This window comes from Psychrobacillus sp. Z16_25 (genome assembly GCF_056856695.1).
In genome coordinates, this window is sequence record NZ_JBXEOV010000009.1 from 1 (window position 1) to 115,343 (window position 115,343).

The 115,343-nt window shown below is 38.3% G+C and carries 109 protein-coding genes, 2 tRNA genes, 2 riboswitches and 2 other annotated features (1 of these 115 running past the window's edge); of the genes, 12 read left to right on the plus strand and 99 right to left on the minus strand.

Features of this window, described 5'->3' with window-relative positions; translation table 11 throughout:
- Positions 1-155: 155 nt before the first annotated feature.
- From AC1VU3_RS10655 to AC1VU3_RS10665, 3 genes are all read right to left on the minus strand, one after another.
- Entirely contained in the window at positions 156-1,616 is a 1,461-nt protein-coding gene (locus AC1VU3_RS10655; RefSeq protein ID WP_480387472.1) for an alanine/glycine:cation symporter family protein, read from the minus strand.
- Between the two features lie 21 nt (positions 1,617-1,637).
- Positions 1,638-3,230, minus strand: coding sequence for an amidohydrolase (locus AC1VU3_RS10660; protein WP_482983456.1), 1,593 nt, complete (start codon positions 3,228-3,230; stop codon positions 1,638-1,640).
- A 94-nt stretch (positions 3,231-3,324) separates the two neighbouring features.
- Positions 3,325-3,915 (minus strand): DUF6198 family protein, encoded by a 591-nt coding sequence (locus tag AC1VU3_RS10665; protein WP_480387470.1) that lies wholly within the window; start codon positions 3,913-3,915, stop codon positions 3,325-3,327.
- Between the two features lie 180 nt (positions 3,916-4,095).
- On the opposite strand from AC1VU3_RS10665, the gene AC1VU3_RS10670 reads away from it, so the two are divergent.
- From AC1VU3_RS10670 to AC1VU3_RS10680, 3 genes are read left to right on the plus strand one after another with little or no spacing between them, the layout of a single operon-like run.
- Entirely contained in the window at positions 4,096-4,542 is a 447-nt protein-coding gene (locus tag AC1VU3_RS10670; protein WP_480387469.1) for a helix-turn-helix domain-containing protein, read from the plus strand.
- Positions 4,526-5,260 (plus strand): ABC transporter ATP-binding protein, encoded by a 735-nt coding sequence (locus tag AC1VU3_RS10675; protein ID WP_480387468.1) that lies wholly within the window; start codon positions 4,526-4,528, stop codon positions 5,258-5,260. Before AC1VU3_RS10670 ends, AC1VU3_RS10675 begins: the two co-directional genes overlap by 17 nt.
- A complete protein-coding gene (locus AC1VU3_RS10680) occupies positions 5,257-5,988 on the plus strand; it encodes an ABC transporter permease (RefSeq protein WP_482983457.1) in 732 nt (243 codons plus the stop codon). Before AC1VU3_RS10675 ends, AC1VU3_RS10680 begins: the two co-directional genes overlap by 4 nt.
- A 41-nt stretch (positions 5,989-6,029) precedes the next feature.
- Here the strand turns inward: AC1VU3_RS10680 and AC1VU3_RS10685 are convergent, their stop codons facing one another.
- From AC1VU3_RS10685 to AC1VU3_RS10740, 12 genes are all read right to left on the minus strand, one after another.
- Entirely contained in the window at positions 6,030-6,167 is a 138-nt protein-coding gene (locus AC1VU3_RS10685) for a YfhE family protein (RefSeq protein WP_480387466.1), read from the minus strand.
- A gap of 14 nt (positions 6,168-6,181) precedes the next feature.
- A complete protein-coding gene (locus AC1VU3_RS10690) occupies positions 6,182-6,385 on the minus strand; it encodes a hypothetical protein (protein WP_480387465.1) in 204 nt (67 codons plus the stop codon).
- Positions 6,386-6,458: 73 nt separating this feature from the next.
- A complete protein-coding gene (locus AC1VU3_RS10695) occupies positions 6,459-7,217 on the minus strand; it encodes a class I SAM-dependent methyltransferase (RefSeq protein ID WP_480387464.1) in 759 nt (252 codons plus the stop codon).
- A gap of 217 nt (positions 7,218-7,434) precedes the next feature.
- On the minus strand, positions 7,435-7,857 hold the full coding sequence (locus AC1VU3_RS10700) for an organic hydroperoxide resistance protein (RefSeq protein ID WP_482983458.1): 423 nt from the start codon (positions 7,855-7,857) through the stop codon (positions 7,435-7,437).
- Positions 7,858-8,212: 355 nt separating this feature from the next.
- Positions 8,213-9,052, minus strand: a complete 840-nt coding sequence (locus AC1VU3_RS10705) for an HAD family hydrolase (protein ID WP_482983459.1) — start codon at positions 9,050-9,052, stop codon at positions 8,213-8,215.
- Positions 9,053-9,140: 88 nt separating this feature from the next.
- Complete coding sequence (gene uxuA, locus AC1VU3_RS10710; protein WP_480387461.1) at positions 9,141-10,187, minus strand: mannonate dehydratase; 1,047 nt, start codon at positions 10,185-10,187, stop codon at positions 9,141-9,143.
- A 21-nt stretch (positions 10,188-10,208) separates the two neighbouring features.
- Positions 10,209-11,627 (minus strand): glucuronate isomerase, encoded by a 1,419-nt coding sequence (gene uxaC / locus AC1VU3_RS10715; RefSeq protein WP_482983460.1) that lies wholly within the window; start codon positions 11,625-11,627, stop codon positions 10,209-10,211.
- A gap of 84 nt (positions 11,628-11,711) precedes the next feature.
- Positions 11,712-12,353: a bifunctional 2-keto-4-hydroxyglutarate aldolase/2-keto-3-deoxy-6-phosphogluconate aldolase gene (locus AC1VU3_RS10720; protein WP_480387459.1), complete on the minus strand. Its 642-nt coding sequence runs from the start codon at positions 12,351-12,353 to the stop codon at positions 11,712-11,714.
- A 38-nt stretch (positions 12,354-12,391) separates the two neighbouring features.
- Positions 12,392-13,252 carry an SDR family oxidoreductase gene (locus AC1VU3_RS10725; RefSeq protein WP_480387458.1) on the minus strand — a complete coding sequence of 287 codons (861 nt, stop codon included), beginning with the start codon at positions 13,250-13,252 and terminating at the stop codon, positions 12,392-12,394.
- A 207-nt stretch (positions 13,253-13,459) separates the two neighbouring features.
- Positions 13,460-14,818 (minus strand): MFS transporter, encoded by a 1,359-nt coding sequence (locus AC1VU3_RS10730; protein ID WP_482983461.1) that lies wholly within the window; start codon positions 14,816-14,818, stop codon positions 13,460-13,462.
- 111 nt (positions 14,819-14,929) lie between these two features.
- Positions 14,930-15,940, minus strand: a complete 1,011-nt coding sequence (locus AC1VU3_RS10735; RefSeq protein WP_482983462.1) for a sugar kinase — start codon at positions 15,938-15,940, stop codon at positions 14,930-14,932.
- Between the two features lie 98 nt (positions 15,941-16,038).
- Positions 16,039-18,345 carry a glycoside hydrolase family 2 protein gene (locus AC1VU3_RS10740; RefSeq protein ID WP_482983463.1) on the minus strand — a complete coding sequence of 769 codons (2,307 nt, stop codon included), beginning with the start codon at positions 18,343-18,345 and terminating at the stop codon, positions 16,039-16,041.
- A gap of 286 nt (positions 18,346-18,631) precedes the next feature.
- On the opposite strand from AC1VU3_RS10740, the gene AC1VU3_RS10745 reads away from it, so the two are divergent.
- Positions 18,632-19,861, plus strand: a complete 1,230-nt coding sequence (locus AC1VU3_RS10745) for an AraC family transcriptional regulator (protein WP_482983464.1) — start codon at positions 18,632-18,634, stop codon at positions 19,859-19,861.
- Positions 19,862-20,435: 574 nt separating this feature from the next.
- On the opposite strand, the gene AC1VU3_RS10750 is transcribed toward AC1VU3_RS10745, so the two are convergent.
- From AC1VU3_RS10750 to AC1VU3_RS10810, 13 genes are all read right to left on the minus strand, one after another.
- Positions 20,436-20,509: transfer RNA gene (locus AC1VU3_RS10750), tRNA-Arg, on the minus strand.
- Between the two features lie 82 nt (positions 20,510-20,591).
- Complete coding sequence (locus tag AC1VU3_RS10755; RefSeq protein WP_482983465.1) at positions 20,592-21,746, minus strand: Ger(x)C family spore germination protein; 1,155 nt, start codon at positions 21,744-21,746, stop codon at positions 20,592-20,594.
- Positions 21,736-23,196 carry a spore germination protein gene (locus AC1VU3_RS10760; RefSeq protein ID WP_482983466.1) on the minus strand — a complete coding sequence of 487 codons (1,461 nt, stop codon included), beginning with the start codon at positions 23,194-23,196 and terminating at the stop codon, positions 21,736-21,738. The genes AC1VU3_RS10755 and AC1VU3_RS10760 overlap by 11 nt, the downstream gene beginning before the upstream one ends.
- Positions 23,193-24,353, minus strand: a complete 1,161-nt coding sequence (locus AC1VU3_RS10765) for a GerAB/ArcD/ProY family transporter (RefSeq protein WP_480387448.1) — start codon at positions 24,351-24,353, stop codon at positions 23,193-23,195. The genes AC1VU3_RS10760 and AC1VU3_RS10765 overlap by 4 nt, the downstream gene beginning before the upstream one ends.
- A 141-nt stretch (positions 24,354-24,494) precedes the next feature.
- On the minus strand, positions 24,495-25,718 hold the full coding sequence (locus AC1VU3_RS10770) for a DUF819 family protein (protein WP_482983467.1): 1,224 nt from the start codon (positions 25,716-25,718) through the stop codon (positions 24,495-24,497).
- A 170-nt stretch (positions 25,719-25,888) separates the two neighbouring features.
- Positions 25,889-26,011 carry a hypothetical protein gene (locus AC1VU3_RS10775; RefSeq protein ID WP_482983468.1) on the minus strand — a complete coding sequence of 41 codons (123 nt, stop codon included), beginning with the start codon at positions 26,009-26,011 and terminating at the stop codon, positions 25,889-25,891.
- 14 nt (positions 26,012-26,025) lie between these two features.
- Positions 26,026-27,513 (minus strand): phytoene desaturase family protein, encoded by a 1,488-nt coding sequence (locus AC1VU3_RS10780; RefSeq protein WP_482983469.1) that lies wholly within the window; start codon positions 27,511-27,513, stop codon positions 26,026-26,028.
- Entirely contained in the window at positions 27,513-28,400 is an 888-nt protein-coding gene (locus tag AC1VU3_RS10785; protein WP_482983470.1) for a phytoene/squalene synthase family protein, read from the minus strand. Before AC1VU3_RS10785 ends, AC1VU3_RS10780 begins: the two co-directional genes overlap by 1 nt.
- Before the next feature lie 53 nt (positions 28,401-28,453).
- Entirely contained in the window at positions 28,454-29,995 is a 1,542-nt protein-coding gene (locus AC1VU3_RS10790) for a phytoene desaturase family protein (protein WP_482983471.1), read from the minus strand.
- Between the two features lie 828 nt (positions 29,996-30,823).
- On the minus strand, positions 30,824-33,028 hold the full coding sequence (locus tag AC1VU3_RS10795; RefSeq protein WP_482983472.1) for an MMPL family transporter: 2,205 nt from the start codon (positions 33,026-33,028) through the stop codon (positions 30,824-30,826).
- A 195-nt stretch (positions 33,029-33,223) separates the two neighbouring features.
- Positions 33,224-33,610, minus strand: a complete 387-nt coding sequence (locus AC1VU3_RS10800) for a hypothetical protein (protein WP_482983473.1) — start codon at positions 33,608-33,610, stop codon at positions 33,224-33,226.
- A 261-nt stretch (positions 33,611-33,871) separates the two neighbouring features.
- The gene (locus tag AC1VU3_RS10805) at positions 33,872-34,978 is read right to left on the minus strand and encodes a hypothetical protein (protein WP_482983474.1); all 1,107 of its coding nucleotides are present in this window, start codon (positions 34,976-34,978) and stop codon (positions 33,872-33,874) included.
- Positions 34,971-35,483: an RNA polymerase sigma factor gene (locus AC1VU3_RS10810; RefSeq protein ID WP_482983475.1), complete on the minus strand. Its 513-nt coding sequence runs from the start codon at positions 35,481-35,483 to the stop codon at positions 34,971-34,973. The genes AC1VU3_RS10805 and AC1VU3_RS10810 overlap by 8 nt, the downstream gene beginning before the upstream one ends.
- A 252-nt stretch (positions 35,484-35,735) precedes the next feature.
- On the opposite strand from AC1VU3_RS10810, the gene cyoE reads away from it, so the two are divergent.
- Positions 35,736-36,632: a heme o synthase gene (gene cyoE, locus AC1VU3_RS10815; RefSeq protein ID WP_482983476.1), complete on the plus strand. Its 897-nt coding sequence runs from the start codon at positions 35,736-35,738 to the stop codon at positions 36,630-36,632.
- A 94-nt stretch (positions 36,633-36,726) separates the two neighbouring features.
- On the opposite strand, the gene AC1VU3_RS10820 is transcribed toward cyoE, so the two are convergent.
- Both AC1VU3_RS10820 and AC1VU3_RS10825 read right to left on the minus strand, forming a co-directional pair.
- On the minus strand, positions 36,727-37,791 hold the full coding sequence (locus AC1VU3_RS10820) for a hemolysin family protein (RefSeq protein WP_482983477.1): 1,065 nt from the start codon (positions 37,789-37,791) through the stop codon (positions 36,727-36,729).
- 45 nt (positions 37,792-37,836) lie between these two features.
- Entirely contained in the window at positions 37,837-39,153 is a 1,317-nt protein-coding gene (locus tag AC1VU3_RS10825) for a hemolysin family protein (RefSeq protein WP_482983478.1), read from the minus strand.
- A gap of 233 nt (positions 39,154-39,386) precedes the next feature.
- Between AC1VU3_RS10825 and AC1VU3_RS10830 the strand changes: the two genes are divergently transcribed.
- Positions 39,387-39,941, plus strand: a complete 555-nt coding sequence (locus AC1VU3_RS10830; protein WP_482983479.1) for a TVP38/TMEM64 family protein — start codon at positions 39,387-39,389, stop codon at positions 39,939-39,941.
- A gap of 89 nt (positions 39,942-40,030) precedes the next feature.
- On the opposite strand, the gene AC1VU3_RS10835 is transcribed toward AC1VU3_RS10830, so the two are convergent.
- From AC1VU3_RS10835 to AC1VU3_RS10895, 13 genes are all read right to left on the minus strand, one after another.
- Positions 40,031-41,326 (minus strand): NCS2 family permease, encoded by a 1,296-nt coding sequence (locus tag AC1VU3_RS10835; RefSeq protein ID WP_482983480.1) that lies wholly within the window; start codon positions 41,324-41,326, stop codon positions 40,031-40,033.
- A 110-nt stretch (positions 41,327-41,436) separates the two neighbouring features.
- Positions 41,437-41,536: riboswitch (purine riboswitch) on the minus strand.
- A 184-nt stretch (positions 41,537-41,720) separates the two neighbouring features.
- Positions 41,721-42,239, minus strand: a complete 519-nt coding sequence (locus AC1VU3_RS10840; RefSeq protein WP_482983481.1) for a hypothetical protein — start codon at positions 42,237-42,239, stop codon at positions 41,721-41,723.
- Between the two features lie 217 nt (positions 42,240-42,456).
- Positions 42,457-42,530: transfer RNA gene (locus AC1VU3_RS10845), tRNA-Arg, on the minus strand.
- A gap of 86 nt (positions 42,531-42,616) precedes the next feature.
- On the minus strand, positions 42,617-43,111 hold the full coding sequence (locus AC1VU3_RS10850; RefSeq protein WP_480387438.1) for a metallophosphoesterase family protein: 495 nt from the start codon (positions 43,109-43,111) through the stop codon (positions 42,617-42,619).
- 4 nt (positions 43,112-43,115) lie between these two features.
- Positions 43,116-43,712 (minus strand): XTP/dITP diphosphatase, encoded by a 597-nt coding sequence (locus AC1VU3_RS10855; RefSeq protein ID WP_482983482.1) that lies wholly within the window; start codon positions 43,710-43,712, stop codon positions 43,116-43,118.
- A complete protein-coding gene (rph, locus tag AC1VU3_RS10860) occupies positions 43,712-44,467 on the minus strand; it encodes a ribonuclease PH (RefSeq protein WP_482983483.1) in 756 nt (251 codons plus the stop codon). Before rph ends, AC1VU3_RS10855 begins: the two co-directional genes overlap by 1 nt.
- A 68-nt stretch (positions 44,468-44,535) precedes the next feature.
- The gene (gene racE, locus AC1VU3_RS10865; protein ID WP_482983484.1) at positions 44,536-45,330 is read right to left on the minus strand and encodes a glutamate racemase; all 795 of its coding nucleotides are present in this window, start codon (positions 45,328-45,330) and stop codon (positions 44,536-44,538) included.
- Between the two features lie 9 nt (positions 45,331-45,339).
- A complete protein-coding gene (locus AC1VU3_RS10870) occupies positions 45,340-45,795 on the minus strand; it encodes a MarR family winged helix-turn-helix transcriptional regulator (RefSeq protein WP_480387434.1) in 456 nt (151 codons plus the stop codon).
- Between the two features lie 73 nt (positions 45,796-45,868).
- On the minus strand, positions 45,869-46,093 hold the full coding sequence (locus AC1VU3_RS10875) for a helix-turn-helix domain-containing protein (RefSeq protein ID WP_480387433.1): 225 nt from the start codon (positions 46,091-46,093) through the stop codon (positions 45,869-45,871).
- Between the two features lie 61 nt (positions 46,094-46,154).
- Positions 46,155-46,607, minus strand: a complete 453-nt coding sequence (locus tag AC1VU3_RS10880) for an acyl-CoA thioesterase (protein ID WP_480387432.1) — start codon at positions 46,605-46,607, stop codon at positions 46,155-46,157.
- A 114-nt stretch (positions 46,608-46,721) separates the two neighbouring features.
- Positions 46,722-47,498 carry a succinate dehydrogenase iron-sulfur subunit gene (gene sdhB, locus AC1VU3_RS10885; protein ID WP_482983485.1) on the minus strand — a complete coding sequence of 259 codons (777 nt, stop codon included), beginning with the start codon at positions 47,496-47,498 and terminating at the stop codon, positions 46,722-46,724.
- 2 nt (positions 47,499-47,500) lie between these two features.
- Entirely contained in the window at positions 47,501-49,261 is a 1,761-nt protein-coding gene (gene sdhA, locus AC1VU3_RS10890) for a succinate dehydrogenase flavoprotein subunit (RefSeq protein ID WP_480387430.1), read from the minus strand.
- Between the two features lie 48 nt (positions 49,262-49,309).
- Positions 49,310-49,921 carry a succinate dehydrogenase cytochrome b558 subunit gene (locus tag AC1VU3_RS10895; protein ID WP_480387429.1) on the minus strand — a complete coding sequence of 204 codons (612 nt, stop codon included), beginning with the start codon at positions 49,919-49,921 and terminating at the stop codon, positions 49,310-49,312.
- Between the two features lie 289 nt (positions 49,922-50,210).
- On the opposite strand from AC1VU3_RS10895, the gene AC1VU3_RS10900 reads away from it, so the two are divergent.
- Complete coding sequence (locus tag AC1VU3_RS10900; RefSeq protein ID WP_480387428.1) at positions 50,211-50,621, plus strand: YslB family protein; 411 nt, start codon at positions 50,211-50,213, stop codon at positions 50,619-50,621.
- A 50-nt stretch (positions 50,622-50,671) separates the two neighbouring features.
- Here the strand turns inward: AC1VU3_RS10900 and AC1VU3_RS10905 are convergent, their stop codons facing one another.
- The 15 genes from AC1VU3_RS10905 to zapA all read right to left on the minus strand — a co-directional run bounded on the left by AC1VU3_RS10905 (position 50,672) and on the right by zapA (position 67,503).
- Positions 50,672-51,892, minus strand: a complete 1,221-nt coding sequence (locus AC1VU3_RS10905) for an aspartate kinase (protein ID WP_482983486.1) — start codon at positions 51,890-51,892, stop codon at positions 50,672-50,674.
- Between the two features lie 131 nt (positions 51,893-52,023).
- Positions 52,024-52,201: riboswitch (Lysine riboswitch) on the minus strand.
- Positions 52,202-52,240: 39 nt separating this feature from the next.
- Positions 52,241-54,031, minus strand: a complete 1,791-nt coding sequence (gene uvrC, locus AC1VU3_RS10910; protein WP_482983487.1) for an excinuclease ABC subunit UvrC — start codon at positions 54,029-54,031, stop codon at positions 52,241-52,243.
- A 193-nt stretch (positions 54,032-54,224) separates the two neighbouring features.
- On the minus strand, positions 54,225-54,545 hold the full coding sequence (gene trxA, locus AC1VU3_RS10915) for a thioredoxin (RefSeq protein ID WP_480387718.1): 321 nt from the start codon (positions 54,543-54,545) through the stop codon (positions 54,225-54,227).
- A 614-nt stretch (positions 54,546-55,159) separates the two neighbouring features.
- Positions 55,160-55,456 (minus strand): hypothetical protein, encoded by a 297-nt coding sequence (locus tag AC1VU3_RS10920; protein ID WP_482983488.1) that lies wholly within the window; start codon positions 55,454-55,456, stop codon positions 55,160-55,162.
- A 311-nt stretch (positions 55,457-55,767) separates the two neighbouring features.
- The gene (locus AC1VU3_RS10925) at positions 55,768-56,487 is read right to left on the minus strand and encodes a hypothetical protein (protein WP_482983489.1); all 720 of its coding nucleotides are present in this window, start codon (positions 56,485-56,487) and stop codon (positions 55,768-55,770) included.
- Between the two features lie 316 nt (positions 56,488-56,803).
- Entirely contained in the window at positions 56,804-57,781 is a 978-nt protein-coding gene (locus tag AC1VU3_RS10930) for an electron transfer flavoprotein subunit alpha/FixB family protein (protein ID WP_482983490.1), read from the minus strand.
- 67 nt (positions 57,782-57,848) lie between these two features.
- Positions 57,849-58,622 carry an electron transfer flavoprotein subunit beta/FixA family protein gene (locus tag AC1VU3_RS10935; RefSeq protein ID WP_482983491.1) on the minus strand — a complete coding sequence of 258 codons (774 nt, stop codon included), beginning with the start codon at positions 58,620-58,622 and terminating at the stop codon, positions 57,849-57,851.
- Positions 58,623-58,640: 18 nt separating this feature from the next.
- On the minus strand, positions 58,641-59,414 hold the full coding sequence (locus tag AC1VU3_RS10940; protein ID WP_482983492.1) for an enoyl-CoA hydratase: 774 nt from the start codon (positions 59,412-59,414) through the stop codon (positions 58,641-58,643).
- 16 nt (positions 59,415-59,430) lie between these two features.
- On the minus strand, positions 59,431-60,012 hold the full coding sequence (locus AC1VU3_RS10945; protein WP_482983493.1) for a TetR/AcrR family transcriptional regulator: 582 nt from the start codon (positions 60,010-60,012) through the stop codon (positions 59,431-59,433).
- A gap of 87 nt (positions 60,013-60,099) precedes the next feature.
- Positions 60,100-61,800, minus strand: coding sequence for a long-chain-fatty-acid--CoA ligase (locus tag AC1VU3_RS10950; protein WP_482983494.1), 1,701 nt, complete (start codon positions 61,798-61,800; stop codon positions 60,100-60,102).
- Between the two features lie 264 nt (positions 61,801-62,064).
- Positions 62,065-62,475 (minus strand): DUF350 domain-containing protein, encoded by a 411-nt coding sequence (locus AC1VU3_RS10955; protein WP_480387418.1) that lies wholly within the window; start codon positions 62,473-62,475, stop codon positions 62,065-62,067.
- A gap of 73 nt (positions 62,476-62,548) precedes the next feature.
- Positions 62,549-64,912 carry an endonuclease MutS2 gene (locus AC1VU3_RS10960; RefSeq protein ID WP_480387417.1) on the minus strand — a complete coding sequence of 788 codons (2,364 nt, stop codon included), beginning with the start codon at positions 64,910-64,912 and terminating at the stop codon, positions 62,549-62,551.
- A 17-nt stretch (positions 64,913-64,929) separates the two neighbouring features.
- The gene (gene polX, locus AC1VU3_RS10965) at positions 64,930-66,633 is read right to left on the minus strand and encodes a DNA polymerase/3'-5' exonuclease PolX (RefSeq protein WP_480387416.1); all 1,704 of its coding nucleotides are present in this window, start codon (positions 66,631-66,633) and stop codon (positions 64,930-64,932) included.
- A 62-nt stretch (positions 66,634-66,695) separates the two neighbouring features.
- Positions 66,696-67,238, minus strand: coding sequence for a CvpA family protein (locus tag AC1VU3_RS10970; protein ID WP_480387415.1), 543 nt, complete (start codon positions 67,236-67,238; stop codon positions 66,696-66,698).
- 4 nt (positions 67,239-67,242) lie between these two features.
- Entirely contained in the window at positions 67,243-67,503 is a 261-nt protein-coding gene (zapA, locus tag AC1VU3_RS10975) for a cell division protein ZapA (RefSeq protein WP_480387414.1), read from the minus strand.
- Between the two features lie 79 nt (positions 67,504-67,582).
- On the opposite strand from zapA, the gene rnhC reads away from it, so the two are divergent.
- Complete coding sequence (rnhC, locus tag AC1VU3_RS10980; RefSeq protein WP_482983495.1) at positions 67,583-68,524, plus strand: ribonuclease HIII; 942 nt, start codon at positions 67,583-67,585, stop codon at positions 68,522-68,524.
- 12 nt (positions 68,525-68,536) lie between these two features.
- A complete protein-coding gene (locus AC1VU3_RS10985; RefSeq protein WP_482983496.1) occupies positions 68,537-69,043 on the plus strand; it encodes a GNAT family N-acetyltransferase in 507 nt (168 codons plus the stop codon).
- Between the two features lie 481 nt (positions 69,044-69,524).
- Here AC1VU3_RS10985 and AC1VU3_RS10990 read toward each other — a convergent pair whose 3' ends face one another.
- The 6 genes from AC1VU3_RS10990 to AC1VU3_RS11015 all read right to left on the minus strand — a co-directional run bounded on the left by AC1VU3_RS10990 (position 69,525) and on the right by AC1VU3_RS11015 (position 73,254).
- Entirely contained in the window at positions 69,525-70,085 is a 561-nt protein-coding gene (locus AC1VU3_RS10990) for an AAA family ATPase (protein WP_482983497.1), read from the minus strand.
- Between the two features lie 15 nt (positions 70,086-70,100).
- Entirely contained in the window at positions 70,101-71,183 is a 1,083-nt protein-coding gene (locus tag AC1VU3_RS10995) for an NAD(P)H-dependent flavin oxidoreductase (RefSeq protein WP_482983498.1), read from the minus strand.
- Between the two features lie 15 nt (positions 71,184-71,198).
- Positions 71,199-71,675, minus strand: a complete 477-nt coding sequence (locus AC1VU3_RS11000; RefSeq protein WP_482983499.1) for an NUDIX hydrolase — start codon at positions 71,673-71,675, stop codon at positions 71,199-71,201.
- The gene (locus AC1VU3_RS11005) at positions 71,672-72,190 is read right to left on the minus strand and encodes a GrpB family protein (protein ID WP_482983500.1); all 519 of its coding nucleotides are present in this window, start codon (positions 72,188-72,190) and stop codon (positions 71,672-71,674) included. The genes AC1VU3_RS11000 and AC1VU3_RS11005 overlap by 4 nt, the downstream gene beginning before the upstream one ends.
- Positions 72,187-72,741, minus strand: a complete 555-nt coding sequence (locus tag AC1VU3_RS11010) for a DUF402 domain-containing protein (RefSeq protein WP_482983501.1) — start codon at positions 72,739-72,741, stop codon at positions 72,187-72,189. The genes AC1VU3_RS11005 and AC1VU3_RS11010 overlap by 4 nt, the downstream gene beginning before the upstream one ends.
- Before the next feature lie 102 nt (positions 72,742-72,843).
- Positions 72,844-73,254, minus strand: coding sequence for an NUDIX hydrolase (locus AC1VU3_RS11015; RefSeq protein WP_480387404.1), 411 nt, complete (start codon positions 73,252-73,254; stop codon positions 72,844-72,846).
- 113 nt (positions 73,255-73,367) lie between these two features.
- Between AC1VU3_RS11015 and AC1VU3_RS11020 the strand changes: the two genes are divergently transcribed.
- The gene (locus tag AC1VU3_RS11020) at positions 73,368-73,553 is read left to right on the plus strand and encodes a hypothetical protein (RefSeq protein ID WP_480387403.1); all 186 of its coding nucleotides are present in this window, start codon (positions 73,368-73,370) and stop codon (positions 73,551-73,553) included.
- Positions 73,554-73,587: 34 nt separating this feature from the next.
- Here the strand turns inward: AC1VU3_RS11020 and AC1VU3_RS11025 are convergent, their stop codons facing one another.
- The 5 genes from AC1VU3_RS11025 to AC1VU3_RS11045 form a co-directional block, all read right to left on the minus strand.
- A complete protein-coding gene (locus AC1VU3_RS11025) occupies positions 73,588-74,322 on the minus strand; it encodes a Fe-S oxidoreductase (protein ID WP_480387402.1) in 735 nt (244 codons plus the stop codon).
- A gap of 126 nt (positions 74,323-74,448) precedes the next feature.
- Entirely contained in the window at positions 74,449-75,867 is a 1,419-nt protein-coding gene (locus AC1VU3_RS11030) for a sodium:solute symporter family protein (protein ID WP_482983502.1), read from the minus strand.
- An 806-nt stretch (positions 75,868-76,673) separates the two neighbouring features.
- A complete protein-coding gene (pheT, locus tag AC1VU3_RS11035) occupies positions 76,674-79,085 on the minus strand; it encodes a phenylalanine--tRNA ligase subunit beta (RefSeq protein WP_482983503.1) in 2,412 nt (803 codons plus the stop codon).
- A 12-nt stretch (positions 79,086-79,097) separates the two neighbouring features.
- The gene (gene pheS / locus AC1VU3_RS11040; RefSeq protein WP_480387399.1) at positions 79,098-80,135 is read right to left on the minus strand and encodes a phenylalanine--tRNA ligase subunit alpha; all 1,038 of its coding nucleotides are present in this window, start codon (positions 80,133-80,135) and stop codon (positions 79,098-79,100) included.
- A 309-nt stretch (positions 80,136-80,444) separates the two neighbouring features.
- Positions 80,445-80,674, minus strand: a binding site (T-box leader).
- A 54-nt stretch (positions 80,675-80,728) separates the two neighbouring features.
- Positions 80,729-81,490 (minus strand): TrmH family RNA methyltransferase, encoded by a 762-nt coding sequence (locus AC1VU3_RS11045; protein ID WP_482983504.1) that lies wholly within the window; start codon positions 81,488-81,490, stop codon positions 80,729-80,731.
- Positions 81,491-81,616: 126 nt separating this feature from the next.
- Between AC1VU3_RS11045 and sspI the strand changes: the two genes are divergently transcribed.
- Positions 81,617-81,826, plus strand: coding sequence for a small acid-soluble spore protein SspI (sspI, locus tag AC1VU3_RS11050; RefSeq protein WP_480387397.1), 210 nt, complete (start codon positions 81,617-81,619; stop codon positions 81,824-81,826).
- A 167-nt stretch (positions 81,827-81,993) separates the two neighbouring features.
- On the opposite strand, the gene AC1VU3_RS11055 is transcribed toward sspI, so the two are convergent.
- The 5 genes from AC1VU3_RS11055 to AC1VU3_RS11075 all read right to left on the minus strand — a co-directional run bounded on the left by AC1VU3_RS11055 (position 81,994) and on the right by AC1VU3_RS11075 (position 89,102).
- Positions 81,994-84,081, minus strand: coding sequence for an S-layer homology domain-containing protein (locus AC1VU3_RS11055; RefSeq protein WP_482983505.1), 2,088 nt, complete (start codon positions 84,079-84,081; stop codon positions 81,994-81,996).
- A 216-nt stretch (positions 84,082-84,297) separates the two neighbouring features.
- The gene (gene argF / locus AC1VU3_RS11060) at positions 84,298-85,263 is read right to left on the minus strand and encodes an ornithine carbamoyltransferase (protein WP_482983506.1); all 966 of its coding nucleotides are present in this window, start codon (positions 85,261-85,263) and stop codon (positions 84,298-84,300) included.
- Between the two features lie 137 nt (positions 85,264-85,400).
- On the minus strand, positions 85,401-86,489 hold the full coding sequence (locus AC1VU3_RS11065; RefSeq protein WP_482983507.1) for a M42 family metallopeptidase: 1,089 nt from the start codon (positions 86,487-86,489) through the stop codon (positions 85,401-85,403).
- Between the two features lie 114 nt (positions 86,490-86,603).
- Entirely contained in the window at positions 86,604-88,505 is a 1,902-nt protein-coding gene (locus AC1VU3_RS11070; protein ID WP_482983508.1) for a DUF2207 domain-containing protein, read from the minus strand.
- A 111-nt stretch (positions 88,506-88,616) separates the two neighbouring features.
- Positions 88,617-89,102, minus strand: coding sequence for a dUTP diphosphatase (locus AC1VU3_RS11075; protein WP_480387392.1), 486 nt, complete (start codon positions 89,100-89,102; stop codon positions 88,617-88,619).
- A 95-nt stretch (positions 89,103-89,197) separates the two neighbouring features.
- On the opposite strand from AC1VU3_RS11075, the gene AC1VU3_RS11080 reads away from it, so the two are divergent.
- Positions 89,198-89,584, plus strand: a complete 387-nt coding sequence (locus AC1VU3_RS11080) for a sigma-w pathway protein ysdB (protein ID WP_480387391.1) — start codon at positions 89,198-89,200, stop codon at positions 89,582-89,584.
- Positions 89,585-90,067: 483 nt separating this feature from the next.
- On the opposite strand, the gene AC1VU3_RS11085 is transcribed toward AC1VU3_RS11080, so the two are convergent.
- The 25 genes from AC1VU3_RS11085 to mdh all read right to left on the minus strand — a co-directional run.
- Positions 90,068-90,628: an ATP-binding protein gene (locus tag AC1VU3_RS11085; protein ID WP_480387390.1), complete on the minus strand. Its 561-nt coding sequence runs from the start codon at positions 90,626-90,628 to the stop codon at positions 90,068-90,070.
- Positions 90,625-91,392 carry a hypothetical protein gene (locus tag AC1VU3_RS11090; RefSeq protein WP_482983509.1) on the minus strand — a complete coding sequence of 256 codons (768 nt, stop codon included), beginning with the start codon at positions 91,390-91,392 and terminating at the stop codon, positions 90,625-90,627. The genes AC1VU3_RS11085 and AC1VU3_RS11090 overlap by 4 nt, the downstream gene beginning before the upstream one ends.
- 44 nt (positions 91,393-91,436) lie before the next feature.
- The gene (locus AC1VU3_RS11095; protein ID WP_482983510.1) at positions 91,437-92,171 is read right to left on the minus strand and encodes a DUF5694 domain-containing protein; all 735 of its coding nucleotides are present in this window, start codon (positions 92,169-92,171) and stop codon (positions 91,437-91,439) included.
- Between the two features lie 165 nt (positions 92,172-92,336).
- Entirely contained in the window at positions 92,337-92,513 is a 177-nt protein-coding gene (locus AC1VU3_RS11100) for a hypothetical protein (protein ID WP_482983511.1), read from the minus strand.
- A gap of 164 nt (positions 92,514-92,677) precedes the next feature.
- Positions 92,678-94,051 carry a VanZ family protein gene (locus AC1VU3_RS11105; protein WP_482983512.1) on the minus strand — a complete coding sequence of 458 codons (1,374 nt, stop codon included), beginning with the start codon at positions 94,049-94,051 and terminating at the stop codon, positions 92,678-92,680.
- Positions 94,052-94,878: 827 nt separating this feature from the next.
- On the minus strand, positions 94,879-95,163 hold the full coding sequence (locus AC1VU3_RS11110) for a DUF1294 domain-containing protein (RefSeq protein WP_480387385.1): 285 nt from the start codon (positions 95,161-95,163) through the stop codon (positions 94,879-94,881).
- A gap of 99 nt (positions 95,164-95,262) precedes the next feature.
- Complete coding sequence (gene rplT / locus AC1VU3_RS11115) at positions 95,263-95,622, minus strand: 50S ribosomal protein L20 (RefSeq protein ID WP_480387384.1); 360 nt, start codon at positions 95,620-95,622, stop codon at positions 95,263-95,265.
- A 46-nt stretch (positions 95,623-95,668) separates the two neighbouring features.
- Complete coding sequence (gene rpmI, locus AC1VU3_RS11120) at positions 95,669-95,869, minus strand: 50S ribosomal protein L35 (protein ID WP_480387383.1); 201 nt, start codon at positions 95,867-95,869, stop codon at positions 95,669-95,671.
- Positions 95,870-95,899: 30 nt separating this feature from the next.
- The gene (infC, locus tag AC1VU3_RS11125; protein ID WP_480387382.1) at positions 95,900-96,463 is read right to left on the minus strand and encodes a translation initiation factor IF-3; all 564 of its coding nucleotides are present in this window, start codon (positions 96,461-96,463) and stop codon (positions 95,900-95,902) included.
- Between the two features lie 225 nt (positions 96,464-96,688).
- A complete protein-coding gene (gene thrS / locus AC1VU3_RS11130; RefSeq protein ID WP_482983532.1) occupies positions 96,689-98,626 on the minus strand; it encodes a threonine--tRNA ligase in 1,938 nt (645 codons plus the stop codon).
- A gap of 73 nt (positions 98,627-98,699) precedes the next feature.
- Positions 98,700-98,924, minus strand: a binding site (T-box leader).
- A gap of 78 nt (positions 98,925-99,002) precedes the next feature.
- Positions 99,003-99,941: a primosomal protein DnaI gene (gene dnaI / locus AC1VU3_RS11135; RefSeq protein ID WP_482983513.1), complete on the minus strand. Its 939-nt coding sequence runs from the start codon at positions 99,939-99,941 to the stop codon at positions 99,003-99,005.
- A gap of 10 nt (positions 99,942-99,951) precedes the next feature.
- The gene (locus tag AC1VU3_RS11140; RefSeq protein WP_482983514.1) at positions 99,952-101,301 is read right to left on the minus strand and encodes a replication initiation and membrane attachment family protein; all 1,350 of its coding nucleotides are present in this window, start codon (positions 101,299-101,301) and stop codon (positions 99,952-99,954) included.
- Between the two features lie 24 nt (positions 101,302-101,325).
- Positions 101,326-101,790: a transcriptional regulator NrdR gene (gene nrdR, locus AC1VU3_RS11145; protein WP_480387378.1), complete on the minus strand. Its 465-nt coding sequence runs from the start codon at positions 101,788-101,790 to the stop codon at positions 101,326-101,328.
- 120 nt (positions 101,791-101,910) lie between these two features.
- Positions 101,911-102,294, minus strand: coding sequence for an adenosylmethionine decarboxylase (gene speD / locus AC1VU3_RS11150; protein ID WP_480387377.1), 384 nt, complete (start codon positions 102,292-102,294; stop codon positions 101,911-101,913).
- Positions 102,295-102,539: 245 nt separating this feature from the next.
- Complete coding sequence (locus AC1VU3_RS11155; protein WP_480387376.1) at positions 102,540-103,574, minus strand: glyceraldehyde-3-phosphate dehydrogenase; 1,035 nt, start codon at positions 103,572-103,574, stop codon at positions 102,540-102,542.
- A gap of 119 nt (positions 103,575-103,693) precedes the next feature.
- A complete protein-coding gene (gene coaE / locus AC1VU3_RS11160; RefSeq protein ID WP_480387375.1) occupies positions 103,694-104,284 on the minus strand; it encodes a dephospho-CoA kinase in 591 nt (196 codons plus the stop codon).
- A 12-nt stretch (positions 104,285-104,296) separates the two neighbouring features.
- Positions 104,297-105,169 carry a bifunctional DNA-formamidopyrimidine glycosylase/DNA-(apurinic or apyrimidinic site) lyase gene (gene mutM / locus AC1VU3_RS11165; protein ID WP_480387374.1) on the minus strand — a complete coding sequence of 291 codons (873 nt, stop codon included), beginning with the start codon at positions 105,167-105,169 and terminating at the stop codon, positions 104,297-104,299.
- 12 nt (positions 105,170-105,181) lie between these two features.
- On the minus strand, positions 105,182-107,809 hold the full coding sequence (polA, locus tag AC1VU3_RS11170; protein WP_482983515.1) for a DNA polymerase I: 2,628 nt from the start codon (positions 107,807-107,809) through the stop codon (positions 105,182-105,184).
- 103 nt (positions 107,810-107,912) lie between these two features.
- Positions 107,913-108,884: a protease modulator HflC gene (gene hflC, locus AC1VU3_RS11175; RefSeq protein WP_482983516.1), complete on the minus strand. Its 972-nt coding sequence runs from the start codon at positions 108,882-108,884 to the stop codon at positions 107,913-107,915.
- On the minus strand, positions 108,884-109,894 hold the full coding sequence (gene hflK / locus AC1VU3_RS11180) for an FtsH protease activity modulator HflK (RefSeq protein WP_482983517.1): 1,011 nt from the start codon (positions 109,892-109,894) through the stop codon (positions 108,884-108,886). Before hflK ends, hflC begins: the two co-directional genes overlap by 1 nt.
- Before the next feature lie 826 nt (positions 109,895-110,720).
- A complete protein-coding gene (locus AC1VU3_RS11185; RefSeq protein WP_480387370.1) occupies positions 110,721-111,935 on the minus strand; it encodes a carboxylate--amine ligase in 1,215 nt (404 codons plus the stop codon).
- 14 nt (positions 111,936-111,949) lie between these two features.
- Positions 111,950-113,476 carry a two-component system histidine kinase PnpS gene (gene pnpS / locus AC1VU3_RS11190; protein WP_480387369.1) on the minus strand — a complete coding sequence of 509 codons (1,527 nt, stop codon included), beginning with the start codon at positions 113,474-113,476 and terminating at the stop codon, positions 111,950-111,952.
- The gene (locus AC1VU3_RS11195; RefSeq protein WP_482983518.1) at positions 113,473-114,180 is read right to left on the minus strand and encodes a response regulator transcription factor; all 708 of its coding nucleotides are present in this window, start codon (positions 114,178-114,180) and stop codon (positions 113,473-113,475) included. The genes pnpS and AC1VU3_RS11195 overlap by 4 nt, the downstream gene beginning before the upstream one ends.
- A gap of 56 nt (positions 114,181-114,236) precedes the next feature.
- Positions 114,237-114,680: a MaoC family dehydratase gene (locus AC1VU3_RS11200; RefSeq protein ID WP_480387367.1), complete on the minus strand. Its 444-nt coding sequence runs from the start codon at positions 114,678-114,680 to the stop codon at positions 114,237-114,239.
- 189 nt (positions 114,681-114,869) lie between these two features.
- Positions 114,870-115,343, minus strand: partial view of a malate dehydrogenase gene (mdh, locus tag AC1VU3_RS11205; protein ID WP_480387366.1) — the 3' portion only. Its footprint extends 465 nt past the window's final position; the window shows 474 of its 939 coding nt (coding positions 466-939); its start codon lies beyond the right edge, outside the window; the stop codon is at positions 114,870-114,872.

A 115,343-nucleotide genomic window follows, 5' to 3' on the forward strand; every position in this document is an offset into this window, starting at 1 on the left:
AATTCTTCACTATATTTAGCCATAGAAAAACACCCCAAAAGTTAGTTTTTACTCTAACTTTTGGGGTGCAGCACCCTAACGATCTTAGGAGCAGCTTTTTCATGAATGTATCAATTTTTAAAATTCAAGTTTGTCTATTTGTACTACTTTGTCTTTTACTTACCTTTTTTCATTTTGTCCTCATAGAACACACTGAAATTCGGATCAATCTGTCCAATGTTTAAATACCTAGCCTTGTAATCTCGGAGAAGCTCGAAGAACTTTCCACTCAGGATCAGGATGACGATAAGGTTAACAAAGGTAGGAATGGCAGTAGTAATATCCGCAAAATACCATACAGCCTGACCTGGCATATTAAAGTATACAGCGTAAACAACCATTAAAAAACCAGGGATTGGATATAGCCATTTAAACGCTAATAACACCCTATATTTTAAAGTTGTCTGATCTGAATCACCAAACACATGGCGTAGTATAATTTCGTAATATGTGTACCAACCTGTCGAAGTGGTTAATCCGAATAAGAATACAGATATAGTGATTACATAACGGCCAATCTCTCCAATGCCAATTTCAAAAGCAGATAGTGTTAATTCTGCTCCGCTAAGCCCAGAAGACCAAACACCTGTAATGATAATTGTAAACGCCGTGATGGAACAAACGATGATGGTATCAATAAAAACCTCTACCGCTCCCCACATCCCCTGCTTTACTGGATGACTTGTCTTTGCAGTAGAATGAATCATTGGCGAAGTTCCCCAACCTGCTTCATTGCTATAAACCGCTCTTGCCACACCCATACGGATCACTTGTGCAATAGCCGCTCCTGCGAATCCACCTACCGCCGCATTACCACTAAATGCACTATTAAAAATAAGCTCAAAAACCGGGATGATATCTGAATAGTTTTTAAAAATAATAAAAAGTCCAGCTACAAGATAAAAGATACACATAAAAGGTACTAAACGACCTGCAATTTCCCCGATTCTTTTAATGCCTCCATAAACAATTACATAAATAAGAACCAAATAGATAAAAGAGGCAGTAATCATCCCAATATCAAAGGAGGAACTTAATGCTTCAGATATCGTATAGTTTTGAAGAGTAATAAAGAAGGTAGTAAAAATACCAAACCCAAATAAAATAGCTGGTACCTTCCAAAATTTAAATCTCTTCTCTTCACCTAGACCCTTCTGAATATAATAGGTAGGTCCTCCATATGGATTTCCTTCTTCATCGGTGCTTCGATAATAGACGGACAACGTTACTTCAACTGTTTTGGTAATCATTCCAAGAAGTGCAGTTATCCACATCCAAAATACTGCCCCAGGTCCTCCAATAGCAATAGCTGTTGCTACACCACCTATATTTCCTACTCCAACACTTCCTCCTATTGCGGTACTAACAGCCTGGAAGGGTGTCAACAGACCTTTCGAATCTTCCGATTTATCACGCTTGCTAAATAGTCTACCAAACGTTTCCTTAAAAATATGGGGCAAATACCCAAATTGGAATAGCTTACTTCCAATAGTAAAATATAAACCGACAAATAATACCGTAAAAATTAATGGTAAGCCCCAAAGCCAATCTACTATTGTTTCTAAGATTTGTTCCACTCTCTCAGCTCCTATTCTATTTTATTTATGATATTTTATTTCCCCTCCTATGATTGTTTGCTCCACCTCCGTATTTAGTAGTTCATCTGGACTTTCCATGGTGAATGGATCCTTAGAAAGTACAGTCATATCCCCTAGTTTTCCTCTTTCCAGTGACCCTTTTTCTTTTTCCTCGTTTGTTGCATAGGCTCCACCAAGTGTAAATAGTTCAATTGCTTCGTACATAGATAGCTTCTCACTTTCAATATAACCTGCATGTGTTTCTCCTTCTTTTCGACGAGTAACAGCAGCATAAATCCCTAGTAGCGGATTTAAAGGCTCAATCGGTGCATCTGAGCTACCTGCACAAATAACACCAGCCTCTAGTAGCGTTTTAAACGGATAGGCAAGTTTAGCTCGTTCTTCTCCAATACGGTCGATAATCCAAGGAAAATCACTGGACACAAATTTCGGCTGTAAATCGGTGATTCTATGTGGACTTTTTAGTCTACGAATCAGCTCTTCATTCAAAAGAGAAACGTGAATAAGTCTATCTCGGAATTTTACAGACTCCATTTGATCTAATATATCTAGAACATCGGTGAGAGCTTGATCTCCAATAGTATGAACGGCTATTGGCATATCAGCGTCTCTGCAATCTTGGAAATAGCGGAAAAGCTCCTCCTTTTCATAAATTGCGCTCCCAAAATTACCTGGATCATCTGCATATGCTCTCGATAGGTGTGCTGTCCTACCACCCAATGCTCCGTCAGCAAAAAACTTTATTGCTCCAATCATTACCTTGTTATTTCCGTATCCTGCGTACATACCTTCTGCCTTTAACTCTTCTAGATATTGATAATCGATTAAAAGGTTGCTGCGAGGTCCAATGCCTTCCTTGTTTACTACTTCGTCAAAAAGTTGATACGTCTGTTTTCCACCATAAAAATAAGTAGGGTCATTTGTATGAATTCCTGTTAATCCAAAACGTACAGCCTCTTGCATACCAACAGTTAGTGCTTTTTTGAGCTGTGAATAGGTTTTTTTAGGAATGTGCTCAGTGATTATGTTGGAAGCAGTCTCTAATAGAAGACCATTCGGTTTGTTTTGCTCGTTTTTCACGACAGTGCCGCCAAATGGTATAGGCAACTCATCATAATAACCAGCGATTTCAAAGGCTTTACTATTAGCTAGGAAGGCATGTCCACAAACTCTTGGCAAGAATAGCGGGTTACCCGGGGCTACAAAATCTAGCTCTTCTATTATCGGTATTTGTTTATCAGGAAAAAGATTCTCGTCCCACCCCCTGCCTAAAATCCATTCTCCTGGCCGAAGAGTTTCTGCCTTAAACTTTATACGTTGAAGCAAATCGTCCTTCGACTTTACACCAGTTAAATCTAGCTCCAGCGAGTTAATTCCTACACTAGAGATATGTAAATGGCTATCAATGAGACCTGGAAGAACAGTCTTTCCTCCTAAATCTACTATTTTTGTGCCGCTTCTTCCCCATGCCAGCTTCATATCCTCGTAAGATCCTAAATCTTCTATTCTTTCTCCGTTTGTCACTATCGCCTCTACAAAAGGCTCATTTTTATTAAACGTATAAATTTTTCCGTTAGTAAAGATTGTTTTCAATTTATCTACCCCTTCTAGTTGTTAGTTATTTTATTTTAATATTCTGACAGATGAATAGCAATAAATAAATACTTTTAAAAACTTGTCCTTTTAATCAATGGGTTATTGGTTTCTGTATTACCTTTCGGGTTAACAGGCTGGTTGTCAACGCCACAGAGAGAATGGTAATGATAGAAAGAAAAAAAGTATCTTCTGAAAGAAGTAGGCCTCCTACTACTACCACTAATGAATCAATCACGAAAATATTAATGCCTACATTTACTCCTGTTCGGTCAGAGATAAATTGTGCAATTAAGTCAGTGCCTCCTGTACTTGTTTCATAACGAAGCATCAGCCCAATACCTATGCCGACTAGAATTCCACCAACAATTGCGCTTGGTATTGCCTCGAAATATATTTTTGGGTTTGTTTGCTTCAAAAGGTCAATAAATAAGGAAGAAACAATCATCCCATGAAGACTATTATAAAAATAATTACGATATTTAAACCAAGCAATTAAAAATATGGGGATGCTAAAAAAGATAATCGTTGCACCCGTTTTTAAATCCCATAGGTAGTTTAAAATTAAAGCTACTCCTATAATTCCACCGTCTAACACCTTATACGGCACTAAAAAAAGGTTAATGCCAATGGATATAAGAAAACTTCCCACCAAAATGATGGTTCCTTTCTTTACTATAAACATCTCCACCACTCCCTTTTCGGGTATGCTCTAATGTATGAAGATGAAGTAGACAAGATGTATAAATAAGAAATAAGTCTCTATACAAATATTTAGCAACCAACTATAACATCGATGTTACAGTTGGTTGCTAGACAATTGACCAGTTTTCAAGGAATAATAAGATTAGGAGGTAGGTAAAGTATGATAAGTATGAATCTTAAAATGCTTCGCTCTCAGCATCAACTTACCCAAGAAGAGATCGCGGAACATTTAAACGTGTCACGACAGGCTGTTGCTAAATGGGAAAAAGGCGATTCTATTCCTGACCTCACCCATTGTATGGAATTAGCTAAGCTATATAATATATCGATTGATAGCCTAGTTCACTACAAGGATGAAGGGCTAGGATTGCCAATACCACCGAAAGGGAAACATTTTTTTGGTTCGGTCACTGTTGGAGAACGAGGACAAATAGTAATACCCAAAAAGGCTCGAGAGCTCTTTCATATACATCCCGGAAATACGCTCGTCATCGTAGGCGATGAAGAACGTGGATTAGCAATCATTCCGGAGACCTATATGAAGCCCTTCTTTAATATGGCAATGATGGGCGGTAAAAAGGAGAACAAGCATGACGAATCCAATTGAAGTAGTTAACCTAACGAAAAAGTATAAAGCAAAAGTCGCTGTGCATCAGCTTTCTCTTACCATCGAGGAAGGAGAGCTTCTTGCCTTGCTTGGAGTAAATGGAGCGGGTAAAACAACACTTATTAACATGCTATCCTGTATTACAAAGCCTAGTAGTGGTGACGCTTTTTTATTTGGTAATAGCATAAAAACAGCACCCCAAAAAGTAAAAAAAGTGATTGCTGTCTCCCCGCAGGAAACTGCAATCGCCCCCAATTTAACTGTCCTCGAAAACTTGCAGCTCATGGCGGGCTTATATGGGTTTTCAAGAGAAGAGATAGCGCAAAAAACAGAGAAAGTGATGGAAAAGCTTTCTTTACAGGAGGTTAAACACCAAAAAAGCAAAACCTTATCAGGAGGATGGAAACGACGCCTAAGTATCGGTATGGCATTAATAAGTGAGCCACGGATTTTATTTTTAGATGAACCAACCTTAGGACTAGATATATTAGCTAGAAGAGAGCTTTGGACATCTATCCAAAAATTAAAGGAATCTACCACAATTATTTTGACCACTCATTACCTTGAAGAGGCAGTGACTCTTTCAGACCGCATATGCATTTTGAAAGACGGACAAGTGAAGGCTTTAGGGAGTGCGAAAGAATTGGTAGATAAGACAGGCACTTCTTGCTTCGAGGATGCGTTCGTGTATTATGTAACGAAGGGAGATAGCCAATGAAAGCTCTTGTTTTTGCAAGCAGAACAACAAAAGAAATAATACGAGATCCCGTTTCCCTCTTTTTCGGTATATGCTTTCCAATCATATTGCTTTTATTGCTTACAGCAATTAATCAAAACATCCCAACCGATTTATTTAATATTGAGTCTTTGACACCTGGCATTGCTTTCTTTAGTCTATCTTTTTTGTCTTTATTTTCTGCACAAATCCTGGCTAAAGACAGATCTAGCTCCTTTTTAACAAGACTTTTTACCACTCCTTTGACGGCGAGGGATTATATTATAGGATATACATTGCCGTTACTTCCTATGGCATTATTGCAAGGTCTTGTTTGCTTTTCGGTAGCGATTATATTAGGCATGAACATATCCACCTCTCTCTTGGTTGCACTTTTGTTATTAATCCCCACTTCTATCTTATTTATTGGAATTGGTTTATTTTGTGGAACTGTCTTCAGTGAAAAAGCAGCTACCGCTATATGTGGTGCTTTACTAACGAATCTAACTGCATGGCTTTCAGGTGCATGGTTTGATCTCAACCTAGTAGGTGGACTCTTTAAAACCGTCGCCTACTATTTACCCTTTGTGCATGCAGTAGACATGGGAAAAGCTGCAGTTAGTGGAAATTATCAAGCTATTTTTCCTCATATTTGGTGGGTGCTTGGATATGGAATTGCAATACTAGTAATAGCAGTTATGGTATTTAAGAAGAAAATGAGTGAGGATTAAAGTAGAAAACTGCTTCAAGCTAAGCTTGAAGCAGTAATTTCTTACCTATCTTTGTGCTTTTTATTCTTCACGGCTTTATCCGCGTGCTTAAATTCTTTTTGGTAAAGGACTTCCTGTGTAGAAGTCAATCCATTATCCTTTGTCGTGAGCTGCTCATGTGGAGGTCTCTGGTTTTTCATATTGCTTCTCCTTTCTATTTTTTATTCGATTGCTGATTTTTATCGTGATTCGTCTTGTTATTTTTATTCTTTAGCTTCGAATCAAATTCTTCTGCAAACTCAGCTACATTGTCTTCAGGATTATGGTTGTGACTTGTCTTATTATGATGTAATTCTTTAAAGGTATGAAAAGGATTATGCGTTCTTTTATTTAATGTTTCCTTACTATTCTTTCCCAAATTTCATTCACCTCCTGCATGAGTTAATTTTGCTCATTACAAGAGGATTTATGCTAAAAGCCAGATTCTATCTCTATTTACTAGCGACGATCGTAAACTCCCAAGGAATATTTTCACCATTCCAGCCTTGATGTTCCTCCATTTTTTGAAGTCTAAAGCCAGAAAAGATAATAGCATTCAGTATTTCGCTGAATGTGTATAATCTAATAGATACATCAGGGAAATCCTTCTGCTCCTTTTCATCAAAATAATGTTTATAAGCTACCTCACCAGTTTGTATATCTTCATTAAAATAATTCAGCTCTAGTTCAAAGGCATTCTCTTTTTTGACAATACATTTTCTAAATGGATGAAAATCGCTTAATATCATTACACCTTCATCTTTTAACAAAGTAAACAGGATATTCATCAATTTGTTTATATCATGGAAATAATGTAATATTCCTCCCTCTAAGTACAGAATGTCAAATGAGTTCCCATACTTTGTGAGATCAATTTCATAGATATCAGTAACCACATATTCAATAGATGTGTTTGCTTCACTCGCCAGTTCTAAGGCATATCTCTTATTTTCTTTTGATATATCAAAGACAGTAACTTTTGCACCTAATAGAGAAAGTGGAACTGCCTTACGACCATTAGAGCCACAAAGATTTGCTATACGCTTACCTTGGATATTATCATTAAAATACTTTGCATGCTTTTTTAACTGAACTATTGGAGCCTTCAGTATTTGCTCTGCTTTCTCTCTTGGCGAACCATATCTCTTATTCCAAAATTCATATGCTCTAAATTCCCATGCCTTTTTGTTTTGAATGTTATGGTTATCCATTTCTTCCTCCTTAAGATAATCAATCACTTTCATATGATTATTACATGATGAAAGATGGGTTAAAAGGGAAAAGAACAAATTTAAATGGTTGCGATTTGAACTGCGTGAAAAGTAAAGCAGTTATTTAATAGAAGAAAGATGAGAAAAAATAGACTGGAGAAAAAATTATCAACCTCAAAAAAGCCTACAAGAGGCATTCCCCTTATAGGCCTTCCATTTAAACCACTTCTAGTTTAACCTCTATATTATCTCTAGTTGCCTTAGAATAAGGACAAACTTGGTGTGCTTTGTGCACTAATTCCTCCAATTGGTCTTTCTCTATATCCGTCCCTTTTACCTGCAAAACTACAGCTAGCTTAAAGCCTTGATCTGTTTCATCCTTTAAAAGGCTTACATTGGCCGTAACCTCTGAAGTGAATTGTACTCGTTCCTTTCTAGCTGTTAACTGTAATGCGCTATCAAAGCAAGCTGCATATCCCGCAGCAAATAACTGCTCAGGATTTGTAGCGTTCTCTAGCTGCTTAGCTCTTGGTGTACCTGGCATAGCTGTATCCAGTTCAATAACCCCATCATCTGAGCGTACTTTTCCTTCTCTTCCACCCAAAGCTATTGCACTTGCAGTAAATAATTTATCTGACATCATTCCAGCTCCTTTATTCGTAATATCTCTCCCTAAACGTATACCCTGTTTCCTAAAAAGATATCAAAGGATTATTAACAATAAAGATATCTTAACCCTCGAGGTTCTGATGGATTAATCGCTACTGAAAATTCTGGAATATTTCCTTTCAATATTTAAGTAATGTATAAATATCACTATATTCTTTGCAGTTTCTTTTCAAATAAAAAAACGCTTCAAAGCTCAATAAAAGCTTGAAGCGTTCAATTCTATTAACAGTTTTGATTCGCAGAAAGCATGGATAAATTCTCTCCCAATTAGAACTTCTGTTATGTGAGTCGGGAAGTTCCCTCATCTTTCAATTGTAGGAAGGCTCTTATTTTAAGTTATCATAAAATTCCTTAATAAGCTGTTCCTGATATTCACCAGCAAATGTACCATTTGTAAACTTAGTTAAAGCTTCATTTCTAAATCTTTCCCATGAGAATGCTTCTTTACCAACAAGGATTGGATAGTAGCATACACCATTTTGTTCAGCAGCCTGCAAGTCACCAGGTGCGTCCCCAACCATTAGTACTTGCTCGTTGTCGAAGCCGAACTTTTTCAATTGCTCGATGCAATAAGCTTTTGTTCCCGCTTCTTGTCCTAACATTACTTGGACATGTGGTGCAAGGTCATGTCTAGTCCACTCTTCTGCCACAGCGCCTCCATTTGCAGAGGATACAATTGCCACGTCTGCAACTTTCTCTGCTGCAGCCAGACCTTCTTTTGCTCCTTCAAATGGTGCGTCTGCATCCTCTAATTCTGTAATCGCTTTGTTTACTTCATTACTCCATTGCAAGGCTTTCTTAAGCTGTTCATCATTCGTTTCTGCGATAGCACGCTCTAATGAAGGATTAGAAAGTTCGTTCGTCGTCTCTACCCAATGCTTAATAGAAGAGATATCCGGCATTTCTACTCCTTCTGCAGCTAAATCTTCTATTGTTTTTACTAAACCTTTAAAACGGTTAATTCCTCTTGATCTTGTATAAAGGTTAATATCATTCCACAATTTCATGAAACGCTCTTCAATGTGTTCTAAACCCCATACTTCAATTACTTTTGGTCCAAAACATTTCATATGTTTCACGTCCATTGTATCCATTGCACAGCCATCGGAATCGACGCAAACTAGAAAATTCTTTGTTTTAACGAATTCTGAAATTTGATCTTTCAATGTAAGTCCTCCATTTTCACCATTCTATAAAATAAGGCCTAACTGAATTGAGTAAGTCACAATCCAGTTAGGCAAAAGCTACAGTAAATTATTTTCTGTTTTTAGTTTCTGCTTCCCACAAGCCGATTAGGTAAGTTGCACCTAAAGCGCGGTCATATAAACCATAGCCTGGTTTACCTGTTTCTCCCCAGATCATTCTTCCATGGTCCGGACGGATAGGGCCAGTGTAGTTGAAGTCAGCCATAGCTTTAATTACTTCGTGCATATCAACAGAACCATACTCAGATGGGTGTGCACTTTCTTCAAATGACATACCGCCTGTTAATTTCACATTGCGGGCATGTACGAAGTTTACGCGATCCTTTTTACCGAAGTAACGAAGCATTTCAGGGAAATCGTTCTCCGGATGAGATCCAAGGGAACCACTGCACATAGTCAAGCCGTTGTTAGGGCTATCATATAGATTAACAAATCTTTCTAAGTTTTCTTTGTTAGTGATAATACGTGGTAATCCAAAGATATCGAATGGAGGATCATCAGGGTGGATAGCCATCTTCACGCCAGCTTCTTCTGCAACTGGGATGATTTCTTTAATGAAGTACTCGAGGTTTTCCCATAGCTTTTCATGATCTACATTTTTGTAGTGATCAAATAATTGCTGTAAGTCTTCTTTTTTATAGCTGGAGTCCCAACCTGGTAATGAAAGTTCTCCTGTTAATGGATCCATTTTCTTTGCAACTTCTTCTTCGAAGATAAGTGCAGTAGAACCATCTGGAAGACGGTATTCTAAATCTGTACGTGTCCAGTCAAAGATTGGCATAAAGTTATAGCATACAACTGGAATACCAGCTTTTCCTAAATTACGTAGAGTTGTTTTGTAGTTTTCGATATATTTATCACGAGTTGGTAAACCAATCTTGATATCTTCGTGTACAGGTACACTCTCAATAACAGAGATATGCATACCAGCATCTTCTACAGTCTTTTTCAGCTCTTCTATTTTGTCCATTGGCCATGCTTCTCCAACAGGGATATCATAGATAGCTGTTACGATTCCTTTCATGCCTGGAATTTGGCGGATGTATTCTAATGGGATAGAATCAGTTTTTCCATACCAACGAAAACTCATTTCCATAGTTGTGTTTCCTCCTAAAAATTATTGAAGATCTATATTAAAATAATTCTTCGCGTTGTTAAAGCAGATGTTTGTTACAAGCTTTTCAAGTAATGCTTCGTCGTTTGGAAGCTCTCCTTCTTCCACCCATGTACCTACTAAGTTACATAGGATACGACGGAAATACTCATGTCGGCTGTAAGAGATGAAGCTGCGTGAATCTGTCAGCATTCCTACAAAGTGACTTAATAATCCTTGATCAGCTAAAGCTGTTAATTGGCGAATCATACCTGGTTTTGTATCATTAAACCACCAACCAGAACCAAATTGGATTTTACCTGCAATTCCAGCTTCGTTTGTTTGGAAGTTTTGAATTGTTGTACCAATTAGTTCATTATAAACAGGATTTAGATTGTAAATAATTGTTCTTGGAAGAGAATCTCTGATTTCTAGTGCATCTAGTAGAGCATTTAATGGTGCTGCTACTTCGCCTTGGTCGCTAATTGAATCAAATCCAGCGTCAGGTCCTAACTTTTGGAACATTTTTGTATTGTTGTTGCGGATAGCACCAAAGTGAATTTGCATTGCCCAGCCTCTATCTGTGTAGGCCTTACCAAGAGCAATCAAAATGGCCGTCTTGAATTTATTTTCATCCTCTATGCTTACAGGTTGTCCGTTACGTCCAGCTTGGTAAATTGCATCTAGTTCACTTTCTTCAAATTCAGCAAATGGAACCTCAGAAAGACCATGGTCAGAAATTCTGCACCCTTTTTCGTGGAAGTATTGTACTCGATTTAATAGAGCCGCAATATAATCCGCATAAGTTGCTAATGATTGATTAGCTACATTTTCAAGTAATTCCACGAATGGAACGAAAGTAGCTTTATTGATTTCTAATCCTTTGTCAGGACGGAATGATGGAAGAACCTTCACTGGGAAATCTGGTAATTCAGCAATTTGCGCATGATGCATAAGATCGTCTGTCGGTTCATCTGTAGTACCTATTACTTTTACATTTGAACGTTTAATAAGTTCACGAACAGAAAAATCGTCTTGCTGTAACAATTCATTGCAACGATCCCAAATGCTTTCCCATGTATGTTCGTTTAATAATTCTTCGATTCCGAAGTAATTTTTCAACTCGATATGTGTCCAGTGATACAAAGCGTTTCCAACAGTATATGGAACTGTTTTAGCCCAAGCCTCGAATTTCTCCTTTGAACTAGCATCACCAGTAATGTACTTCTCAGAGATTCCATGTGCTCTCATTGCTCTCCATTTATAATGGTCACCTTCGAGCCATAGTTCCGTGATGTTATTAAATTTACGATTTTCAGCAATATCTTTTGGAGATAAGTGACAGTGATAATCATAGATTGGCATATCTTTTGCAAATTTATGGTATAAATTCACAGCAGTTTCATTTTTCAACATAAAGTTCTCATGGATAAATGAACTCATTCACTTGTCCCTCCTTCATATACAAATCTAAATAATCTTCTTCGCATTCATTCAGTGCCGAACAAATGCAAAGAAGAACTATGATTAACCCCTAAGGGATTCTAGATGGTCCATGAACTCTCTTGCAGTCGTTTGCACACTGCTATAGTCACCATCTTTTACATTTTTCGTTAAAGCACTTCCGATACCTACAGCGAATGCACCTACTTCAATCCAATCCGCTAAGTTATCTTTGCTCACGCCACCTGATGGCATCATTTGAACATGTGGAAGTGGCCCGTGTACGTCCTTAATGAAGGATTTACCTAGCAAGCTTCCTGGGAACATCTTGATAACATCTGATCCATAGGTTACTGCTTCCAGCACTTCTGTTACAGATCCGCAACCTGGTAAGTATGGTACACAGTAGCGGTTACACATTAAGGAAATATTACGGTCAAAATGTGGACTCACAATGTAACGTGCACCTTTCATGATGGCAATACGAGCAGTTGTGTCATCAAGCACAGTACCTGCACCAATGATCATGCCCTCTTCCTTTAGGCTTGCAAGTTCTGCAATTACTTCCGCAGCATCTGGTGTTGTGAAAGTAATCTCTAACGAGCGAATACCACCTTTAAATGCTTGCTTTGCAATTTCCACAGCTTCCTCTTTCGTGTTTCCACGAACTACAGCTACTACATAGCCTTCACGCATTTCTTTAAGCACTTCGAATTTTTGTAACATCTAATCACCTCTTATGCCTTTAACTTCACTTTTTTACCTTATACACCTGAGTATGCAGAGAATGCACCATCAACTGGGATGACAACTCCGTTAACAAAGCTTGAAGCCTCATGTGATACTAGATACAGCATTGTACCTACTAACTCTTCTGCTTCCCCGAAACGGTCCATCGGTGTGTTGCGAAGGATTTTTTCAGAACGCTCTGTATAAGAACCGTCTTCATTTTTTAATAATTTTTCATTTTGCGCAGTAACGAAGAACCCTGGTGCAATTGCGTTAACACGAATACCCACTTTTGACATATGAACTGCCAACCATTGAGTAAAGTTACTTACAGCTGCTTTTGCTCCACTGTATGCTGGAATTTTCGTTAATGGCGTGTACGCATTCATGGAAGAAACATTAATGATTGTAGCGCCCTTACGATTAATCATGTCTGAAGCAAATTCTTGTGAAGGTAGTAATGTACCTAAGAAGTTTAAGTTGAATACAAATTGAACTCCTTGTGGATCTAAATCAAAGAAAGTGATAGTATCATCTAACTTTTCTTTGATGTCTTCAGCGTATAAATACTCTTTTGTAGTTGTTCCAAGTGGATGATTTCCTCCAGCGCCATTAATTAAAATGTCGCAAGGTCCAAATTTTTCAAGCACAACCTCATGAGCAGCTTTTAAGCTTTCTTTGCTAAGAACATCAGCAGCTACACCAATTGCAATTCCGCCTTTTTCTGTAACGGAAGCTGCTTTTGCTTCTGCGTTTGCTAAGTCGCGATCCAGGATAGCCACTTTTGCGCCACAAGCAGCCAAAGCGTCAACGAATTGACCGCAAAGGATTCCTGCTCCGCCTGTTACTACAGCGACTTTGTCTTTTAAATCAATTTGAAAAGGTAAAAAAGTCATTCTACATAGACCTCCAGAAATATATTAATGCCTTCGGCGATTTAAAATTTTAACGCCTAAAGCACCCAAATTCAATTACTTATGCACGGTAATAGATAAGTTTCCTTACATATCTTACAATAATTTGAAAACTTTTTTTACCAGTATAGCTATAAGTATCCTTTTTACAAGACACTGATATCCTAATATGCCCTACTAGATGTTTCCTTATTCTTTGGAAGCGCGTTTTGCTGCCAACTCTTTCTGCATTTTTGCTAAACGATTTTTGGTTAATGGGTAGAAGAACAATAAAATTAATAAAATGAGTAAATAAACGATAGCAGGGACTAATGTCGCTAATGTATGAATCCCATTAAGTGCTTCCTCTGTTTGAACTTCGCGTGCAGCGTCATAACCGATTGCGCCAATCGCAAAACCACCAATACCACCGGCTATGGCTTGACCCACTTTACGTGCAAATGAATAGACAGAGTAAACTGTTCCATCCTCACGTTGGCTAGTTAAGTACTCTTGATAATCAATAACATCTGTTACAAATGCCCAAATTACAGTATTAAACAGTCCAAATCCAAGAAAACCAATGAACGAAATATAAATGAATGTCATAGCATCGATATCTTTCAAGAAGTACAATACGAAATAAGCCGCACTAGCAACAATTAATCCAACAATGGACATTTCTTTCTTACCGAATTTGGTCGTAAGTGTTTTCACAAATGGAGCACAGATTAGTACAGCTATTGTTTGAGCAATACTTATAACGCTTAATGTACCAGCACTTGAGAAGTAATCTTTAAATAGATATACGTTAACCGCTCCAACAAGCATCATGTTCATCATAAAAATTAACGATGCAGCAAGTATTGCAATGAGTGGTTTGTTTTTTGCTAAACCTTTTAATGTCGTTTTCAAATCCATCTTTTCAGCAGATCCTTTTGGAACAACGACACGCTCTGTCGTAAGCTTGTAACAAGCGATGTAGCTGCTGATTGAAAGAAGACCAAATAGAATTGCAGCTACAAAGAATCCGCCTGCATCTGCTTTATTATCCACAAAGATAATTTGCGGACCTAATGCATTGATAACTAAACCTGCTAGTGTAGAACCAATTGTTCTATAAGTAGATAAGCTTGTACGTTCTATTGGGTCTTCTGTTATAACTGAGGCCATAGAACCGTAAGGAATATTTACCGTACTATATAAAGTACCCCATACAAGATACGTTACAAATGCATATGCTTCATAGAATCCTGTCGTCATACCCGGGAAAGTAACGAACATTAATATTCCTGTAAACACAAGCGGGAATGACATTCTAAGGATCCAAGGTCTAAATTTCCCGTTCTTACCTGGATCTCTTGTATCAATAAAACGTCCCCAAGTAATGTCTGCAACTGCATCCCATAGACGAGCAATTAAGAACAATCCGCCCACCCACGCTGCACTTAGCCCATAAACGTCCGTGTAATATACCATTAAAAATGAACTTACTAAAAAGAAGAAAAAGTCGTTACCGAAATCACCAAACAAGTACCCTAACTTATCACGCATACCAAATGGTCGCATAGTTATAATTACCTCCAAAATATTGACGTGTACGAGTATTACTCGTTTAGGTATGAGCAACACTCATACTTTTTTATAGCCTTAGTATGTGTAACTTTTTAGAGGTAATACTTATCTTTTAATAACAACTTGTTTGCCATTAATATCAAAATCTTGGACAGCCTGTTTGCTTGCGACTTGGAAGTCACCAACGATTGTATGCTTCAAAGCAAAAGATGATAAAGCAAAGTCCAGTGTTTCGGTTAGACTAAAGGAGTTATTTAAACCATATAAAACTCCTGCGACGAAAGAGTCTCCTGTTCCAATCCGCTCGAGCACATTTACTTTAACGGGACCTAGCATATGTTGCTCGTTGCTCGTAACAACTGCACAGCTTAACTTCTGTGCGTTGTCCCCTAGAACTTCTCGCTCTGTTGTAAAAAATGCATCTAGACCAAATTCTTCACAGAATTCTTTTAGAATAACTAGTTTTTCAGCTAGCGTTTCAACTCTTGGTTGTTTCCCATGCAGCTCATGAATGGTATAGGCATCTAAATAGCTTCCAAAACAAACATTGACATAAGGTAAAATTTCCAAAAAAGCGTCCCTTGCTTCTTCAATACTCCAAATCTTCGTTCGATAATTAAAATCAAAGCTTACTTTAATACCCTTCTCTTGAGCTAATTTAGCGAGTTTTAAAGTAACCTCACGAGCTTGCTTACTAACTCCCATGCTAATACCGCTTAGATGAACCCATTTCACATTTTCTAGCATTTCCTCGAATTGATAATCACTCGGGAGTGCTTCAACAAAGGCCGAGTTTTGACGGTCATAAATAACTTCTGTCGGACGAGACGAGTAACCTTGCTCGACAAAATATAAGCCCAATCTTTGACCTTTATGCACAACATAATCTGTATTTACGCCAAATTTACGTAATTGCATAATTGCTGCTAATCCCAAATTATTATCAGGTACACAAGTTGTATAGGAAGCTTTGGTTCCCCAATTGCTTAGGGCGACAGCAATGTTCGCTTCAGATCCTCCAAATTCTATTTCTAATTGGCTAGCCTGCGTGAGAAGTCGGTTTTTGTATGGCGTTAATCGCATTAATATTTCACCGAATAACAGTATTGACTTCATTTTTGCACCATCACTTTCAGAATGTATGTTCAAATAGTTTAGGCAGAACAGCTAGCTGAATATTCAACTAGTTGTTCTGCTTATTACTTTTTGCCTACTTAGGATTTTTTAATTTTCGTTAATTCCTTATTTAGGGCGTACATTAATTTATCCGTAAATATTTCTTCTGCTAATGAAGCAATATCATTAATTGATGTACCTTCCATCATGCCGAACATCGGGTGATCAGGACCAAAACCAGCTAGATATTTATTTAGTACTGCTTTTGTTTCTTCATTTGCGAATAACTCACCTAAAGAACAACGTGTGGAGTATACATCATCCGTGATGATAATCTCTCCCATTTCTACATCTTCTAGATCCGGCATATCGAACCAGTTAGCCACAACTCCGCCTTTCCCTTCTTCAGGGCACTCATAGCTTGGATTTGGTTCTGTTACTTTATTGAAGTAAGCTACATCTACGCATTCTAAAGATCCTTCTGTTGCAATAGCTTTCACTTCGTTTAAGCCAGCATTTAACACTACATTTTCAAAGATAAAGATATGGTTATCGCTTGAAGTTGCTTTAACCTCCTTACCATTTACAAGAAGCATCACTTGATTACAGTTTGAATATACCTTCACCTTGATAACTTCATCAGAGCGATCTACAAAACGTTTGCTTGTAATGTGAACAAATTTTTCTGTAGACCAGTTTGCTTTGTACATATAGAAAGCATCTTTCTTAATCTTACGGTCGTAAGTAATTAGCCCTTTATTGTTACGACCTTTCACGCCACCTTCATCACGAATGTTTGCACCAAAGTCAAACATATTCCACACATAAGTTGACCATAGGTATGGACGTTCGGAGAAAATTTTCCATACTTTTTCATGGTATAGTGCGTGGTATTCTTCTGTATAATCCTTCACTTGTGGATCATTTGTGTGATACTCAATGATTCCTTCAGCACCATACTCGGAAATTCCAAGCTTCACCTGTGGGTTAATTGCATGGAAACCATCTAGCCACTCAGCGAAATCTTCCGCTTTCCCTTGGTACCAGCCGTAGTATTTGTTATAACCAACGATATCCGTTAGGTAGTTATACTCATCCGTATCAGGAACCATCATTACGTTAGCCATCGTTGTTAAACGAGTTGGGTCCTCTTGCTTTGTCAGTTCATTTAATTCTTTTACGACTCTACGCACTTCTGGGCGGTCTCCACCGATTTGAATCTCATTTTGGATGCCCCAGAACATGATGGAGGGATGATTGAAGTTTTGACGAATAAGCTCAATCATTTGTTGTTTCGCATTAATTCCCTCTAATTCTGTCTTAGACATAATAGAAATGAATGGAATTTCTGCCCATACAACCATTCCTTCACGGTCACATAGATCGTAGAAATATTGATCATGTTGATAATGAGCCAATCGAATGGATGTAGCTCCAACTTCTTTAATCAAAGCCATATCTTCATCATGTTCTTTATGTGTGATTGCCCAACCCATGTCTTTACGATCTTGGTGTCTTGAAACACCATTTAGACGTAACGGTTTACCATTCAAGAAGAATCCTTTTTCTGAATCAACTTCGAAATATCTTACTCCGAAAGGTATAATTAGCTCGTCCACCACATCATTGAAGCTTGTTAATGTAATATGTGCTTTATACATATAGGCATTTTTTAGTCCATCCCATAATATAGGATTTTCAATTGTAGCTGGCATGTGAACTTCTTGGTTTTCTCCAGCAGATAAAACTACCTCTTTTGCTGCGTATGCAACCTTATTGCCTTCAGAATCTAATAAGTCTATCCACACACGTACTTTCTTCTCTTCTTCCAAATCATTCACTAATTTAGATTTAATCGTAAGAGATGCTTTTTCTTCGTTCACTTCATCTTGTACAATATAAACACCTTGAGAGCCGTAATCCATTAAATCAAAATGAACTGGATTAGCAATTACAAGGTTCACATCTCGGTAAATTCCTCCAAAGAATGTGAAGTCAGCCATTTGCGGATAAACATCCTCTACAACTGTGTTATCCACTTTTACTGCAAGCGTATTAGGCTTGCCAAATTCAATGACATCCGTAATATCAAAACGGAATGTAGAATAACCGCCACGGTGTTGACCCATGTGTTGTCCATTTACATAGACGTCCGTCACACTATTACTTCCGTTGAATTCAATAAATACCTTATTTCCAGAGGCCAAAGTGTCTACCAAAAATTCTTTACGGTACCAGCAAGCACCTTTGTAAAAATCAAACCCATTTGCTCCGTCTATTGCATTCCATGTGTGTGGAACGCTTACATTTTCCCAATCTTGATCGTTAAATGTTTTAGCTGAAGCACTTTCTACATCTTGTTTGCTAAACTTCCAAGCAGTGTTCAAATTAAAAATTTTTCTCATTCTTTTTACTCCTTGTATAGTATTAAGACTTGAGGTAGCGCTAAAAACTCATAGAACAAGTATCGAAAGTAAGATTTAATCAGTATGTAAACTGATGAAGGTAGCGCTTACATTCCATTAAAAATAAATTTCAACTTGTAAAATGTGCGTTTAACAGTTTATATTGTATTACTCAAGCATTTATTTTTTATCGTATTATCTTGCATCTTTTAGCACATATTATGCGTATTTTGTACAGATTGGGACATAATAATTAGGAAGTAAACATGGAAGAGGTGATAAAAGGATGGACCAATCCTTTAAATATGAAGATTTCTTTCGAATATGCAATATAATCTTTTCGTTGACAAAACTTGATGTGAAACTAATCGATCAAGAGGAAAATATACTATTTCAATTAGATAGACTTACTATGCCCGCGAGCTTACAAAAAAACGATGTAAAATATTTCAAGATTACCGAAACGCTTGAGAAGCACCCCCCCACGGCTTATTACTATCACACAAACACTTATGGACTTGATTATATAAGTGTGGGGATATGGAGAAATAATTTATTGTATGGAGGGATTATTGTAGGACCCTTTGTGGCTACAGTTCCTAACGACTACTATGTTAGCAGTGTAATATCTTATAATAATTTACCGGTAAGCGAACATAACTCATTAAAGGAGTTTTATAAATCACTCCCAATTGTGAGTAGTGGTACTGCTAGCAGTATTGGTGCAACCCTTGTGAATTTAGTTAATCATACATACCTTCCTTCTCAGCTAATTACCTCTAGTTCCTTACATCCAGTGAAAAATAAGGGAAAACTAAAAGAAGATATTGTAAAAAGCGTTGATATTATCGAACTGCGTTATAAAAATGAAAAAATATTAATGGAAGCTATATCTAGAGGCAATAAAGAGGAGTTAAGGAAACTAATAAACGAACTAAGTTATACGCAATTAGATAAACGATTACCAGAAAGCCCTCTCAGAGGCTTTAAAAATTTATTAGTTGTGATGAATACCTTATGTAGAATTGCAGCTCAGAACGGTGGAGTACATCCAATTTATATACACAATATTTCTGAGAAATTTGCTATTTTAATTGAAAGAGCGAATAATTTACCATATCTGAAGGATCTAAAGAAGAAGATGGTGATAGAATATTGTGATCTTGTAAGTGAACATTCAACCAGAAAATACAGTGCTATTGTCCAGAAAGCTGTTAATTACATCAAATTACACCTCGAAAGCCCTCTTACTCTACAGGGAATTGCAGAAACCATTCACGTGAACGACTCCCACCTTTCACGAAAGTTTAAAGAAGATACCGGAATGAGCTTGATTGATTTCATTAATCAACATCGAATTGAAGCCGCAAAGGTTTATTTACAAACTAACTCTACCAGTATCACAGAAATTGCTTTTATAGTCGGGTTCAACGATGTAAATTATTTCAGTAGAGTATTTAAGAAAATAACTGGTATGACCCCTTCCCAATATAGGCGTAATCATCCTTTTGATTAGGTATGGGAAAAACTATAGACATAAATGAAAATTCATATAAAAAAAGCGAGGAAGTGAATAATCGACTTCCTCGCTTTTAGCAACTTTTCAAAACTCAAGGCTTTCTTGTAAAATAAAATAAGATGATGAAGAACAAAACGAGTGAAAAGCAATTATAATTCTTAGTTATTGATAAGAATTGTAATAGCTTTCCGCTTAGGTTCTCCGCTGCATCGAACGCTTGGAGTGGAGGCCAACAGGATGTTGGTCAGGAAAACGTTGTCACACGATGTAACGTTCTTAATTTTCCCTCCACAAGGCAAGCCAGCACCCAACGCTTGCGCGTACGTCTGTACTGTCTTGCTCACCACCCTGCACCTGCTGGAGTCGCGGACGCTGCTACGAACCAGTTATTGTTTACTACTAAAGCTAAAAATTTGATTGATAAATTTTAACTAGCTTAGAATCTATGACAAAAACCAATAGTTTTTTCCAAAACTCAAAAAAGATACTCCCACACAATCCTACCATTGTGGGAGTACCTCTTATCATCCCCAAACCACTACTTACAAAAGTTTGGGTATTTTTCCTATGACGTCCCGGGAGGGATTCGAACCCCCGACCGACGGCTTAGAAGGCCGTTGCTCTATCCTGCTGAGCTACCGAGACAATTGTTTTTCGTTTCTTTAAAGAAATGAAAGACAATATATATTATCTGGCACTTTTTAATAAAAGTCAATATCGTTTTTTATTATTTTTCAATTGTAGCTTTAAATTTCTTTCTACCACTGTAAACTTTATTGATTTCTATCGTAAGAGAGCGAATGGAGTCCTCTGTCAGTTCTACCTTTCCATCCTTTTGATATTTCCTCCACATATCAAGCTCATGTCGATAGACATATTCTGATAGTCGATAAATATCTATATCATGCTTTAGGCTTTCTTTATATGTCTCTTTAATTTCGTACTTTAATTGTTCTTTTACATTCTTTTTCACTTCATCGGCAGAAATCTTGCCTTCAAAACTGCCTAGTAGAACATTCATATTTAGTTTTATATCAAAATATACTTGTCCTTGTTCCTCAAATGGTTTTACTTTAATTTTAAGGTTATCCACCATTGCAGCGATATAGTCTCCCTCTTCTTCTCTTTTATGCGTCACCTCTCCACGTATGGTTTCTTTTGTCATCCATTGAAGACCGCGAACTTTGTCATCCTTAATAATACCTTTTAGTTCCTTTGAGCTAATGGTTGCAACACCGGCTACTTCTGGTAGCTGGTCTTCGCCTTTCTCTGTCTTCCAATCCTTCATGGTGATATAGGGGATGTTCACTTCATGAGAGGGCTCATTTAAATTAATGATTAATTTGCGTAAATTCATAGGCTCGATAAATGATTCTTGTTTGTAAGAGCTCATAGGATCAACAAGCCGTAATCTAGTCATTGCATTATTAAACAAAGGATTTAAAAGCAAAATATCTTCCACAGGATCTGATGTTGCATAAATCCATGCCTGATATCTTGTATCTCTATTACGAATAAATGAATTAATGACATTATCTGCCCTTCCTTCCTTTAACGCCTCCTCCGAAAACACCATATAGGTCATATGCCCCCAGAATATTTTTAAATCTATTGAATGGTATACATCAAAAATTGCCTCTTCTATTGTATCCCCCGTCCCCTTCGTTACCTCTACCTGTAAAGCATCCTGTTGGGGAGATTCGGTCTTTGCAATATTTACAAAATCTAGTATTTGAGTATACAGTTCGTATTTTCCATCTTTATAATCTACTCCAATTCCATAAATATAGCGCATTCTATTTGGTTCATTAGCATCCCAGCAGCTAGACAACAACGGAAGAAAAGCTAACAGTATACAAAGCTTTATTATTCTAGTTTGCATTGTCATCTTCTCCCCTGTTCTTATCTTGTGTATCTAAGTTGCTTGGTCTCTTCATATAATTTTTAGGGCTTAGCCTTAATAGGGTTTTTTTCATAGTAGAAAAGCTAAGATCGGTTCCTATATTCATAAATGGAACCCCAAAAATTCGTATATTCGATAAATATAAAATTAACGCATACAGACAAACAAAAAATCCAAACAATCCCAAGAGTGACGTAACTAGAATAAACATTATGCGAATAATACTTACTGCAGTTACCAAAGATTGATTTACCAAAGTAAAGGTAGAAATAGTAGAAATAGCAAGAATCACAATCATAGCTGGACTTGTTAAACCTGCTCGAATTGCCGCATCCCCAACAATCAAACCGCCAACAACACTTATCGTACCTCCTATGACGGATGGTAATCGAAGACCTGCCTCCCTAAATAGCTCGAACATGACAAGCATTACTAGCATTTCTACAACTGACGGAAGTGGGAGACCAGAATTGTTTTGAGAAATGGTTGCTAGAAGCTGAAAAGGGAGCTGATCCTGATGGAAACTAGTGAGTGCTAGCCAAAAAGCTGGTAGTATTAATCCCAAGATTAATCCAAGCACCCTTAATAACCGTTCAGCAGAGCTGAAAGCAACAGGATATTCTATATCCTCTCCCGATTTAAGTAGCATCAACAAATTTACAGGAGTAATAATCGCATAGGAGACACCATCTATTAAGATAACAATCCTTCCCCTGATTAATGACTGAACTGCATAATCGGGTCTACCAGTGTAGTCATTTCTCGGAATAAAGGGAGACGTCACATTCACCATCTCCATTAATAACTCACCACTAACAATGATATCGATATCCACCTGTTTTAATTGCTTCATTAAATCTTCTAGTATTTCTTTATCCACAATGTCATCCATGTAAAGAACGGAAACCTTCGTTTTTGATCTAGTGCCTATTTCTAGCTTTTCTATTGCCAACGAATTAGTTGGAAGTCTTTTCCTTATTAACGCCGTATTAACCTGAACGCTTTCTATAAAATTGTCCCGAGGTCCTTTAATCAGAACCTCCATTGAAGATGCTTCTGGATTTCTATTTGGTTTTTTTGCTATATTGCATGTAAACAAAAGGCCGTCTTCTTCAAAATATAGGAGTAGAAAGCCATTAAACACATCCGTGATCAAGTCGTCCTTTGAATTTACCTCTTTTAATCCAGGAACATAAAGGTGGTTTAAAATTTCATCTCTAAACTTCTCTTCGTCACTCTTATCCTCACAAAGCTTTTGGACCCGTGGAACTACCACTTCATTCAACAGCTGGACATCAACCATTGATTCACAATGGATAAAAAAGACCTTATTCTTACCAAATTGATACGTTTGATGCTTGATATCTGCATTCTTCTGAAATAATGCCTTCAAGGTTTTTAAATCAATAGTTCCCTCTGATTGTTTCATGAAGTCTCCTTCTCCTTCCCAACCGATTTTGCTCGCCTTCTCCTCCCTGATCGCTCTTGCTTTTCATTATTTTTCTTTTTCTTCTTAGAATAATAGGCCATGCCTGCCAATATAAAGGCTAAGATAAAAGTAAAAACAAAAGAAAAAACGAGAAAATAATGACCTCTTAATTTTGTGAAAATTTGATCGTTCAGCCAAACAAAATAAATACAAAGAAAGAAAAAAGCAGGAGCTAGTCCAAGCCAAATTTTCTTTTTCTTATTTTTTTGTTTTAGTTCAAGTAACTCAACAACGATAAATAAGAAAACACCAACACGTATGAAAGCTCCTGTAAGCCATTGATAAATGGAAAAAAAGTCTACATGCTCGATGTAATGGCCTATTGTTGCTAGCCCCCATTCCTCATAAGCAGGGTATTGCTGTTTTGCAGCTTCATCTGGACCAAATTCGGTAATGGCGCCAATTAGAGGGCCTAAAGTTAATCCGCCTATTAAAAACAATAGAATCGCCAAGTGATGCCACTTCATTTTATCTTTAAAATGCTGCTGTATGAATAAAAGAAAAAGGAGCTCGGTATAACCTGATGCCGGGAAAACAGTGGCCTTCCAAACTGGTTCCATCCCATGCTCTAGCATAGGTAATAATAGTGAATGATCCTTTTCTGTTATATTTACAAACGCAATAAAAAAACCTAATATAAGCACCCCAAGCAAAACTATCACGTTGAGAATGGCAATCGTTTGTATATTGCTGGATGCTAATAGAATGCACAAAACCGTAAATACTATTAACAAAATAAGGAGAGGGGTTAATGGTAAGAAAGTCATTTTCATCCATTGGATTGCTTCTCGCATACTAATTGCGGCTGAGAAAACGAGAAATATACTAATGATATAAAGAAGCAACTTACCATGTCTAGGCCCGGCGGTATCTAATATCCATTCCCTCATATTTTGTTGTTTTGATTGATTATGGACGTATATCAAAAGAAATAGCCAAGGAAAAATAAGAATAGCTGATAAAATAACCGCCATCCATCCATCTCTCCCTCCATTGGCTAACATCGCTGGGAGAATCGAAACATGATTTTTTAAGCCAATCACCGTTAAGGTGATGGCGATGACATGCAATATACTAATAGGCCCTACTCTGTTCAATCCGAAAACCCTCTATCACTTTTTGATACTCCCCAGTTTGGACAAAATTAGTGCATTATATAAGTTTTAGCACATGAAAATTTGAAGAAAGAAAAAACACCCCAAACAGCCAGCTGTTTGGAGTGCTCTAAAATTGAACAACTATAGAAACCCTTCTAACCACAAACCTAAGAATGTTCCCACATAATTTCCGATAATATAACCTAGCGTACCCACAATAAGGATAGGAGCCACCAAGTTTCTCCATCCCTTCGCAATTGCAAGTGCAGCCGCCGTAGTTGGCCCACCGATATTTGCATTTACTGCTAAGAGTGTTTCTTCTAATTCAAACTTGAAAATTTTTGCCCCTACTAAGGAAACAACCAGATTAATCACCACAATAATAAAGGCAAATACTAATAAAAGAGGTGCATTCTCGATAATTAATGGAATAGAAGCAGGAATACCAATTACTACAAAAAAGATATGGATTAAATAAGTTCCAATTTCCTGACTTCCACGTAACTCGTCAAAAAACTTCGGAAACAACAACAACGCTGAAAATGTTAACGTAGTTAGCATTAGATATTGGTCACCTATTAAGCCATTAACAAGATTCAGTAGAAAATTTACATTCTCTCCTGATGGTATTAGCGTATCGAACCAACCAGAAACTTTCTTTGCCACAATAACCAAAGCGAAAGCAATTCCCACAGATAAAGCGATATCTTTTAACGATATTTCTTTTGCCTTCCAATATGCCTTCGCTAAATTCTCATCCTTTGTTGTCCCCTCCGCTTCCAACAAGTCAATATGTGGCGTTTTATATTTACTTCGGAAGAAATGGATAGTAGGAATAAACATTAAGATAACAAATAATAATGCCATATTTAAATTGTCCGCTACTACTGCTGAAGATACCAGCTCACCAGGAGTTTCAAACTTAGCTGCCATTGCAGCAAAGTTAACCCCTCCTCCTATATAACTTGCGCTGAACATAGCTGAAAGCTTATCGAGCATTGGGATATGATTCTTTAAAGCGAAAAAAGCTAAAATTGTTCCTGCTACCGTACCAATCGAGCTGATCAAGAAGATCAACAAAAGCCTTCCGCTTTCTCTGAATAGCTTTTTAATATTCACATGGAATAAAAGTAATGGAATAGCTAATGGAACAATAATTCCCCAAACAGAATCATAAACAGCAGACTCAGTTGGAATAATACCCGTATTGGACAGCAAGATAGCAATCAACAGCGCGATGATAGCTCCTGTCATCTTAGCAGCCCAGCTAAAACGCTGCTCTAAAAAAATACTCAAGGATGCAACAATCACAATGATGCCCCAAAGCGTGATTGTATCATCTGCCTGTATGAGCGTTTGACTCATCGTTTTCCTCCCCCTTGTTATGTATATACTATATTATTATAACTCGATAAATCAGATTATTCAAAAATCAATACAAAAAGCTCTATTCTTTTTCTAAAATAAGAGCCTTTCTTTGTATAATCTTTATTAATCGAGGACGGTTATATCGTTGAGCTATGTTTATCGGCATATCATGTTTTTATCGCTATTGTTTTCTCCCAGACAGGGGTTGGAATTTCCCATAGCATCAGTGCCCCACTAGCTATACCAATCACAATTAGCAATAAAACAAATATAAATATTACTTGTAGCATCGTAAGCCCTCCGATCATCTCTTCTGCTCTTCTGCTACAATAAGCTCACTTACCTGTTGCCCGCTAAGTGTCACCATCGGCATTCCACCGCCAGGATTCACTGAGCCACCTACAAAGTATAGATTTTGATAAAGCGAGCTCTTCTTCGGATGCTTAAATCCTTTATTTTTCTTTTTAGAGGATAACGTTCCGTAGATTGAGCCTTTATGAGAATAATAGGTACGCTGGATGTCTTCAGGAGTCCACATATCCTCCGTTACAATGTGCTCACGAAGCCCTACTAGCCCCATATTCTCTAGCTTTATGAGTACTCGTTTCCTTAGTTCTCTATAGTCCGCCTCTGTATACGGCTTATCCTGTATATACGGTATATGAGGTAAGATTTTAATATTCTCGTGTCCAGCAGGTGCCTGACTTAGATCCGTTTTGTTTACATTTACTAAGTAGATGGTTGGGTCATCTGGTAACTCATATCGATGAAACACTTGATCCATTTGCCTTTTCAAATCTTTAGAGAAGAAAAAATTATGATGTCTTAGCTGAGGATATTGTTTATTTACCCCCAAATGCAATACGAGCCCCGAGCTTGATGGCTCAAACTTCTTCTCTAGCTTTTCTACAGTATTCGAATCCTCCTGGAGAAGCTGCTCATAGGCAGGAATCACCTCCATATTCGAGATAAAATAATCTGCAGAATGCTTTGTGCCATCAGAAAGCTCAATGGCCGTTACTTTTTCGCCATCTTTTATTAACCTAGTTACTTCTTTTCCAGTATGAAAAGATATTCCCAGCTCTTGCCCCAACTTCCCCATCCCTTTTGCAATACCATGCATTCCACCTGATACATACCAGACACCTTGTGCATGCTGCATATAAATCATCATATTTAATACTGCAGGTGCATCATAGGGGGAAGAACCAACATATTTAATAAAATAAGAAAGCATTGTTCTCAAGTTGGGGTTGCTAATTCGCTTTTCAATCGCATCATACATCGTAGAGAAATAGTCGAACCCTTTCATCGACTCTATAATTCCATGGTGCTTAAATATGTCCATGGTAGTATCTAGCCCTTTATTCAAATAGCCGTCCTCTGTTACCTCATAGATTTTTTGTGCATACGCTAAAAACGCTTCATATTCTTCCATATCTTTTTTGGTAAGCGAGAGATTTTCGGATTCCATTTTTTCTAGGCTGCCATATAAATCAATAATCGATCCATCTGTAAAAAATGAACGCCATTCATGCTCAAGACGAATAGCCGGAATATAGTCAGACATTTGCCTATTACTAGAAGTAAAAAGCTTCATGAAAATATGCGGCATTGTTAGAATAGAGGGTCCTAAATCAAAGCCAAAGCCATCCTGCTCCAGCCTGTTTAACTTCCCACCCAAATGATTATTTTTTTCAAACAAGGATACCTTATATCCTTTTTGTGCCAAGGAGATGGCAGCCGATAAACCGCCTAGCCCCCCGCCGATTATAATGACGCTCTTAGTCATCAGGAAAACACCTTCTTTGTTAAATCTTGTTGAGTGGATTGATAAATCTTTTGCATTTCCGCTGGACTAATAAAGTTTCTTGTATGAAAACAATCATACTGATTATTACGTACAGCCTGTAAAATACCTCTATATATTCTTGCAGAGAGCATTACTTGAAAACGACTATCCTCGTCGAAGCTGTTAATTGAGGAGTCGAATTGATCGTAAAGTTCCTCTGCTCGCTGCGCAAGACTTTCCCATATGTTAATAAAAGGACGGTTGATACTAGCCTGATGTATCTCCTCTACTCCATAACCTTCTGCCGTCATTAAATCATTGGGTAGGTAAACTCTTTTTTTAAACTGATAGTCCTCCCCAATATCTCTTAAAATATTTGTAATCTGCATAGCAATACCCAGATTGATCGCCTGCTCCTTCAGACGTAACGATGTATCCTTTGCAAGCACCGGCAACAGCATAAGCCCAACAGTACCAGCTACATAGTAGCTATACCTCTCCAAATCATCTAAAGACCTCGGAGTTTGAAAATCTAAATCCATTCTCTGACCCTTTAACTGTTTATAGAAGGGGCGAATATCCATATCGTATCGATTAAATACATCTCGAAGCGCCTTCCACATGGGATGGTTTAGCTCTTCATTCTCTTCAAATAATCTAAGCTCTATTTCGAGTTGGTTAAGGGCCGTTAATCTACTAGACTTTGTATCATTATTATCTACACAATCATCTGCCCTTCTACAAAATGTATAAATCGCAAAGACAGCGTTAGCTTTTTCCTCAGGTAGACCCTTGAAGGCAAAATAAAAGCTTTTGGAATGCTCTTTTATTATTTCTTCACAGTAACGATAATCATTTTTGACTTCGCATAAATTTTGGGCAATCATCTTGGTTCGCCTCCTCTTATTGTCCAGCTATACTCTGGATAGCTGAATTGTGTTTAGTTTGCAGCAAGCTCCAGGGTTGATTTCTTCACAAATTCATAGCCTCGGTCGTCTAGTAATAGCTCCTCGGTCGCAATTTTCGCTGATAATAACACAATCGGCACACCCGCTCCGGGATGTGTACTGCTCCCAGTAAAATAGAGATTTTCACAATCCTTTGCCTTACTTTGTGGTCGTAAATGATTACTCTGTGTGAGAGTAGGTCTTAGGCCAAAGCATGCTCCGTTATAAGCATTAAACTTGGACTCAAAATCTGGTGGAATCATATAAGTTTCGGTTACTATTTCATTTTCTATATTTTCTAATCCCCTAACATTCTTCAAGGCATCCAGAACCTTTTCCCTATAATGCTTTGTAATTTCCTCTGTCCATTCATACTTTGCCGATGAAAGCTCTGGTACAGGCACTAATATATATAAGCCATCCTTTCCTTCTGGAGCAAGGGTTGGGTCTAGCTTCGATGCAGCATAGACATAAAAGGAAGGGTTCTCTAGGAGATCTCCTTCAAAAATGCCATTTAGGTTTGCCTGTAGCTCCTCCGTTATAAAAAAATTATGGACGTTATCTAACTCTTCATATTTGCGATTCATCCCAAGATACATCACAAAACAAGAGCAAGAGTACTTCATTCGGTCAATTTTCTTATCTGTATATTTCCCTTTCGATTGTTCATCCTTTACCAAGTGCTTCATTGCATAAGGAAAATCCGCATTGCACATGACGTAATCTGCAAGTATCTCCTCGCCTTTCACTCGTATGCCATAAGCCTTTTGATCCTTGATCAAGATTTCATCGACAGAGGCATTAGTATGAATTGTTCCACCAAGTTCTTTAAATAATCGCACCATTGCTGAAGCCATGGTGTACATCCCACCTTTTATAAACCAGACCCCATACAGCATTTCAATCATCGGGATGATGGTGTAAAGAGATGGACCACTATAAGGAGAAATACCAATGTATAAGGTTTGGAAGCTTAAAATTTGTTTGATTCTCTCGTTTTTCACGTACTTACCGATGAAGTGATCAGCACTGTCGAAGGTTTTCAGCTTCAACATCTGTCGTATTGTCTTTAAATTATAGAAATCAGAAAAATTTCGAAACGGTCTTTGTAAGAAGTGATTTTTTGCTACCAGATATCGCTGGTAGATTTCTTGTAAATATTTTAAGAATCCATCAGCATCCTCTTCACTAATTTTTTCAAGCGTCTTCATTAACTCTGTTAGGTCAGAGGATATATCATATTTTTCTTCTGCCTTGGCACCAAAATAGGTAGTATACATAGGATCTAGCTTTTGCATCGGGATATAGTCATCCGGGTTTCGACCTGCCAGTTCAAACACTTCTCTATACAGCTCTGGCATCATCACAATGCTAGGTCCTAAATCGAATCGGTAACCATCTAACTCAATTCGGTTCATCTTTCCGCCAGGCATGGCTTCTTTTTCATATAGCTCCACCTCATACCCTGCATGCTGAAGCCGAATGGCACTCGCCAATCCAGCTACCCCCGCACCAACTACTACGACCTTTTTCATCTATAACGACCTCTTTCCCTTTAGCTATCACCATTTAATTTTTTTATTTGAAAAGCTATTATGTTTCCCATTATTCAGAAACATTATACAAAAGTCAATAGTTTTGTATAATGTTTTATATAAATATATTATACAAAGTTTGTATAACCTTTTGATGATGGATGTAAACATTGAGGGTTCGAGGATTGTGAAGTGAAATGAGTGTTCTAGAAGGAATCGCTGGAGGAAGTAAGAAGATTTAGTAATCGAACTGCTATCAATCCACCATTTTAATACCATTCGATTTCAGCGATAGATTGGTTGTTTCGAGCAGTAGCTACCCCTTTCCGCGCGATAGGGTTTCATCGCGCAATAGAGTAGCTGTTTCGAGCAGTAGAGATCCATTACCGCGCAGTAAGGCATTCGGAACGAGCAGTAGCCAACCCTTTCCGCGCGATAGGATTTCATTCGCGCAATAGAGTAGCTGTTTCGAGCAGTAGAGACACATTACCGCACAGTAAGGCACTTGGAACGAGCAGTAGCCAACCCTTTCCGCGCGATAGGATTTCATTCGCGCAATAGAGTAGCTGTTTCGAGCAGTAGACACACATTACCGCACAGTAAGGCACTTGGAACGAGCAGTAGCCAACCCTTTCCGCGCGATAGGATTTGATTCGCGCAATAGAGTAGTTGTTTCGAGCGGTAGAGATCCATTACCGCGCAGTAAGGCACTTGGAACGAGCAGTAGAGATCCCTTTCCGCGCGATAGCTTTCTCCCTTACCTTAGCAAACGGCTCTATTCACTCAAAACAACAAAAAACCGACTCCCAAAAGAGTCGGTTTCATTTTTTATAAGTCTTTTTTAAATAGCTTTCCTGGCCAGTAAGACCATTTTCCAAACACGGTAATTAAAGCAGGTACCAATAATGGTCGTACAATGAATGTATCTAGTAATACACCAATTGCTGTAACGATACCGAATTGAACAAGCAATTGAATCGGTAGGGAAGCCAATACTCCAAAGGTACCAGCTAAGATCAACCCTGCGGAAGTGATTACTGCCCCAGTTGAAGCTACGCCTCCAGCAATAGAATCCTTATGCGTTTTTCCACGCTTCCGATTCTTCCATATCTCACTAATCATGAAGATATTATAGTCATTTCCAAGAGCAATGATGAACACAAAGCTATATAAAGGAATAGAACTTGCCATTGCTTCATGACCAAGTAATCCATGAATGATTAACCAGCCAGCTCCAAGTGCCGCAAAGAAGGATACAAGCACCGTAGCCATCAGCTGAATGGATGTTACAAGTGCACGTAAATATACAACCAATACGAGGAAGATGATAATGATCATTACAGGTTGAATCAGTGTTTCATCAGCCTTTTGAACTTCCTTTGTATCAAGTTGAGCGCTTGTTTCTCCGCCTATCCAGTACTCTCCTGAAATATTTGCTTCCTTCAGAATTTCCTCGACATCTTTCTTCATCTGTACAATGTCGTCCATTGCTTCGTTAGAATATGGATTTTTGTTTAAATCCACCTCATACAACTGAATATCTGGATTTTTTTCTCCTGTACGAACCTCATTTACAAGATCAATATAAGGCAACGCCAAAAGCTGCTCCGTAATATTTAATTCCCGTCCTTGCGTATCCACAAGTAATTCAACAGGCGCTAGCTCTCCAGGTGTGAAGTTTTCTTCAATTATCGTAAAACCTTCACGAGAAGAAATATCCTCCGGGAAGGAAGAAAGTAAATCATAGTTATACTTTATATTGGTAGATGCTATTGCTAGTGCAATTAACACAATACCGGAAATAAGAATAACGCGCCAAGGCTTATTCGTGACAAAATCACCAATCTTACGCATATAACGATGATTGACCTTTTGTGGCTTATACGGTTTATTTTTCTTTTCAGCATACGCTTTCCCTAGCTCTTCTGTTCTTGGGACAAACGGCCAGAATGCCCCACGACCTAAAAATGCTAAGACTGCTGGTAATAAAGTTACAACAGCAAAGCCAGTTAATAAAACTCCAAAGCTAAATGGCACTGCAAAACGTTGGAAAGCACCATAGTCGGCAAGACCAAGCGTTGCAAGTCCGATAACCACTGTTAACCCACTCATGACAATAGCGCCAGTTGATTCTCGAACAGCTATCGCAAGTGCAGTATATTTATTGCTCTCAGTTAAAAGAATATCTCGATATCGGGTGATGAGGAATAAGCAATAGTCTGTACCGGCACCAAATAGCAATACAATCATAATTGCCACAGCTTGCGCATCCTTATCAATCCAACCACTCTCAGCCATCCATCCAAGCAGCGGACTTACTACTAAGAATGCCACTCCTACCACAATCAATGGAATCAATGCTAGAATTGGAGAACGATAAATCAACAACAAGATTACTAATATGATGATAACCGTTGCAATCATCAATTGAACGTCTGCAGATTTAAATAAATCTGTAGCATCGACCGATATACCTACTGGCCCTGAATAGCGAGCGTGCAGTACATCTTCATCTAATTTGGTTTCATAAGGGTTAACCCCAAGCTGTTCTTCTGTTATTTCTGTTATTTTTGCTAAATTTTCTTTTAAGGTTTCCGTATTTGTTGAAGTATCAAAGAAAATAGGCGTTACAATAGACGCACCATTTTCTGAAAGAGAACCCATCAAAGCTTGAGTCGGCATTTGATCAAAAGGAGGAATGGATTCCTGACCAGGAAGCGGATTTTGCCCTAGCTCTCCGTAAAGCTTCTGAATTCCTTCTAAATCCGAGAGCTCTAAACCTGCTTCCTTATACCATACGATAAGCAAGGGTATCCCTGAATCAGAAGGAAATTCCTCGCTGATTATCTTGTCTGCCTGTATGGACATAACATCCTCTGGCAGGTCGTCACCAGCAAAATTTTCAACGCTATTTACTTGCGGGAAAATTAGGGCTAACAAAATAGCTGCGGCTAGCCACAAGGCTACAACAACCCAGCGTGTTTTTGGGCCTCCCATGATTTCTCCCCATCGTTCAAGGGGGTGTTTCTTCATGTCTCTTACCTCTTTTCTCTCTCATAGTACCATTACCTCTTAACTACATTTCTGGTAGCTTCACACCTAAAAATGCTTTAGAAATAATAGTTTTTTTATATCTTCCTAGCTTTGAAGTATACCATATTTCGGTATTCTATTGGCAACCGCAAAGACTTATGAAATGTGTCCTAAAGGTACCCTTTATAGAATGTGCTAACCCTCTATCATCGGGATATAAGGAATTTCCTTCCCCTCCACAACTGCGATCAATATGCTCGTATCTGTCACAAAAATTTTCGTTCCTACCGGTAGAACATTTGCCGATTTATCTGTGAACTTTTCCGTTTCACTTGTCTGATTTGTTATCTCTCCTGCTACCTCTTTCATTTGGAAAAGTGTATTTTGTACCCACTCTACATCTGAACCATTCGAATATACAATACCATCCCAATAAAAGATATCTGCATTTCCCTTAGAAAGGTAGTCTACAGGCTTTGGATTTTCAATAGGTACCAATTTAGTAGTAGCTGCCTCATTCCCTTGGTCAGAGCACCCTGCAAGTAAAAGAAAGATAAATAGAAGTAATGAAAGTCTGTTCAATTTGTGGAAAACCTCCTGATAAGCATTTTCCAAATTATACAATATAATGATACTAACTAGGTATAAATTGCATGACAAGGATACAGAGTTAGAGAATGAGAAAAATAAACATATTATATCGTCCATAATAATTATCTTATTTGCCCTTTATTTGAGTTAGCTTTTATTAACGTAAGTTGACACTGGTTTTGTCATCAGGTTAAAGCATAAACAAAAAGCCTATAAAACCTCTAAACGATAGAGGTTCTATAGGACAAATCATTATTTAAATCTTATTAAATACATCGCTCTATCTTCTCCTTCTCCATTTACTACTAGTGTCCCTTGCTCAGTAAATCTAGGCTTCACTAAACGCTCAGAAATCGTGGGAAGCTTCGAATGTCGCTTAAGCTCTTTGCCATCACGCTTAAAAAGCTGTATAGAGTTACTGTCTCCCTTGCGTACAGATATGGCAAAATTTTCTCCGTCTGTTGCATATCCATCAATCCCAACGTTCGTTTTTAGTTGTTGATGCTTACCGGTATTCATTTCAATTTCTCCAATAAACCCTGGCGTTTCATCATCCCATGAGTATCCATAAATTCGGTTATCCTTTAAGGTGAGAGACTGGACATTCGTATAAGGAAATACATAGCTGCCTACTAACTCTCCCTTCACAAAATCAATGACCTTGACGAGGGTTTGAGAAGAGTCTTCCTTTTCCTCAGGAATTGCTATGAGGTTTCCTTCTATTACAGATCGGCTGCTACCCCCTCCATTAATTGCAAGTAAAGACTCTCTCCGAGAGTTCTGTAAATTGTGTTTAAAATAATAGGGCTGTGCATTCTCAAAGCCCATATACATTAGGGTATCTCCCTTCAATTCAATACCAACAAAATAATCATCTTCTAAAACTTTCATATCCTTTGTCTCTCGATTGAACACATGAATCTTTTCATTATTATCTACTGACTGTGTCCAAACAAGCCAATCCTCCGAAACGGCATAGTCGTATATTATTCCTGTCTCGGAAGTATCTACAATTAGTGTTTCTTTCTTTGAAGTAACATCAAAAGAGTAAAAGCCGTTCGCCGTATTATAAATAAATTCATTTGTTCCATCGATATACGTAGATCTAATCAGCGAATCATACGCTTCCTCTGGAAAAACGACCTTTTCAATCGTATAATCTTTCTCCATAAATGCCTGCTGAATATATGGTGCTCCTAACAAGATAGCGACTAATAATGCAAGTGCTCCTATGATCACTGGCTTCCAATTTTGTCGGACCTTCTTTGGAGAACCTTGTAGCTTCTTTCGAGTATTTGTTATAATACGCTCCCTACTTCCCTTCGTATCTCTTAACGGGGTTAATCGATAATTATTCATGCAATAGAACCTCCCACTCTTCCTTGGCTAGCCTTTTTTGCAGTAAATCTTTCCCTGCTGATAATCTAGATTTCACGGTGCTCTCAGGACGGTTCAATAGCTCGGCAATCTCTTTTATAGATAAGTCCTCCAAATAATAGTAAACAATCGCCTCACGCTGCTTTATTGGCAAGGATAAAATAGCTTCATCCAGTGCATTCAGCTCATCCTTTTGCACGAGTCCGTCTTTCTGCACTGTTTTCTCTTTGAATAGTAGTTTAGCAGCAAGCTTTACTTTACGATAACCCCAGCTTCTCAAATAATCCTTACAGGCATTGGCTGTCATTCGAGATAAGTAAGCCCTTAAATTTCCCTGCTCCTCATAACTAGAGGTATATAGCTTCACAAATACATCTTGTACAATATCCTCCGCCACATATGAATCTTTCACATAATAATAGGCAATGCGATACAGCAAATCTGTGTACTCCAGCATCCCTCTTTCAACTAATTCTGATTGGCTCAACGCTTCCCCTTCCTTCCTTACAATACATAAACGGAGCTAGATGGTGAAAAGACGAAAATGAAGATAAATTTCTATAACCTTACTTCGAAAATAGTAGCTAGAAAAGGAACAAAAAGATGAAATATAGTCACCATACATAATTAGCCCTAAAATGTTCATAACTCTTTGTGAAAAAAGATGCAAAAGGATGGTATTCACTCAAATGATTAGGTAATATTAGTTCTGGTGAACAGATAAGGAGTTATAATTACAATGAAAAAACAATCTCAAAGATCATTATGGGCACAAGTAGTGAAGACTGGCATTATAAAATCCAATCTCATACCGATGATTGCCGGACTAATGCTTGCATTATATACGTATAATTATAGTTTCATTGAGAATATTTGGAATGTCATTTTTACAATTATAGGGACAGCTGCAATCATCGGAGCTGCTGGTTCTTTCAATAATATTTATGACCGAGATATAGATGCCATTATGGCTCGTACAAAGGTTCGTCCAACAGTCACTGGCACAATCTCTATAAAACAGGTGGCCATTATGGCAAGCCTCTTATTAGTGGGGGGACTTATTTTATTATATTGGACCTCACCCTTAACTGCTTTACTTGGTTTACTAGGGGTATTCTTCTATGTAGTGCCTTATACAATGTGGACAAAACGTCATACAATTTGGAACACAGAGGTTGGCAGTATATCAGGAGCGATGCCTCCTTTAATTGGTTGGTCAGCAGTGGCACCAGATATTTGGCATCCTGCATGCTGGGCCTTAGTGTTCATCATGGTCATTTGGCAAATGCCACATTTCTATGCAATCGCTATTCGGAAACACGCTGACTATGCTGCAGCCAATATTCCGATGCTGCCTGTCGTAAAAAGCGCGAAAAGAACCTATATTCAAACCAATTTTTACTTGATTCTCTTAGTGTTATCTAGCTTTTTATTTTTACCACTAAGCTTAGGGCTGACACTAGTTTCTCTTATATTAGGTCTTATTTGGTTAGGATTAAGCTTGTTCGGCGCACGAAAAATGGAAATGAAGGTTTGGGCAAATAAAATGTTCGTCTTTTCCCTCCTTCATATGACGACCATCTACTTTACTGTAATCATATACTCCATTATTGGATTGATCTCTCACGCTTTCTAAAGTAACATTCTTCTATAAACAAGAAGAAAAGCGTCTAAACCTTTGTAATAAAGGTTTTAGACGCTTTTTCTTTTACTCATACGGAGTAAGAATCTTATGTCATGTATACAATATCTCCATCATCTTCATCTTGAATTTCCCCGACAACTTCAGAAAGGATATCTTCCATTGTCAATAATCCCACGATAGTACCCTTACCGTCCGTCACAACAGCCATATGTTTATGTGTTTGTTGCATCTTTAAGAACACTTCCTTAATAGTCGCCGTGCTTTTAAAACGAGGGATTTCATGGATGAAGGACGTAATATCCTTCGTACGCCCAACAGCTATATCATTCAACATTTCCTTCGTATTAATAAAACCTATGACATCATTCTTCTTTTTTGTTACATCAATAACAGGATATCTAGTATATTCAAATTCTTCGATAACCGCTACCATTTGTTCAAGCGTTTGCTGTTTTTCTAGCATGATAACCTCAGAGCGAGGAATCATAATATCTAGTAGTTGACGAGAATCAAACGCAAAAATATTTTCCAGGTAAGCTAGCTCCGTCTGGTTTATTTCGCCACCTTCATAGCTTTGAGTTACAATCATTTTCAACTCTTCCTCTGAATATACCTCGTTATGTCCAGCAGGCTTTACACCGAAAGCCTTTAATAGCAGACGAGCAGAGCCGTTTAAAACCGAAATAAATGGCTTTGAAACCTGACCAAACCAATAAAGTGTGGGCGCTAAGAAAAGTGTCATTTTATCAGCATATTGAATTGCCAATGTTTTTGGCATTAATTCCCCTAATACCACATGTAAAAATGTTACAACTGATAATGCAATCACATAAGACAATGCAGTAGACAGCGTCTCTCCCATGTTTAAGAAATCAAATACAGGAGCCAGCATTTTTTCAACAGTTGGTTCCCCGAGAGCTCCTAAAACTAACGCTGTAATCGTTATACCAAGTTGACAGGCAGATAGATAATAATCAAGATCTTGTGTTACCTTCTTAGCGAGCACCGCTTTCTTATTTCCTTCTGAGATAAGCTGATCTAATCGTGACATACGTACTTTTAAAATCGCAAATTCTGCACCTACAAAAAACGCTGTAAGTAAGATGAATAAAGCGACTAATGCTAAATTTACTATAATTATACTGTCCAATATATTCCCTTAGTAAAAGGGATTCACCTCCATTAATAACCGTAATTATTGTTTAAAAACATCTTGTTTAAAGACTACCTCTTTAATATGATAGTTTTCTACTTCACCGATCACCCATAAATGATCACCATGCTTTATTTCTAATCCCTCAGTTATCTCTGAAGCATCTTTCAAAACAGCCTGAAGCAGCCAACCACCAATTGTATCAATTTCTTCTGTGTCCTCGAAATCGAGACCAAAGCGGTCCTCTAAATCTTCTAATAATACACGGTTATTAATAGTGTATTCTTGCTCACCTGTCTTTCGGATTTCATCTACTTCATCTTCATCGAATTCATCTCGAATCTCTCCGACAAGCTCTTCTAATATATCTTCCAACGTTAAAATACCAGCTGTACCACCATACTCATCAATTACCAATGCTATATGTACACGTTCCTTTTGCATTTTCAAAAGGGCATCTTGAATTGGCGTTTGTTCAAATACAAATGGAATTGCTCTTATAAAGTCAGTCAATACAACTGGTCTATTCGTTACAATTCTAGTAAGCAATTTATTTGCATTGACAAAACCAATAATTTTATCTTTATCATTTTCTTCTACCACTGGATAACGAGTATAATTATGTTCATCTAAAATCGATAAAATCTCTTTGGTATCCATATTTTTATCAATTGTTACAAGCTCTTGACGAGAAATCATAATATCTTTGACAACATGTTCATCGAAGGCAAATACATTTTCCATGTATTCTAATTCTTGCTTATCAATCTCTCCTCCTTGAAAACTTTGTGCCATGATAATTTTTAATTCTTCTTCAGAGTATGCTTGATCTTCGCTTGCTGCTTTCACACCAACTGCACGTAGGAAATAGCGAGATGTTCCGTTTAAAGCTTTAATAAATGGATTCATCACCTTACCAAAATAGTATAGTGGTGGCGCTAGCATTAAAGTAACTTTTTCTGAGAACTGAATCGCCAATGTTTTTGGAGCCATTTCTCCCACAACAACGTGTAAATAACTTACTACTGCAAGTGATATTGCGTATGACAAGACATTCATGAGTGTTTCAGGTGTATTCATCCATTCAAACACGGGATACATTAATTGCTTCACATAAGGTTTTGTAAAAGCTCCTAAGCCAAGTGCTGTAATCGTGATCCCTAATTGACATGCTGATAAATAATAGTCCAGGTCACTTACAACCTTTTGAGCAATAACAGCTTTTTTATTCCCTTCTTCAATCAGCTGATTAATTCTTGATTTACGAATTTTCACTACTGCAAATTCCGCTGCGACGAAAAAAGCTGTCAGTCCTAAAAAGATAATTAATAAAATAATGTTTACGATACTCGAGTCCAATATGTTCCCTCAAATGAGGGATTCACCTCCGTTTTTTTACAAAGCTTTAGATTTTGTTACTCTAAAGCAATAAATATAGTATACGAAAACGTCCACTATATAGTTTCATAATATCAAAAATTTTTATTATAAACGAGTAATACCCCTTACGTCATAGCTCTAATTTGTGTATGTATGAGTAACCAGCCAATTTTTTGTATACTATAACTAAAACATACTAGAAAGGCTTTACAATGAAACAAACTATCTTTTCTATCTTACAAAGCGAGCATTCATTCGATTGGCTCTATCAATTTTTAGCGATGGCATTTGTCTCTATGGTGCCATTTGCTCCGATACCATTGGTAGCTGCCTTGATAGCTGGACAGCATTCCTTCAAAATAGGATTACTGATCAATATGACAGGTACGATTACGGGAGCGGTTATTTTATTTTTACTCAGTAAAAATGTATTGCGTAATATCGCAATGAAATATTTAGCAAAACGACAGACATTCACAAAATATCTTCAGCTAATTGAGACTAACAGCTTTTTAGCGGTCTTCCTTGGTCGTATCATTCCAATTATGCCTTCTGCCGGCGTTAATTTAATAGCTGGCATCTCGAATGTCCGACTGTTTCCCTTTATCGCCGCTACCTTTTTAGGAAAACTCCCGACCATTTTAGGGTTTTCATTGGCAGGTCATCAAATGGCAACAGGAAACTGGCACTCTCTTTTGGTCATTGCATTGTACCTTTTAGCTTTGTTTTTACTAGGAAATAAGCTCAAAAAGAAATGGCAAAAGTAAAATTAGAGAATAAAAAATGCATCAAAACCTTTTCTTGCAAGGTTCTGATGCATTTTCCGTTTAATAGTTGCTCTCTAGTAGCAACTTTTCTACACAATAAAAGCAAAGTACAAAATGAATAACAAACAAAGCATATACATAATTGGATGAACTTCTTTATAACGCTTTTGTGCTACTAAACAAATTGGATAAAGAACAAAGCCTAGTCCAATCCCGATTGCTACACTAGAAGTCAGAGGCATCATAATAATGGTTAAAAAAGAAGGAATGACGACCTCTAACTTTTTCCAATTTATTTTACTAATTTCCATAGCCATTAATGCACCGACAATAATTAAAGCAGCTGATGTAACTTCCACGGAAATTACTGCAACAAGCGGAGAAAAGAATAAAGCAACCAGAAAACATGCTGCAACAATAATAGACGTAAAGCCCGTTCTTCCTCCTACCGCAATACCCGCAGAAGATTCAATACTTGTAGCCGGTGTCGATGTACCTAATACAGCGCCAATTGCTGCAGCAGAAGAATCGGCAAGTAATCCCTTTCCGATATTCGGGATAGTATTCCCTTTCATCATTCCTGCTTGACTAGTAAGTGCGATTAATGCACCAGCTGTGTCAAAAAAAGCAACGATTAAAAAAGTGAAAATAACCGTCAGTATTTCAGGGGTAAAAATATCATCTAAATGGGAAAAGACGACACCAAATGTTGGTTCAAGGCTCGGTATATTCCCAACAACGGATGAAGGAACTTCAATCAATCCGAAAAGCATACCTACAACCGTTGTGATAACCATTCCGTAGAAAATGCCACCTTTTACGTCTCGAACTAACAGAACGATTGTAATGACAAGGCCGAGAATTGCAAGTAAGGTCATTGGTGAATTTAAATCCCCGATTGAAACAAATGTATCTGGATTCCCTATAATAATTCCACCGTTTTTTAAGCCAATGAATGTGATGAAGAATCCAATCCCAGAAGCTATCGCATATTTTAAATCGATTGGAATAATATTAATAATCTTCTCTCGGATCTTCAGTAGACTTAATACCATAAAAATAATCCCTGCTACAAACACTCCTGTTAAAGCAACTTGCCATTCTATCCCCATTCCAATGCAAACAGAAAAAGTGAAAAATGAATTCAATCCCATACTAGGCGCAATGGCAATTGGAAAGTTAGCAAGCAATCCCATCATTAGCGTTCCGATGATTGCCGTAAGGGCAGTTGCAGTGAATACTGCCCCACTATCCATCCCAGATTGGCTAAGAATAATTGGATTTACGACTAATATATAAGCGATAGATAGGAAGGTCGTTACTCCTGCGATTGTTTCCTGCTTATAGGACGTATTCCGTTCTGTAAATTTAAAAAAGTTTCTCATGATGTAGTCTCCTATATGCTAGATTTAAAGATGGTCCAATCTCCCTTGATATAAAAAAAGCTTTGACCACTATTTGGCCAAAGCTTATCTACGAAATGGAATAAAGATTAAATACATTTCCCATTCCTTGTAGACAGCTATTTATGGTAGCTAGTAGAAACTTTCAAGCCATATTCTTGAAATTATACAAGGTGTATCTATTCAGTTTAAAAATTATAGTAGAATAATAACAAGGTTAGCATAATAGGTCAATAGAATATTGAAATGTTCTTAAATTCTAATAATACTAAATGTTGAGAAACTACTCAATATAAGGAAAAATTTATCATCCTATCCCTCTTGTTTAAGGGAACACTAGGGTAAGGTTTAACTCTTTATCGATTCATACATCATACTATCGGTTTTCTATTTGTACTGTTAATTCTTCAAATGTTTCTATAAGAGATTCTGTCTCCCAACCAAATTCATTTGCATTTTTGATATCTATTCCAACTTCACTTAATAATTGGCCTAATTGTTCAAAATCGTTAATGTCCTGCTCGGATATATTACTATAACTATCAAATGTGTCCATTGGATAAGGTCGATATTCACTCAAAACACCCCATAACTGCCTAAGAATTTCCAAATCTTTATCTGAAAGTGTATTCGAAGTGGCAGCAATATTCATACTAAGAGAAATACCTTCTATAGTATTAATTACTTCATCAGTAACCAAACTTGGATTTGCCCAATCATTATCACTTTGGTGTGTAATTTTATTGTTCAATGTAAATAAATTATCGGCGACATCCAATACAAGGACACGTTCTGTAACATAATTCATTTGATTAAATCCCCAAGCTACTATTGAAATCAATAAGACATTTAAAATTATGGAAGCTCTAATTAATATTCGAATTTTTTTACTCATTTTATCCTCCTGCCTTTTTAAATAGAAAGTTAGGTTACTTTTTAAACTGATTATACCTAATTTTACCATTTAGCAAGGTCGATCATATACTTAATTTCCAAATAAATGTAACAGTAGATTTATGACATTATTTTTTTAATAAAGAAAAGCGCTCCAAACCCTTGACATAGAAGGATTTGAAGCGCTTTTCAGTTAGTGAAATTTTTCTAAATAATTACGTCCCGGGAGGGATTCGAACCCCCGACCGACGGCTTAGAAGGCCGTTGCTCTATCCTGCTGAGCTACCGAGACATTTTTCTTTCCTATCAAATCTGATGGGAAAGACAAAATTTATTATATAATGATAACTATTGAATGTCAATCGTATTTTGAGAAATTTAGAAAATACCTTTTTCTATTTCCTTATTTTCCTCATCGTAAAATGTAACGACCCAGTTGGAGTCAGTCTTTTCAAGCAAGGCATAGCTCTTTTCCTTGCGACCACGAGGATTTGTTAAGCTGCCTGGGTTCACAAAGAGTATTCCGTCCTGCAGTTCTGCTCCCAATAGATGCGAATGACCAAAGCATACAACCGTAGCCTCAACCTCTTTCGCCCGATAAAAAAGAGGCATTAGCGTACTTTTTACGTTATGCTTATGACCATGAACTACTAAAAATCTCTCCTGATTTAGCTCCAGAATTCTTTCCTCTGGATAATGTTCATCAAAATCACAGTTACCTCGTACAATCTGAATTTCTTTATTGTCAAAATAAGCAGCTTCTAGCTCGCTATCACCACAATGAATGATTAGGTCAACATCCTGATTGTTGGCTATCACATGCTCCATTCTACGCTTGTCGCCATGTGTGTCGCTAATAACGAGTATTTTCATCCAATCACCCCAATAATTCTGTTAGTCTGGAGGATAACTGTTTAAGTGCATTTCCACGGTGAGATATAGCACCTTTTTCCTCAGGAGATAGCTCGGCCATCATTTTCCCTTCACTAGGTACAAAGAAAATTGGATCATAGCCGAACCCGTTTGTCCCTCTTCGCTCAGTTGCGATAATGCCTTCACATGTTCCTCGGACTGTAAATGGCTCGATGGATGGAGAGGCAACTGCAATTGCGCAAACAAAGCGAGCTGTTCTTTCGCTCTCAGGAACACCCTGAAGCTCTTCTAACACTTTTTGCATGTTTGCCTCATCACTCTTCTCTTCTCCTGCATATCGGGCAGAATAAACGCCTGGGCGGCCATCTAATGCGTCAATCTCAAGACCACTGTCATCCGCGATGACGATTGCCTGTAAATACTCTGCTAGAGCTCTCGCTTTTAATAATGCATTTTCTTCAAATGTTGTACCTGTTTCTTCCACATCCATATGCTCTGCTACGTCATGTAGCGTTAATACTTGATAACCATGTGGATGAAATAATGCTTCAAAATCCTTGGCTTTTCCTTTATTTTTTGTTGCGATAATAATTTGTTTCATTATGCATTCTCTCCCTCACCGATTTTATTCGCAAGGTCACCTAACGCAGCCTTTTGTATTTCAATTAATTGTTGGATGCCGTATTCACCATACTCCAACAGCTCATGTAGATCCTTCCTTGAGAAAGTCGCTTCCTCTCCTGTACCTTGAAGCTCCACGAACTCTCCATTGCCCGTTTGTATGATATTCATATCAACTGCAGCAGCTGAGTCCTCTTGATAGTTTAAATCAAGGACAACACCAATCTCTTCGACTACGCCAACGCTTGTCGCCGCTAGGAATTGTCGAACTGGGAATGTCGGAAGCTCTTTTTCTACGTATAGCTTATGTAAAGCAATCGTAAGGGCTACAAATGCGCCGGTGATACTGGCAGTTCTTGTCCCTCCATCTGCTTGAATGACATCACAGTCAATCCAGATAGTCTTTTCTCCGATTAATTCCAGGTCAACGACTGAACGCAGTGCTCGTCCGATTAGACGCTGAATTTCCATTGTGCGACCTGTGACCTTGCCTTTACTTGATTCACGCTGCGTACGAGCTTCTGTAGCCCTTGGGAGCATAGAGTACTCTGCAGTGATCCAGCCTTTTCCCTGTCCTCTTAAAAATGGTGGTACTCTGTCCTCGATTGTCGCATTACAGATGACCTTTGTATTTCCCACGGAAATGAGAACAGATCCCTCTGGGTGCATTAAATAATTGGTATCGATTTTTACTTCTCTTAGTTGCTTTGGTTGTCGTCCATCAATTCTGCTCATCATATTCTCCTTTAATGTTTTGGACAAAAGAAGACCCCGCTATCTGAAATCTTCTAACAGGGTCCTTTTTAAAATGAAATTGTTCTTACGTCAGCGTTTGGTATTGCTAACCATTTTTCTGCAATTGTTTTAAATATCGGTACAGAGCCAGTTGTATAGAATATAGGCGTCTTCATCCCTTTTTCAGGATGGTGCAACTGATGATAATCTAAGTACTCCTTCACATCATGCGCAGTTTCCTCCGCAGAGGATAGTACATGTATAGTATCACCAACCGCCTCTTCAATATGCTTTTGCAGTAGCGGATAATGTGTACAGCCCAAGATGACCGTATCGAATTGCTCCGTTTTTAAGGGAGCGAGAGCTTCAAAAACCATCTTTCTTGCAAACTCACCCTCGTACTCATTACTTTCTACGATGGGAACAAATGTTGGACAAGCTAATCCAATTATCTTGCTGGAGGAATGAAGAGCAGCTATCGCTTCTTCATAAGCTCCGCTTTTAATTGTACCGCTTGTACCTAATACTACAATTTCATGTGTTTTCGTTGCTTTACTAGCTGCACGCGCCCCTGGAAAAATAACGCCAATCACAGGGAATGGCATTTTCTTACTTAAAGAGTTGAGTGCTACCGCAGTTGCAGTATTGCATGCTATCACTAGCATTTTAATATTCATTTTAGACAGGGCGAGAGCCATCTGCCACGTAAACTTTCGTACCTCTTCACTCGACCTCGGCCCATATGGGCATCTTGCTGTATCGCCAATATATATAATTTCTTCGTCTGGGAGGAGTCGCATGATTTCTTTTGCTACAGTTAATCCTCCGACTCCGGAATCTATCACACCTATTGGGGCTTTCACGTTAATTCCTCAGTTCTTCATCGCTTGATGTAATTTTTCTAATAAAGTTGATAAATTTGCTACTTGTTCTGGTTCGAATTGCTTTAAAACCTCTTCAAGGTATTGCTGTCGCTTTTCAATTACCTCTTGGATAATTCTTTCTCCTTCCACTAGAAGGTGAATGCGAACAACCCGACGATCCTGTTCGTCTCTCACCCGCTGGACTAACTCATTTTTCTCCATTCGATCAATGAGGTCCGTGGTTGTGCTAAAAGCTAAGTACATTTTATTTGATAATTCCCCAATTGTCATATCACCATGCTCATAGAGCCATTGCAATGCAACAAATTGTGGAGGTGTAATTGTATAAGAATTAAGGATTTGACGCCCTTTTTGTTTAATAATACCGGAAATATGTCGAAGCTCTTTTTCTATAAAAGCAACATCTTCCAGGTTTTGCTTAACCATGTTTGTTTCCTCTGCCATATGCTTCACTCCTCAAAACAATACATCTATCTATTATTGTGAACTGTTCTGAGGAAAATGGCAAGGATTCATATTAATCCAATGACAATTCACCCAACCTTAATAGTTCAACAATTGCTTGTGATCTTCCAGAAACGCCAAGTTTTTGGATGGTGTTCGAAATATGGTTTCTAACAGTCTTTTCACTAATAGATAGCTGAATTGAAATATCCTTTGTAGAATTGTCCTCTACGAGTAATTGAAAAATTTGACGTTCTCTACTCGTCAATATTGATCGTTGCTGATTTCCATCGTACAATGCCATAGCCCCCTATCCGCTCTCCTTCTAACGTATGTAGGGTATATAGAGGTGGTGACGGCTACAGAATACTCTTTTCAAAAACTTTTCGTTCTTCTTCCGTCCATTTTGCAGCTTTTCCCGTTTTTCTTTCAATTTGTACGATCGTACCTCTTCCAGTAAACACAGTTTCATCTTTCGCATTTTTCGCCATATAATGAATATCTACAGAAGAGCCACCAATAGAATTCGCCTTCACATAAATACGTAGCTTTTCATCAAAGAAAACCTGCTTGACGTAATCACATTGAAGATCTGCTACTACAGGTATTTTTTCTCCCTTGGGATTCAACCAGTCATTCATTAGTTTGATATGTTTAAAATATTCAATACGGGCATATTCAAAATAAGCAAAATTGACGGTGTTATTTAAGTGACCGTACATATCCGTTTCAGAAAAACGAACACTTACCTCTGAATAAAAAGAAAACTCTTTCTCCCATGTTGCTAAATCTTCTATGTATGATGCTCTCATTACTTCATCCCCTTTTCCTTTGTCACAAAATGAATAGTTATTCATTTTTATTATTGTAACAAAGAAAGAAAAAAACTGCATAGAATTTTTTGTTCTACGCAGTTTTATATTATATTAGTCTACCATGTTATCGCTTCCGAAGAAGTTTCTAAACATTTGAACTGTTGTATCACGGTTAAGCGCAGCAATTGAAGTTGTTAATGGAATACCTTTTGGACATGCGATGACACAGTTTTGTGCGTTACCACAGTTTGCAAGGCCTCCATCTCCCATGATTGCATTTAAGCGCTCGTCTTTGTTCATCGCACCAGTTGGATGAGCATTAAACAAACGTACTTGTGAAAGTGGAGCTGGTCCAATAAATGAAGCACTTTCATTTACATTTGGACACGCTTCTAAACAAACACCACAAGTCATACATTTGGAAAGCTCGTAAGCCCATTGGCGTTTACGCTCTGGCATACGTGGTCCCTCACCAAGATCATAAGATCCATCGATTGGTACCCATGCTTTTACTTTTTTCAAAGCGTCAAACATACGGCTTCTATCAATTTGAAGGTCACGTACTACTGGAAACGTTCTCATTGGTTCCAATTTGATTGGCTGCGTCAACTGATCAATTAGAGTAGAACAAGATTGACGTGGACGACCATTAATAACCATCGAACATGCTCCACACACTTCTTCAAGACAGTTCATGTCCCAAGTAACAGGTGCAGTAGCTTTCCCCTCAGCGTTTACTGGGTTGTTACGGATTTCCATTAATGCGGAGATAACGTTCATATTTGGACGCCAATTTACTTCGAATTTTTCCCAATATGGTTTAGATTCTGGAGTATCCTGACGGAAAATTTCAAGCTGTACTTTTTTTGTTTCCGTAGCTGTCACCATGATTAATGTTCTCCTTTCTTAGAAGAATAATCGCGTTTACGTGGTGGAACAAGCGATACGTCTATATCTTCATAGTGGAAAATAGGCGCTCCGGTTGCTGGATCAAATTTAGCCATTGTAGTTTTCATCCACTCTTCATCATTTCGCTCTGGGAAATCAGGTTTGTAGTGAGCGCCACGGCTTTCATTACGATTCAATGCTCCTAACGTAATAACACGTGCTAAGTATAACATATTCTTCAATTGACGAGTAAATGATGCGCCTTGGTTTGACCAGCGTTGCGTATCATCCATATTAATATTTTCATATCTTTCAAGAAGCTCTTGGATTTTTTTATCTGTAGCCTCTAATTTATCGTTGTAACGAACAACTGTTACGTTGTCTGTCATCCACTCACCAAGCTCTTTGTGTAGCAAGTAGGCATTTTCAGTTCCACGCATAGCAAGTGTTGCATCCCATTTCTCTTGCTCTTCCTTCACTGCCTCTTCATAAATAGAAGCATCTAAATCGTCAGCATGAGAGTCTAGGGATTTCATATATTTTACTGCATTTGGACCGGCAACGCTTCCACCGAATACTGCAGAAAGTAATGAGTTAGCTCCTAAACGGTTTGCACCATGTTGAGAATAATCACATTCACCAGCTGCAAATAATCCAGGGATATTTGTCATTTGGTCATAGTCAACCCATAATCCACCCATTGAATAGTGAACTGCAGGGAAGATTTTCATTGGAACTTTACGAGGGTCATCACCTGTGAATTTCTCATAAATTTCGATAATTCCACCTAGTTTAACGTCTAGTTCATGTGGATCCTTATGGGAAAGATCAAGGTATACCATGTTTTCCCCGTTAATACCTAGCTTTTGGTTAACGCATACATCAAAGATTTCACGTGTTGCAATATCACGTGGTACTAAGTTACCGTATGCAGGATATTTTTCTTCTAAGAAGTACCATGGCTTACCATCTTTATATGTCCAGATACGTCCACCTTCTCCACGTGCTGATTCCGACATTAGTCGAAGCTTGTCGTCTCCAGGAATTGCTGTTGGGTGGATTTGAATGAATTCTCCATTTGCATAGTATGCACCTTGTTGATATACGATACTAGCTGCAGAACCAGTGTTAATAATAGAGTTTGTTGTTTTACCAAAGATAATCCCAGGTCCACCTGTTGCTAGAATAACAGCATCAGAACGGAATGCACGGATTTCCATAGATTGAAGGTTTTGCGCTTTAATACCACGGCAATGTCCGTTTTGGTCTTTAATAATACCCAGGAATTCCCAACCTTCATATTTTGTTACTAAACCTTCTACCTCGAAACGACGAACTTGCTCGTCAAGTGCGTAAAGCAATTGCTGACCAGTTGTCGCACCAGAGAAAGCTGTACGGTGATGAAGTGTACCACCAAAGCGACGGAAGTCTAAAAGACCTTCTGGAGTACGGTTGAACATAACTCCCATACGGTCGAATAAGTGAATAATTCCAGGAGCAGCGTCTGTCATTGCTTTTACTGGAGGTTGGTTAGCTAAGAAGTCTCCACCATATACAGTGTCATCTAAGTGAACTGCAGGTGAATCTCCCTCACCTTTTGTATTTACAGCCCCGTTTATTCCGCCTTGAGCACAAACAGAGTGTGAGCGTTTTACGGGAACTAATGAAAATAGATCTACTGGCGTACCTTCCTCGGCAGCCTTCATTGTTGCCATCAGTCCTGCTAGACCTCCACCGACAACAATCAGTTTATTCTTTGCCATTCTATCTCACTCCTCATTAATTAAGTAGTTTTAAAGTGTAGTAGGTTCTTATCTAAATGCCAGAAGCGCCTGTACACCAACTACAGATATCGCTATGAAGATTATTAAAGTTACATAAGTAGTGATTCTTTGTGATTTTGGAGATTGTGTAATTCCCCAGCTAATAAGGAAAGACCAAATTCCGTTTGCTAAGTGGAATGCCGCAGAGACAACCCCAGCAATATAGAAACCTAGCATCCAATTGTTTGCCAGAATTTCTTCCATCATATTAAAGTTAACTTCCTTCGCACCAATTGCTTTTTGGAAACGAGTTTCAAATACATGCCATGCGATAAATACAACTAAGAAAATACCGGTAAAACGTTGGAAAATGAATAACCAGTTTCTTAGGGTACCATATCTATTTGGATTATACTTAACCGTAAATGCGATATAAATACCATAGAAAGCATGGAATAGCAATGGAATGTAAATTACAAATATTTCCATCCAAATGAGGAACGGCATACTTTCCATAAACCCAACAGCATTGTTATAAGCCTCTTCTCCTCTTGTGGCAAAATGGTTTATTACTAAGTGAACCATTAAGAATGCTCCTACTGGAATAATACCAAGTAGAGAATGCAAACGACGCATGTAAAATTCGCGTTCTTTCGTCAACAAAATAACCCCCCTCAAATTGACATAAAACAAAAAGATTTATTATTTCGATAAAATAATTGTATCAATTTTGTTTATTGTCTTCATGTTTCGAATTTATGACATATCCATTGTACTCTCAACATTTTGGAGCGTCAAGGCATGTTTGGGCATTTTGCATATCTTTCCCTCTGTTTCCTCTATAACAGATTGTATCTTTTTTCACAAAGTATTCCTTTTCTCTAGAAAAAGTATTTATGCTAAAATAGAGTAGTAGTTTTGTTAAATTGCGTTGAAAGTAGGGTTGTACATGGGTGAAAGAGAAGAGTCCCAGGTTTCTACCTTCGGGTATGAGCTGTTAAGAGATCACGTTCTCACTTCCATTCTCGGGAAACATGAAAAAGATATTTTATATTGGGCGGGAAAAGATCTTGCTCGAAAATTTCCCCTTTATTCAATGGAAGAAGCTGTCTCATTCTTTCACGAAGCAGGTTGGGGAAAGCTTGAATTAGAGAAATCCACAAAGGATTCCTTGTCCTATCTTTTACATATGTATCATTTACCTCCTAGCGGAGTAAATAGATGCCATAGCTTGGAGGCGGGTTTTCTAGCTGAGCAACATCAAAAAATTGAGGGCTATCTGACAGAATGCTATGATGAGATTACAAAAAAGACAGGAATTGTCTCTTTTCTTATTAAATGGGATGCAAAAAGTAAATAACAAAGAAACTGCCAATCCATGATAACTGGATTGGCTTTTTTATCTGGAGCTTAGTTACTGATTGCCAAACCAAATTCCTCATGCAAAGCATTTGCCGCTTGAATCATATTTTCCTGTGGAACTACTACGGACACTTTTATTTCTGAGGTGCTGACCATTTTAATCGGCACATTTTCCTTTCTCAATCGATCAAACATTTGTGCAGCCACCCCCGGATTAGAGACCATACCTGAACCAACTATTGAAATTTTTGAAAGACCTACTTCAAAATCCGCAAAAGTAAAACCGAGTTGTCCCTTATGGGATTCTAAGACAGAAATCGCCTCCGCAAGGGATTCCTTTTTAATAGAGAAAGATACAGTAGGCTTTACACCGTCAATAATACTTTGGACAATAATATCCACATTTATATGATGATTTGCCAAGGTGGTAAATATGGAGGACAACGATCCATTGAAAGGCACCTCATATTCGATTGTTAACCGTACTATATCTGCTTCAAACGCTACTCCACGAACAATCAGGTTTTTTTCCAAATCTACTTCCTCCTTTAATATAGTACCTTCCCCTTCGTTATAACTCGCTCTAACCCTGAGAGGAATTTTATAGTTTTTGGCAAATTCAACTGCCCTCGGATGAAGCACACCTGCTCCCAAGTTAGCAAGTTCTAGCATTTCATCGTATTCTAACTGTTTTAGCTTTCTTGCATCTCTCACATACCTTGGATCGGACGTATACACACCATCCACGTCTGTATAGATATCGCAAATGTCTGCTTCAATTGCAGCTGCAATCGCTACTGCAGTGGTATCAGAGCCGCCTCTACCAAGCGTCGTAATAGCAGAGTCTTTTGTCATGCCTTGGAATCCTGCTACAATGACTACCTGTCCTTCTGATAAGTAGGATTGAATATTTTCTGATTCTAGTTTTTCAATTCGAGCATTTCTATGTACCTGGTCAGTTATAATGCCTGCTTGCCAACCAGTTAAGGAAATTGCTTTTATTCCAAGGGCATTTAATTGGATAGCCAATAAGGACATTGTTACCTGTTCTCCAGTTGATAGAAGCATATCCATCTCCCTTTTCACTGGTGTGTCCGTAATCTCTGCTGCTAGTTTTTCTAACTCATCCGTTGACTTGCCCATGGCTGACACAACGACAACAATTTGATGCCCCTTTTCTCTTTCTATTCGAATCCGTCTTGCTACATGCTCAATTTTTTCTATAGAACCTACAGATGTTCCTCCAAATTTCATGACAATTCTACTCACGTATTTTTCATCTCCCTTTTTTCTCTATGACATACGTCATCTCGGGTTAACCCCGAGTCTCTGTTGGGATAAAAAAAAGCTTTTCACATATTGTGAAAAGCTAACTCTCATACACGGTCAAAAAGATGTCCATTTGAGATAGCCCTCCAGAATATACATTCTGACAATCCTACATTTCTTAAACGCAGGACCAACATAGAATGAGAAAAGCCATCCTATATTTCGGCGAACAACCCTTTCCTCTACAATCGCAGGAACTTTTCTTCCTCCTGTAGATTACTCTTGTTGACTCGCACCTCTATCTTCACTGAAAAGTGAATATTAAGTTTTTACTAACATAACACAGTATTATTCGGAAGACAAGGAACTTTTTTGAAAATGCTCCACTAATTGTTCGGATAATTTAGCAGGAATACCAGCTTCCATAAATTCTTCCTTTGTAGCTGCTTCCATACGCTTTAAAGAGCCAAAATGCTTTAATAGCTGTTTTTTACGAGTAGGGCCTACTCCTGGAATACCATCTAAAGAAGAGGCAATTGTATGCTTTCCTCTTTGCTGCCTGTGGAAAGTGATAGCAAATCGATGGACCTCATCCTGGATACGCTGAAGAAGATAGAAAGCCTCACTAGTACGTTTCATTGGAATAATTGCAAGCGGATCGCCATAAAGAAGAGAGGAGGTTTGGTGCTTACCATCCTTAGCTAGACCTGCTATTGGAATATCTAATCCCAATTCATCCTCTATAATCTCCCTAGCCGCTTCTATTTGCCCTTTCCCTCCATCAATAATGATTAAGTCGGGAAGTGGAAGATCGTCCTTTAACACTCGTATATACCTTCTCCTTACAACCTCACGCATAGCACCATAATCATCGTGCTTTGCGGCAGTTCGTGTTTTATATTTACGATAATCTTTTTTATGTGCCTTTCCATCGACAAATACGACCATTGCAGATACAGCATCTGTTCCGTGAATATGAGAATTATCAAAAGCCTCTATCCGTTTAGGAGCAGCTATCCCCATTAGCTTACCAAGTTCCTCCACCGCTCCGATTGTTCGTTCTTCTTGTCTTTCAATTAAGTGAAACTTCTCTGTTAATGCAATTTCCGCATTTTTTTGTGCTAGGTCTACTAGGTTTTTCTTAGTACCCTTTTGCGGAACGATTACTTTCATTTGCAAGAGCTCCGTCGCAAGCTCTATATTTGTCGTAGCAGGAACGTATATTTCTTTCGGTTTAATATGCTCAGCCTTTGCATAAAACTGCCCTAGGAAGGTAAGAAACTCTTCTTCTGGATCACGATAAAGCGGGAATAGAGATACGTCTCTTTCTATTAGCTTACCTTGGCGAATAAAAAACACCTGCACACACATCCAACCCTTATCCACCTTGTAGCCAAAGATATCTCGATTTGTAAAATCATTCATCGTCATCTTTTGTTTTTCCATCACTTGGTCAATATGGGCAATCTGATCTCTATATTCTTTCGCCCTTTCAAATTCTAGATTCTCTGCTGCGTGATTCATTTTTTCCGTTAAGCTCTTTTTTACATCTCCATGGCCACCATTTAAAAAACTGATGATTCCTTGGATGATTTCCGTATAGTCATTGTCCTCAATATCATTCACACATGGAGCCAAACATTGACCAATATGATAATAGAGACACACCTTGTTTGGGAGCTTCTGACATTTGCGGAGGGGATATAAACGATCAAGCAGCTTTTTTGTTTCATATGCTGCATGGGCATTTGGATAAGGACCAAAGTATTTCCCTTTGTCCTTCTTAACCTGTCTAGTAATAATCAGCTTAGGATTTTTTTCAGCTGTAATTTTTATATATGGATACGTTTTGTCGTCCTTCAGCATGACGTTATATTTAGGGTCATGCTTTTTGATAAGATGAAGCTCTAAAATCAGTGCTTCTAGCTCGGTCGACGTTACGATATATTCAAAGTCAACGATTTCTTGTACTAATCTTTGGGTCTTTCCATCATGTGAACCGGTAAAATAGGAACGTACTCGGTTCTTTAATACCTTGGCTTTTCCGACATAAATAATAGTGCCCTGTCTGTCCTTCATCAGGTAACAGCCGGGCTGGTCAGGTAAAATGGCACATTTCTGTTGAATTAATTCGTTCATTTCATCACCTTTTAAGAAAAGCACAAGCGCCTATGTCTGTCCCGATAAGTAAATGGGGAACAGTAAGGAGACCACACCACCACAACTGTGGCACAAGTAATCTCGAGGGGTCAAGGCGCTGGAGCTAGACTAGAATTATATACTTTCTTGTCTTTAAAAAAACCGGGCGCCTAAAAGGACCCGGTTTTATTTATTAAGCATTTTTTTCTACAAATTGAGCTAATGCTTCTTTTGGTTGGAAGCCTACCACTTTATCTACTGGCTTACCATCTTTGAATAATACTAGTGTAGGGATAGACATGATACCAAATTCGCTAGCAGTAGCTTGGTTTTCATCTACGTCTACTTTTACGATTTTCACTTTATCGCTCATTTCAGCATCTAATTCCTCAAGTACTGGAGCGATCATTTTACATGGTCCGCACCAAGTCGCCCAGAAATCTACTAATACTAATCCGTTTTCTACTTCTTGATTGAAGGTTTGATCTGTACCGTGAACAATTGCCATTTTTATATTCCTCCTTTGGTAACTCTAAGTAAGATTATAGCAGACAAAAAAAGCTAGTTCTACATTTTAGCTTAGAGGTATCATTCTATACTTTCAATCAGTAAAAGTCCATATTGCGATATTGTAATTTACCCTTTTGGCTAGTTGATAAACTGGTTTTAAAGACAATGGAATATACGTATGAAGGATTTATGTTAGGCAATAAATAATTAAGATAAATAATGGCTCATGTCACTATTATAAGAAAAGAAGAAACAAGTATATTGCGCTCTCTTGCGAACGCTTTCCGTGAGGCCAACAGGATGTTGGTCAGGAAAACGTTGTCACACGATGTGACGTTTTTAGTTTTCCCTCCCAAAAATAAGCCATCACCGAACGCTTGCGTGTGCCGTTGTAATGTCTCAACTGTCTCACTCATCCCACTGGAGTCGTCGCTGTTCGCTTCTTTACTATAAGAATCAGCTTGACCAAATGAGCAGTTGCTTATTCACTAGTAAACTATAAAGAAATAGATTGAAAACTCCAATATAAATTCAGCTATTCTTATTGGCTTCTGAGCTGCTCTGAGAAGGCTCCTGAACGTAACATTTGGAAATGTTGTTTATATGATTTATAAGTCTTTATTGCTGTTCTAAATCAGCTCGCTTCCACTTTTTCCTTGCAAAAGTTCCCACAATTAATAAAATAACTGCATTGATAATCAAAAGACCACCAAAAGTAAGCCCCGCCACAGCGCCTGCAATTCCATCTCCAACATTACGACCAACGTTATTCATTGTCAGAACTAGAACTATTGGGGAAGAAATAATAAAAATAACACCTGCCATTATCCATACCGACCAATTCAATCTTGATAAAAAAATCACAAATACATTAAGAATAAAGAGAACTAAAACGAATATAACCAAAGAATTCATAAAAAACCTCCTTAAATATATTTTTAATAAATATACCATTAAATCTGGATAATATTAGACATCCAAATCGCGATTTATGAATATTAAAGAAGGTTTATATATTAAATCCAAACTTCTTCAAAATATAAAAACTTGTAACATAAACGATTAGAAGAGCAATTAACGAGTATAAAAGGTTTTTAGGCACTAATGTATTGGCTATGTTAATTTATATTGTTGTTTTAACATAAAAACTCAGAGTTGCCCCTGATTTACGGGTCAACTCTGTATCGTCAACCAACTCTTGACGTAGTATCTGTTAATTTACATTTTTAGTTATTCATCTGATTTAATGATGTTCTTCTTGTGAGAAATGCAATTATACATAACAGAATGCCTAATGACCCCGTTCCCAATGGAAATACTAAAGGAAAGATGAATGAAGGATACACCTTCGTAATGTCTGAATAATAGCCCATACTCATTAACGATGCACCCGCCTCGTTTATTAGACGAACCGCAAGTGGATTTTTATTTCGCTTTTCATAGGAAACTTCTTCTTCGGTAATATCACCTTGCTTATCAATCCAAATAATTTTCCATCTACGATGGTTCATTGCTTCATCATCGTCTGTGAGACGTTGTACGATGGCTATCTTTTCGTTAACAGTTAAAATATCGAGCCAAGAAAAATAACGGCTTCCTCTATCACGATTTGAGAGCCAGATTTCGTCTGCTTGTGAGACTTCTTTACCATCAACTAATAGATGAAGTTTCACGATATCTCCAGCTTCTACTCTTTCTTCTTTATCCCATAGGATTAAACTTCCCTTTTTACCAGTTTGTTCTTCAACTATCTCTATGGTGCGACCGTTGATTTCAATTTCCTGCACATCGATAGTTGAGGGGTAGCCTTGCTCAGTATATGCATGTTCGATTTTATAGCGACTATTTAGATTCCAATCGATTACTATTTCTCTTAGTATTTGAAATAATGGTATCGCTGAAATAACCAATAGGATAAGACTAATAATTAATAACTTTTTCTTCATTTCACCCCTCCTTGATAACTGCCAATATTCGAGGATAATATACTCAAAATCGATACGTTCTTAATGAACGATAAGTTTCATTAATTGGTAATAAACAACTGTCTACTATTATTTTGCTGATGGAACCATCATCACTTCTGTGCTTCACAATTTCGAGGAATTGAAACCAACTCAAATTCGACTGTGATAGCTATCCATGTTTTGGAGTTATGAATCTGCGATAAATGATTACGATGATAACCAAAAAACGATGACAAAAATTTTACCACCACATAATAAAGAGCATCGAATCGAAATTCGATGCCCTTTCGTTTATTTACGCATTCACTTTAAGTTTTTTGAATTCCTCTGTTAGCATTGGGATTACTTCGAATAGATCTCCAACGATTCCGTAGTCAGCAACTTTAAAGATGTTTGCTTCTGGGTCTTTGTTGATTGCAACGATAATTTTAGAGTTAGACATACCTGCTAAATGTTGAATTGCTCCAGAGATACCTGCTGCAATATAAAGGTCTGGTGTTACTACTTTACCAGTTTGCCCGATTTGTAGTGAATAATCACAGTAGTCAGCGTCACAAGCTCCACGAGAAGCACCAACAGCTCCACCTAATACATCCGCAAGCTCTTTTAGCGGGCCAAAGCCTTCTTCACTTTTCACACCACGTCCACCAGCGATAACAACCTTCGCTTCTGAAAGATCTACACCCTCAGATGATTTGCGAACTACTTCTTTAATGATAGTACGTAGGTTTGTAATATCTACTGATAGAGATGATAAGTCTGCAGATTTGCTGTCATCTTTTGCAAGAGGAGCAATGTTGTTTGGACGAATGGTAAGGAAATCAATGCCATCCTTCACTTTTACTTTTTCAAATGCTTTACCGGAGTAGATTGGACGGATATATACTGCATCATCTCCTTCTCCTTCAATAGCAGTTACATCCGAAACCAATCCGATTTGTAGCTTGCTTGCGATTTTTGGAGAAAGATCTTTTCCTAGTGCAGTATGTCCAAAAACAATGGACTCAGGATTTTCTTGCTCAATAACAGCCATAAATGCTTGCCCAAAGCCGTCAGATGTATATTGCTTTAAATGTGGGTGCTCCACAGTAATGACACGGTCAGCCCCATATTTGCCTAACTCAGCAGCTAAGTCTTGAACAGCGTCTCCAAGTAAAACAGCTACTACCTCTCCGCCACCAGAAATTTGCTTTGCAGCAGCGATTGCTTCATATGATACGTTACGAAGTGCACCTTCACGTGCTTCCCCTAAAACTAAAACTTTTTTAGACATGTTTTGTTCCTCCCATTTTGTTAATGACATATTCGAGATAGATACTTGTAAGCTAGAAACGTATCTATTAAACTACTTTTGCTTCAGAGTGAAGTAAGTGAACTAACTCTTTCACTTGATTTGCTAGCTCTCCCTCTAACACTTTTCCAGCTTCCTTTTTAGGAGGTAGATAGATTTCGATTGTTTCTGTTTTTGCTTCTACGTCATCTTCATCGATATCAAGGTCATCTAATTCGATTTCTTCTAGAGGTTTTTTCTTCGCCTTCATAATTCCTGGTAAAGAAGGATAGCGAGGTTCGTTTAATCCTTGTTGAGCAGTTACTAAAAGTGGTAAGGAAGTTTCTAATACTTCTGTGTCCCCTTCCACATCACGTTTAATAGTAGCTGTTGTTCCGTTAATTTCTAGGTTTGTAATAGTAGTTACATAGTTAATGCCTAGTAATTCAGCAACTCGTGGTCCAACTTGACCAGAACCGCCATCAATTGCAACATTACCAGCCAGGATCAAATCTGCATCTTTATCCTTCAAGTATTCTGCAATGATATGCGCTGCAGTAAATTGGTCCATTTCTTCCACATCATCTTCTGTATTGATAAGGACTGCTTTATCTGCACCCATAGCTAGAGCTGTACGAAGTTGCTTTTCTGCATCTTCTCCGCCCATTGTGATAACTGTTACTTCTCCGCCGTGTGCGTCACGAACTTGGATTGCTTCTTCGATTGCATACTCATCGTAAGGATTGATGATGAATTCAGCACCATCTTCTTGAATTTTCCCCCCGCTTACAACGATTTTCTCCTCCGTATCAAATGTACGTTTCACTAAAACATAAATGTTCATGTTAGCATCCTCCTTTGATTATTTACCTCTAAAAACAGGTTGTCTCTTTTCAATAAAAGCTGAAATCCCTTCCTTGGCGTCCTCAGAGACAAAGACAGTTCCAAATGAATCGGCTTCGGCTTTCACCCCTTCATGGTAGGAAGCAGGCTTCACATATTGAAGCATTTTAAGCGCTTCTTTCACAGCAATCGGGCTCTTTTTGGCAATCTTTACAGCCAGTTCGTTTGCTCGATCAAAAAGCTCCTCTTCCTTATAAGCATGATTTGCTAGACCAAGTCTTGCGGCCTCTTCCCCACTTATTGGCTCGCTAGTGAGCAGCATTTCTGCTGCTTTCGCAAATCCTACATATCGAGGAAGTCTTTGAGTCCCTGCGAATCCAGGTATCAAGCCTAATTGAAGCTCTGGTAGCCCAAGCTTAGCTGTCTCTGAAACTAGTCGAATATGACAGCTCATTGCTAGCTCAAGACCGCCACCTAAGGCAGCACCATGGATAGCAGCAATTACTGGCTTAGAGAATGTCTCGACACGTTCAAAAATCGCTTGACCACTAGCAGCTAGCTCTGAAAACTCTTTGCCACTTGTTACTTGTGTAAATTCCTTAATGTCCGCCCCTGCTGAGAAAAAGCGTCCTTCGCCTTTAAGCAAGATAACTCGAACATTTTCATCGTTTTCCACAGCATCTAACAGGCTATTTACTTCTAAAATTACACCCCTTGCTAAAGCGTTTGCTGGTGGACGATTAAGTGTAACCGTTGCTACATGATCTTCCACTGTCCATGACAAAAATTCCATTTGCTCACATCCTCTTTTAGCTTTTAATACCATTTAATAGGAGACGGTGTACCTTGCTTGTTTGGGCAACCAAATCATATTTATACTCATTCATCACCCAAGTGGTTGTCGTCTCATCAATTGTACCAAAAACCATTTGTCTCGCTAAACGAATATCCACTGAATATTCGAACTCCTTATTTTCTATTCCTTCTTTTAGGATAGAATCCAAGAGAACAAGGTAATTTTTGAGAATTGCATTAATGCGAATTCGTAAAGCAAGATTTGATTGTCTTAGCTCCAACTGAGTAACAGTTGCTAAATGATGATTTTCAGAAAGCACGGTGAAATGATTCTCAATCATCTTATATAATTTTTCAGAAGCGCTAATATCCTCTTTTAGAATTTCTTTTAGGTTATCAGCAAACACTTCCATCTTTTCTTCAAAGACAGATATTAAAATATCCTCTTTGTTTTTGAAATATAAGTAAATTGTTCCGTCCGCAACTCCAGCTTGCTTTGCAATTTTAGATACTTGTGATTGGTGATATCCGTTTTCTGCGATAACTATGATTGCTGCGTCGATAATTTGCTTATACTTAGGTTTGTCCTTCTTCAATGAATCCACCACCAAAATAAAAATATGAATGATGATTCATTCATATTTTTATTTTATATTCAATTTTTTCTTCTGTCAATCTTCAAATTAACTCGGCACTGCTTCCTTCTCCGCTTTTTCTTTTTCCTCAGCGATCAGACTTCTTCTTAATATCTTTCCTACTGCTGTTTTTGGAAGCTCGGTCCTAAATTCATATAATCTAGGCACTTTATATGCAGCAAGATTTTCTCTGCAATGTTTATTTAATTCTTCCTCAGTTGCAGTTTTTCCTTCTTTTAATACAATATACGCCTTAACTGTTTCTCCACGATACGGATCAGGCACACCTGCCACAACACATTCCTGTATTGCAGGATGCTCATATAGCACTTCTTCCACATCACGAGGGTAAATATTAAAGCCTCCCGCAATAATTAAATCTTTTTTACGGTCAACTACAAAAAAGTAACCGTTTTCATCCATGTACCCTAAATCACCTGTCAAAAGCCATCCATCTCTCATCGTCGCTTCTGTTTCCTCAGGTCTGTTCCAATAGCCTTTCATTACTTGAGGTCCTTTAATAGCGATTTCACCTATCTCTCCAAGTGGGAGCGGGTCTGTTGAATCTATACCAAAAATTCGCACGTCGGTATCAGGCCATGGTAATCCAATAGACCCCTTTACACGTGCATTACGATCGTAGATTAGATTTGCATGAGTCACTGGAGATGTTTCCGTTAAGCCGTAGCCCTCCACCAAGTTACCACCAGTTATCGTCTCAAATTGCTCTTGTATTTCTATTGGTAATGCTGCAGAACCACTCATACATGCTTGAATAGAGGATAAATCATACTTCTTTACATCTGGATGATTTAAGATACCTATATACATAGTTGGTGCTCCCGGGAAAAGAGTAGGTTTTTGCTTATGAATTGCTTTTAAAGCAGTTTCCACATCAAATTTTGGTATAAGTACCATCTTGTTTCCTTGCATGACTGATAACACAAGCACTGTTGTCAGCCCATACACGTGGAAGAAAGGTAGCATAGCTAAGACGATTTCTTCCCCTGGTTTACATTTATATAGCCATGCATTACACATAGACGCGTTTGCAACCATGTTTTTATGCGTTAACATAACACCCTTCGGAAACCCTGTTGTTCCTCCAGTGTATTGTAGCAAGGCAAGGTCTTCTTCAAAATTAAAAGGGACATCAATAGTATCTGTTTTATTTATTTTCATAATTTCTGTAAATAAATGATTCATTCCACGATGTTCTACTTTTACACTAAAGCCATATTGTTTCTTCTGGATAAAAGGATAGATGAGATTTTTCGGGAACGGCAAATAGTCTTTAATTCCTGTAATAATCACATTTTCCAGATCAGTTTCCTTTAATACCTTTGTTACCCTAGGAAATAAGATATCCATAGCAAGTATAACCTTTGCACCAGAGTCTTTCATTTGATAAGAAAGCTCGCGTTCCGTGTATAAAGGATTTGTTTGCACTACTATAGCCCCAGCGTAAAGTATTCCATAGTAGCCTATTACTCCTTGTGGACAGTTTGGTAGCATAATAGCTACACGGTCACCAGGTTTGATTCCTAATGACACCAAGTAATTTGCAAACTTCATTGAAGACTCATATAGCTCTTTGTACGTTACATCTCTCCCCATGAAATGTATTGCTACCTTCGACGGAAACCTTTTATAAGCTCGAGTTAAGTACTCCTGAACCGGAATAGATTCGTAGTCGAGCGAATGCGGGATTTCTGGCGGGTAGTGAGAAAGCCATGGTTTTTCAGTCATTTGTTTGCCCCCTTTGTTCGATTTTAATAGAGTGAATATTCCTATTTTTAATTATAGATAAAAATGAATGACAATTCAATTCTTAAAATAAAAAAGACTGTTTATCCGCTAGTTCAGTTGAAGGAGCGAGTATAAACAGTCTTGATAAATGAGCGGTTAACTTATTCTATTAGTTTAATGCTAAATATATTATACCTACCACGACAAAAATAACGCAGACAACCATTAAAACTTTCGACAATTTTTCCATGTAAGCCTCTCCTACTATATACTTGCTCCTATTACGAAGGACAATCCAACCGAAATTACCAAGGAGATAAAGCCGACAGAGCGATTATCCTTTGCTATCTCCTGATCAACATTAAAAGAAGGGGTTAGAAATTCAAAAAGCAAATATGCAATGATTAGTAGAGTGAAACCATAGAGGCCCCACCCGAGCATTTCTAATAAGGTGTTATGTTCCTCTATGGAATATTTGAAAATATTACACACACCAAAAATCTTACCCCCTGTTGCCATTGCAACAGAGACGTTACCTTTTTTTATTTCTTCCCAATTTCGATACCTAGTCACGATTTCGAACAGGACCATGGATACTACAAGGCAGAGTATAACGACACTAAAATAACCTGCAGCTTCGACTAAAGGATTGGACCAAAAACTAGACAGTAACATTTACTCACTAACCCCTTCACTTTTTTCCTCTTTACGAAAAATAAAGAGAAAAAGTTCCCAGTTATTATTTTTATTATTTTAATTCTACCACGGTCACACCATGGCCTCCCTCTCCAGCTTCACCAAAACGATAGCTTTTCACACGAGAGTGATTTTTCAAGTACTGCTGAATAGCCTGCCTTAGTACTCCGGTGCCCTTCCCATGAATGATGGAGACTCTTGGATAATTAGCTAATACCGCATCGTCAATATACTTCTCCGTACGTATAATCGCATCCTCATAGCGCTCGCCGCGTAAATCAAGCTCCAGCTTTACATGTGTATCTCTACCTCTTACCGCGTTAACAGAAACAGTCTGTTTTTGTTTTTCAGGCTTCATATACTCGAGATCTGATTCATCCAGTTTCATTTTTAGCATACCAATCTGAACGGACCATTCCGTATCAGACAGTTTTTCTAAAAGCGTTCCTTTTTGTCCAAAGCTTAGTACCTTCACCTCATCCCCTGGCTTCAATACTCTTTGCTGTTCCTTCAGCTTTTTCTGCTTTTTCAGAACAGGATTATTTGGAAGTGCTGATTCTAAACGTTTCTTCGCATCAATCAGCTCATGCTCTTTGACAAGCTTGTGGGTGTTGGCTTGCATTTTACGCAGCTCGGAAATAATCTCGTCTGCCTCTCTCCGTGCATCCTCCACAATTTTTTTCGCCTTATCCTTCGCCTTCTGCTCTAATTTTTCTTTTTTGTCTTCCAGTTCAGCAAGCCTTTCCTCTAAGTCCTGCTTTAGCTGTTTTGCGTTGTCTAACTGTTTTTCTGTTTCTTCTGCATCTCGTTCAGCCTGTCTTCTACTTTCCTCTAAGGAAGCGATCATTGAATTAACTTCCCCGCGATCAGTACCCGTGTAGGATTGGGCTTGATTGATAATAAAAGGTGGAAGACCCAGTCGTTCAGAAATCTCAAATGCATTACTTCTTCCAGGAACTCCTAATAGCAACTTATAAGTTGGACTAAGTGTTTCCACATCAAATTCAACGCTGGCATTTATTACACCTGGACGATTATAGCCATATGCCTTCAGCTCAGGATAATGCGTGGTTGCCATTACTCTAGCACCTGTCCCATGAACAGCATCTAAAATGGCAATAGCTAGTGCCGCACCCTCTTGAGGGTCAGTACCAGCACCAAGCTCATCAAAAAGTATTAAGGAACGGTCATTATATTTCTTTAAAATGTCTACGATGTTCACCATATGAGAGGAGAAAGTACTTAAGCTTTGCTCAATCGATTGCTCATCTCCTATATCGGCAAATACTGATTCAAACATCGATACTTCTGAGCCATCTAAAGCGGGAATAGGAATTCCACTTTGAGCCATTAATGTACAAATACCAACTGTTTTTAAGGTTACCGTTTTACCACCAGTATTGGGACCGGTGATGACAACAGCTGTATAATCTTTCCCAAACTCAATTGTATTTGGGACTGCAACATCTTTTGTAATTAAAGGATGTCTCGCCTTTATTAAACGAATATACCCTTGGTCGTTAATCGTAGGCATTGTACATTTTTCCGCTTGTCCATACTTTGCTTTGGCAAGGATAGCATCTATCTCCCCAAGTATGTTTACTAAAAGGAAAATGTCATGTCCTACCTCTGCCACTTCACCTGTAAGACGCAGAAGGATTCGCTCGATCTCCTCCTGCTCCTTTACCTTTAGACTCCGTATTTCATTATTTAATTGAACAACAGCAGACGGCTCAATAAATAACGTTTGACCGGAAGCAGATTGGTCATGAATAATCCCACCATAGTGACTGCGATATTCAGATTTTACTGGGATTACATATCTATCATTACGTATTGTGATGATGGAATCAGAAAGCATTTTAGATGCATTTGCTCCACGAGTGTAGCTTTCTAATTTTTCACGTACACGACTTACTTGTATTCTTAGTTGTTGTCTAATGGACCGTAGTGTTTGGCTTGCGCTGTCCAACACTCCCCCATTTTCATCGATACAATCATTGATTTCATGCTCTAACGCAGTCAGAATAGGTAGTGCATCCTTTTTTTCTAGAAAATGAGGAATAGAAACTGCTTCCTTCTCCACTACATCCTCTAGGAAATTGCGTAGTATCTTGCTTGCACGAATAGTGCTTGCTGTTTCCATTAATTCCACCGGGCTTAGCATTCCGCCAATTTGTGCTCTCTTCGCATGTGGGCGAACATCTGTAATTCCACCCATTGGTACATTTCCTTTTATGCGTAGAATCGTTAGTCCTTCGTCCATTTCCTCTAGCAGCTTTTTCACCTGTGCAAGATCTATGGACGGTACAAGATTTTCTATATGTGATTTTCCGAGAGAGGACGTGCAATAGGCTGCTACCTCTTCGCGAACCTTGTAGAATTCTAATGTTTTCAGTGCTCTTTCTGCTATCACAAGAGACACCTCCTAATTTATTTCTTCAATTGCTCCTTAAATCTTTCTAGTGGCCATGTATTTACTACAGTATCTTTGTGTAACCATGCCTTTTGTGCATATTGAGCCCCTACGTCCATGTATTTCAGCTGATCAATATGATGAGCATCCGTATTTATTGCAATAGGAATATCTAGGTCCTGAGCCATTTTTAAATACTCCACATCTAAGTCTAAGCGATGTGGATTTGCATTTAATTCGAGAATCTTCCCATGTTCCTTTGCCCATTGAATAAGCGTAGGAACATCAGGGTCATAGCCACTTCTCGTTCCAACAATTCTTCCAGTAGGATGAGCAATCATATGGACATATGGGTTTTTCATCGCTGTCAGTAAGCGTTCCATAATTTTTTCCTGTGGCTGGCTGAAGCTAGAATGGATGGATGCAATAACAAAATCTAGCTGCTTCAATAAATCATCATCAAAGTCTAATGTCGCATCTGGTAAAATATCCATTTCAGTACCGGCAAGCACTTCTATGTCATCGTATTTTTTATTTATTTCACGGATTGCCTCTATTTGCTTTAAGAGTCTTTCTCTTGAAAGACCGTTTGCTACCTTCAAGTAATTAGAGTGGTCCGTTATCACCATATACTTATAGCCTTTTGCACGACAAGCCTCTACCATCTCTTCAATGGAGTGAGCCCCATCCGACCACGTCGTATGCATATGGAGATCTGCATGGATATCCTCCAATGCAACAAGCGAAGAAAGCTTGTCCAGCTTGGAAAGCTCAGTACCATCCTCTCGTACAGAAGGTGGAATAAATGGCAAGTTAAAATATGCATAGAACTCCTCTTCAGATTGAAAGTGCTCTACGGTTCCATCCTCCAACTCAACGCCATATTCACTAATTTTCTTCCCTTGTTCCTTTGCAATTTGTCTCATTTTTATATTGTGGTCCTTAGAGCCAGTAAAATGGTGTAGTGCGGAAGCAAATTGGGCAGGCTCAACCAATCGAAAGTCCACATCTACCTCATTATCCACGTCCAGTGTGACAGATACCTTTGTATCTCCGGCTGCATCTATCTTTAAAAGCGGCAGCTTGTCTAACAGCTGTTCTCTAACTTCCTTTGGTGAATTAGTGCTTACAATAAAATCTAAATCGCTGCTAGTTTCCTTTACTCTTCTAAAGGACCCAGCAACCGAAAACTTCTCCACTTCCGCTATTGAGGCAAGAATTCCTTCAATCATTTCGACTAATGGCTCCATTTGCCAATATGGTGATCGCTCCGGCTTAAGCTGGAAGGTTTCTAGCTCTGCTAAAATTTTCTGTTCTGTCTTCGGCCCAAAACCTGCAAGCTCTCGAACCTGTCCAGCTTCACAAGCTCCCTTTAAAGCTTCAATCGAATCTATTTGTAATTCTTTATAGAGCTTTGCGATTTTTTTGCCCCCAAGACCTGGTATTTTAAGCATTGGAAGAAGCCCACTTGGAACAGCCTCTTGCAACTCTTTTAATAGAGATGACTCACCATTGTTTATTAAATCCTCAATTACAGCCCCTGTAGCTGCTCCAATTCCCTTTAATGATGTGATGTTATCCATTTCAGATAGGCTGCGATCATCTAACTCTAAAACCTGAGCCGCCTTACGAAAAGCACCAACCTTAAATGGATTTTCTCCTTGTAGCTCCATATATAATGCTATTTTTTCTAACGTTTTAATGATTGTCTTTTTATCCATATCATATCCTCCATTCAAAAAAAACTTCCCTCCACTGAGAGAAGTCAATTAGTTATACATGTTTAGTTTTCCACATATATATACCACCAATTTTTCACTATTTCTGAAAGGATCGGTGTATGCTCCAATATCCAGCCAGCAAGTATGGAGCTATCCATCAAGCCCTGTAGAGTTCCTATTGGAAGTAACGCTAATACATATAAAGATACAAAGATAAGAAAATAAAATTCAACCAGTCCTAAAAAAGCACCAACTACATTGCTTACAAAGCCTAGTATAGGCAAATACTTCAAGAAATCAAACATGGATGCAATCAGCTGCAGTCCAAACTTTACCACCATAAAAATTAATACAAAAGAGATAATTCGATAGAAGGTTTGATCGAGATCAAGATTTTCTACGGCAATTGTCAGCTTTGAATCAGAAGTTATTGCTGGGAATGGGATCCATAAAACAAATTTCTCTGAAAGTGGTTTATAATAGATATACGCAACGATGAGCGCAATAATAAAGCCAGTCATGTGAATCAACTGAACAATTAGCCCTCTTCTTGCCCCAGTTATAAAACCAGCTATCAGCAAAATAAGAATAATAATATCTAACATTTTTTCAGTCCTTTAGCCTTTTCAATTCTTCTTCTAAAAGTTCAAGCTGCTCTTTCACTTTTATGTAATCGTTTACTGCATTAACAGCGGTCAGCACTGCTAACTTTGCTATATCTAGTTGTTGGTTATGAGCATGTATCTCTCTCATTTTATCATCTACGATGGAGGCAACGAGTCTCATGTGACCAGAAGTTTCGGAACCTACCATTTTATATTTCTGTCCATAGATATCGACAGAAATTCTTGTTTTTTCTAGTTCTGACAAAGACGAACCCTCCCCCAGAAAATCCTATGTATAATAATAACACGAAATAGATTCTGATGTGAAGAAAGGAACTACCCTAATGGCAAATGAAGTAATTATATTGTCGAACGATGACATTCAAAAATTGAAAAATCACTATAAAACCTACCAGATTGATCGGACGGCTAACGGAGTAATTTTTGCAGCCAAGCTAGCTGATACAGCTATCACAGCCTACAAGTCGGGTAAGGTTTTATTCCAAGGCAGTGGTGCCTCTCGCGAAGCGGCTAGATGGGGTACATCCGAGCAACCAAAGCAAAAAGCTGTGGTGAGTTCAGTAAAAGGAGACAAGCTGCCGGCTAATTTCGAAGAACTTTCCGTAATAGGTTCTGACGAGACAGGGACTGGCGATTACTTTGGTCCCATCACAGTGGCCGCATGCTATGTGCCGGCAGAAAAAGTTGCGCTCATAAAAGAACTAGGAGTAAAGGATTCAAAGATGCTAACGGATGAGGCAATGCGTAAAATGGCTCCAGACATTATGTCTGCCATCACTTATTGCGTTTTGGTATTAAAGAATGTAAAATATAATGAGATACAAGCAAAAGGCTGGTCACAAGGCAAAATAAAAGCCCTCTTACATAACCAGGCGCTAAAGCATGTATTGAAAAAAATAGAACCAGCTAGACCGGACTACATCTTAATCGACCAATTTGCTGAACGGGGAATCTATTATAATCACATTAAAAACGAAAAAGAAATCATTCGTGAAAATGTGCTTTTCTCAACGAAGGCTGAGCAACTACATGTTTCAGTCGCCGCTGCTTCCATTATTGCAAGATATGCTTTTTTAAAGGAAATGGATCGTTTAACAGAAATTGCTCAAACGACTATTCCGAAAGGGGCAAGCTCGAAAGTGGATGAGGTAGCAGCAAAAATTTATATGAAGCACGGGGAAGGTTTTTTGAAGGCCATCACGAAATGGCATTTTGCCAATACCCAAAAGGCTATTGCACTAGTAAATAAAAAACGATTTACCTAAGGGAGAATTAAAATGGAAGCTGTGTTTGAAACAGAACGTTTAATAGGGGTAGTACTAGAAGAAAGCTTTTTATCAGATATGATGAAGTTCTGGGGCGATGAGGAAGTCATGGAGCAGTGTAATGGAGCAACCTCCCTCGAGATTCTCCCACAGGTCATAGAAGCTTATCAAGCTTGTCATAGAAGACATGGATTATCTGTATATGGTTTGTTTGAGAAAAAATTAGGAGAAGTCATCGGTGCAGCTGGCTTTAACATAACAGCGGATTTGCAAGAAATAGAGCTGATTTATCATTTCAATAAACAGTCATGGGGAAAAGGCTACGCAACCGAGGCGGCTGTTGCTAGTATAGAGCTGGCAAAAAAGCATGGACAGGTGGAGCGAATTGTCGCTTCAGCTAGTCCAGCGAATGCGCAATCACTGAAAGTATTAGAAAAGATTGGCTTTGACTACAAAGGTCTCAAATGGTTTGAGGATACCAAGCAAGAAGAGCCTTACTATGAGATGAGGTTGGAATAGAAAAGCATTAATATTTGTTTTTAATCTTGGAATCCACCAAATCATTTAGATAGATAAAAGTAAATTACCTTCATTTAACTTATCACATGGAGATACGGTTGATTTCCGTTCTGCGGCTGAGACGAAGAAACTAGACTCAATAGAGTAAAGAGACTGAGACAAAACTATTCTTTTCATAATGGGTTATATTCTTTTGGGGAATTTATTGATCAAATTATAATTTTTAAAGGAAACTCTATGGGTTCGGAGCAGCGTAGGCGACTCCTGTGGGAGCAAGGTGATAGGCAAGACAGCACAACCACGCGCGTTAGCGATGGGTGCTGGCTTACCGCGCCCCCGTGGAAAGCGGCCAACGCAGCGGAGAACCCTGAGGCACAAAATAAGTAAGCACTTATGATTCTTATCGGATCATAAGTGCTTCTCTTTCGATTTGTCCAACCCCTTGAAGAATCAGTTCTTTTCTCTGTCAAATACCTACTCGTTATAAGCAAAATTCCTTTTTTATCAAAGAAGCGACTTCACTTGGCTTTAGGTATGTATTATTGATTCGCAAGTAATTTTTTTCTTTTATTTCTCCATCAAGTGAATTCAATCTTTTATCCTTATAAGAGGATAACAAATGCTCCTCAGATTGTTTGGTATTTCTTTTGGTCGGCTTATGCTCTAAGCGGTGAGGAGTTTTATTTCTCACAAGTCTTTCCTCTACATCTGCTTCAAGCTCCACAAAATAAATTTCTACCCCTTTGCTTCTAAAAATTTGGCAAATCTGTTCAATATCTTCCCAATCCTCTTGTTGATCAAAATACCAAACCTTTGTAAAAATTAAACCGTATTCCTCACTATTTGCAAAGGATTGAAAGATCTCTTTCCGAAATAGCTTTGCCAGCCTCCACATTTCAGGGCTAAATCCATAAAGTGGCTCTAATAAATCTATGGTCATATGATTATGAAATAGTTTGAGCCCAGTCCTTTTCGCTAACTCCTGGCCTACTGTCATTTTCCCAACAGCTTGCGGACCAAAGATAAAAACAAACTTTTCCACTGTCTTTTCCTCCATTTACATGAGAATTGATTTTTTAACTAGCTCAACCTCTTTCCATAAACAATCCATTAACATTTTTACTGTTTGATCCTTCGAGAGCATAGGACTTTGACCAGCCCATAGAGACATGTAGTCCGATTTGTTCTGCTCGGTTGCAGCTTTCCTGATTGGCTGTGTTAATGTATGCTGTATCGGAAAGTCAGGTATTATGGTTTCTCTTTCGTTCATTTCTCGCATAAACTTATTTTCTATGCCTCTTGCCCACTTTCCAGAAAAGGCTCTAGTTAGCTGTATCTCTTCTGGTCTTGCTTGTAAAATAGCTTGCTTATGAATGGAAGCTGCTCCACTCTCCTTACATACGAGAAATGCAGTACCCATTTGCACTGCTTGCGCACCTAAGGAAAGAGCTGCTACGACTCCTCTGCCATCCATGATGCCTCCTACCGCAATTACCGGTATACGAACCTTCTCTACCGCTTGTGGAATAAAAGACATAAGCCCAATAGCCCCTTCCTCATGCGTACTTAGGAAATTTCCACGGTGCCCTCCTGCCTCATAGCCTTGCACAACCACAGCATCCATTCCAACTTCCTCATTGACCATTGCCTCATCTACTGTAGTTGCTGTTCCAATAAGAAGAATCCCCTCCTTCTTAAACTCTTGGATTACCTCTCTCGAAGGTAAGCCAAAAGTAAAAGAACAAATAGGCACACGGTTTGACAGGATGGTTTCCACTTGATTTTCAAATCCCTTGTTTGTTTCCTCAAAGGTAGGCAGTCGTAACTTTTGAGGCTCCATTCCTAGTGAACTCTCGTACTTCTGAAGAAGGAGCTGTGTATCCCGTATTTTTTCCTCATCAGCCTGAAAACTACTGAGAACAAACAAATTCACTCCAAACGGGTGAGTCATATGCTGTTTTACTTCCTTTAGCTGCTCCTCTAGCTGTTCTGCGGTCATATAGCCAGCACCAATCATCCCGAGACCTCCGTGTAAAGATACCTCTGTCACAAGCTTCGTTGTCGTTATCCCACCAGCCATGGGCGCTTGAATAATAGGTGTGCTCATCTTTAATCTATCTGTCCAATTATTTCGTAACATGGCCATCACTCCAGACTAAAGTTTTACTTTCCACTCACGATAGGTAGTTGCCTCCAAACTGTTACTATGAGAAGAAAGACACTCTTTTGCTTTTAACACTAATGGAGATGCATTGCTTTCTAACATATCCTCTAAACTTACCCAAGCAGCTCCTAAAGAATCCTGACCATCGAATTTTTCTGGTATACAGATAGACCCACCGACAGCCTTCACCAAATAAAAGATACCAATATGATGAACAAGCATGCCCTGGCGCCAATCTGTTTCTATGAGAAAATCAAATGCCCCAACCTGAGATAGCACTTCTATTTGTAGACCCGTTTCTTCCATAAACTCTCTATGTAAGGCTTTCAAAAGAGTTTCCCTTTCTTCTAAGTTGCCCCCAGGAAGATCCCATCGATTCTTGTATGGGCCTCCCCCTTTATGAATAACCATTAGCTTTCCTTCATCTACTAAAATCCCATATACACCAAATGGCCTGTGAAAATTCATATGCTCATTTTTCTCCAGGCAATTGCCTTATTTTCTATTTCTTTTACTAATTGATCCTTCCCCTCAATATAAGCATCTATATTTGAAGGAAATTGAGCAGCAAGCGCTAGTTTTAATTGTCCGTATGCATGCAGAGCCTCCGGGTGACTTCTTACATAATCTCTAAAAACAAGATGCCTTTCTATATCAGGATGTCCTTCTTCATAAACATGGATATGATGGGTGCGCTCGTCCCCTCCCTTTCGGAAATACCTCCGTCCAGGAAGTCCATTTTCGCCAAGCGCTTCATATCCTATGTCTTCCATACTTTTTGTATAGTTATCTACATTGCTGATACTCTTTACTACGGGAATCATGTCAATAATGGGCTTTGCATGTAGACCAGGTACTGAGGTGCTACCAATATGATGAATATCTATTATTTCTGGTTCAAGCACTTGTCTAATCAAGACAGCTTTAAGCTGGAATAGCTTTGGCCATTCTTCGTTATAAGGAACTACTTCAACCCTTCTCACGTTATTACCTCCTCAAGCAGGACTTCCAGATCTTTTTTATGTTTGTGAGCAATAAAAAGGAGTGGAAATTTCTCTTCCTTAATTAGTTCCATTAGTTTTACTGCTTCTTGTTTTACAAAATCATATTGTATCTGTGAGATCACTTGTTCATCGAACGCTTCCTCTAACTCTTCTTCATCCAATAAAAAAATCTCCCCTGAGGGAAGAACGACGATATCCAGGAACATATCCACCCAGTACGGGATTTCTTCATTTCTCTCATTATTTTGACAGATATCCATATACCACTGGACAATTTCTCCCATTTCATTAAACACAGTAGTCAGTGTATATGGCTTACCAATAGGGAAATGCTGAAGCCAGGAGTAGCCATGATCCACGATACATAACTCGTGCTCCTCATAACGGACAAATAAAGGCTCTGTTACTTTTTCCATTTTTAATAGAGTAACAGTGCCTTCAAAATCTTTTTCACAAGCTTCCATTATTGCGAATCTCCGTTCACTAACTCGCTTCCAATCAGGTCTATTTGCAAATCGTTTTTTAAGCACCCATTTCCCCCCAAGTCACTGGATCTCTCCAATCTATTAATTCAAATTATACTCTAAACTATCGTTTATATTACATAAAATACCATAGTATAATATAAAACATTACCCTTGATAAATATAGGTAGCTTTTCCCTTTAATAGTGATTGTACTCCATTTGGATGATATGGCATAAGCCTATTTGCTTCCTCTATAGGGACCCATTTTATTTCAGAAATTTCCTCTGGCAGCTGGATAGAAAAATTATCATGATCCACACTCATTACAAAAGTGACAAATAAAACATGACTATCTCGCTGAGGGAAAAATGCTTCATTTACAGAAGCAATGCCTTCTATTCTAGCCGTCAATCCCGTTTCTTCTTGAACCTCCCGAACAATTGCTTCTTCTAATGTTTCTCCAAGCTCAACCGTGCCACCCGGCAATGTCCAACTTGCACCGACATTATGTACCATCAATACATTTTCTCGCTCCTTATCTATGATAAGAGCATATACCACATCTACTCTATCCATATACTCACCTCTTCTCTTTAGTATAACAAAGATTTATTTTCTGATAATCGGGTATAGCATATATATATCCTTTTAACATTGTCTCAATCTTAAATTTTACGGGGGGTGGTATCTTGAGAAAGGTTTATGGGGTTACTAACTTGGTGGCTTATTTACAATCTATCGGGCGCCCATTAACAGAAGAGCAAGTAGAATATTATTTATATCGGAAAGAAATACCACACCTCAAGCCACTTAATAACCTAGTGGTATTTAATTTAGACCACATTGATTGGTGGATTGATCATAGAGATACTTGATGAACGATCCATACAAAGAAAACTTCTATCCTTCTTATTTGGATAGAAGTTTTTCATCTGTCGTTAATGGGCAATACCCACATGCAGCTTGCCCTGGAATATCCTTAGATAAGCAACAGGTCTTGCGAATCGGCTGATTAACAAGGTTAGCAGGATTTCGTCCCTCAGTGTATTGGTAATAGAGGGATTTATTCGAAAAACGACTCCATACCTTTGCATCCTCTAAAATGTCTATGTCATCCATTGCTTGCGTAGCAAATGCGGGATCTCCAAGTAATCTCTCGTATTGATTCACCAAATGAACAAAGAAATTTTCCCATATTGTTAAAGGTGAAATACTAGTCGTTTGTCTCAAAAACTGAACAATTTCATAACCTTGCTGATACAATATTTTTTCGATAACTTTTTCTCTTTCATCAGCCTTCACATATCGGAAATCATTTGGGTTAATAAACATTGCCACTGTGTAAGTACCAAATTCCTTTGTCACATCAAAATGTAACTCTGTGTGCTTCCCGTCCCAAACCATATCATAAGCAGCTAACATATAAAATTGTGTGGCAAAAAACATTCCATATCGCTTACTGAAGTGTGACACAGCCGCTACAGGATTCTCTGCATCTGTTATCCCTTGCATGAGCTTCCCAAACTCTTCTTGAAAAAATTCTTTACTTAATCTTTCCAATGTAAACAGCGTGCGAAGTGGTTTCGTTGTGTAAATTCGATGTTCATTTAATAAAAACTCTTGATCAAATGTTAATGCTGGCATTCTATCACCTATTTATCTTTCTATTCTCTTTTATTTTATCGGAAGTATTCTTTTATGCCAATCCGACGAGCTTGTATAAAAAAATGTAGACAAAGTCGGCCATCCAACTTTATCTACACGAATATACTATAGCGTTGTTTGAGGATTCTTTGACGGAATCATTTTAGAAAGAGTAATAATCACTAATGCAGAAAGCAAAAGTCCCCAAAGTACCCCTAAAGTTAAAGAAGCAACTGAACCAACGACTATTCCAATTCTAGCTCCCCAAATAGAGACATTACTATTACTGGAGCCCATCGCAAACGCTTTGTCTTTATTTCGTTTCCAGAGGAGCCCAACAATTAATACCGGTACAACCCCTCCTCCAGCCATCGTATATGCTAGAGAAAAGAGATCGATAATAGAGTCGGCCCATATCGCTGTCACGATTGTAAATATCCCAAAACCGACGACACACCAACGGGTAAGCTTGAGATAAAAGGAATCAGACTTTGGCTTCATATTAGGTATTACGAGGTCATTAACAATCACTACTGCGGCCGAATGAAGAAGAGAAGAGGCACTTGAAATTGCCGCCAAGAAAATCATCGTAAAAAAGGCAAGTGCAGCAACTTCCGTCATTTGGTCAAGTATTAACCAGGAAATCGCATTATTAGAATCCAGATTAGGATTTATCATCTTAACTACTAGTCCACTCAACGTCGCAAAGATAGTAAAAATGATAGCAACAACACCACTGATTAACATTGCTCGAGAGGCAGATTTGGGATTTTTAGAAGCAAAGCATCTTTGCCAGTAAACCTGTGCAACCAACATCCCTAAAGTCCCCGTGACAACCAAAGAGATAATTTCCATAACCGAAAGATTCATCTGGGCCAGCTCAATTGCTCCCACTTCCTCCAGCCCAACCTTTAAATTAGAATAGCTGAAATCAATTTTCTTAAAAACTTGAAAGTAAAACCACACAGCCATTCCTATTAGGATTCCACCCTGCACGAGATCCGTCCATACTACAGAATACATCCCTCCAACCGCAGTATAAATAATAAAGACAGCAGAAAATACGAGTATCATAGGAACAGGATCTATTCCAGTAAAAGTTGAAAAGAGAGCGCCCATCCCCATCGCTTGACCACTCACCCAGGCAATCATAATTGCCGAGATTAAAATAGCCACCATACTTCGAAAAATTTTGTCTCGTACAATTAAATCATCCATCATTTCTGCTACCGTATTATATGTAAATTTCGCTGCAAAACCTGCAAATACTAATGCGAATAAAATCTTCCCGCCTTGTTCCCCTATCACAAACGGGATATTAGCTATCCCAATTTCATAACCCTTTGAAGAATGCCCAACAAAATTTCCAACTCCCATAATCGTGGCAATATCTGTGAAGAGTAATAAAAAGAAAGGCAATGTCCCACCAGCTATCGCATAATGAGCAAAGCTTTCATCCGCTTTCTTCTTAAATAAAAATGACATTCCAATGAAAATAAGTGATAAAACAATCGTGATTGTCCACGTCCAAAAACCTAAGTCCATCCAACTCCCCATTTCCCTATGTATTGAAAATTTTATCAATTAAATTATGTTATTGATAAAATTTTGCTAATACTCCAGTACCCATTTTCAGGTAGATTAAACCACAAACAAGAAAAAACATAGGCTCGGATAGCCTATTCCGCTTTATTCTCGGTTAGCTTCTATTTACTCTCGGTCGGGACAGGTTTACTCTCAGTTAGATGGATTTTATTCTCAGATAGCGCTTGATTACTCTCATTCAAGGCATTTACTCTCGATTGAGCCTGGTTTACTCTCGGTTAGAGCAGATTTACTCTCACTCAGCATGCGACCGCTTGGCTGGTGGTTCCCGCCTACGTTGCTTCCTCTTTACTCTCGGATAGCCTTCATTTATTCTCGGTTGAGCCAGGTTTACTCTCGGATAGATAGATTTTATTCTCGGATAGCGATTGCTTACTCTCATTCATTAGGTTTACTCTCGGTTGAGCCAGCTTTACTCTCGGATAGACCAAATTTACTCTCACTCAGCGTGCGACCGCTTGGCTGATGGTTCTTCATGTACCTCTCCGTCTATTCTGCTTTATTCTCGGATAGCCTCTCTTTATTCTCAGTGGAGCTAGGTTTACTCTCGCTTAGAAGGATTTTATTCTCGGATGGCACTCGCTTACTCTCAGTTAGGGGATTTACTCTCGGTTGAGCCAGCTTTACTCTCGGATAGACCAAATTTACTCTCACTCAGCAGCCGACATTTGAACTGACATCCATCATATCCACCAATAAAAAAACTGCATTCACTCGCCAAGAGTGAATGCAGTCCACACTATTTATTATCCGCGTAATTCTGCGCCGGCTTGTTCTGCTAGTGCTTTTAATACTTTATTATGAGCATTTACAACTTCTTCGTCTGTAAGAGTACGCTCAGGATCAAAATAAGTTAGAGAGAAGGCAATGGATTTCTTGCCTGCTTCCATTTTTTCTCCTTCATAAAGGTCGAATAAATGCACACCTTTTAATAGTCTGCCGCCAGACATTTGAATAATCGCTTGCAGCTCACCGGCTGTTTTGTCACGGTCTACCACTAGAGCGATATCACGTGTAATAGATGGGAACTTAGAAACTGGTGCATAGTATAATGCGTCAACAGGCTGTTGTAAGATTTTCACCAGATTCAACTCTACTACGTACGTATCTTTTAAGTCTCTTGCCTTTTGTTCAGCAGGATGCAGCTGTCCGATTATTCCTACTTGCTCACCCGCTAGCTTAATGGAAGCTGTACGTCCTGGGTGTAAGCCCTCTACTGCTGCTTTTTCAAATGTTAGCTCTGCAGCAAAACCAAGCTTTTCCATTAGACCTTCCACAATTCCTTTTAAGACAAAGAAATCTACTGCTTTTTTCTCGCCTTGCCAGCTGTGCTCCACCCATTTACCTGCAATTACTGCAGCTAAATGTTCTTCCTCATTCGGTAGACCTGATTCTGTTTCTCCTAAGAATACAGATCCTACTTCATAAAGTGCCACTGTATCTGCTTGGCGAGCAGTGTTATACGTAACTGCCTCTAATAAATGAGGGATAAGGCTTTGTCTTAACGTACTGCGTTCCTCACTCATTGGCATAAGTAGCTCAGTCACTGGAGCAGTCTCTAAAGCAAATTTTTGTGCTGCCTCTTTTGAGGTTAAGGAATAAGTAATTGCTTGATATAACCCAGCGCCTTCTAGATATTGACGAACTAAACGGCGTTTAGCCTGGTAAGGAGTTAAGCCACCTGGTTTTGATTCTTCTACTGGAAGAGTCATTGGAATTTCATCATATCCATACATACGCGCAATTTCTTCTACGATATCTTCTGGAATTTTAATATCCTGACGACGAGTTGGTGCTTTGATATATAAGTAACCATTGGCTGCTTCAAAGTCAAATTTTAAGCGAGTCAGAATAGAAGTCATATCTTCTAATGAAATCTTCATACCTAAACGGCTGTTAATAAAGTCAGGTGATACTACAACCTCTGCCGGCGTTTTATCTAGCTCATCTACAACTACAGAACCAGCAAGCACTTCTCCCCCTGCAAGCTCTGCAAGCAGACTTGCAGCACGTTCAGCAGCTGCTATCACTCGGTTAGGGTCAACCCCTTTTTCAAAGCGGGCACTAGCATCGCTTCGTAAGCTATGATCCTTAGACGTTTGACGTACTGATCCACCTGTGAAGTAAGCAGATTCAATAACAACCGTAGTTGTTCCATCATGAACCTCAGAGTTTGCACCACCCATAACACCTGCAATGGCAATTGGCTCTTGACCATTTGTAATGACAAGGTTATTTGCTTTAAGTGTACGCTCTTGATCATCGAGCGTTGTAATTTTTTCGCCTTCATTTGCAAGACGAACAACGATTTCTTTTGTCGCAATTCGGTCGTAGTCAAAAGCATGTAGCGGTTGACCGTATTCCATCAACACGTAGTTCGTAATGTCTACTACGTTGTTATGTGGACGAACTCCTGCAGCCATTAAACGATTTTGTAGCCAAAGTGGAGATTCCTTCACTTGCACGTTTTTTACTACCTTTGCAACATACATCGGATTTTCTTCTTTCGCTTCAATATGAAGCTTCACATAATCCTCTGCTTTTTCATTGCTTTCCGTGTAGCTAGCTTCTGGATATTTCATATCCTCTGAAAGGATAGCACCTACCTCATATGCAACTCCCAGCATGCTTAGTGCATCTGAACGGTTCGGCGTTAGCCCAAGCTCTAGAACTATGTCATCTAGACCTAATAAAGGAAGAGCACTTTCTCCAGGAACTGCTGTTTCTGGAAGCACATAAATACCTTCTGCATATTTTTTAGCCACTACACGGCCTTCGATTCCAAGCTCTTGTAGAGAGCAAATCATTCCATTTGATTCTTCCCCACGTAGCTTCGCTTTTTTAATTTTTATTCCACCTGGTAATACTGCACCAGGACGTGCAACGATTACTTTTTGTCCAGCAGCAACGTTTGGAGCACCACAAATAATTTGAGTAGTTTCCTCACCTACATCTACCTGACAAATATTTAACTTATCTGCTTCGGGATGCTTTACACATTCCTTTACATGACCAACCACAACATTCGTCATTCCTTGAGAGCGATCAATTACTGCATCTACCTCAATACCTGAGCGAGTAATTTTCTCTCCAAGCTCTTTTGGGTCTAATCCTTGTGTATTTACATATTCTGATAACCATTTAGTCGATACTAACATGTCATTTCCTCCTTACACTTCTGAGCGGTGGAATTGTGATAAGAAACGCACATCATTTGTATAGAAATGACGAATATCTTCCACACCATATTTCAACATTGCGATACGCTCTGGTCCCATTCCAAATGCGAAGCCTGAAAGCTTTTTCGAATCATAGCCAGCCATTTCTAACACATTTGGATGAACCATACCTGCACCTAGAATCTCAATCCAGCCTGTCTTCTTACATACGTTACAGCCGCTACCACCACACTTGAAGCAAGAGATATCCATCTCAACAGAAGGCTCTGTGAACGGGAAGAAGCTTGGGCGAAGGCGAATCTCACGGTCCTCACCAAACATTTTCTTCGCAAATACCGAAAGCGTACCTTTTAGGTCACTCATGCGAATATTCTCGCCAATTACAAGACCTTCGATTTGAGTAAACTGGTGTGAGTGTGTCGCATCATCATTATCACGACGGTACACCTTACCCGGGCAAATAACTTTAATTGGCTGCCCTTCTTTTGCTTCCATTGTTCGAGCTTGAACAGGAGAAGTGTGCGTACGTAGCAAGATATCCTCTGAGATATAGAAAGAATCTTGCATGTCACGTGCTGGGTGACCCTTCGGAAGGTTTAGTGCTTCGAAGTTATAGTAATCCTTCTCCACCTCTGGTCCTTCTGCGATTTCATAGCCCATGCTAATGAAAAGGTCTTCAATTTCCTCTACTACACGTGTTAATGGATGATGATTACCTGTCTTAACTGGACGACCAGGTAGTGTTACATCGATTGATTCTTTTTCTAGCTGCTCTTGAATCGCTTTCTCTTGCAGAAGAGTCATTCTTTCCTCTAAAACAGCTGTTACCTCTTCACGAACAACATTTACTAGTGCGCCCATTTTTGGTCTTTCTTCTGCTGGGAGCTTGCCCATTCCTTTTAATAAATCTGTAATAGGACCTTTTTTTCCTAGATATGCGACACGCACATCATTTAACTCTTTAACATTTTGCGATTCGGCAATCTTTTGGATTGCTTCCTCCTTCAACTGCTGAAGTTGTGCTTCCATAATAACCCTCCTAATAAGTAAGAAATGCTGAAGCGCCTATGTCTGCCCCGACAAGCAAATGGGAAAAGACGAGGAGGCTCTGCCACCACAGCCTTTGCACATTTGACCTCGAGGGGCAAGGCGCTGAAGCTGGACATCAAGAAATGCTGAAGCGCCTGGTATGCCCAGAAAAGCAAATGGGAAAAGGCGAGGGGGCTCTGCCACCACAGCCTTTGCACATCTGACCTCGGGTGGCAAGACGCTGAAGCTAGGCAGATACCTTTTTACAGGACTCCCTCTTTTCTTCCAAAATAAAAAACCTCCTCCCAAAAAAGGGACGAGGTTCTATTCGCGGTACCACCCTGATTATTGCAGATTCCTCTGCAATCTCTTGATTTGATTAACGGCTCTTCACCGGCTCACCTTTACAGTATCGACTGGTCCCGGTGGCAGCTAGCGGGGTGAACTTCTATATGTCTTTCGCAATTTACACTTCCAGTCACGGTGTAAAATCCCTATTTTGAAACTACATACATACCTTTCCCGATTACAGCTTTTCAATTTATCAAATTACTGTATATTATACGGATTTATGACAAGATGTTCAAGCACAATTATTTTAAAGTAAGGCCATATAACAGAATACCAGTCGCCACCGCAACATTTAAGGATTCTGCTTGTCCTAAAAGTGGAACCAAGATATTTCGATCTGTTTGTCTTAAAAACTCCTCTTTAATCCCGCTTCCTTCATTGCCAACAATAAGCGCAAAGCTGTCACCACCAGTGACCTCATTATATGGAGTAGCATCTTGTAAAGCAGTTCCATAAATCTGAATCCCCTGCTCCTTTAGCTTTTCAATCCACCAGTTCAGGTCTCCCTTTACAATCGGAATATGGAAATGAGAGCCTTGAGCGGAGCGAAGTGTCTTTGGATTATAAGCATCTGCTGAGCCTTTCCCAAGAACAATTGCATCAATACCTGCTGCATCTGCTGTGCGAATCATCGTTCCGACATTCCCTGGGTCTTGAACAGCATCTACTAGTAGAACCTTCTTCCAAGAAGTAATGTCTTGATTATTAGCTTGCTGTTTACAGTGTGCAAATATTCCTTGTGTATGCTCCGTTTCCGCAAGCTCATCCTTAATATCATCGTGAATTTCTACTACTTGGATACCTTCCACATCCCAGTTAGCAGGAATATGACTAGAATCACTGATAATAATAGACAAGACATTTCCCTTTTGCTTGATTGCCTCTTCCACTAAATGATAGCCTTCTACGATGAATTCTCCTGTTTTATCTCGTTCTTTTCTAACGTTTACAAGCTTTTTCCAATGCTTGACCAACGCATTTTGTGGGGATTCAATTCTCTTCATTCTATAACCGCCTCAAATTTAATTTTTGTCATGTTTGCATTATATTTCATTCTACTTCATAAGTGTATCAAAAAATATGTATATCATGTGAAGCACTGGGAAAAATAAAAGCAAGGAGTGATGATAATGGATTTTCAAATTAGAGAGGCAATTTCAGCAAATATGGCCAATTACTCTCCAGCACAAATCAAAGGTGTCGTGGAGGATGCCATTCAACGAGGCGAGGAGCATTTACTACCAGGTTTAGGCGTATTCTTTGAAAAATGGTGGAAAAGTGCAGATGACGCTAGTAAGCAAACAGTGTTAAACAAGCTTTCTGCTGCCTTTGCTAAGTAACTGATTTTACACCAAAGGTATTTCCTTCAAAAATGAACTTGCTAGCCTACATGCTTCCCCTTGTTTCTCCTGTGCCAACTGCTAAAAGACCAAGAGACAAGGGGCATATAGATCAAGCATAGGAAAAGCTGCTGAAACAAGGTATAAACCATTTTCAGCAGCTCTTTTTATAGTGCATCCGTACGTTCATTTCCCTTAGGCAAATACTGAAGCATCCCTATTTCCTGTAGACCATTTTTTATTTTCGTTGTGTAACCGAGCTTTTCACTAGACAAATAGGCTGCTTTCGAAGCAATCATTTCCTCTAGCAACGGTAATTGCTTTGAATCTATACCGCTCCAGAGCTTATAAGAGATGATTAAATCCTCTAAGGTTAGATGCTTATAATCATCCCCCTTATATTCACCCTCAGCATTAATTCGATACCAAATATCTCCGTTCTCCCGGATCCAACTCTTTTTATCTTTTTCAATTGCCGTCTGTACTGCCAACGCAGCATCGAGGTACTTTTGCTCCCCGAATGTTTCATAGGCCATTAATAGAATGTTCATCCCACCTAATACATGATTCATAGACGCATGTGTCGTTACATCCTGTATAATTGGGAAATAATCGGAGATGTAATAAGATTTGTCATCCACCCAAATGACATTTCCTTTTTCCTTCTGGGCTACCAGTAAATCCGCATAATTTCGAAGAGGCTCGTTCCCGCTGTCAATCCCAAAATCATCCGCGCTATTATAATAAAACAAGGCAATTTGCTCGTTAAACCTAGTATCAATGAATGGGGCAGTAATATTATATAAGTCCTTTAAATACGTACTTGTGACCTCAGTTTCCCAGTATTCCTTTTCTCCTTTAAAGTTCTTAAGGTTTACAAAGGAATTATAAATAAGGTTCTCAAAATATCGATCCTTTTGTTCCTTATACAGCACAAGGGCACGGTCCTCTTTTTGCAGGAGAAGAATTCTGCCATACCCTAATCCAGATTCAGGCATTGGCTCAGTAGTAGTAGCCATTTTGTTATACTGACCATCGGCAGTGTACCACTTATTTCGTTTTTTATAATACTGAGAGGATTCTAGCATCCAATTCTCCCGATGCTCGTCTGTAAGAAATAGTGGGTTCACCGCATCCATATACCATTGCTCTACTATATCCTCTCCATCAGAATGCAGAGAATGGACAGATTGAATGGTAGTTCCTACTTGGGCATAAGAAAGTGCCTCATACTCATTTAACAGCTCACGCATAAAGCTCTCTCCACCATCTGGGTAATCCATATACAGCTGCTTAGATTGATAGGATTGCCCTACCATTCTCTCCTCTAACACTCCATCCTCTTTTACAAATCGCAATAAGCCTGTTGGATAGGAAGTGATATCCTGCCCAAATACATCTTCTCCACTTCGCTTAATTTCATAGCGATCATAACGATATAGCTCGATGGACGCAACAAAATTTTCCTTTTGAATCACATCTACTGTAAGTGGCGTATTCGTTGGATTATTCATTTTAGAGAATAAAAAATAATCTCCATTATCAAAGGAACGAACTGTCAATTCAATAGTTGCTCCCTTTTCGCCCACCCTATAGGTATAAATATTATCTCTTGAAAAACCATTATCAATTCTTTCATGCTTAATAAAAGAGATGTTTTCTAAAGATCTCAAGTAGATAGGGTGCTCATCAAAAGATACTTTTACTAGTTTGACATTTTCCTCTATAAGCGAGTAATTTTCTGAGACTGCCAAATTAGTAATAGTGTAGTTCTTTCCTTCTCGGATATATTCCTTTTCTACAAGCGCCTCATGAAGCAAAGCAGCAAAAGTGGCTCTTGTTAGAAAACCATCGTCACTCAACGTATCTTGTATTTTCTCATTAGGGACTAATTTTAACTGTTCACTTTCAGAATCCACTGTTCCCAAAAATGCTTTCAGTCTTCCTTCCGTTAAATATCCTATCTGACTTCCTTTGACGATTGCTTTTGTTTGAAAAGCTTTAGATAATACTTGATTGGCTTCTTTAACAGTAACTGGCGCATTAGGTCTGAATTGTAAATCGCGGTCGCCCGTCAATATCCCAAGCTCCACCAAATGCATGATTTGATTTTTCGCCCAATATTCGTTTGAAATATCTGTGAAACGAGCATCTATACTTACTTCATTAGAATCAGCTTCTTCTGCTGAAACAGTTAAACAAATGAAGGATAGAAATATGCTTAAAAATAATGTTATACGGTATGTATGTACCATGATGAAAGCTCCCTTGCTAATAGTCATTGCTCTCATTATAAATACTATTTATTAGAAAATGATGATAAAACAGGAAAAATTTCAAAAAGAAAAAAAGAGTGATTTGGCGTCTCCCAAACCACTCTCACTATGTATCGATGAGGCCGTCCTTCTAGACAGACAACATCGAGCACTAAACAGCTAGCCATCCTGCCAGCATATTTAGTTATTCATTTATTAGGCAAGCACGGAAGCCAATAGTGCTTTTTGTGCGTGCAAACGATTCTCAGCTTGCTGAAAAATATAAGAATGTGGGCCATCTATGACAGAAGCCGTCACCTCTTCCTCCCTATGTGCAGGAAGACAGTGTAAGAAGATATAATCTGCTTTCGCATTGGATACCAATGCGTCATTTATCTGGAAAGATTTAAAATCTGCTAAACGTTTAATGGTTTCCTCTTCTTGACCCATGGACGTCCAAACATCTGTATAAATAACATCAGCGTTCACAACAGCTTCCACTGGATCGTTAGAGACAAACAAGGAACCTCCGTTACTTAAAGCAATTTCTCTAGCCTTTTGAATGATTTCGGGCTTCGGCTCATATCCTGGAGGAGTTGCAACGGAAATGTGCATGCCCATATTAGCGGCCGCTATCACTAAGGAATGGGCTACATTGTTCCCATCACCCACATACGCAAGCTTCAAGCCCTTCGTATACCCTTTTACTTCTTGTATAGTTAAAATATCTGCTAATGCTTGGCACGGATGATACAAATCAGTTAGTCCATTAATCACCGGAATACTTGCATGCTCCGCAAGTTCATTTACCATTTCGTGGGAATTTGCACGAATCATAATCCCATCTAAGTAACCAGAAAGGACATGCGCAGTGTCGCATACAGATTCGCCTCGACCTATTTGAAGATCTCGTGCATTCATAAACATACCATTTCCACCAAGCTGCTTCATTCCAACTTCAAAGGAGATCCTTGTTCTGGTAGAATGCTTTTCAAAAATCATCCCTAATGTTTTTCCTTCCAACAAAGGGGGGCACTTACCAAGCTTCGTCAGCTTTTTCAAGTCTATGGAAAGCTGAATTAAATCCTCTATCTCCTCCCTTGAATAATCTAAAAGTGTTAATAAATCTTTTCCTTTCAGACTATCAACCACCTTTAAATTAACCCATTCAAGCAGCTTCATATTTATAAAAACTCCTTTTCTTGTATATTTATGTATTAACAATTATAGTTTAGGTATATTTATAATGTCAAGTGTATTTATATACAAAAAATATAAAAAAACAACTAAAGGGTATGAACCCTTTAGTTGTTTATGTTTTAACTAAATTTAATCGTGTCTAATGCATCACGGTCAAGCTTTTTAATTACTTCTACAATCAATTTTACTGCATTTTCATAATCATCACGATGTAAAATTCCTGCATGTGAATGTATATAACGAGTAGCGATACCGATAGCTAATGCCGGCACACCGTTCATTGTAATGTGAATAGATCCTGCATCAGTTCCTCCACCTGCAATTGTTTCAAATTGGTAAGGAATATTGTTTTCATCCGCTGTATCGATTACAAATTCACGAAGCCCTTTGTGAGAAACCATCGAAGCATCGTAAAGGATAATTTGTGGTCCTGCTCCCATTTTACTTGTAGATTCCTTAGGAGTAATTCCTGGCGTATCCCCTGCGATACCTACATCAACAGCAAAACCGATGTCTGGCTGTACCTTCATCGTAGAAGTTTTCGCTCCGCGGAGACCAACCTCTTCTTGTACATTTCCTACACCGTACACGATATTTGGGTGCTGTTCATTTTGCAGCCCTTTTAATACATCGATTGCAATAGCACAACCAATACGATTATCCCAAGCCTTAGCTAAAAGAAGCTTTTCATTGTTCATAACAGAGAACTCAAAATAAGGTACTACCATATCCCCAGGAAGTACTCCCCATTCCATTGCTTCTTCCTTCGAGGAAGCGCCAATATCGATAAACATATCTTTAATATCAACTGGCTTGTTACGAGCCTCAGGAGGCAAGATATGAGGTGGCTTTGAGCCGATTACTCCAGTAATTGTTTCCCCTTTACGTGTCACAATGGAAACTCGCTGTGCAAGCATCACTTGGGACCACCAGCCACCAACTGTTTGGAAGCTAATAAAACCTTTATCATCAATCTTCGATACCATGAAGCCTACTTCATCAAGGTGTCCAGCTACCATAATTTTCGGTCCATTTGCATCCCCAACTTTTTCAGCAATCAAGCTGCCTAAATTGTCATACTCAATTTTATCAGCATAAGGAGCAATATACTTTTCCATCACGATACGAGGCTCACGTTCATTGCCCGGAATCCCTCTTGCATCTGTTAATTCTTTTAGCATGGTTAATGTTTCATCTAATTTTGTCATTACTTCGGCCTCCTAAATAATCTCACCATCCAATTATATGATAAATTGACGGCATTTTCAAAATAATTTTTCATTTACAGTGGACAGATGATAGGAGAAGCAGACTACTATCTGTTAATCCGCTCCAGCCCCTCCGCCCCCACCAGAAGACCCTCCACTTGATCCATAATTACCACCTGAGCCTCCGCCAGATGAACTACCGGATAATGGCGCGTTCGTCCATAACCATGTCTTCTCTACATAAGAAATTGGATCCTCTTCTGCCAATAAAATCGTTGCAATTGGAACATTAGTAGATAATACCGGGATTTTTTGTTTACTCGGCTTTAATAAATACGCTCTGACAATCCAATTGTGATTATGCTGGTAAAGCTCTACTTCTTGTTTATTTTTAAGACTTTCTTTGAAAGAGCGGATAGCATCCTTCACTTGAACTGCACTGGGAGAAAGTATATAGGTTGGAAGGGCAACAGAGAGAACAATTATAGAAAACAGCATCCCAAGCAGCATATTTAATAATTCCTCGTCTACTATTTGAACAATAATAAAAAACATGATGACACTATATAGTGTCAGCTCCTTATAAGACCTTCCTTTAGACAGAGTAGTTCCTATAAATATAACCGAGATAAAGATGATCAATCCTATCATAATCATACCTTGCAAGTCCAAATAGAATGAATAGGAGGTGATTAGCATCAATAAGAATACAACAATGCTAAGGAGGATTAATTGGATCTTATTATGAAAGGTTCCTGCCTCTTTAAGGGCTTTAAAGACCTCTTGCTCCCAATCTCTTTTCTTTATACGAAATATCCTCACCTGACCATGAAAAAAACCAGAAGCTTCTGTTTTCTTATCCTTCTTTCCTACTCCAGCAGCTTGATGTAAATTGAATCTTTTCTTATCACGGAACAACCAGTCAACCATTGTTTGTTCATAAGGAAAATAAGATGCCTCTTTCTTTAATAGGTCAAATTCCAATGTTTCCTTTGGTGATTCCTCATCACCTTTAAATCGGAAAGCCGGTTTAGCATTCGATACTTTCACAAAGCCTCTTTCTACTAAAGAAAATAGCCCTGCTAAAAAACTATTTGTCTTTACCTTCCCATTCTTATCCACAAAGTACAAATACAATACATCAGCCGTCATCACATCCTCTATTGCTCCCCTTCGCCAGAAATGTCTCTGTGGCAAAAGAATAAAAGATAGGAAGGCAAGCAATAGAATTCCGTATGAAAAATAAGGAATACTATTTTTCAACACTTCGATAGCATCTAGGCGCTCCTTCATATCTTTCCATTCTTCCTGTTCTAGTGCCAGTACTTCATTTAAAGAATATCCACTATTCCTTTTGACCATCTCTTTCATTACATGAGAAGGAAAATAAAAGCTTGCCTTTGTAGTAGAGAAGGCCCTAGAAACAGGAGTATGAAAACGAATCCCATATTCACTTTTTTCTGCCTCTAAGGCATGACGATCAAATAAAAAGCCGCCAAAATTGTCTGTAGAAACAGTTTCTGGGAGAATAAAATCAATGGTTACATTCTGATAATCCGTATCGTGAGAGGAACCGTTCTCAAAATAGGTAACCTTTAGCTCACTGTAATCCTTAAAAGAGAGAACTGCATCCTTTAATGTATAAACATATAAAAAAGATGCACGTTCACTCGATTTATTGATAGAGCTTTTAAACATATGCTCATCAAATGTTACTTCTAACTGCCTTAAGGAGTCTCCACTTATAAATCCTGGCTCTGCGTCCGGCTCCGTAATTTCATAAGCATAAAAATCTTCTACTTTCCCATTATATTTGCTTGGAAATTCACGTGTAAGCCTAGAAAACTCCCCATCAAATTGATAAGTATAGACTTCGTTGACCAATAAATCCCCATTTGGCTGTATCCAAGATTTTATATGTATACGTTCAATTTCGAAGGATTTTGCCTCAGCATACATAGAGAAAGAGAACAAAGCAATTGTCAAAAGAATGATAGAAATGATTGCTTTTTTCATAAGACACCCCCTAAATCAATCTCTCGCTTCTTTACGAGCTGCCTTACTTGTTGGTTTCATTATTTTGGAAATCTCACTCTCATGATTTACCTAGTCACACGACACGCTAACTTAGTAGCCATTTTTTTGTCTTTCATAGTTTGTTTTATTCTTTTCAATATAAGCCTCTAAAACATCCTCGTTTGTGAAGCCTAACTTTTCCGCAATAGCCCCATATAATATCCACACTTTTTGATAAGCTTCTTTTGTAGGATTCTTTAAGAAGAGAAGAATAGCGTTACTTGTTTCAAGAAATAGTGCTGTTAACTCTCCCTCCACCTTTGCAGCTGGCCATTCTTCTAAATCTTCTAAGTCACGTGCAATCCCTAGAGATAACAGAAAATGAATAGAGTCTACATATTCCTCTAGTATAATTGCTCGTTCAGAAGGACCCTTTTTACTCCAGAATTTAAAGCATCGAGTTTCATTTGCAAGCTCAGACAGCTCTATTAACAGTGCGAGTCCTTTCTTTTGAAACACATCTTCTTGTATGTTCATATTTTTTTCTATGTATTGATCTAACGTCTTCTGCATTTGAAATAATTGTTGTAACTTCATATTTCCTCCTAAAAAATTTTTTGAGATATTTTGAAACCAAACTACTTCTTCTATCGTATAGCAGTTATACTGCATTATACAAGGAGGACATTCTCTTGGTCCATATTTTACGATTGCTTATCATTGTACTTATAATATATATTTTTTATAAAATTTTGCGTTACTTATTTGACCCAAAAAGAAAGCTTGATGAGGCACATGAAAAGGAAAGCTACTATTTCTATGATGACATTAAAAATGTTCGTAAAAATTTCTTTATCACCTATAAGGGAGTTATGTTTGAAGGAGAAAAATATTTAGGGACTACAGACCAAGCTTTTGAGGTAGTCTCCATTTTTGTGTGGGCAAAGGAACCATCAAAATTACACGGCTTCACCAAAGAAGATTTTTACTTCCTTCAACAAGAGATTAAAATGAATTACCCATCTGCTCATATCAATTGGAAAAGCCCAATCGAGCAGCTAATGAAGGAAGAAGCATAAGACCATACCCAACTATACATCTCAAACAGACTATTACTTCTTTAGTCTGTTTTTATTTTTCAAAAGCAGAAAGGGAGAGCATAGCCTAAAAACTGATTTATATGATCAAGCAAATTTTCACAAGCTCCCTAAAGTAGAAGCGCCATATATAAACAATGAGGTTAATGAACAAATCGGTTCTCAAATTCCCTCCTATTTCGAGAAAAAGGAATGGAAACAAATACTGGCCAATATGCATGTTCCGTCTCTATTTATACACGGGGAAACAGACCCCCGACCGGTTAAATTCGTAAAGGAGCTGTCCTCATCTATACCAAAGAGTCCTTTTTGCCTGATTCCCCAAGCAGGACAATATCCATGCATTGATAACCCAATTTCGTTAAAAGAAAAGCTAACGGAATTTTTAGTGACTACTTGAATTCTCTAAATGAACAAGCACGCAGCTTCCAGATAAAATCGGAAGTGCGTGCCTGTTATAAATGCCTATCTATCTTCGAAATTAGCAACCAGATGATTCACTACCTCTTGCACATCTTTTTCCATTTGAATTGTAAAGAAATAATCCGCTTCCCCTTCGGTTGGAGCACAAACCTCTTCCTTCTCCATATCTGATTGCTGACGATCCAATACCTCTAAAAAGCTTTTAGCAGTCCTTAACATATCCGTATTTCTACTACTGTTCTTCACTCGTTTGTAGAGCACTTCATCCGGGAGATCAAAAAATATAAGAATCGTTGTAAAACCATTTTGCTTATAATAAGTTAACAGCTTTTCTCGACCAAGCTTATTATAATTAGAATTACAGAGGATTATATGATGGTTTGTTTCGTGTACCACATAATCTACCATTGTTTGAGTCAAAGTATACTTTATCTTATTCGGTCCTTTTTGGTGAAATAAAGTCGGGTAATAGTCTTTTAGAAACTGGGCATGATTATCTTGATCGATTACTACCGAATTTGCAAGTTCCTTTTCTAATTTATGTGCAAAGGTGGTTTTCCCGCTATGCGTTTTTCCTACTGTCATAATGACGAAGCGATTCATTCAACTGTCTCCTTCGCACGAAACAAATGATTCACTTGGAAATAATCTGCAAGGGATTTCTGTCTGCCCTCCTTATGCCACTTGTGATACTCGTTAAATAGTACAAGTGGGTCTCCTCCAGCTCTTTCTTCCACTAAATGCTTGATTGTCAAAAAGCTTCGCTTGTATTCAAACATAATGTTTGTTAGAGGCTTTTGATATGTACTAGTACCAAATTCATCTATACTGTTCATCCCATATTGTTCTTTGTAAAAGTTTAGTGCCGCTAGCTCAGTAGAAGAAAGCTCCTCAAATGCTGAATCTCCTAACAAATACCTTCTACTTAGATAATCACACATTCCTTCCTCAAACCAGATGGATTCTAAGTAATCTTCCTCGAATTCATCTACAAATAAGTCTATATGATGTACTAGCTCATGTCCTGCAATAGTTAAAATGATTTCATCACTTAGATTTTGATAATAGTTCGTCACTTTTTCGTCTTTTATATCCTTATATACTCTTAAGAAAAAGCTTCTCCAAGCGTCCAAATCTGGTGTTATATAAACAAGATCCTTATTTGTAAAGGCTGGAATTGGCAGCTCAGAGAAGAAACTTGTTGCAAGTGGCTCCGAGGTCCATACATATCCTTGCGGCTTCTCTCTTAACTCAAATTTTTCTTGCAAAAGCTGTTGAAATTCTGAAAGTCTTTCCTGAAAGCTTTCAATTCTTTTCATATACTGTATCGCATCCTCTGGCTTTTCAAACGCATAAATATGTTTCATAAAAGTCCCCCCTCCCCTTATTTTACAATAATTTCCAAAAATAATTAAGATAAGTAATCATCCGCCAATACTACTTCTACGAGGTCGCTTTCTCTTAAAAAGTTATTTAACATTTCTACATGTGCACCACCGATAATTAATAATATTCTTTCATGACTGGCTTCAATTAACTCTGTTAAATTCGTAAATATAATCAAGTTTCGCTGGTACCACCATAGCAGCCAATCCAGACCAATATATTGATCGGTATTTTTCAATCTAGCAGAATTGATGTACATTTTCTGATGCTTCTTTATCATTTCAGGATTATTTATTTCTTGGTACATCTCTAATATACTCTGATATCCAGACTTTTCCTCAAGCATAGCTTCCATTTCCCCATATATAAATAGGAACAGCTCTGGTTCATTTGTCTTAGCCCATTGATAGACCTCTCCAGCACTCTTTTTTGCCACTCCCTCTTCCATCCAATCAATACAATAAACCTCTGGATGATTACATTCTGCAGCAATTCGATAACCAATCTGATCAACTTCATTTAATCCTAATGAATAGCTGCCATTTAGGTAGTTTTTATACTCTTCATTTATCTGGTTATTTTTGCTCTTTTCCACCTCGACAGCTACCTTTGTAGGTTTAAAAGCCTTCACTTTCTCTACTACATTTTTTATTTCTTCTTGCCTGTTAGCAGATAACAGTTGATCTACCTCTGTCTGGATTACATCACCGCTCTGCCCCATATGAAACGTCCCCAATATCATCACTTTTGGCCTACTCATATAAAATCCCCCCTACTTCACCATTCTATAGAAGTTTGGATTCTCCTTCATTTTGGATATAGTCGGCAAGAGATTTCTGTCTGCCTTCCTTATGCCACTTGTGATACTCGTTAAATAGTACAAGTGGGTCTCCTCCACCTTTTTCTTCCACTAAATGCTTGATTGTCAAAAAGCTTCGTTTGTATTCAAACATAATAATTTTGTTAAAGGCTTTTGATATAAATCAGTACCAAATTTATCTATACTGCTTGCCCCATATTGCTCCTTGTAAATTAGTGCCGCTAGCTCAATAGAAGAAAGCTCCTCAAATGCAGAATCCTCAAGCAAATACTTTCTGTTCAACTGTTTGTGCAATTTTTATAAAAAACTGTATAATCAATAGTACAAGCAAAAAGGCACAAACGTTGATTTAACAACATTCGTACCTTCAATTTGTATAGTTCAATTTAAATCATATCTCAGTTTCTTTATGATTAGAGTTAAATAAAAATTTTAATATTCACTTTTTATTCTATCCCAGGTATATAGATAACGCTCTTTTCCCCGTTAATTGTGCCACTAAATACATAAATAGGTTGATAAAATCCTTTAGAATCCAGTTCATATGCTTGCTTTACTTGTTGAATTTGCATTTCCTTAATATTTTTATCATATACCTTAAACTTACCATCTAACAATTCATTATAGGCTTGTTGTTCGCTTTTTAACTTAATTTCTCTTACCCTTTTATATTCAACTATGTTATTTAATACACTTTTAATCGTTTTATCCTGATAATAAGCCACTTTCAATGTTCCATCAATTAACTGGTTATTTGTTTCAAATTGATTGATTTTCCATTCATACCGACCTACATCCATTCTTTCAAATTGTGCAGTTTCCGGAATGGTTATCCCCATTTCTTGGAGAGAAAATGCTAATGTTTGTTCATCTGTATCAGCAGGTTCCACATTAAAACTTGAAAAATCGGTAATTTCATAGGATCCATCTAAAAAGTGAAGCCATATAAAATACGAAGGTTCCCCATGATAGCGGTAATTTGCTTCATTTTGATAATCAATAATTTCTATTGAAGATGTATCTACATTGATTTTTTCAAATATTTCATAAGCCTTTTGTTGCGCTTCGTTCTTCGTTAAACTTGGTGCCTTGTAAACTGTTGCCGTAGGGTTTTCGTCATTGAAAGTTATCATCGTTGATACCCTCGCATCTCCCATATTCGCCTTAACCGCGGGAACGATAGCTAAATTCCCAAACTCTTTTTGCTCATAATATGTAAACATTCCTAGTGATAATCCAATGACAAGTAGTAATGGCGTTAAAGATAAAGCTCGTAAAGACCATCGTTTCACTATGAAAACCTTCACTAAACCAAAACCTATGAGTGCTCCTACTACATTATTAAATAAATCATCTAATTCAAAAATGCCTACACCTGTTATGTATTGTACAGCTTCAATAAATCCAGTAAATAATACCGCAGCAAGTGACGTCCAGCCTAGTGAGGAAAATCGTTTAAATAATAGTGGCAGGAAAATGCCAAAGGGCACAAACATTGCAATGTTAAAATAAATATATTGCCAATCACGTACACTAAAATCATACCAAGCTTCTCGAAACGAGCTAAACAGTGCTAAATTGACGTTACCTTCATAATTTACCCCACGATTCAGTAGAGTTAGCGCACATACTGATATGATATATAATATAAACGATACAGAAACAACTACTTGTTTACCTTTCAATCGCTTATCACCAGCAAACTTTTTCAAATAAATAAATCGATATAGTATAAAAACAATTAAACAAATAATAATTGTCGCACTTAGTGCCAACACAAAATTTCGTTGTAACATCTGAATAATTTCTTCTAATCTCACGTCAACCACTCCTATTCTGATTTAAGTAATTACTTATAATTTTAACGGAATTATATTGCAAAAAGTTCCAATAAAGAGAGTTTTTATTTCACAAAAAAATCCCCAAAGCGTTGTTAGGGAATTTTATAGTATATAACCTTGAGAACGCATATAACTAATGATATTCGTTATACAACAATCAGGCCCTATTGTTGAAGATACTTGCAAAACGGAAGATGGTGATTAGAAGAGATAATTTTTCTTTAAATAAATATGTAGAATGATTGGTTAGGCAAATCCATTCCAGATAGTTTCGCGTGGGATTTAAAAGGCAGACAAAAATTTCTACAGAAAGGACATCCTGAATAAGTGTTATTAAACGATTAGAATTTAAATGCTATGTATTTTGTGAGAAAACTTTTTTTATCCTCCTTTACTTATGTAGCAATTAGATCAATCGATAAGCGACTCTACTCTCTAAAAAGAGTACTAGTAGTTGCATTGGATTTAACGGACAATCAAAAGTTTTTATGAAATGGACATTAATGTTGAGGAATTTATGAGGTTCCCTATATTCTTTACATAGCATTTTATTGATGGAAGCGTTGGCGTCGACTCCAGTGGGATGAGTGAGACAGATAAGACATCACAACGGCACGCGTTAGCGTTCGGTGATGGCTTATCTTCTGGAGGGAAAACTAAGAACGTCACATCGTGTGCCAACGTTTTCCTGACCAACATCCTGTTGGCCTCCACTCCAAGCGTACGCCTAAAGCGGACATCAACAACTAGGAGGAACTCCTTATAATGAGGTCCACTAATATCTTATTAAGCATACAGCAGTCCACTTAAAAAACTATCACTTCATTATCCGACAGCAGCCAGAATATCAAAAACATATACATAAGCAAGAGCATCAAAAAGCCAACCCGAAAATTCGTATGCTTCGTCTTATGATGAAAAACTCGCATACCCAAGTAAGCACCGATTCCCCCACCAAAAATAGCAAACGTCCATAACGTTCTCTCCGGAATTCGCTGCCCACTTTTCCTTGCCTGAGCCTTATCATACCCCATCAAGCAAAACGCTGAAATGGACATCAACAAAATAAAAATAAGAACCACATTTATCATCAAAATTCCCCCATAAAAATGCAATACTACATCAACAAACTCTCATTCCTATTAAAAAAAGCTGATAGAATTCCTCTATCAGCTTTTCGTAAGTACTACTTATTTATTGATTGCTTTTTTAGCTGCATCTGCTAATTGAGCGAATGCTGCTGCATCAGTTACTGCTAAGTCTGCAAGCATTTTACGGTTAACGTCGATGTTAGCAAGCTTTAAACCGTGCATTAAACGGCTATAAGAAAGACCGTTCATACGTGCTGCTGCATTAATACGAGTGATCCATAATTTACGGAAATCACGTTTCTTTTGACGACGGTCACGGTATGCATACATTAAAGATTTCATAACCTGTTGGTTTGCTACTTTATATAATGTATGTTTAGAACCGTAATAACCTTTAGCTAATTTTAATACCTTTTTACGACGCTGGCGCGTCACTGTTCCGCCTTTTACGCGTGGCATATTCATTACCTCCTGCTTATTCTATCGAATGTGTAAGTTTCTCTTATTATTTCATGTAAGTAAGTAAAGTTTTGATACGTTTGTAATCGCCTGAAGTTACCATTTTTGCTTTACGTAAATGACGTTTAGCTTTAGTAGATTTGTTAGCGAATAAGTGGCTTCCGTAAGCGCGGTCACGTTTTAATTTACCAGTACCTGTTTTTTTGAAACGCTTCGCAGCTCCACGGTGAGTTTTCATTTTCGGCATGTCGAATTCCTCCTAAACAATTGTACTCTATTACTGTTTTTCGTTCTTTGGCGCTAGCACCAAGAACATGCTGCGGCCATCCATTTTCGGTTTTGCTTCGATAGTGGATACTTCCGCACAAGCTTCAGCGAATCTATCTAATACACGTTGACCAATCTCTTTATGAGTAATCGCACGTCCTTTAAAGCGAATAGATGCTTTCACTTTGTCTCCTTTTTCAAGGAACTTGATCGCGTTTTTTAATTTCGTTTGGAAATCGTGCTCATCTATTGTTGGGCTCAAACGAACCTCTTTTATAACGATGACTTTTTGATTTTTACGAACTTCGCGGTCTTTCTTTTGCTGCTCAAATTTGAATTTACCATAGTCCATGATACGAGCGACCGGCGGCTTGGCTTGAGGAGCCACAAGGACAAGATCCAAATTTACACGACCTGCAATTTCAAGTGCTTCATTACGAGTTTTTAAACCTAATTGTTCTCCATTTTGGTCAATAACGCGTAGTTCGCGTGCTCGAATGCCATCGTTTACATACATGTCTTTGCTAATAACAATCCACCTCCAGATAGTGTCGCGAATACATGGTTTGGGCATACATTCCGTAGAAACGAATTAGTTACGCCGTTTTCGATCCATTAAAAAAGCGAACAGACATAAATGTCTGCCCGCCGATATGAGAACATGCAACGCATGTTACAGTCGATCGTGTGCTTACCAGTCAACAAATGTGTCAAACAGGTGAGAAGCGGGCAGCCTCTTCTTATACCACAAACTTGTATTCAATAACCTTATTAACTATATCATCTACTAGGTAACATGTCAACTGTTATGTGAAACTTCTTCTTTTATTCGAGCTAAGAACTCATCAAAAGGAATGCTTTCTGATTTTTGTTCTCCGTATTTACGTACATTTACTGTCCCTGCTTCTAACTCTTTATCTCCCAAAACAAGCATGTATGGGATTTTTTGCATTTGTGCCTCACGAATTTTATAGCCAAGCTTTTCTTCTCTATCATCCATTTCTACACGTAAGCCTGCAGCAACTAATTTTTCTTCTACATCTTTTGCATATTCGAAGTGTACTTCGTTAGAAACTGGGATAACTTCCACTTGAACAGGAGCTAACCATGTTGGGAAAGCACCTTTATATTCTTCAATTAAGAAAGCAACAAAGCGTTCCATTGTAGACACTACGCCACGGTGGATAACAACAGGGCGATGCTGCTTACCGTCTTCTCCAACATACGTTAAGTCAAAGCGCTCTGGTAATAGGAAATCAAGTTGAACTGTGGATAGCGTTTCCTCTTTACCAATAGCTGTCTTCACTTGGACATCAAGCTTTGGACCGTAGAAAGCAGCTTCTCCATCTGCTTCAAAGTAGTCAAAGCCTAGTTCATCCATTGCTTCCTTCAGCATGCTTTGTGCTTTTTCCCACATGTCATCGTCATCAAAATATTTCTCTTTATCCTCTGGATCTCTATAAGAAAGACGGAAGGAGTAGTCTTCTAACTTAAAGTCTTTGTAGACAGAAACAATAAGCTCTACTACCTTTTTAAATTCCTCTTTGATTTGATCAGGACGCACAAAAATATGAGCATCGTTCAATGTCATTCCACGTACGCGTTGCAATCCCGAAACAGCTCCAGACATTTCGTAGCGGTGCATTGTTCCAAGCTCTGCAATACGTAATGGAAGGTTACGATAAGAATGCATTCCGTTTTTAAAAACCATCATGTGGTGTGGACAGTTCATCGGACGAAGTACAAGTGTCTCATTATCCATCTCCATTGGTGGGAACATGGAATCTTGGTAGTGCTCCCAGTGACCAGATGTTTCGTAAAGCTCCTTGGACCCTAGTACTGGTGTATACACGTGCTTGTAACCAAGCTTTAGCTCCTTATCCACGATGTAGCGCTCAATTACACGACGAATCGTAGCTCCATTTGGAAGCCATAAAGGAAGACCTTGACCAACCTTTTGAGAATTCATGAAAAGATCTAGCTCTTTCCCGATTTTACGGTGATCACGTTCTTTTGCTTCCTCTAAGAGACGAAGATGCTCTTGAAGGTCTTCTTTTTTGAAGAAAGCAGTCCCGTAGATACGTTGAAGCATTTTATTGTCACTATTTCCGCGCCAGTATGCACCTGCAATGCTCAATAGTTTGAATTCCCTTAATTTCCCTGTAGAAGGAACATGGACTCCGCGGCAAAGATCAAAGAAATCACCTTGCTCGTAGATAGAAACCTGCTCATCCTCCGGAATTGCTTCTAATAGCTCCAGCTTATATTCATCGTCAATTTCCTTGAAGCGATTATAAGCCTCTTGACGAGATACGTCATGACGGACAATCTCGATATTTTCATTAATAATCTTTTTCATTTCTTTTTCAATTAAAACTAAGTCGTCCGCTGTAATCGGCTCTGGAGAATCCACGTCATAGTAGAAGCCCCCTTCAATTACCGGTCCAACACCAAGCTTTACATCCTTGAAAAGGCGTTTTACTGCCTGTGCAAGTAAATGCGCAGTGCTATGACGAAGGATTTCTAATGCTTCCTCTGATTCCGGAGTAATAATTGCAATTTCCCCGTCCTCTGTAATTGGTGTCTTTAAATCAATAAGACGTCCACTTAGTTTACCTGCTAATGCCTTTTTACGAAGACCTGGACTAATAGATTGTGCTACATCTTCAGTAGAAGTTCCCGCAGGGAATTCCTTCACAGCCCCATCAGGGAATGTTAATTTAATCATTTCTGCCATTTGTGACACTCCTTCGTTTAATAATAACATGGTACCTAAAGGTTTTTTATACAACAAAAAACCTCCTCCCTATAAAAGGGACGAGGTACGATTCGTGGTTCCACCCTTCTTCAGTCTATTAGAAATAGACGAAGCTCTACATCGGCTAACGGGCCGGTGACCGGTAAGCTGCTACAGCTATTCACAGCTACTGCTCCGAGGTGGTAAATCGATTGCCGGTACTTAAGAAGCTTACAGCCAAGGCTTCTCTCTCTAAAAAGTCGTACAAACTGATTATTGTCCTCATCAAGGCATTTAGTTATCCTTATATGAACTTGATTATACGTTAGGAAAAGTTTGTTTGCAAGTTGTTATTTAAACAATTTTCTCCTTGATTTTACGTATTACGCCAGTTTTTGCCCTGTAGCATAATTGGCACTGTCAAGGTACGTATACGCTCCATAATACGCCCTGCCTTTACTACTTCCTTTTCCCCTCTCTGTGTAACTGAAAGGTGATGCTCTAACTCATTGTAATTAAAATTAGAGGTAATAAAAGTAGGTAAACGCTCAGACATTCGATAATGTAAAATGGTACCTAATATCTCATCACGTGTCCAGCTTGTCATTGCCTCTGCACCAATATCGTCAAGCATGAGTACTGGAGCCTTTTTCACAAAGTCGATTTTTTGAGACAACGTATGGTCCTGAATAGCCTGCTTCATTTCTCTTAAGAACTCTGGCACATAGATAACAACGGAATGGATATGTCTTGCTGCCAATTCGTTTGCCAATGCTCCTAGCAAATACGACTTCCCTACACCAAACTCCCCATATATATAGAGCCCTTTGGATGGCAGTTCATTTGTCTGCTCCCATTCATTTAAGAAATCCTTTGCAGCACGAACAGCAACAACCCTGCTTCCATCCTCCAGATCTATATTAGATAGGCTGGCTTCCATAACTTCTTTCGGCATATGCATGCTATCAATCATAGAAGTTACCTTACGTCTCTCATCCTCCACTACCCCACGACGACAGCGAATATACTCTGTATCGATCAAGTTACGGTCAATATAAAGCTTCGGCTCATAGCCCTTCATGAGGTTAATACATTCACCCAAGGAAGGACAGTCCTCGCATTGGTGTGACTGAGATTTAAATTCATAAAGCTTGTTTAAACTCTTTCTTACCATTTCTTTCGTAATCACTTCTGCATTCTGTTCCATAAATTTTTGAACTTCCGCATCTTCTAATACCTCTTGCTGTAGTTCACTTAATTTTGAAGATATTTCCGGGGAAATGACTCTCTTTAATGTTTCGTTTACTCGTTCCATTTCTTTTCACCTACCTCTTTATTCCGAGTTCTTCCATCAGTTTTTGGCGCTCTGCATCAATGTCTTGAATACCGTTCGTTACATTTCCTGATTGTTTCAACTTACCATCTTTTTTATAGAACCAGTCTGGTACCTTTTCTTCTCTGGTAGGCTTTTTCGTATAAGTTTTTGCGCTGGAGCCCTCTGTCTTCCATTTTAGGTATTGCTCATGCTCTTTTCTTGCAAGCTCCATTGCTTCCTTTGCTGTTTTGACACCCTTACGATTCCAATGGGAAGCTATTTTTTCTGCATAGTTTTTTGTAAGCTTCATATCAGTTCGCAACAAAACATATTGCAGCAATACGTTAACCACACCAATTGGCATTTTGAAATACGTCACAAAATGATTAGCCAGTTGAACATCCGCTAAAATCGGCTCTTTCCCGTTCGCAATATCTCTTAGTACGTCAACCGGAGGAGTGTTTTCTAAATAATAGAGAAGCTCTTCCTCTTTGGACATGGACCTAATTGGTGCAGGAGTAGATACTTTTGGCTCTATCTTTTCTATGACAGGGGCTGTTTTAGAGACTGTCAGCTTGTAATATTCTGCACAGGCTTTCGTCAATCTGGCTTCCGTCAAGCGAAGCTCCTCGTCCAACGCTAGAATAACTACCTTCTGCATTTCAATTGGACTTAAATTATAGAGGTAAGCAAGCTTGGCGATTAATTCCTTTGCTTCAAAGGTTAAAGCAGATTTAGGGACAAGCTGCTCTGATAATCCCTCCTGTAATAGACCAAAATCAAAGCTGTCATAATAAAATGGGATTTTCCCACGCTCGCCCCTAGATTCATACTCTTCTTCAACAGACAATGATGTTTTTCCTCTAGTTGACGGTTTGAACACATCTAAAAAAGTACGAGATACTTCTTTATACCCTTCGTTCCAGTCAGCATTTTGTATGTATCTGCTACGAAGCTGCTTGTATGCATGCTCTCCAATTTTATTAAATAAGAACATCGAGAGCAATGGATCTTTCAAAAAAGATTCGGGGTCAAGCGGCGCCTCTAATTCATAGTAAAACATTCTACCGCTATCCTCAGACTTTTGCCAGGTTTTTAGCAGACCGATTGCCTCTAACGATATTCTTGCTTGAAAAACCTTACCTAGGGACACACCCAGCACATTCATTAAATGATAGTGGGGCCACTCATGCTCATCTTTTAATTCTCCATCTGCCCATAAGGTTAAATAAAGACTTATTCCCTCAGCACCAACGAGCGGCTGATAAAACAAAGTCAATAGTTGACGATCATAGTCCGAAAAAGAATATGGCAAGCGAATTTTATATGAATCAGTAGCATTCAGCTCTTTATATAACATACTTCATTCACCATCTCTTTCCTTTTATAACGAAGGGTTTTTCTTTAATATCTCTTTTAGTTCCTCAATAAATACATTGATGTCTTTGAATTGTCGATAAACGGAAGCAAAGCGAACGTAAGCTACCTCATCTATTTCCGCAAGCTTGTCCATCACTTTTTCTCCGACCTCTTCCGATTTAATTTCAGAATTCCCCGTTCTTCTTAGCTCTTTCTCAATAAAATAAACAACATCTTCAAGCTGACTTAAAGCCACCGGTCTTTTCTCACAAGCTCGAATAAGACCTCGCAATACCTTTTCGCGACTAAATTCCTCTCGAGACCCATCCTTTTTCACTACAATTAAAGGCGTTTCCTCTACCTTTTCAAAAGTGGTAAATCGAAAACCACAGTCTTCGCATTCCCTTCTTCTTCTTATAGCCTTGTTGTCATCCACTGGGCGTGAATCAACTACCTTCGTACCGTTAAATTGGCATGCTGGGCACCTCATATATACCTCTCCTAAATCATACATTAAATTTTTGTATATCTATTATAACAATTTTTTTCAATAAAATCGAAAAAGCAGAGGAATCTCTTCCTCTGCTCACTCATTATAGTCATGTTTTTCTTACGCTTGAACTGACACACGTGCTTTTGGTGCATTAACTGGCCCCATACCACGAGGCATTTCGAGCGTTTCGCGCGTTCCAGCATTAAGAGCGTCTGCAATATAGTTAGCAGCGATTGTCGGATCTAAATCTCCACATGTGTAGACATCGATGCTAGCGTATCCGTGCTCTGGAAAGCTGTGAATCGTTAAATGCGATTCAGAAATAATAACGACTCCACTCACACCTTGAGGTGCAAATTTGTGGAATGCAACTTCTCTAACCTCTGCACCAGATTTGAGTGCAGCATCAACAAAAGTTTGCTCGATAAATTGCATATCGTTAAGCTTGTCAAAATCGCACTCCCATAGTTCTGCAATAATGTGACGTCCCATTGTCTCCAATGTCCGTTTCCCCCTTTGATTAGTTTAATTTTTATCAAAGTTGACTACCACGGGGGAAAGTTAGTCCAAAGAGGTCCTAACCCTTTAAGTAGTCCATGTACTAGAAGTACACGATTCCAATTATAGAATATATATATTCGTTTGGCAATAAAAAAATCCTCTTTCTAGAAATTTAGAAAGAGGATGGAAAAAATTTTAAAATATAGGTTGTTGACCATTTAATAAATGGCCAGACGACACTTCAATCAGCTATTTCTTACAAAGTTATCCTCAACTTGTAGCGCATTAGCCACTTTTTTCGTTAAGTCTACTACTCTAGCAGAATAGCCCCACTCGTTATCATACCAAGCTAAAACCTTCACCTTTGTATCTCCCATTACCATAGTAGTTAAGCCATCAATAGTACTAGATTGAGTAGTAGTGTTATAGTCAATAGAAACAAGTGGCTCCATTGAAATTCCAAGGATTCCTTTCATCGGACCTTCCGCAGCCTTCACAAATGCTTCATTGACTTGTTCTGCTGTAACTGGTTGTTTGACATCCACTACTAAATCTACTAAAGATACGTTTGGAGTTGGAACTCGAAGCGCCATACCATGGATTTTCCCTTTTAGTTCCGGAAGAACTAGTGAAAGCGCTTTAGCTGCTCCCGTAGAAGTAGGAATAATTGATTGCCCACAAGAACGAGCACGTCTTAAGTCCTTATGTGGGTTATCCAAGTTATTTTGATCGTTTGTATAGGCATGAACAGTTGTCATTAACCCATTTTCAATTCCGAATGAATCATTTAACACTTTTACTACTGGAGCTAAGCAGTTTGTTGTACAGCTTGCATTAGAGATGATATTTTGTGTTGCAACATCTAATTGATCATCGTTTACTCCAATCACTATTGTTGCATCCTCATTTTTAGCAGGTGCAGTAATAACGACTTTTTTTGCTCCTGCTTTCAGATGTCCAGAAGCTTTTTCTCCATCATTGAACTTTCCTGTTGACTCAATCACGATATCAACGTTCAATTCTTTCCAAGGAAGATTTTCTGGTTCACGCTCGTTAACAATTTCTACTCTTTGACCGTTCACTACTAAAGCATTGTCTGTAATTTCAATTTCTCCAGTAAAGGTACCGTGTGTTGAATCATATTTAATCAGATGAGCAAGCGTCTCTAGTGAATATCTTGCATTAATTGCTACTATTCTTAAATCCTCTTGAAAAATTGCCTGACGAAATACCATACGACCTATACGACCAAAACCATTAATTGCTACCGAAGCTGACATTTTATATCCTCCTATAACGTGTGATACTTTTTTGTTTTTTACTCGTAATTAGTATAACACATTTTTATGAATATGCAGCCTTAAAACGACAGTATATTATATTCGGAGTATTCGAACAATTATATATTCCATGACAGCAATATTTTTTTTAATTGCTCTTCCGCCGATTGAACCGTACCGTTGTTATATATGACAGCATCTGCACCCTTTTCTTTGATGGAGAGAGGCAATTGGGAGTGTATCCGTGCTTTTGCCTCTTCTAAAGTATAATTATTTCTTTTCATTAGTCTTTGAAGCTGCGTCTCCTCTGTAACGGTCACTACAATGATTTTATCTACAAAGGATTGTAGCTTGCTTTCAAAGAGCAAGGGTATATCCATAATAATTGTTTGATGACCGGCTTGTATTAGCTCCTCTTTCTGTCTGAGCATTTCTGCTCTGATTGCAGGATGTATAATGTCATTTAGCTGTTTCCGTTTAGCAGGAGAATGAAAGATGATGGATCCTAATTTTTCTCTATTTAAGGACCCATCCTCCGTTAATATTTCATCACCAAAAGCAAACTGAATTGCTTGTAATGTTTCTGTCCCCTTTTCCACCACTACTCTCGCTACAAGGTCAGCATCTATGACGGGATAGCCCATAGACTTCAGCATATTAGAAACAGTGCTCTTCCCACTTGCAATACTACCTGTTAATCCAATAATCATCTTGTTCCCCCATTACCTTTGACATTTTCCACAATACGTTGATGTTCGACCACCAATTGTTTGCTGTTTCGTTTTACTGCCACAAGCGCCACATTCCTTTTTTCCATACATTTGGAGCCTGTGTTGCATATTCCCCGCACCACCATTAATGGAACGGTAATCAGAAATAGTACTTCCTCCGTTTTCGATGCTATCAAGTAGAACAATCACAATTTCTTGGAAAAGCTGAATCTTTCTCTCTCTGCTAATCCTTTTTACCTTTCTAGCAGGGTGTATTTTCATCCGAAAAAGCGCCTCAGTTGCGTAGATATTCCCACAGCCTGAAACGACATGCCCATCCATGATAAATTCCTTAATCGCTTTATTTTCATATTTAGGGAGCTTACTTAGCTCTAAGAAATGATCAAGGGCATTTTCATCAAACGGCTCAGGTGCCATTAATAGTAAGGGAGGGTGATCAGCCTCTTTTTCTAAAAATCGCAGTTCACCAAATCTTCTAATATCGGCATATACAAGCATGTCACCTTCTTCAAAGTGTAAGGTAACGTGCGCATGTTTCCTAAATTTCTCTTCCAATATATCGAGTATGCTCCGTACATAGAACCAGGCCCCCGACATCCCTAAGTGGGATACGAGGAGCTGTTCCTTTTTATCTTGTTGAAGATGAAAATAAATATATTTGGATCTTCTTTGAATGCTTGTAATTTGTTTTCCGACTAGCAGCCTTTGAAAATCTTCTACGCTGCTCCCTTTAATAATGGCTTCCTTCCCCTTCATCTTGGAGGTAAGGATTGTTTCTGAAACATCGACAGACTTAATCGTTTTTCCAGTAACTACTGGCTGGAGGCCTCTTACAACCCCCTCTACTTCTGGTAATTCCGGCATTTCTATTACTCCTTACTTTGCTTCATACCAAGAAGGACCATATGCATAGTCTACCTTTAAGGGAACAATCAGCTTAATGGCAGATTCCATGACCTCTGGCACAATTTTTTCTAGTATTGCTATTTCCTCCTGTGGTGCTTCGAAAATAAGCTCATCATGCACTTGGAGCAGCATTCTTGTTTGTAGTTTTTCATTTGATAATCTTTCAGCCATATCAATCATCGCTTTTTTAATAATATCTGCCGCACTGCCTTGAATAGGGGTGTTCATAGCAGTTCTCTCTGCAAAGCTTCTTAAATTAAAGTTCGAGCTTGTAATATCAGGAAGATATCTTCTTCTATTTAAAATAGTCGTGACATAACCCTTCTGCTTGGCTTTTGCTATGGTTTCATCCATATATTCCTTTACGCCAGGGAAGCTGTTCAAATACTGCTCGATGAAATTTGCTGCTTCTTTTCTTGTAATGTTTAAGCTTTGTGAAAGTCCATAATCACTGATTCCATAGACAATCCCGAAATTAACCGCCTTAGCTGCTCGGCGCATTTCCGAGGTCACATTCTCTTGAGTAACTTGAAAAACGTCCATCGCAGTTTTTGTATGAACATCCATATCGTGAATAAACGCTTCTATTAGGTTCTGATCTCTAGACATATGGGCTAGTACTCGTAACTCAATCTGAGAATAGTCAGCAGCAAACATAACCCAGCCAGGTCTGGACGGTACAAAAGCCTTTCGAATCTTTCTTCCTTCTTCCAAACGAATTGGTATATTTTGAAGGTTAGGATTGATGGAGCTTAGTCTTCCTGTGGAAGTTAATGCCTGCTGATAGCGAGTATGAATTTTTCCATCCTCTACATGTATTTCCTTTAGAAGGCCTTCAATATAAGTAGAGTTTAACTTTCCTAACTGTCGGTATAATAATATCTCTTGAATGATTTGATGCTCGCTTGCTAGCTTTTCTAGTACGTCAGCGGCTGTAGAATAACCAGTTTTTGTTTTCTTAATTGGAGGGAGACCTAGCTTTTCGAAAAGAATTACTCCTAGCTGCTTAGGAGAATTAATATTGAAGGATTCTCCGGCAAGCTCATGAATTTTCTTTTCGATGTCCTGAAGCTTGCTTTCTAAGTCCTTGCCCATGTCTTCTAAGACCTGTCTGTCCACACTTACTCCATCCGATTCCATTGAACCAAGAATAGAGGCAAGTGGTAGCTCTAGTTCTTTATATAGTTCAAACTGTTCGTTTTCCTTCAGCTTTTTCTCTACGATAGGCTTTAAGTGCCAAATCCCAAGCGCTTTTCTAGTTGCATGCTCTGCTAACCTTTGTAATTCTGGAGTTGCCTTCTTCGCACCTTTCCCGTATACACTTTCATCAGTGAAAAGATTATAGTATCCATATTCTTTGGCGATGGAAGCAACGTCCTCTGAAGAGATAGCTGGATTGTCAATATATGCTGCAAGTAAAAGGTCAAACTCTACACCGGTAATTGTGACACCGTGCTTTCTACACACTGCTTGTGTAGCTTTAGAGTCTGCTACATATTTTGTTTTGCTTTCATCTGCTAGCCATGTGCAAAATTCATTTGATTGAAATGCCTCACTACCTTCAATGAAGTAAGATTTTTCTCCATCTGAAAGTGCTACTCCCAATAGTTGAGCAGTATGGTATTGTTCATCAAACATCTCTAATAGAACAGCCATTTCATCCGTCAAAATAGCTGGGTTTAGCTTGTCCAACACCTCAAAGTTCGTTTCAGTAGTTTCGTGGTCCTCCACGACATATTCTGTCTTTTCTAGTAAGGTCTTAAAGGAAAGTTCTTTCCATACCTTAATGACCTCATCCATATTAGGTCCACTATAGGAAATATCTTCAAGACTCACTTGAATTGGCGCATTTGTTTCAATTGTAGCAAGCACCTTACTCATCTTCGCTTGCTCTTCATTGACAACAAGCTTTTCTTTCAGCTTTGCCCCGCTCACAGAGTCTATTGCTTCATATAGCTTTTCAACGGATCCATGCTCCTTCAACAGCTTAATCGCAGTTTTTTCTCCAACTCCAGGTACTCCTGGGATATTATCAGACGAATCTCCCATTAGTCCCTTCATATCGATAATTTGGATAGGAGTCAGTCCATATTTTTCTTGCACATGGGAAGGTGTGTATTTTTCAATATCGGTAATCCCTTTTCGAGTGATATATACGGTTGTATTGTCTGTAGCTAGCTGTGTTAAGTCTTTATCCCCTGAAACGATGACCACTTGCCGACCTTTAGCTTCTGCTTGTTTACTCAAGGTGCCGATAATATCATCTGCTTCATACATCTCTTGTTCATATCGTTTGATTCCATAGGCGTCGATCAATTTTCGTAAATAAGGAAATTGTTCTGAAAGCTCTGGCGGAGTTTTTTGTCTTCCACCTTTGTATTCACCAAATGTAGCGTGGCGGAAAGTAGTTTTTCCAGCGTCAAACGCTACGAGCATATGCGTAGGATTTTCCTCTTCCATTATTTTTTGTAGCATCATGGTAAACCCATAAACCGCATTGGTATGTATGCCATGTTCATTTGTTAAAAGTGGTAACGCAAAAAATGCTCGGTATGCTAAGCTGTTTCCATCTAGCAACAGGATTTTTTCAGATGACATAATCCTTCACTCCTTGAAATTAAATAATTACGCGTTATTTACGCAAAAAAATCGTCATTCCTTATATCTTACCATGAGAGTAAGGGGAATGACGATTTATATACTATTCTAGATACCCAGAAAGAATTCGTGCATATGGAGAATCAGAAGGAATGATAATCATAGTATCTTCTCCAATTGTTTTCTTATAGGATTCTAGCGTTCTGTATATGGAATAAAACTCTGGATCCTTCGAAAAGCTTGTGTTATAGATTTTAGCAGCCTCTGCATCTCCAGCTGCTCTTATTTCAGCTGCTTGTTCATTAGCTGTTGCTAGCATCTCTTTTACCGTACGATCTGTTTCTGCTTCGATACGTCTCTTATCTGCATCACCTGTAGAAAGGAATTCTTGGGCAATACTTTGACGCTCTGAAATCATTTCATTAAATACGGATTGTTCATTTTCCTGCGGTAAATCAATTCGTTTAATACGCACATCTACTACTTCTATACCATATTTATCTTTTGCAAGAAGCTCATTTACATGTGCAGTAATTTTATCATTTAGACTTCCACGCTCTGAATTTTCATCATTAATAATATCGCTATACTTTAGTTGCCCAAGCTCTGTACGTACGACAGAATAGATAAACTCCTCCATCCGAGCGCCGGCTCCATCCAGACTTCCCGCACTAGATATCATTTGCTTTGGATTGGTTACCTTCCAAACAGCATAATTATCTACAATAATACGACGCTTATCAGCTGTATTTATTTCTCTTTCAGAAAGCTTATAATTCATTTGGTACTTAGGAATTGTAGACACACTTTGAAGGAAAGGGATTTTCATATGAAGACCTGGCTCACTCTTAATGTCTTTAATTTCACCAAACTGACGGACTACTTTATATTCGCCTTCTTTTACAACATAGATGTTTACAACCGCAATAATCGCTACAACAAATATAAGGAGAATAGCGATAAATGATTTGGAATGCTTTTTAAAGTCAAAAGGTGTCTTTTCCTTCTTCGGTTTGTTTTTCACCGTTTTATATTTATTTTCTAGGTTTTCAAAAGGGTTATGATTGTCAGCCATTATTGCCCACTCCCTTCTGTTTTAGTTGCTTCTGTTTTAGTTGCTTCTGTTTTTGCTTCTGTCTCTGCCTTAGGAGTTGTCGCTTGCTTACTATCTACCGGCTGAATCGGCAAGTACTTCATCGTGCCGCCTTCGTCATTCATAATATAGATTTGTGCACCTGGAAGAACAGAATCTAACGTCTCTAAGATTAATCGCTGTTTAGTAATTTCTTGGTTGTTCCGATATTCCTCATAAAGCTCGTTAAATATTGCCACATCACCATTTGCCTGAGCAATACGCTCAAATTTATAAGCTTCTGCATTGGAGATAATTGCATCCTTTTCCCCAACCGCTTCACTTACCATTTGGTTTTTGTATTTTTCAGCCTGATTTCTTTTCGTGTTTTTCGTTTCCTCTGCGTCTGTCACGGCAGTGAATGCTGCACGAACCTCCGCGTTTGGCAACTCCACGTCCTGAAGCTTCACTGTTAACACCGTAATACCAATATCATATTTCTCTATTAAGCCTTGAAGCATTTCGTTTGTAGCAGCCTCAATTTCCGCTTTTCCATTTGTTAATGCTGCGTCAATCTTCGAGTTACCGATTACAGATCTAATAGATGCAGATGTTGCATCATGAAGAATTTCTTGAGGATTTTCCGAGTTAAATAAATATCTTTTAGGATCAGTAATTTTATATTGAACAACTAGATCTGCAAGAACGATATTATCATCGCCTGTAATCATTTTGGTGTCCTTGTCAAAGGAGGTGATCTCACCGTCCTCCGATTGGCTATAACCAAATTGAAGACCGAACGTTTCCTTTGATAACTTTTCTACCTTTTGGATCGGCCAAGGCATTTTGAACTTTAAGCCAGGCTCTACAATTGGATCACTTGCTTCACCGAAGGTTATAACAATTGCCTGTTCAGATTCATCCACTGTATACCAAGAAGTTAACAAAGCAGATAATAAAATGATACCAACGACTGATATAGCTATGATCGATAACACTCTTTTTGTACTCATTTTCTTTCCCCTTTCTCTATCTATAGGTCTTATACGGAAAGGATATCCAATTGGTTTCAATATATTTTTAATAAGTATGAATAACTCGAAAAAACAAGTTTTGTTTGTGATCAGTTCTCTTTCTTTGACAAGCCCCTTACGAAAAAGTTCAGTGGTAAATGATATGCCTATTACGAAAAGGATGTTACTCTTCCGACTAGCTGTAGGCACGCAAATAATTAAGCGTATAAAAAAAGAACGAAAGCCTGGGACAAAACAATAGAACAGCGCTTGCGATTTATCCTTTTGAAGAAATCGTAAGTGCTTTCTTACTTTTAAAACGTATGGTTCTTCACTGCGCCGGAGGCCAACAGGATGTTGGTCACAAAGGCATTGTCACACGATGTGACGTTTTTTTGCCTTTGTTCCTTTGGGACTCCTCTTTCGTCGCTAATAAATTTGCGTTCCCGCAGGAGTCACCGACGCTGTTTTGAACCATTGGTACTACCTTCTAATAAATAAATCTTGATAAGAATCTTGTAAAAAAATGTGTAACAAATCACAAAAAATTGTTTTGTCCTTCTCTTTTATTTAAGAATTCACTTTTTTCCCAGCCCATCGGTTTTTTCAGAAAAGCACCTGTACTGAGCAAAGCGAGGGAGGCTAAAGGAGGGAAAACCAAGACGTCACATCGTGTGACAACGTATTCCTAACCAACATCCTGTTGGGCTCCGTGAAAAGCGTCCGCCACAATGGTAATAAACAATTTAAAAAGCGAGTAATGCGAAAGATTCTCCTCCACATCCTCGCTTCTAATATTAATAGACTTTTTCAATGCCCTCTATTTTTACCAAGAATTATTTTTATATTTTTTATAGTAATTTAATTGACGCGCCATCAAATAAAGCTTACGAGTAAGGTTTCGGTCATTTTTATAAAATAACGGGTTACCCCATTTTCCTTGACGAAGCAGTGTACGAATTTCTTGCTGTATTTCTTTATTATCCACAAATTTTTTCAACACAATTTTCGGTACTACAGTGAACAAGTAATGCTCATTCAACAAGGTTAGCTCCTTGTCTTTATGGTAAATAATATCATCCACAAAATATCTAGCCATGTTATGGCCAAGCGCAGTAGTATAATAACTTGATCTTCCCTGACGAATATTCACTTCAAATACTTTAAATTTGCCGTCACGTTCGTCATATTTCAAATCAAAGTTGGCGAAGCCTACATAGCCGACTGCCTCTAGGAAATGCTGAAGCTTTTTCATTAGATCTTCGTTATATCTCGTAATCAAAGCTGTGTAATTTCCTATCGCTGTCACAGTATGCTCTTGAAGCACAACTTGAGCAAGCGTGCTAAGCTGGGCCTTTCCTTTCGAGCTCATATAGAAAACAGAATCCCACATATAAGTATCATCACCAGGTATGTAATCTTGAATAATCAAATCCTCTTGATATCCACTCGCATTTACTTTACTGATGACCTCTTGAAGCTGCTGCTGATTCTCTACTCGATAAACCTTTTGCTGCCCTTGAAACTTATGCTTATAATATTCGACCCCATTGCTTGGTTTTATAATCAATGGAAAAAGGACTTCCTCTGTAAACGGCTCTTTCTTTGCACAGGAATAAAAATATGTTTTAGGTGTGTCAATGCCATGTTCTTCACAAAGCTTGTAGAAATTAGATTTTACTAACAGGTTATTCATCAATTCCTCAGACATATAGTTAAAAACAAACTTTTCTCGAAGAACATCTGCATTTTCTATGATCAATCGAACATAAAAGTCATTTGTTCCAACCAAAAGTAACTGCTTGTCCGGTGATTGATATTTGTCTGCCACCTCAGACAATACAGCTACAAATGCTTGCTTATCCCATAAGTTAGGATGAATTTCAATATGATCAATTACGTTACTCCACTTAGTAAAGGACATTTCTTCTTTTCCGACTAGGATAGGTTTAATATTGTATTCTTCATGAAAGGATATAGCCATATTATAGGCGTTTATATCCGTTCCAACGATAATTGGAATAAATGGTTGTTTGTTCATCTTTACCTCCGTTGCTAGGGTTGAGGAATATACACAGTGAACTGTGTTCCCTTCCCTACTTCACTTTCTAATTCTATATATCCATGATGGGTCTCTACCAAATGCTTGACAATAGCCAGCCCTAAACCAGTCCCACCTGATTCTCGACTGCGCGCTCTGTCTACTCGATAAAACCTTTCAAAGATGCGCTCCTGCTCCTCTAGCTTGATTCCAATACCTTCATCTCTTATTTGTAAATAGCCATATGAACCTTTTTGCCCAACGCTTATATGGATCGTAGTATGATTTCCAGAATAAGAAATAGCATTGGTTAATAGATTCATCATAATTTGAATAATACGATGATAGTCGCCCTTCACGTAGATTGTTTCATTTACATTTAAGTCAATTTCCATCTCTTTTTCTTCTAATAAATGATTTGTCATCTCCAAACAACTAACAACCACATCATAGAGCCTTACTTTGGTAATATTCATTGTATATCCTTCTTGTTCAATCTTTGATAAGTCTAATAGGTCATTAATGAGCATTTGAAGACGATTACTTTCCTTATAGATAATCTCCAAGAAGGAGAGGAGATTTTCTTCCTTTTTATATGCTCCTAATAGGAGCGTCTCGGCAAATCCTTTTATAGAAGTAATGGGTGTTTTCAACTCATGCGAAACATTTGCAACAAAATCCTTTCGAATCTGCTCTAGCTTCACTATCTCTGTGATGTCATGAATCACTACCACAATCCCCAGCCATTTCCCATGCTCCCCTATAACTGGAGCTCCATAGGCAACAACACTATAATTATGGGGACTTCTTTGAATATTTATTTGCTGCTTATGAGAGGTCTCCGTCAAAAAAAGATGGTCTATAAACTCCTCTATTTTATCAGGAAGCCCAATTGATTTAAACTGCTTATTTGTAACATCCCCAGCCGACATATCAAGCTGTGCTAAGAATGCTCGATTGACAATCGTCACTTTTCCATCCCTGTCAATCATAATAAGACCACTCACCATGTTCTCTATTAAAGTTTTTAGTCGCTCTTGCTCTGTTTCTCGAATTACAGAAATCTCTTGTAGGTTCCTTGCTAGAATATTAATGGAGTTTGTTAGTTTCGACATTCCTAAGTCATTGTTCTCATAAGCTCTTACATGATAATGTCCTTTGGCTAACTCCATTGCAGTTTCTGTTACATGTTCAACAGGCTGGGTAAATTTCTTACAGAACTTAAATCCGATAAAGAGGGATAGTAAGTAGACAAATAAAAGGACAAAGAACAGAAAAAGCCAAAGAGATTCTTTTTCCTTTCGAATATCTCGTTCAATAAATTCAGCTTGTAAAGCTTCTCTTAAAAGAAATTGTTCTTCTGCAGTAAGTTCATATTCCTCCATATACACAGAAGCCTCTTTTAGCTTCGTGTCAATATTTGTATCTACTGCTTGTTGAACTAAAAAGGGGAATATCTGCCCGAGAATGATTCCGATTCCAAGCATGACAACTCCTAATAGAACAGCGAAGGTACGGAATATTTGAGTATGAAATGTCATAGAGACTTTGGCTCCTCAAACTTGTAGCCTAGCCCTCTTATTGTTTTGATGAACATTGGTCTTCGGCTATTTTCCTCTATTTTTTCTCGCAAATGGCTGACATGAACATCCACTATTCGAGTATCTCCTGCAAAATCATAATTCCATACAGCACTTAAAAGCTGGTCACGAGTCAGGACTTTGTTTTTATTCTCAATTAAATAAATAAGTAACTCAAATTCCTTTGGCGTAAAAAAGAGCTGCTCCTTATTCAAAAAAACCTCAAAACGTTCTGGATAAACTTCTAAAGGGCCAAAAACATACGAATCATCGGTTTTTTCCTTTATCGGATTCGCACTAAGACCTGTTCTTCTTATCATGGCCTTTACCCTAGCTATTACCTCTCTCGGGCTGAATGGCTTGGTCATATAATCATCTGCACCAAGCTCTAGACCCAGTACCTTATCAAACTCTTCTCCTTTGGCAGTGAGCATAATGATTGGAATATGGATTCCTTGGAGACGAAGCTTCTTGCAAACCTCCATTCCATCCATTTTGGGCAACATCCAATCTAATACAATTACATCCGGTTGCTCCTCCATCGCTAATTGAAAACCCTCTGCACCATCATTAGCGGTTATAACAGTAAATCCCGCTTCCACTAAATTATATGTAAGTAGCGTAACAATTGAGCTTTCATCATCTACAACTAATACAGTATGCATTATTTTCCTCCAAATAAAATTTGGAAATTTCTTTCCAAATCACTTAAAACATCTGATTACAGTACTTTTGGTGGGAGAACAGTAAATAGTCCTTCCAGAACTACCTCTTCTTGTTCATCCTTCGCTATCGCATGAACCGTGATTTCATTTTTATGTACATCTTTTTCTTTCACTTCTAAGGTAAATGTTAATAAAGCATAATGAAAGGTTGGCTTCGGATAGGCTACCTCCTGTCTAACAACGTGAGAACCTGGTCCTGGTAAATACTTAGATATCGAGGAAGTCACAATCCCCGTTAGCATAATAGGTGGAACAATAGGTTTAGAATAGATCGTATTTATCGTAAAATCATGTTGTATGTACAAAGGGTTATTGTCATTCGTCAAACCTAAGTAGAGCAGTAAATCTTTGTCTTCGATTTTTTCAGTTAGAACTAGTTTTTCTCCTACTGTAAGCTCCTCCATACCGCGACCGATTTTATGCTTTTTCCCTAATAGCAAAAACTATTCCTCCAATCTGTTAGCTACTTTCATCTTAACAATAATTCCCCGTCCTTCGCAACTGATGATAAAGTCAAAACATTCTTCCGCTAAAACTATTCTCAGAATTGTTTTGTATATAACATCCCTAAACAGACATAAAAAAAGATAGATAGGGATCTCACCCTACCTACCCTTCAGCGCTAAAGCTTAGCTTAACATTTTCATAACTGCCTTTACGGAATCCGCTGATTTGTTTAAAAGAGCTAATTCTTCCTCCGTTAAATCTAGCTCTATAACTTTTTCTATTCCTCCTGCACCCAGTACTGTAGGTACACCTAAATAAATACCATCCAACCCATATTCGCCTTCTAAGTACGCAATGGAAGGTAGCACTCGCTTTTGATCCTTTAAAATGGCCTCTGCCATTTCTACTAATGAGGCAGAAGGTGCGTAGTATGCAGAACCATTTCCTAAAAGGTTCACAATCTCTGCACCACCCTTACGTGTTCTTTCCACAATTTCCTCTAAACGCTTAGCATCTAGCAGCTTTTCCAATGGAATTCCACCAGCATAAGAATATCTGATGAGAGGCACCATGTCATCACCATGGCCTCCTAAAACAAAGCCCGTAATATCTTTTACTGACAGGTTTAACTCTTGAGCAATAAACGTCCGAAAACG

Coding starts and splice junctions, on each gene's coding strand:
- AC1VU3_RS10805 (WP_482983474.1), bottom strand. CDS start 34,978: ATGAATAATTATCGATTAACCCCGTTAAGAGATACGAAGGGAAGTAGG.
- AC1VU3_RS11155 (WP_480387376.1), bottom strand. CDS start 103,574: ATGTCAGCTTCGGTAGCAATTAATGGTTTTGGTCGTATAGGTCGTATG.
- AC1VU3_RS10720 (WP_480387459.1), bottom strand. CDS start 12,353: ATGTTACAAAAATTCGAAGTGCTTAAAGAAATGCGTGAAGGCTATGTA.
- pheS (WP_480387399.1), bottom strand. CDS start 80,135: ATGGAAGCACAACTTCAGCAGTTGAAGGAGGAAGCAATCCAAAAGATT.
- AC1VU3_RS11030 (WP_482983502.1), bottom strand. CDS start 75,867: ATGGACTTAGGTTTTTGGACGTGGACAATCACGATTGTTTTATCACTT.
- AC1VU3_RS10685 (WP_480387466.1), bottom strand. CDS start 6,167: ATGAAAAACCAGAGACCTCCACATGAGCAGCTCACGACAAAGGATAAT.
- uxuA (WP_480387461.1), bottom strand. CDS start 10,187: ATGGAAATGAGTTTTCGTTGGTATGGAAAAACTGATTCTATCCCATTA.
- AC1VU3_RS10795 (WP_482983472.1), bottom strand. CDS start 33,028: ATGAAGAAACACCCCCTTGAACGATGGGGAGAAATCATGGGAGGCCCA.
- AC1VU3_RS11025 (WP_480387402.1), bottom strand. CDS start 74,322: ATGCCAGCATTAACATTTGATCAAGAGTTTTTATTAAATGAACATCGA.
- AC1VU3_RS11045 (WP_482983504.1), bottom strand. CDS start 81,490: ATGAAGAGAATTGAATCCCCACAAAATGCGTTGGTCAAGCATTGGAAA.
- cyoE (WP_482983476.1), top strand. CDS start 35,736: ATGAAAAAACAATCTCAAAGATCATTATGGGCACAAGTAGTGAAGACT.
- AC1VU3_RS10785 (WP_482983470.1), bottom strand. CDS start 28,400: ATGATTGCCCAAAATTTATGCGAAGTCAAAAATGATTATCGTTACTGT.
- AC1VU3_RS11090 (WP_482983509.1), bottom strand. CDS start 91,392: ATGAAACATATTTATGCGTTTGAAAAGCCAGAGGATGCGATACAGTAT.
- rpmI (WP_480387383.1), bottom strand. CDS start 95,869: ATGCCGAAAATGAAAACTCACCGTGGAGCTGCGAAGCGTTTCAAAAAA.
- AC1VU3_RS10770 (WP_482983467.1), bottom strand. CDS start 25,718: ATGAGTCAAACGCTCATACAGGCAGATGATACAATCACGCTTTGGGGC.
- AC1VU3_RS10755 (WP_482983465.1), bottom strand. CDS start 21,746: ATGCAAACTAGAATAATAAAGCTTTGTATACTGTTAGCTTTTCTTCCG.
- rplT (WP_480387384.1), bottom strand. CDS start 95,622: ATGCCACGCGTAAAAGGCGGAACAGTGACGCGCCAGCGTCGTAAAAAG.
- AC1VU3_RS11000 (WP_482983499.1), bottom strand. CDS start 71,675: ATGAATTTTCACAGGCCATTTGGTGTATATGGGATTTTAGTAGATGAA.
- rnhC (WP_482983495.1), top strand. CDS start 67,583: ATGGCAAATGAAGTAATTATATTGTCGAACGATGACATTCAAAAATTG.
- hflC (WP_482983516.1), bottom strand. CDS start 108,884: ATGGCTGACAATCATAACCCTTTTGAAAACCTAGAAAATAAATATAAA.
- pnpS (WP_480387369.1), bottom strand. CDS start 113,476: ATGACATTTCATACTCAAATATTCCGTACCTTCGCTGTTCTATTAGGA.
- AC1VU3_RS10900 (WP_480387428.1), top strand. CDS start 50,211: ATGGGTGAAAGAGAAGAGTCCCAGGTTTCTACCTTCGGGTATGAGCTG.
- AC1VU3_RS10930 (WP_482983490.1), bottom strand. CDS start 57,781: ATGTCTAAAAAAGTTTTAGTTTTAGGGGAAGCACGTGAAGGTGCACTT.
- AC1VU3_RS10940 (WP_482983492.1), bottom strand. CDS start 59,414: ATGGAATTTTTGTCATGGACAGTGGAAGATCATGTAGCAACGGTTACA.
- AC1VU3_RS10695 (WP_480387464.1), bottom strand. CDS start 7,217: ATGGATAACCATAACATTCAAAACAAAAAGGCATGGGAATTTAGAGCA.
- AC1VU3_RS10970 (WP_480387415.1), bottom strand. CDS start 67,238: ATGTTAGATATTATTATTCTTATTTTGCTGATAGCTGGTTTTATAACT.
- AC1VU3_RS11015 (WP_480387404.1), bottom strand. CDS start 73,254: ATGGATAGAGTAGATGTGGTATATGCTCTTATCATAGATAAGGAGCGA.
- polX (WP_480387416.1), bottom strand. CDS start 66,633: ATGGATAAAAAGACAATCATTAAAACGTTAGAAAAAATAGCATTATAT.
- AC1VU3_RS11110 (WP_480387385.1), bottom strand. CDS start 95,163: ATGATAAATGTGGTTCTTATTTTTATTTTGTTGATGTCCATTTCAGCG.
- sspI (WP_480387397.1), top strand. CDS start 81,617: ATGGATTTTCAAATTAGAGAGGCAATTTCAGCAAATATGGCCAATTAC.
- sdhB (WP_482983485.1), bottom strand. CDS start 47,498: ATGGTGACAGCTACGGAAACAAAAAAAGTACAGCTTGAAATTTTCCGT.
- AC1VU3_RS11195 (WP_482983518.1), bottom strand. CDS start 114,180: ATGCATACTGTATTAGTTGTAGATGATGAAAGCTCAATTGTTACGCTA.
- AC1VU3_RS10935 (WP_482983491.1), bottom strand. CDS start 58,622: ATGAACATTTATGTTTTAGTGAAACGTACATTTGATACGGAGGAGAAA.
- AC1VU3_RS10790 (WP_482983471.1), bottom strand. CDS start 29,995: ATGAAAAAGGTCGTAGTAGTTGGTGCGGGGGTAGCTGGATTGGCGAGT.
- AC1VU3_RS10775 (WP_482983468.1), bottom strand. CDS start 26,011: ATGCTACAAGTAATATTTATATTTGTTTTATTGCTAATTGTGATTGGT.
- AC1VU3_RS10870 (WP_480387434.1), bottom strand. CDS start 45,795: ATGGCAGAGGAAACAAACATGGTTAAGCAAAACCTGGAAGATGTTGCT.
- AC1VU3_RS10850 (WP_480387438.1), bottom strand. CDS start 43,111: ATGAAAATACTCGTTATTAGCGACACACATGGCGACAAGCGTAGAATG.
- AC1VU3_RS10740 (WP_482983463.1), bottom strand. CDS start 18,345: ATGAGAAAAATTTTTAATTTGAACACTGCTTGGAAGTTTAGCAAACAA.
- argF (WP_482983506.1), bottom strand. CDS start 85,263: ATGAAGCTGCTTGAATGGGTTAATTTAAAGGTGGTTGATAGTCTGAAA.
- AC1VU3_RS10700 (WP_482983458.1), bottom strand. CDS start 7,857: ATGTCAGATAAATTATTTACTGCAAGTGCAATAGCTTTGGGTGGAAGA.
- pheT (WP_482983503.1), bottom strand. CDS start 79,085: ATGTTAGTATCGACTAAATGGTTATCAGAATATGTAAATACACAAGGA.
- AC1VU3_RS10920 (WP_482983488.1), bottom strand. CDS start 55,456: ATGAATTCTTTGGTTATATTCGTTTTAGTTCTCTTTATTCTTAATGTA.
- AC1VU3_RS10760 (WP_482983466.1), bottom strand. CDS start 23,196: ATGAAACAATCAGAGGGAACTATTGATTTAAAAACCTTGAAGGCATTA.
- AC1VU3_RS11065 (WP_482983507.1), bottom strand. CDS start 86,489: ATGACAAAATTAGATGAAACATTAACCATGCTAAAAGAATTAACAGAT.
- AC1VU3_RS10950 (WP_482983494.1), bottom strand. CDS start 61,800: ATGACTGAAAAACCATGGCTTTCTCACTACCCGCCAGAAATCCCGCAT.
- AC1VU3_RS10985 (WP_482983496.1), top strand. CDS start 68,537: ATGGAAGCTGTGTTTGAAACAGAACGTTTAATAGGGGTAGTACTAGAA.
- AC1VU3_RS10670 (WP_480387469.1), top strand. CDS start 4,096: ATGATAAGTATGAATCTTAAAATGCTTCGCTCTCAGCATCAACTTACC.
- nrdR (WP_480387378.1), bottom strand. CDS start 101,790: ATGAGGTGCCCAGCATGCCAATTTAACGGTACGAAGGTAGTTGATTCA.
- AC1VU3_RS11095 (WP_482983510.1), bottom strand. CDS start 92,171: ATGAGTAGGCCAAAAGTGATGATATTGGGGACGTTTCATATGGGGCAG.
- AC1VU3_RS10745 (WP_482983464.1), top strand. CDS start 18,632: ATGGACCAATCCTTTAAATATGAAGATTTCTTTCGAATATGCAATATA.
- uxaC (WP_482983460.1), bottom strand. CDS start 11,627: ATGAGTTCATTTATCCATGAGAACTTTATGTTGAAAAATGAAACTGCT.
- coaE (WP_480387375.1), bottom strand. CDS start 104,284: ATGATTATTGGATTAACAGGTAGTATTGCAAGTGGGAAGAGCACTGTT.
- AC1VU3_RS10735 (WP_482983462.1), bottom strand. CDS start 15,940: ATGAAGTCAATACTGTTATTCGGTGAAATATTAATGCGATTAACGCCA.
- AC1VU3_RS11070 (WP_482983508.1), bottom strand. CDS start 88,505: ATGAAAAAAGCAATCATTTCTATCATTCTTTTGACAATTGCTTTGTTC.
- AC1VU3_RS10925 (WP_482983489.1), bottom strand. CDS start 56,487: ATGAAGAAAAAGTTATTAATTATTAGTCTTATCCTATTGGTTATTTCA.
- AC1VU3_RS10675 (WP_480387468.1), top strand. CDS start 4,526: ATGACGAATCCAATTGAAGTAGTTAACCTAACGAAAAAGTATAAAGCA.
- AC1VU3_RS11140 (WP_482983514.1), bottom strand. CDS start 101,301: ATGTTATATAAAGAGCTGAATGCTACTGATTCATATAAAATTCGCTTG.
- mutM (WP_480387374.1), bottom strand. CDS start 105,169: ATGCCGGAATTACCAGAAGTAGAGGGGGTTGTAAGAGGCCTCCAGCCA.
- AC1VU3_RS10955 (WP_480387418.1), bottom strand. CDS start 62,475: ATGTTACTGTCTAGTTTTTGGTCCAATCCTTTAGTCGAAGCTGCAGGT.
- dnaI (WP_482983513.1), bottom strand. CDS start 99,941: ATGGAACGAGTAAACGAAACATTAAAGAGAGTCATTTCCCCGGAAATA.
- AC1VU3_RS10830 (WP_482983479.1), top strand. CDS start 39,387: ATGAAACAAACTATCTTTTCTATCTTACAAAGCGAGCATTCATTCGAT.
- AC1VU3_RS10725 (WP_480387458.1), bottom strand. CDS start 13,252: ATGACTTTTTTACCTTTTCAAATTGATTTAAAAGACAAAGTCGCTGTA.
- AC1VU3_RS10995 (WP_482983498.1), bottom strand. CDS start 71,183: ATGTTACGAAATAATTGGACAGATAGATTAAAGATGAGCACACCTATT.
- hflK (WP_482983517.1), bottom strand. CDS start 109,894: ATGAGTACAAAAAGAGTGTTATCGATCATAGCTATATCAGTCGTTGGT.
- rph (WP_482983483.1), bottom strand. CDS start 44,467: ATGAGCAGAATTGATGGACGACAACCAAAGCAACTAAGAGAAGTAAAA.
- AC1VU3_RS11055 (WP_482983505.1), bottom strand. CDS start 84,081: ATGGTACATACATACCGTATAACATTATTTTTAAGCATATTTCTATCC.
- AC1VU3_RS10840 (WP_482983481.1), bottom strand. CDS start 42,239: ATGAGTAAAAAAATTCGAATATTAATTAGAGCTTCCATAATTTTAAAT.
- polA (WP_482983515.1), bottom strand. CDS start 107,809: ATGTCATCTGAAAAAATCCTGTTGCTAGATGGAAACAGCTTAGCATAC.
- thrS (WP_482983532.1), bottom strand. CDS start 98,626: ATGGCAGAAATGATTAAATTAACATTCCCTGATGGGGCTGTGAAGGAA.
- AC1VU3_RS10665 (WP_480387470.1), bottom strand. CDS start 3,915: ATGTTTATAGTAAAGAAAGGAACCATCATTTTGGTGGGAAGTTTTCTT.
- AC1VU3_RS10835 (WP_482983480.1), bottom strand. CDS start 41,326: ATGAGAAACTTTTTTAAATTTACAGAACGGAATACGTCCTATAAGCAG.
- infC (WP_480387382.1), bottom strand. CDS start 96,463: ATGCCCAAACCATGTATTCGCGACACTATCTGGAGGTGGATTGTTATT.
- AC1VU3_RS11185 (WP_480387370.1), bottom strand. CDS start 111,935: ATGAACAAACAACCATTTATTCCAATTATCGTTGGAACGGATATAAAC.
- uvrC (WP_482983487.1), bottom strand. CDS start 54,031: ATGAACGAATTAATTCAACAGAAATGTGCCATTTTACCTGACCAGCCC.
- AC1VU3_RS10780 (WP_482983469.1), bottom strand. CDS start 27,513: ATGACTAAGAGCGTCATTATAATCGGCGGGGGGCTAGGCGGTTTATCG.
- sdhA (WP_480387430.1), bottom strand. CDS start 49,261: ATGGCAAAGAATAAACTGATTGTTGTCGGTGGAGGTCTAGCAGGACTG.
- AC1VU3_RS11075 (WP_480387392.1), bottom strand. CDS start 89,102: ATGAAGTTACAACAATTATTTCAAATGCAGAAGACGTTAGATCAATAC.
- AC1VU3_RS10855 (WP_482983482.1), bottom strand. CDS start 43,712: ATGAAACAAATTATTATCGCAACAAAAAATAAAGGAAAAGCCAAGGAT.
- AC1VU3_RS10680 (WP_482983457.1), top strand. CDS start 5,257: ATGAAAGCTCTTGTTTTTGCAAGCAGAACAACAAAAGAAATAATACGA.
- AC1VU3_RS11085 (WP_480387390.1), bottom strand. CDS start 90,628: ATGAATCGCTTCGTCATTATGACAGTAGGAAAAACGCATAGCGGGAAA.
- AC1VU3_RS10880 (WP_480387432.1), bottom strand. CDS start 46,607: ATGAGAGCATCATACATAGAAGATTTAGCAACATGGGAGAAAGAGTTT.
- AC1VU3_RS10730 (WP_482983461.1), bottom strand. CDS start 14,818: ATGCGACCATTTGGTATGCGTGATAAGTTAGGGTACTTGTTTGGTGAT.